Raw genomic sequence first — 88,585 nt, 5'->3', positions numbered from 1 at the left:
AAGCCAAGAGTATCTTTCGCTATGGTTTCGACCACCTGCGTCAAATCCTACTGAATCTGGAGTTATTCATCGATGAGTTTTTCCACGTCCTTCAATTTTTGTCCTGTACCTAGATTTCCATATTGCTTCACTCCTGCTCTATGATCGCACGCTACTTTCAACAATTTCGCCAACTTCTAATCAATAGGCGCTTTCAAGTCGCGCTCATTTGGGGTGTTGCAATTCTTATTTTCTGCTTTAGCCCTTTGCGATTTCTATTGAATCGTGAAACGCTCATTCCTTATCTACAAAGATTGGGTATTTGGAGTCCTCTTCTCTTTATTGGAATCTATGCTGTTTGTATGGTAATTGGCTTCCCGACTGTTATTTTTACAATTGCAGGAGGAGTGGTGTTTGGGCTCCTTTGGGGGACTGTTTATTCCATAGCCGGGGCTACCTTAGGAGCAATGGGAGCATTGTGGCTGACGCGTTATCTTTTTCGTGATTGGGTGGAGCATCGGTTTGGCCATAACCCAACCTTACAGAAATTCCAGCGCGGCATTGCAGAGCAGTCGCTGTTGTTTGTTCTCTCGATGCGGTTGATTCCTGTCACTCCCTTTAATGTTGAAAATTACTTATTTGGGCTTACCTTAGTGGATTGGCGGTCTTACCTGCTAGGAACCATCGTCGGCATCATTCCAGGTACCATTGCTTACACATGGGTTGGTGTGACGGGAGCTCAGGCTTTGGAAGGAGGTAGTGCCCTTTCCTTCTTTCTGGCAGTCGGTCTTCTGCTGTTTATCTCTGTGTCCCCAATATTGATTTCCCACTGGCATCGCCGTAGAACAGTAAAACGCTAAGATTTGCTTTAAAGGTTGTTTTTTCGTACGCAAAGCGCACGAAAAAACAACCTTTAAAGTGCCCAGGTTATACCAAATCTGCTTGAAAAAGCATGAGAATACTACTTTCGCTTGCAGGTTATGGTTGCCAAACTTGCAGAGTGTGCCCGTTTGTCAATAAGAACTGACCGTTGGGACTGAAGTTAAATGTCGTTGCATACTGCACCTGGTTGATGCTCTGTCCAGAAGCTACATCCCATAAGGTAAGACCCGGCAACGTCAGCGGTTCTCGCGTAACGGGATGAGCGAAGGGTAGCAGAGCACTAGCCGCTAGGGTACGGCCATCTGCCGTGAAGGACAAATAGCTGGGGCTTTCAGTCTGCCCTCCTATGGTTCCGGCTGCCCCATTAAGAGTATGCAGGAGCTGGTAGTTTTGCATGTTCCACAGCCGGATAGAATAGTCAGTGCTGCTGCTAGCCAGAGTTTGACTATCCGGGCTGAAGGCCAAGCCATTGACCGTCGTCCCATGGCCTTGAAGGGTAATCAGGCGAGCACCTGTGCTGGCATTCCACACTTTTACGCTGTTGTCGGTGTCACTCGTTGCCAGAAACCGTCCGTCTGGACTAAAAGCAATCGGTATCCCATAGGGCTGAGGTACCGTTCCCTCTACAAATGTGCGAATAAGTTGACCGGTGGAAAGATTGCGCAGTTGCAGTTCGTTTCGGTTGGTGGCGATCGCCAACCGCGTCCCATCCGGGCTGATTTTCACCGTGTGTACTACTCCATCTCCCTCACCCAGTGTCATGGTGCGGCTGAGCTGTCCCGTTTGCAAATTCCAAACTTTAATGGTTTGGTCTGAGCTGGCACTCACCAATTGAGTGCCGTCAGCGCTAATGGCGATCGTCCGCACGGCATAGCGATGCCCCGTCAAGGTGCGCTCTAGCTGCCCTGTGGCCGTCGACCAGATGCGTACTGTTCCATCAGCCATCCCTGCTACAATTCGCTCGCTATTGGGGGTGAAGGCGATCGCATTGGCGACATCACCAACCATCTGACCTTGCTCTGTGGGTGGTTCCTGGGCTTGCCCTCTATAGGCATAGGACTCCATAGCCTGCCCCCGTACAAGGGTAATAATGCGACTTCCCCGTTGAGCGTTCCACAGAACCAGGGTGCTATTGTTGGCGGCCCCTCCACAGGCCCGCTCGTAACTGTAGCTGCTCACGGCGAGAATCTGACTGTTGGGGCTGATGGCTTGAGCCACGGTCTGTAACGGGCATCGGTTGGAAGGGTACAGAGAATTGAGGTCGATTTGAAACCGCAGCTCGGGGCTACTCCAGGTTTGGGTGCCTGGTTGCGTGGGAGTTTCTAATGCGACTTTGACGCGATCATAGAGGATAGGGATGTAGCGATAGAAGCGATCGCCCTGCAAGTCCATGGCATCAACCATGCAACTGCCACAGCTTTGCTGATTGAGCATCTCTTGAATCTGGCTCCAGGGAACCCCTGCCCAGGGAAAGTGACCCATAGGCGCATTCAAGGAGTTAGAAAGTTCCGGCTCAGTAAACCAGTCGGGGGATACAAAATTGTTGCTATCGGGAGCTGGCCGTAGCCACCCTACCCGTCGCCCAAACGCCCGTACTGCAGCAGCTCTATCATTGGGATACTGCGTCGAGACTTCCTGCCAAATACGTTGCTGTACACTAAATCCGAATCGCCCATTGCTGGCCTCTAACCACAACTGATCCAGCGTTTGCAACGCATCGACTGGGATATTGCTGACTAGGGGAGTGCTCATGGGAGCATTTCCCTGAGCCCACCGCTCCAGTAGTCGGCGGGTTTCTTGATCAGCTGCCTGCCAGTTTTGAGTATTCAAATGGCGACGCAAAGAGGCATAGGCATCGTTCTGAGCTACCAGGGGAACATCCACGGGCACTGGGGGCACAACCGAAGAACGTGTGGTTGCAGCAGGAACGGCGCCTGCTACCAACGTCATTGACATCAGCAAAAGTCCAGCAAGTGGCGAAACCAAACCAAGAATTTTCATAGGTGGATGATACAGGGGAGACGATTTCCTACGCCTTGCCATAGAATTGTGCAGACGTAAGAAAGGCAGGATGCGTGTTGGAAGAATGAGGCTGAATTCGGCCTCTAAGCTCAAAACCATCCTTTACAGGCTATGTTTATTTTGAACCCCCTGTTTTTCCCTGGCTGAGCAGTTACAGAAAATGATACGCAAATTTGCTTTAGATTGAAAACGCTCAAAAACCCAAAGGAAAGAGGTCCCAAGTGCCCCTTTCCTCTGGGTTTTTGAACATACCTGTGATCTACTGAATCTGTCATTCTTTCTGTGGGAGGTATGATTTAGTACCACTTTCCACAAAAATCCGGGTTTTATTTAGCTGCATTTCTAACGGCTTAATGGAGAATCATCTACCAGGGCAGCACCTCACCGTTACTGTGCCAAAAAGTACCTGTATTCTCCAGCGTCAACTCATGAATTCGTGCCAGCAGCCCTTGAACGGAGACTTCTGGTGGAATGCCGCCGGGGGTAAAATGGGTCATTCGAGTTTGAACTAGACCGGGATGGAGAATGGCGACAGCAATCCCTCGTTCTTTCAAATCATGTGCTAATGACTTACCCGCCATGGATAGTGCAACCTTAGACATACGATAGCCATAAGAACTTCCAGACGTATTATCACCAATCGACCCCATCCGGCTCGTCATTAGTACAACTTTGGACCCAGACGAGAGGTTGGGCAGCAGAGCATGGGTAACACGCAAAGCTCCAAGAGCATTCACCTCAAACTGTTCACGGATGCTATCAAAGTCAAGATTGTCTAGAGTCACGCGTTTGAGAATGCCTGCATTATTGATGAGGACATCGATCGCCGTATCCTGTAAGCGCGATCGCAAGTCCGCCACTGAAGCATCGGAGGTAATATCAATCCCTTCTTCAACCTGCACACCCAGTTGCTTCAGCTCCTGAGAGACTGCGCGGCAAACGGCAATGACTGTGTTGCCCTGGCCTTGAAGTTGGCGGCAGTATTCGTATCCAATTCCTCGATTTGCACCCGTAACTACATAAATTGCCATGGAACCCTCAACCCCGCTTGTGAAAGGATGTTTTTTCGTGTGCTTCATACACAAAAAATAACCCTCTTTCACGTTCCCTAGGGTCCTTCGCAGCCGCTACGCCCTCAATTGCTTTGTGAAATGCGTTGGTGTTGCCTCCAATCTGCATTATCAAAGGGCAAGCACGATTGGTTCAAGCTGATGAGCCAGGGGAAGGCATTCGCTTGTTAGGCGATCGCCACCTGCATTTACACAAGACCACACAACTTTCTTCTCAACGCTCTATTCGTCCATCAATACTCTGGACAGTTTTTCTGAAACTCTTGGTTTTGCGTGCGCGAAGCGCACGCAAAACCAAGAGTTTCAGAAAAACTGTTCGAACTAATGGTCCATAAAACGTTGATTCTTATACAAAAGCGGTTTCAGGCATCTTCTAAATGCTGGCTCAGCTTATGCTCCAGCTTGTCTTTAAACGCCTGACAGTTCTGGATATTCCAGCTCATTGCTTCCATATCCTTTCTCGATCGCTTAATTTCTGCTTCTAGTGCGCCTAAATGCTGCCTTGCCCATCGAGGTAGAGGCATTTTAAACGACAAAAAATATGTTCTCTCTTCATCAGCCTGAGCCAAAACTTTATCCTTGTAGTTCAGCAACAATTTCTGGTTTTCCAGAGTTTCACTGAACAGATAATTCAATTCAAGGATGGCGCGCTCGCATGCGATTAGCTGAGCTTGAAGCATTTCAACATCCATCAATCTAGCTACCTGATTATCTACACGTCATACTCACGTTTTAAGAAAAATATGATTCCAAGACAGGGTTCTATTGGAAGAGCTGAGGCGTGCGAAAAGTAGGAATTCTAAAGAATAAACATAAACCATAAGTTGTATCAGGCTTTACCGTGCTTCTAAAGTTCATATTATTTCCTTGGGGTGGTAAAATCTGTGGCTTGAATTTGCTTGAACTTTATTGCCATATCCATTTGTTGGAGCAAAAAGCGTGTATTTTTTGTATTGGGAGTAGCGATAGAACCACTACTCTCAATAGGAAATTACGGGTTGTTTTATTTGTGATCCTGAGTTGAACTATTAGCGAATGTGCACGATACTTTGCATCGTGCACATTCACTACATAAAGATAGGGTGGAAGTGCCGTTTAAGCTTCGGCAATAGGCTTAATTTCAGCCAGCTCAGGGTGATTCTGCGTAGGTTGGTGTAGGATAGCCCAAATAGCTTGAACTACGAACACCATTATTGCCAGAGCCCCAACTGTAAAGATGATATCGCCGGGAATGCGGAGCCAAACTGTCCATTCCATAAAACGAGAGTGAATCACTTCAGCACTGCGAGCATACCAGGTGCCATAGTTCACGGATTGAATCAGTTGGTAGAAACCGTTTGGAATCAACCCAAAGATCATCATGACGGCAAGACCACCATTAATATGCCAGAAGGCAAAATTCAACAATCGTTCATTCCAGGCTTTCTCGGGAGTGATTTCACGCAAGGCAAACAACATCAGCGCCAGGGCCAGAGAACCGTACACCCCAAACAGAGCAGAATGAGCGTGAATAGGAGTGGTGTTTAAGCCTTGTGAGTAGTAAAGCACGATCGGCGGATTAATCAGGAAGCCAAATACACCGGCACCAATCAAGTTCCAAATACAGGTAGCGATGAAGAAGCGCAATGGCATTCGGTAGAAACCTTGAGCATTCTTCGCCAACTTGGCAGACTTTGCGACTTCAAAACCGATCAGCGTCAGAGGCACAACTTCCAATGCGGAGGCTACCGAACCCATTGCTGTGATGAATACTGGAGTTCCAGCAAAGTACAGATGGTGTAAGGTGCCAATAATACCGCTGCCAAGGAACAGAATCGTGGTCAGATAGGTGGCTTTGAGAGCGGCAGAGCGTTTGAGAAAGCCGAGCTCGCTGCATAGGTAGGCGATCGCCACCGTTGCAAACACTTCAAAGAACCCTTCGACCCAGAGATGCACAACCCACCAGCGCCAGTATTCGGCAACACTCATTGGGGTGTGGTTAGAGTACATCAACCCGGCGGAGTAGAACAAGGGAATTGTAATCGCACTATAGAGGAAGAAGTGATTCAGGCCCGTCTTCGAACCCTCCTGCTTCAGAGCAGGCTTCAGAGCACGGTACATCAACCACAGCCAGAAGACCATGCCACCGATGAGGAGAACTTGCCAGAAGCGGCCCAATTCTACATACTCGTAACCCTGGTGCCCAAATAGGAAGCTGAGCTTCGTACCCAGAATGCCTTGAATAGCTGCCCAGGAACCAATGCAGGAACCTACCACCACAATTGTCAGCGTACCGAGTAGAACGGCATTTCCAATTGCCTGCCCCTTGGGTTCATGCTTCCCAAAGCGAGGGCCAAAGTAGAGGCCGGCAGCCAGCCAGCAAGTCGCAATCCAGAAAACTGCGAGTTGCAGGTGCCAGGTACGAGATGCGGCGTACGGGAGGAATTGATCCAACGGCACACCGTAGAAACCATCTCCCTCAACGGCATAATGGGCGGTTACCATACCCATGCCGATTTGCACCAGGAACAGAGCCATTGCAACGCCGAAGAATAGCGTGGTGACTTTTTGGCTAGCAGTGGCAAGGCGAACTGCAGGACGAGCAGTAACTTCTTGTACTTCGTCTGCATCTTCCGTTTTCAGGTTGACGAACAGGAAGATGCCGATCCCCGCAACGAGCAAAACCACTGATACGATCGACCAGATGACAAACTGACCGGGCGCTTCGTTCCCCACCAATGGATCGTGAGGAAAGTTTGCCGTGTAAGAAAAAGGCGCATTAAAGCGGTTCGCAGAAGCAGCCCAGGCTGTCCATGCAAAGAATGCACTGACATCCTGAATTTGCTCATTGCTCGTGAACCAACCGCTGGGGATAGAAAAGTCCCGAGAACCATGGGCCAGCAAGGTTTGGTAATCAGCGAATACTTTGGTTAAGGCCTGGGTCTGAGCGTTCGTTAGCGCCAAAACCTGAGTTTCAGGATCGTAGCGATTGGTTTTGAACTGCTCAGCAACGCGGGCTTCAAGGCTGGCGCGATCGCCCACTGGCAATGCTTCCAGATCTGCTTGGCTAAAATCGACGCTGCCGGTTTGTAATACACCCGCTGTAGCCAACCCCCATTTGTGGAGAAAGTCTGCTGACCAATCAGGGGCTAAATAGCTCCCATGTCCCCATACACTACCGATATGCTGTCCACCCCGCGCCAGATAAATTTCCTGGCCAGATTGGATGTTGGCTTGAGTCAGAATAACGTCTTGTTGTGGGGAAATAATGGTTGCTGGCACTGGAGGCGCATTTTTCCAAATGGCGGCTCCGGCTCCTAACAATACAGAGAACATAACAACACAAATCAACACGAGCCAAGCTGGTAAGCTCAGCCACCGTCTATGAGTTGGTGATTTGGGTGTTGTAATACTAATGGATGGACTCGTCATCGTGGCAGTCTCTCGCAAAGGCTTTAAAGAGAAGGGTTTAAACCGGGCTGAAGGACAGTGAAATGTCTTACGCCAGGAGAAATATCAATGAATTGGAAAAGGCTTCAGCAAAGGCCAACCCACTTGGGGTATTTGGATTTCTGTAAGCTTAGATACCGAATGTGAGGAAGTTGTGAGGAGGCTCAACTCCACTTCCAATGTTTTCACTATGGCAAGGCTTGTTTTTCCGTTCTATGAGCTACCTCATAAAGCGATCGCTTTTCTGGCCTGTCACAGACGTGCCCTACACAAAAACATAGGTGATGGATTTCCGCCTCAACGTACTAGGTCATGCACTCAGTGAAAATACGAGTGAAAAAAAGCAAGATTATAGTGACTCGGTGGAATGACATAGAATATTATTAATAGAATGTCACTATCATCGCTTTTGTGAACTTATAGTGATGATTGATAACACAAGTAAAGAATTGTCTTGTAACCACAGGAATTACAGCATTTCTAAAAAATAGAGAACAACAAAATTAAGTGCAAATCCGGAGAACTCCTTCAGGCTCATCGCTTATCCTCGGATACAGTGAGGCCGAAAAAGCTTCGAAACAACGCGGTGTTACGCATAAACAAGTTACTCCCTGAAATTAAGGAATACTCAAATGGCTGTTGAAAAGGTAAACTCCTCCTCAAGCTTGGCTGAAGTTGTTGACCGTATCCTTGACAAAGGTGTTGTGGTTGATGCTTGGGTTCGGGTTTCATTGGTAGGAATTGAGCTACTCGCTATCGAAGCTCGTATCGTTATTGCTTCGGTTGAAACCTACCTCAAGTATGCTGAGGCTGTAGGCTTGACCGCAACGGCCGCTGCTCCTGTTGCATAAGCACAGTAGAAGATGCTGTTTCGATGCTGAAAGCACTTGTAGGTTAATCCTCACGGCTGGCTATTAACTCATATTCAGTTTTATTGTGAAAGAGGACGTGGGGTTAACCCTACGTCCTCTTTCACAATAAAACTGAACAGCCTTAGGCTGACTAAGACTGCTCTATGTACGGTACTTAAATATAGAAGTTACTCAAAACGGATAATATCTCGCATATTAAACCAGTTATAGCGATGAATTCCGTAGGGTAAACCAAATAATAGAATGAGAAACAGAGTAGAGAAAATTATTCCTAGTGGCAAACCAACTACAAATGTTGCTCCTAAAAACGTCAGAAAAAAAGTAGATGGAATCATACCGAGTAGCGTAGCTGTAGCATAAATAGGCAGGGAGAGCCCGCTTATACCAGCTCCGTAGCTGATTAAATCAAATGATAAAACGGGTAGCAGACGGGTGATGAAAATAATCCATCCCAAATAAATTTCCCCTCGATTTTTTGAGAAATAGATTAGTTTTCCCGTTAGCGAATATACGACTGAACGTCCCAATGTGTATCCAATAAAGTAGGCTAGTAGGCCTCCTAAAAAACCGCCAATGACGCTATAAATCCCTGCCCGAACTGGCCCCCATACCATACCTGCAACAACTGCTAAAGGAGCACTGGGAATTGGGCTAATGACAACAGAAAGCATGAGGATGCTTATGTAAGCCAATACTCCTCGCCATCCCCAGCTTTGGATCGCTTGCTCTAGGCCTTTTGCAGAGAATAGATCGCGCTCTGGCTGTCTCCAAAACCAGGTATAAATCAGCAAGCACAACAGCAGAATAGCCAGAGCGATCGCATTTTGGCGGTTTAGAAATGGCTGCTTTTTGCGTTGCTTGCGTTTCATGGGAGCAAAGATGAAGTGGCGATCTCCTCTACGTTAACTTTATTCGTTAACCTTCAGGTAACCCCAGTTCGGTATCAGCTTTTTGTTGTGGAGAAGAACTTCCACAACAAAAAAAATGGGCTTTAAAGGTTTTCCTCTGTACTGAGAATCAGCATAAAACGAGGCTGAAAAGCTTGCGGCTACTCAGGCTAATTTTGGCTAGTATAGAGGCACTACCTTGTTACGTGAAATGTGGTAAAGATTAGTCCTCTCAGCCGGAGCAATCGTCAATAGAGAGAGTGCTTATGTTGTATCCATGGAATCGTCTGGAAGCAGGGTCTGCTTTAAAGATTGGTTTTTTGCTCGCAAAGTATACGGAAAAGGCATTCGAGATAACTCTCAGACACACCCTAGAGCTCCTTTGTCTCGTCCTATTTTCTAATCTATTTATCAGTGCTGTTGCTGCAAGCCCTCCACGGGTAACTACTCCCAGGCAATCGCCGTCGATAGATATTATCCTCGACCCAGAAGTTGATTCTGAAGATGTTATTCCAGAAACATGGCAGCGACAACGAGAAGAACGCTATCAAAACGAACAACAACGGCGGCAAGAACGCTATCAGCTTCAATTTGAGGATCGCCAAGAGGAACTTTGGGATCGGCAACGAGATAATTGGAATGACTACCAACAGGAACAGCGAGAACGTACTCAACAACGACTTGATGAATGGAATGAACAACGCCGAGAGCAGCTCAGGCGTTATTAACATGTTGGTAACAAAAGTTATGCAATTATGAAAGGGTTTCTTGATACATGAATCGTGTAGAAAATAACGTTTAACACAGACCCTGGAGTGTAGGTTTAGAAACCCTTTCCGTCCCTTGATCACAAATTTGATAACTGTATCTGCGATGCCACCATGGATGCTTCAACACAAAATCAAACCCCTACCCTTTCCCCTGCCCACAAGCCCAATGCTCAGGTCTGGTACCGCCCCGTGTTCTCCCATGATCACGGTGTCTACATTATGCTGCTCGTGTCATTTTTGACGGGAGCCGCTGCCGCTCAGCAATGGAGTTGGGTGACGACCTTGGCTCTCATTTGTGCCTTCTGCGGTTTTCAGGCTGAGCATCCATGGGCTTTACAAATTAAACAACGTCGCAGTCTTAAACCCCGCTTTCTATTTTGGGGTAGCTTGTATTCGAGTGTCGCAGGGGCGATCGCTCTCTACCTCTACTGGCTTCAAGGCGCATGGTCTCCGTTGCTATGGATTTACTTGGGGGCGATCGCTGCGTTTTTGATTGATGTGGTTTCAGTCTTCTTTCGTGAGCAAAAATCTGCTCTCAATGAGTTGATTACGTTTGCGGCTGTGTGCTTATGTGCTCCGCTCGCTTATACAGTTACAACAGGAAGCTTTACCATCTCTGTGCTTGGCTTATGGATTTTGAATACACTTTTCTTTTCTAGTGCGATCTTTACGGTTAAGTTTCGCAAAGACAAATCCCATTCTGTAATGCCGAGCTTGGTTTATCATGCGATCGCAACACTGGCTGTTACAGGATTGTGGTCTATAGGCTGGCTATCACCTATCACTGCGTTGTCTTTTGGTGTAGTTTTGCTCAAGTACGGTATTATTTTTTTCAAGCGTGATTGGTACTGTACAACAAACATTAAATATGTCGCGATGTTAGAGACGGGCTCTGCCCTGTTGTTTTTAGCGGTCGCTACCCTTTCTCTTCTTCCTGCGTATCGATGAATTTTTAATATGTAATTTAATCTCCCCCTTGAAGACCCACAATGTGTAGCGGCATGGTGCTGCTGCTACACATTGTGGGTCTCAGAAGGCTAGCGGTGAATGAGCTCACAGTCCCGAAGGTATTGAGCGATCGCCCGATCTAAATCCGGGAGCAAGATACCGCGTTCACTGCTGAGAACGCTATAGGTAGGACGGGGAGCTGCGAAGCCAAGATTCTTAATCGAGCAGGGTTGGATCGTAGAGGCATCTACTCCAGCTAACTGAGCCGTCAAACGGGCTAAATCGGCCCAGGCGATCGCCCCCGGATTGGCTAGATGCCACAATCCACATTCCCCATCAATCAGTAAATCCAGAGTGGCATGAACCAGGTCGGGCACGTAGGTGGGAGAAACAATAGCGTCTTCCGCAGCTACAAAGGGTTGTCCGGCCTGCAGAGTGCGGAGAGCGATGGTCAGGAAGTTGTACTCATCCCAGGGGCCAAAAAATGCACTGGTACGAATAACGAGAGAACAAGGATGATGGTGTAAAACCCATTGTTCAGCTTGTGCTTTGCTATGGCCGTAGACATTTAATGGCGATACCTCGTCGCTTTCTAGATAGGGTTGTTGATGATCCCCATCAAATACGAGATCAGACGAGAAATTAACGAGCCCAATATTGCGTTGAGCACAGGCATTGGCTAAGATTGCCGGTCCATCGGCATTGATGAGACGGCACAGGTGCGATTCGCGTTCCGCATCATCCACTCGCACATAACCTGCTGTGTTAATCACTGCCCAGGGCTGTAGCTCGTCTAAGACTTGCTCTACTCCGGCCGGGTCTGTAATGTCCATTTCCCGCCGGGTTAATAGGCGGTGAGGAATGCCTCGGATAGTACAGATACGGGCGAAGGCTTGTCCAAGGGTGCCGGTTGCCCCGGTGATGAGCAGAGGGGCAGGGGGGCAGGGAACCAGGGGAGCGGGGGGGCTTATCCCTGCTTCTTTGGAACTGGGGGAACAGGCGACGGGGGGGTAGAGAAGTCGTTCGGGGCGTTGCCACCATCCCGGGACTTCCAGAAGGGGATGATTGTATTCCTGCCCTGCGCCCAAGTGGCGTAGCATTGTGGCGATCGCCGTAGGACGAGGTTGCAGCGGTTGCGAACTGTTACGACAAGTTGGGCGCACATCAAAAACACCCGACTCATAAAAACCGTCAGCCCGGGTGACGAGGCTATTCCAGTCATAGGCTCCCAACAGTGACCAGGCTGTGACCGCTCGCACGTCTATCTTGTCCTGCCGTAAGGATTGGGCAGCTTCCCAGATCTCCTTAATCCAGCGTAACTGTTCCTCGCGGGTACATCCCAGGTGTACTTCTGTAATCGCGATGGGACGCTGATAACGCTCCCAAACATCCTTTAATAACGTGTAGGCTGGGCAGATGCCGTCGGTACAGACCCGCACCGCTTCAACATCGGCATACTGGTGTTTACCGTTGCCACCGTGAGTGTGGGGTGGGTAACGATCGAGCCGTTCGTCCAGGAAGCGATCGCTCGTGAGATAGCGATTAATGCCGAAAATATCAGGAGGGCAAGGATGGTCGAGAAACCAGGTCAGTTCGGATTCCTCAATACCAATGGAACGTAAATAAGGCCACAGGAAGTGGTTGTGGTCAAGGCGACCACAGAGTAAATCAAAGGAGAGCCATCGCCGTTCATTTTCAAACTCCGCCTGATAAGACAACAAGGGAGTGCTAAATACTTTGCCGAGGTCTTCAGTTTGAACCAGTTTTGCCCCCGGGTTAATCTGGCGAATGGCTTGCATGGCAAGCACGACACCACGGCACTGATTCAACAATGCTTTGATAAAGCTAACACCATCTTGATGATGGGGATACCAGTGCCCATACAACCCGCTAAACCGTGCAGTTGTTAACGGTTCATTAACGGGTGTATAGTACTCCACCCATGGGTAACGGGTAGCAACAGCCTGGGCAAACTGGGCTAATCCAGTTGCAAATGTAGGCTCCATCAGGCTCGTATGGAGAGGGCCACTACCGTGATGCACCAAACCAACAATGGGACGAATGCCAATGTCATCCAGATAAGTCAACCGCTCATCGGCCCATGACCAATCGGCCTGATCCAAACCATTAGGCGCAGTACGTTCCCAGAGAACAGGATATCGGATCGCCTGTATCCCAAGCACGGCAAACCGATCGAGGTCTTCGAGGCGAATGTAATGTCCGTTGCGTTCGAGTTGATCTAGATAGCGATCGCCCACGCGATTCACCGTACACTCAATTCCACCCCATAATTCCAATTCTGGTGAAACTTGCTTTAAATTCATCACGTCCCCAGCCGCTCCAAACTGACAATTTTCAGGTTTTTGATTTAACACTGGAAGAATTGACATTGCACGGTGTCGGGCATGCAATGCCAAATTTTAAGTGCCGAGTACCTGATACTTATCGGTGTTATTTATAGGGTCTTTAGCCCTACAAATAACGCTTAGCAATTGGTATTATTTGTGGGGCCAAAGGCCCCACAAATAATGCTTAGCAAACTCTATGCTGATGCAAGGGATTTACCAAAGAGAGTTAGACAGAACCATTGGACGATTTGCTGCCTGTACCGTTGAGGGACCGTTCGGCCTTTCCGTTTTGCTGGAACTCGCCGGTTGCACTGACCGCAGGAGTTTTCCCAGTCTGTTGCAACTCACCCGTGGTACTGACTACACCATGTTTGGGGCTTTGTTCGAACTCACCTGTAGCACTGACTGGCTTCCTAACCCGTAGGGTTTCAGTTTCGGGGTGCCAACTTGGGCGCTCAGACAGTTGGGCATAGAGTGCCAACGCCTGTGCAACCACCTGGTCCATGTTGTAGTACTTGTATGTGGCGAGCCGTCCAACGAAGTGAACGTTAGGGGTCGCATCTGCTAATGCTTTATACCGCTTATATAGATCGGCATTTTCAGGACGCGGCACCGGGTAGTAGGGATCACCTTCTGCCTTGGGATACTCATACACGATGCTGGTCTTGGGGTGTTCCTGTCCGGTCAGGTACTTGAACTCCGTGACACGGGTATAAAGATGCTCGTTGGGATAATTAACTACTGCCTGAGGTTGGTGTACGGTCTCGTTCAGCGTCTCGTGCTTGAAGGCGAGAGAACGGTAAGGTAACTTACCATAGCAGTAGTCAAAGAAGCCATCTACGGGGCCAGTGTAGATCATCTCGCGGTAGGGAATGAAGTCTTGAATCTCCCGGTAGTCGGTGTTGAGCATCACTTTAATATTGGGATGCGTCAACATGTTCTCGAACATACGCGTATAACCGTGGAGAGGCATCGCCTGATAGGTATCAGTGAAGTAGCGATCGTCTCGATTGGTACGCGTGGGAACACGTGCTGTAACCGATTTATCCAACTCGGATGGATCAATGTCCCATTGCTTGCGAGTGTAGTTGCGGAAGAACTTTTCATAAAGCTCTCGCCCAACTTTGCTGACAACAACATCTTCCGAGGTGCGGATGTAGTCCTTAGGCTCAGCTACGGAAGCGAAAAATTCGGTTAACTGGAAGGAAGTTAAGTTCAATCCATACAGCTTGTTGATGGTGTCCAGATTAATGGGGATAGGCACCAATTGGCCGTCAACACTGGCGAGAACGCGGTGTTCATAGCGCCGCCAGTCTGTGAAGTTAGACAGGTACTCAAATACATCCCGTGAGTTGGTATGGAAGATGTGAGGACCATATTTATGTACTAGAATACCATCGTCATTGTAATGATCGTAGGCATTACCGGCGATGTGATTGCGGGTATCCACAATCAGGATCTTTTTGTTACTTTGGGTGGCTAGTCGTTCCGCCAAAACGCTTCCAGCGAATCCGGCACCAACAATTAAATAGTCGAACATGGGTTTATTCCACCGTATGAGTAATGAAGTGACCGTGTTTGAAAAGCTCTGGAAGGAGTCACATTTTTGGGCCCTGTGTCCACAAAAGTTTGCTTTTCAAACTTCTCTAAATCACCGTTTGTTCGCATTGGCTGTGCTCCCAATGGTCGTTTTGACCTCACTGGAAGTTGGCTTGGCCGATGCCGGTGCTTGCCTTACTGGAGTGCTGTTAGGAGCGTTGCAGGTCTTGAGGGCGATCGCCCGCTCAATTAATTCATTCATTGCCTGCCAGGTTAAATCCCAGGATGTTTGCGCCAGGAATGTATCGACTCGGTCCAACCAGTCAGGAGTTGTCTGAGTTTGCTCCAGCGCAGCGGCGATCGCTGCGACAAACTCTGGTGCCGTATCGGCAATGTGTACCAGAGATTGTTGCCCATAAGGGCGCACCACATCCCGAATAGAGGTCGAAACAACGGGTTTTCCGGCAGCCAAGTATTCGGGTGTTTTGGTAGGACTGATGAAGCGAGTTGATTCATTGCGGGCGAAAGGCAGCAATGCCACATCCCATCCTGCTAAGTATTTCGGTAATTCCTGATAAGATTTGCCTCCCAAATAATGAATGTTGGAATGTTTGGGCAACGTTTCGGGATCAATTTTCACGACAGGACCAATGATCACGAAATGCCAATCGGGTCTGGCCTGGGCAATGCTGTCTAATAACGCCAGATCCATCCGTTCGTCAATGACGCCGTAGAATCCCATGCGGGGATGAGGAATAGCGGCCTGATCCGCTGGATCTTCAATTCCTTCTCTTGCCTGAGCAAAGTGTGTGGCATCAATGCTGCTGGGGAAAGCATGAACACTGGGGTGTTGGTGCTGCTTGGCTTCGTATAGACTATGCCCGCCTGTAAATACGAGATCTGCCAGCTTAAAGAGATGAGCTTCCCGTTCTTGCAATGCTGGAGGCGCCCCCTTGAAGGCAGACAGCTCATCCATACAGTCATACACAACTGCAGATGCTTGCAGATGGCGAGTGAATCCCACTGCCATAGGTGTGTAGTACCAGAGAATAGGCGCATGAATATGAGCGGCTGCGAATAGATCGTCTAGCAGCCGCCGCTGGAGAGTTATGTGTTGCTCTTCATCCAAGCCCTCTGGCAGGTATGGAACAACAATGCGAACATTGCCCTCGCGCTTGCTAACGTCCAGCCATGCGGAACCATCAGGGCTGGCCATGGGTTCTTCTATGATGAAAACTCTACGGCTTTGAGCGCAGCGACTCAATAAGTGTTGAGGGCGCTGATAAACAAAATCCCAGCGCAAATGTGAAAAACAGACTAGATCAGAAACTTCAGGAGAAGTGGCTTCTAAAACTGTGTTTTCAGATAAGCGCAGATTTGGAAATAAAGAATTTTGTTCTCGGTTAAGTTGATTCTCTAAAGATTGCTTTACTGACCCATTACCTCCATTTAGAGAACCGCTCAAGCCATAATGTGTTGACATACTTTACCTCCAACTTATGGATTTAATGAGTCAAAGTCACCCAGGAATGAAATTGACAGCATAGATAAATGGCGAGAGTTTAAGGTAGAAATTCTGCAAACCTTCGCAATTAATATCCGCAATGCAGAGATCAATATGCAGAAAATTACAAACCCGCCTCTTCACTTCCTACTTAAGCCTTCGAAAGAGCGAGTGCCGCGTAATTAAAGAATAGTGGTTTTTATTCTATTGAAAATACTTCTTCAGGTAGAAGTTCGGCTAACCGTTTTGAGTATAAATGTTATCAGTCATAATGTGTTTAATCTGATTCACGAATTTTTTAATACTTGATTTTTAACTCTTTTCTTGCTGCTGCATCAGTAATTTAATGAAAACTCGTAAGCCTTGAAATGAGGGAGCTTTAAGGTATAAAAACAATTATCAATTAGATAAGAAATTGATAGAGGCTTTTTGAAAATAAGGGATAGAAATTGGGCCTTTTATACGGTATATCCGATTTCATTATTCCTCTTTGTTCCGTATAATCTGGGAGGCGGTTGGTATATATTTCATTTCTCTTTTGTAGAGTATACGGAAATATTTCCATCGAAGTTTTTAGGAAATAGAACCTCCAAGTATGATTACAAAAACCTTTTTAAGCAGAGGGTAAAACGGTGGTTGATCAACCCATGGTTTTGGTGACTGGGGGCGCAGGGTACATTGGCTCCCATGCAGTTTTGGCATTGCAACAGACGGGATATGACGTGCTTGTGCTGGATAATTTGTCTAACGGGCACCGGGAATTGGTTGAGCAAGGATTAAATGTGAAACTGATTGTGGGCGACATTAGCGATCGCTCCCTACTCGATCAACTCTTCAGCACTTATCCAATTACAGCAGTGATGCATTTTGCAGCATTCATCGCGGTGGGTGAATCTGTTGCACATCCCGGTAAGTATTATCGGAATAACGTAGCGGGGACGCTAACGTTATTAGAGGCGATGGTTGCGGCTTCCATTAAACATCTAGTTTTTTCTTCGACTTGTGCCCTGTATGGGGCTCCCAAATTTGTACCCATCACTGAAGATCATCCCCAAGCACCTATGAGCCCGTACGCCACCAGCAAACAAATGGTGGAACAGATGCTTGCTGATTTTGATACAGCATACGGGCTCAAGTCTGTGCGTTTTCGTTATTTCAATGCGGCTGGAGCTGATCCCGGCGGTTTATTGGGCGAAGATCATGAGCCTGAAACTCATTTGATCCCCCTGGTGTTGTTGGCCGCTTTGGGTAAGCTTGAAAGCATTTCAATATTAGGAACGGATTATCCTACCGATGACGGAACTTGCGTTCGTGACTATATCCATGTGTCGGATCTGGCGCAGGCTCATGTGTTGGGATTGAAGTATTTGCAATCTGGCGGCAATAGTGATGTGTTCAACTTGGGTAATGGCAATGGCTTTTCTGTGCGAGAGGTCATTGAAGTTGCCCGAAAAGTGACTCAGCGAGAGATTAAGGTCGTTGAGCGCGATCGCCGTGCTGGAGACCCACCCATTTTGGTGGGCAGTAGCGACAAGGCACGAAATGTTCTAGGTTGGCAACCCCAATATGCCGATCTCAATCAAATTCTCACCCATGCCTGGGACTGGCACCAAAAACGACACGGGCAAGGCTAAAGCGAAAATGGGAGGTGTCAGCTTTGCTTACACCTCTCATTAAAGGTTGCCTGAAACTGGCCCCAGAGATGCTACGGGCAAGCTTAAAGCAAAAATAGGGGATGTGAGCTTTGCTCACATCCCCTATTTAAAGCTTCCACCGTACCGTTACTACGATGGATGCTTCTTCAGCTAACCAGGTGTGAGAAACACTCGGCAGCCAGAGTACGTAGTCTCCCTGGGATGCGAGCAGGACTTCACCATCGGGAAATTCAAGTCGGAACCGACCGCTGATCAAAATGGACAGGGTAGCTGTTTCGGATGGCCCTGCCCAATCAGCGCGGCGATCGCCTTTCCCATGCACTCCCCACTTCACTTCCACTGCAGAAGTTGAACGGGGATCATCGGGTGGGGTGATAAATTCCCCAACAAACCAGCCTCGTCGCTGGTCAGCTTCAAGCTGTGCATTACCCGTAATGACGTCAGATAGCATTGGCTAAACCCCAGTTAGTTTGAAACCTTGAGCTTTCCTACAAAGAAAACTCAAGGTTTCAAACTAACTAGTTTTTTGGAAGACGTACTGCCATTAGTACTGGAAGTTTACGTAGGTTTCGGTTGCCTTATCCGGCAACTGTTTGATCGTCTGGCAGCGAAGTAGTTGCTGAAGTTCAGGCGATAACCCATTGTAATAGCCTTCTTCCAAAAGCAAATCTACCTTATGGGTGTGGAGCCAGTGCATGACATAGCCCATCACGATCATTGGGCGGGGATCAGGAGTTGTATTGGGAGTGCCCCGGTGTAGAGCCAGGGGCGATCGAATCATTACATCACCGGGCTGCAAGTAAAACTGCTCCATGGGGATTTCGCCTGCCTGCACTTTAACCAATCCCTCTTCGCGGGACATGACATGGGTACCCCGTGCCATCTCGAAGGGGCCGTTTTCAGAGGTCACTTCAACCAGAGGGAAGTTCACGGCCAGCGCATAGAGGGGCGTGACAATCTGATCGCTGAACAGGGGACGAAAATCACGATGGATTTCCTGGTACTCCGATCCCTGCATGGGGATGTCGGCAGCCAGTTGAACGAGTTTGTATTCCTGATAGAAGACGCGATCGATCACACCCAGAATAGCGGGGTTGGCAAAGACTGCAGGATTCGCAAAGGGAGCAACCCAGGGTAATGTCAAATAACACCGGGCTGTTCCCCGAGGCGCGAGGCCACCGGGCCGCTGTTGACGCTCATGGAATAATTCATCAAACGCCGCTTTCCACTCTGCAATTAAGCTGCGATCGAGTGCTCCACGAAGGATGCAGATACCATCACGATTCAAGTCTTCTGCAAGTTGATCTAAATCTGTTGAATTAAAAGTCGCTGTATTGATGCTCTGAACCATTTTGCTGTCCGTTCCGCTTGGGGGTTAGGGCTAATCGCGCTTCCGCAAAGCAAAATGTAGCCCTCTATAGAACCTATTCTCCCCATTGATAGAGGCGGAATGAATACGGTAACGCTGTTTCTTCAAAAAACTCAATTTCTTTAATCGAAGTACTGAAAACGCTGTGCGCATTGATTAAGGACGATGGTGTGGGGCACGAAGTGCCCCACACCATCGTTGCTGTACCTAACGCACTTGCATATTGCTATATGAGTTAATCAACGAGAATATGTCCGTTGAATCCAGCATTGTTGTAGTGGTTGAGCACGGTTTGGGCGATCGCCTTTCCTTCTCCCTCCGCAACCAACGCTACACAGGCGCCTCCAAATCCAGCCCCCGTTAAGCGAGCTCCAAAGACATTGGAGGTATTTTGTAGAATATCAACGAGTTGATCGAGGGCAGGTACTGATACTTCGTAGTCATCCCGCAAGCTGGCGTGAGAGGCATTCATGAGCTCGCCAAAGACCTTCGGCGGAACTCCGTCTAAGGCTTTGAGCACCCGGTTATTTTCAGTGATGACATGGCGAGCCCGCTTACGGATAGGCTCTGGCAAATGCTCCACCTTCTGCGGGTCGCTGACATCGCGTAGCGCTTTGACGCCTAACTGACGGGCTGCTTCTTCACACTCCGAGCGTCGCTGGTTGTAGCCACTGGTGGCGAGCGATCGCGCGACTCCACTGTCGATTACCACAATTTCAGCTCCCGCAGGGAAGGGCAGAATCTTGCGCTCGAGGGTGCGGGTATCCAGGAACAGCATGTGCTCAGTATCAGCAAGACTGGAGGCCATCTGGTCAAGGATGCCGCAACTGACCCCTGCGTACTGAATCTCAGCTTGCTGTCCGAGTTGTGCGATTTTTACATCGTCAATGTCGAGATTGAGAAGCGATCGCAAGCCCCGCAACATCGCCACTTCTAGCGCGGCACTACTCGACAAACCTGAGCCAATAGGCACCGAGGATGTCACAAACACATTCAAGGGAGGAACCGGATAGCCAGATTCCTCTACCATGCGAATACAGCCGTATACATAACTGGCAAAGCCCTCAGCTGCGGCGTCAGTCGGGTTCAAATCAACCATTTCTTCTAATTCAGCAGAGTAGAAGTGGTGGCGATCGTTTGGACTGGGGCCAATGGCAACGGTTGTATGTTGAGGGATGGCTGTTGGCAGCACAAACCCATCGTTGTAGTCGGTGTGTTCGCCCAACAAATTCACTCGCCCGGGCGCACTGGTTTCAATTTTGGGGGCGTCATTAAAAATTTGAACAAAATCCATAATTAGCGCTCCAACGGGACAGCGCGGAGCCGCCCTTCAACTTCAGCGTGGGGAAACTTGGGGTCAAAGCTCAGGTTTTCCAACGTATTATTCGAGGTCAACAAGAAAGTATCTTCAATCTTGGCTCCCGGAATGCTGGGGTTCCAGGCAACGGCCATATTAGCAGCGAGCTGACTGGTCGTTTCTGGGTTTGCCACGACATCGCGTGCTCCATAGCTCGCCGTCCCTCCCTGATGGTGTTCGCGAATGGCGTTGGGATAACCGTGCTGCTTATAGGCTGTGGCGAGAACGTTGTAAACCGCATTCAGCGGTGTTCCAATTTGGGAATTATTGAGAGCTTCTGCTTCAATTTCAGCAATGGTGCGATGTAATTGTTGATCTTGCTGCGTGAAACCCTCGAAGAAAACAAAGCGGGTCAGGCTAATCACCAACCCATGTCCTCGCGCACAAAAAACCAGCATAGCCTGCCGTCCCAGGGTTTCTCCACTGGGTAAGGGGTGCCGATGGATGGGGAGGCGGCGATCGCCTGCCGCCAATGTCAGCGCTGGATGCAGCCCTCTGGCCCACATCGCTTCTGCCCCTGCTCCGGCAAGCTGATACTCTGTCCAGTTTGGTTCTGCCCGCATCAGCACTTCTGTCATGGCTTCACTGGCAAGCCGTCCCACCTGACGATACCGCTCCACTTCGCTGGGCAGCATAACCCATCGGTGCTGAGTCAGGGATTGGGGAAGTGAGGATTCGTTGGCTGCGGCTGGTTTATCGCTCAGAATCTTGCCGTTATTCGTCGCCTCCTGAACGAAGGATTCGCGATCAGAACTTTTGGCCCAGGGATTGACGGAGAGCTTATAGGAGGAACCTTCGGGAAGCTCCTCATCCTTAAGCCGTTCGGCTTCAATGGTATCTGTGAGTATCCAGGCATCTGTTGGTGTTACCAGAACTTCAGCCACACCCGTTTCGGCGGCCAACAGTACAGTATTGGAACCGCCAGCCGTCGCCCAGGCAAACCAATCCGTTCCCCGTAGTCGAATACCTGCGGCCTCTGTTTCATGCAGCACACCCCGCATGAATTCTAGTTTGGTAGATACTTCCTCTAACCGATTCATGGTATTCCTTAGCCTATTCGTTAAGGATTCAGAAATTCATTCCAATTTCGTTCTGGATCAAGCTACAAACGCAGGCAATTCTTTAGGAAACAGCAGAGTCCAATGCCGGTTATACAGGAACCGATGCATCCAGCTCAACTGCTACAGCCTGCAATTCCTTTGCTTTTTCCTCAGGCAAGGCATCGTTCGCAAACATGCCTGCTGCCAGCTCGGTTCCGGCTAGATATTTGAGTCGGTCAGCAGTGCGGTAGGGGGGGTAGAACTCGGCGTGGAGATGCCAGTCAGGGCGTGCTTCTCCATTGACAGGGGCCTGGAACCAGGCCATCAAATAAGGAAATGGCCGGTTCCACAACCCGTCATACTTGAGCGTGACGGTTTTGAGGGCCCGGGCCAATCCTGCTCGCTGTTCGGCCGTTAAATCCGAGAACGTTGCCGTAGGTTGAATGGGGGCAACCCACACTTCGTAGGGGTAGCGCGCACAAACCGGAACAAAGGCGATCGCCCACTCATCCCGATACACGATACGCTGATTGTCTTGAATTTCGCTTTGAATCAGATCTTGCAGCAAACCCCGTTGATGCTGCTGATAATACTCGCGTTGATTCACATCCATTTTGGCCGGAACGGGCGGCACAAAGGGATAGGCATAAATTTGCCCATGGGGGTGGTGCAGAGTTACCCCGACTTCAACGCCTTTATTTTCGAACGGTAGGACGTATTGAATTTGAGAATGTTGGCTGATGGCACGGGTGCGATCGCCCCACACCTGGAACAACAACTCTACATGGTCGAGCGGTAACGAACTCAAAGAAGCCTGCGGGTCTTGGGTAAATACCACGACCTCACAGGCTCCGTTTGCTGGCAATGTATCCACAATAGCGTGGGGGGCATCCGCCGCTGACGGAATCAGCGACGGAAAACGATTGTCAAACACCGCGATGTCATACTTGCCCTGGGGCAGTTCTGTAGGGAACTGTGGATCCCGAGTAGGAGCCAGGGGGTTGTATTCCGGGGGCGGCATGAATGTCCGCCCCTGGCGATGACTGGCATAGGCGACCCACTCAGCTCGCAACGGATGCCAGCGTAAGTGAGGGTTAGCGCGAACAGGCTCATCACTGGGACTAGGAGCGATTATCCCCTCCGCAATGGGGAACCGGCTGTACAGTGTGAGAGTTCGTCCATCTGGCTTTAATAGCGTCTGAGAGTGCATCTTCCATTTGGGACCAGGCCACCTTGGCTGATTCTAGAAGCATAGACTGGTCTACATCGATATTCCCCCTGCCGAAAGTAGCAGATGCAATGGCCTCAATTGGGAACTTGGGCGTGCGATCGACATAAAGCAATCCGTTTGCTTCCTGGAAGGTATCCGTCAACTGTGTATAGCAGAAACCGCTAAACAGCTCAATCTTGTTGACGGCTTGCAACAACGCCGCATACTGGCTTTGAAATTCCAGCGCATTATCTGAACGGGCATAACCCCAGGTTTGACACTCCTCTTCAGGCCGTGTGCAGGCAATGCCACCAAACTCGGTCAGCATAATGGGTTGGCCCTGATGGGGATACCCGTCAAGAGTCAGCACTCGCCCACCGGGACGCTGGCGATCGAACAGATCGGTCAGCTTCACCTCAGGCCCATAGCGCTTCGCCAAACCGTGTGGCTTGGTGTCGTAGTCGTGGATGGCGAGAATGTCCGTTGTTGTACTTTCCCAGCCGTCATTACCGATGACAGGTCGGGTCGGATCGAGCGTCTTGGTCAGGTGATAGAGAGCCTGAACCCAGTGCCGGTGGGCTGGAGTTGCCGTCAAATCAGGTACACCCCAGGACTCGTTGAAAGGTACCCAAACTACAACACAGGGGTGGCTGGCATCTCGCTCAATGACCTCAGTCCATTCCTTAGTCAGACGCTCGACAGACTTTGGTGTAAAGCGATAGGCGCTGGGCATTTCTTCCCACACCATTAGACCCAGTACATCAGCCCAGTATAGATAGCGGGGGTCTTCAATTTTCTGGTGTTTCCGTACCCCATTGAAGCCCATTTGCTTCGTTAACTCGACATCTCGGCGGAGAGCTTCATCAGATGGGGCCGTCATCAAAGTGTCTTCCCAGTAGCCCTGGTCTAGCACCAGTCGCAGATAGTAGGGCTGGCCGTTGAGCATAAAGCGATCGCGCTCAATGCTGACCGTCCGCATGGCCGTATAGGATGACACCTCATCCACCAACTGCCCCTGGCACCAGAGTTGAATCTGTGCATCAATCAACGTTGGTTTCTCAGGTCGCCACAGCAACTCGTTCCGGTAATCATCGATACCGGGGTCTGAGAGGGCAATGCGGCGATGAATTTCGCCATTTAATACTTCATAAGTGTCGTTAACCAGCAATTGACAGCCGACTGTCAACCGCACCTTTAATTGCATTTCTTTTTGCAATTTTCCGGCAACGAACCCTTCGAAGCCAATTTCCCAGCGCTCAAAGTGGGGCGTCCACTTCAGACGTTGGATGTAGGTTTCGGGTACTTCTTCTAACCAAACCGTTTGCCAGATACCACTGGTGCGGGGATACCAAATGCTATGGGGTTCCCGCTGCCAGTCTTGTTTGCCACGGGGTTTCGCCAGATCGTGTGGGTCATCTTCGGCCCATACTGTAACGGTTTGAGGCCCTTCTGGACGCAGAGCGGAGGTGATGTCCATAGAGAAGGGAGTATGCCCACCTTCGTGGTCGATCATGAATTGACCGTTTACCCACACGCGCGCCCGGTAATCAACAGCTCCGAAGTGGAGCAAAACGCGCTTATTTTTGTCGTCTACGTCAAACTCTCGCTCATACCAACAGTTGGTGTGGAATCCTGTATCGTGAATCCCACTGCGGATAGATTCGGGCGCAAACGGAACTTGTATATAGTTGTCCCAATTGACGACATCACTGGGACGCATATACTCTCCCTCATCATCGTAGGTGAACTTCCACGTACCGTTTAAGGAGGTCCACTGGCTACGACGTAACTGGGGGCGGGGATATGCTGAGTCGGCTTGCAATTTGGCTGCGGTTACCAAATCGCAGGACTGAATTTCTAAACTTTTTCCAAATGATTTCATGGGAACCTGGAGTCAAATTGCATCTTTCTAAGAGTGCCCTATTACGCGTCCCTGCGTAACTCTATTTTCGCAGTTGTTTAAAGCTACGGTCCATATTTAATGGGTCTAACCTCAACATATAGCCCCTATAAATAACTCAAAGATGGATTGTGCCAAGCATAAGGCACAGCGCACAATCCATATATAGATTTTATGATTATTCAATTGAATTGAAATCAGTTTCTATTGAATCCCAATTTTATGAATATTGTTGTGCTTGCCTTGACGGGGACAGCAGGTAAAGGGCAGCTTGTAGTACCATCCCTCAGTGACTATCTGAATAGTAAAGAAGGTGAGTATACCTCTCCAGCCTCAGCATCAAATGAGGGGATGAAATCTCTTTCTTTGCTATTCCTTTGTATCCGGAGGGATCGTTAATCTCTCCTGGTATAGCTGCAATTGCCGACCTGCATATAATTACTCAAATAAGCTTGATATATAGGAGTTCTCTGTTACCCTAAATCGGGCTTATTTAATTGGGTTTAATGTTAGTCCAAAACCTATAAACTGTCCTTATAAAACAGTTGAATACAGGCGTTCTGAGAATGGAAATAGAGATAGGTATTAATACCAGGTTTTTGAGGCCATTTGTGGGTAAAGAGCTGAAACCTTTGTAGTAAGCGTGATGGCGGAGTATCCTTGCTGCAAAGGTTTCAGCATATTGTGACCTATTCCTGTGAGAGTGAATAGGTGCTACACCTAAACCGCTACTGTATAGCCTGCTAATAGCAGCCCTTTACTATGCAAGCTTTGCTCAATCTGTTGCATATCCTGCAATGTTTCTCCGGTGACAATTCCGTAGATTTCGGTGTAGATCTTGCCGTATTTCACCTTCTCCAGCGCCGACAGAATCAGAAAATCTTTGCGCTCTAGCTGAGGCCGTAGCGTCGTCAGAATGGAATCCAGGGTGCCTTCCATTCTGTAATCGCTGGAGTATTTAGCGATCGCTTTATCCAGGCTCATCAATTGATGCCGTTGGAGACAGAGCGGCGTCGAACCGTTGATCCGAAAGTTTGCATCAATTGTATAAAGTTGACCGTCACGATCTTCCAGGACGTCGAACCCAATGACTCCAAAATATCCCTGTTGATGGGCATACTGGCCCACAGATTTAATCATGTCTAAAAACTTGCCGAGGTCATCTGTATAGTCGATGACCCCACCCAAATAATTACCCTCAGGACTGACCAATTGCTGAGTTACCCCAATCAGAGTAATAGCCCCCTGTTTATTGACGTAGAACTGCACACAGTAATTATTGACTTCGTGCTTCACAAACTCAGAAACAATAATGGTTTCCAATAAATTAATGTGCAGGTATTTTCTGAGTTCTTCCAAGCAATAGTTGAGGTCGCTTGAATTGCGAATAATATAAGTTCCTTCACCTGAAAGACCGTGAGATGTCTTAATCAGATAAGGGAATTGTTGGGGTAGCGGAAGCTGATCCAGATCCTGTGAGCTGAGGTTATAGGTTTGATAGTTGGGGCAGAGAATACCTAGCTTTGATAGAGTTGCTTTGCTAAGCAGGTGGTAATGGGTATCGGGCTTAACCGCATGCCTCTCTGGCCGCAAATGGTCGAAAGGAAACAGGGTGATCAGCTGATCGATGCGATCGCCCTCACTCAGTTCATCCAGGTAATTAGAACAATCCATCATTTCGGCCGGGATATTGCCAAAGCCAAAATACTCTTGCCAGTACTGCGTGAGTAACTTCTGTGGCGGACTGATCACGATACCCGGTAGCTTTTCTCCCAACACTGCCAGGTTTTTCCAGGGTTCCTTCTGACAAATTTTGTCAAAGGATGTTTTGGTCGATTCACTGCTGCCATCTTGCAGGAAATATTTCTGGACATTGGGGTAGGCAGCCCAACTTGCCGTCGCTGGATAATTCAAGAGCAACGCATAGTGCGCGTCATGGATATCCTGCGCGAACAGATCGGAAAGGCTATTGCCCTGAAAAAAGGGAAGGATGTTTTGGGTTTTCATGGAACTACTGGCCAGTAGATTTAGGACACTTTGATGAGCAAGGCTTAGCCCCCGCCGTATCAAGTGTCCAACTCTACAAGCGGGGGCTATGACAAAAGGAGTTAGGCGGCTGCCAACGGCTGCTCCTTACCTGTAAATGTGGCAGGTTCTGATAATTCTTCGTTCATATAGGCTACGGCCATGTCTTCGGAGTTGTAGGCCCAGCCAATACGCCCCTGGCAATCGATCAGAATACAGCCCGCTTCTCCCTCTACACGAGATTGAAGAGTGGCGATCGCCTGCTGAGCGGCCTCATCGGGATGCCGTCCTCCCGCTAAGGCATCAATTGCACTCTTCGCTAAAACGACTGGAATAATAGACTCCCCATCCCCTGTGGTAGAGCATCCTCCTAATCGGTTGTCGGCATACAGACCGCAACCTACAAGCGCTGTATCCCCGACTCGGCCCTGGGGTTGTCCATTGGTGCCTCCTGTAGAGGTGCCTGCTGCCAGGTTACCATTGATATCCAGAGCGACACAGCCTACTGTGTTAGGCCGGTCTAACACTTCAACGTCCTCTTTCCACTCCTCATATTGCTCTTCACTGATCAGATCCTTTTTGGCACACATTTCCAATCCGTGTTCTAACGCAAACCGCTCTCCACTGCGGGCTACCAATAACCGAGGTTTCTCCTCCATGATGCGGCGAGCGGCAGCGATGGGGTGGCGAACTCCCTGCACCGCGGCCACAGCTCCCCAGGACAGGGTCGCGCCATCCATGATGGCCGCATCGACTTCGACCTCTCCTTCGCTGTTGAGGGTTGAACCGAAACCGGCATTGAATGTTTGATCGGACTCTAGCACTCGAATAGCGGCTTCAACGGCTTCGGCAGCGCTACCCCCTTGTGCGAGTACTGACCAACCTGCCAGCGCTGCGGCTCGGCATCCAGCATGGTTTGCTTCTACCTTGTCTTCTGAAATAGTTTTTGCACCACCATGAACGATGATGACGGGTTTTGTCTGACTCATATCTACAGGGACCTCTGGTAGAGATAATGACAGCTTGCCATTGCAAAGCTTGGTCTTCAGGCAGAGAGCTTAGGAGCTGGAGATCTTAAACTCTTTGCCTTCGAAAGACTGTCGATGGCTAAAAGACTTGTCCGATAGCATATCGGCTGTTTCCCTGAGGGAATCTCTATCGTAGGAATAGCCCTGAAACTTCCAACAGAATGAAGTTGGGTGAATGGCGCAATTTACACCACTGCAAATATTGAAGTACTTCGTAAGAGGGTTTTGCTTGAAGCCTTAATTTTGCGGGCAGATTGTCAGAAACATGTTATCCAGCTTCAGCCGCACCAATTTTGCGGCTCCGCTTCAAAACAGGTTGTTATCCGATGCTTTGGAGAGTGCGATCTACGATGCGTGCTAAAGACCGCACCGTAGACCGGTTAGATGGAAAATAATTCTTCTGCAGTTGAGGGATGGACGCCAATGATTTGAGTTAGTTCTTGTCGTGTTACTCCTTTTTGAAGGGCGATCGCAGCACCCTGCACAATTTCAGCCGCATTTTCACCAACCATGTGAAAGCCTAGAATGCGATCGCTCTCACGTTCAACGACTAACTTCATCAGTGCCTTTTCTTTGTCATTTGTCAGGCTGTACCGGAGCGGCACAAACTCTTTGCAATGACATTCAATGTTGTCCCCGTACTGCTCTCGTGCTTGGGTTTCGGTTAAGCCCACACTCGCCGCTTCAGGACGACTGAGAACTGAGGAAGGAATGAGTTGATCATCCAATTCATCACCAGGTTTGCCAAACATGGCATCAACGGCCCTGCGTCCCTCGGTTCGGGCAACTGGGGTGAGTTGCTTGCGATGGGTGCAGTCACCAACGGCATAGATGTTCGGTTGGCTGGTGCAATTCTGGTGGTTGACGGCGATGGCTTTCTGATCGAATTCCACATCCGCAGCTTCCAACCCTAATCCTTCCAGATTGGGGGCACGACCGATCGCGCACAATACTTTATCAACTACTATTGTCTCGGGACAATCCCCTGTTAGGTGCAGGCATAGCCCTTCGGAGATTTGCTTGATTTTGTCTGTTGTTGTACTACAGAGGGTTTGGATGCCCCGTTGGATAAATCCATTCCGCACGGCAACTTGCACAGCTTCATCAAAGCCTTCCAACAGGCAAGATTCTCGGTTCATGACGGTAACATCACAGCCGAACTCACGCAGGGTGCTAGCGAATTCGGCACCAATATATCCACCACCAATAATGGCAATCCGCTTGGGCAGCTGCTCTAAATCCAGTAACTCATCAGAGTTCATGGTGTACTCAATTCCCGGAATATCAGGTTTGATGGGCTTTCCCCCGACGGCAATCAAAACCTTATCCGCCGTATATTTCTGCCCCTCCACATCAAGGGTGTGGGCATCTAAAAATTGAGTACGCCCTTTCAGGAATTCCACTCCTGCTTGTTCCAATGCCTGTTGATGTACCTGGCGTAAGCGTTGGAGTTCTTGATCGCGCTTTTTCCGAAATGTCTGCCAGTGAAAGTTGCTGGAGCACTGCTCCCAACCATAATCAACGGCATTTTGCATGGATGCGGCATAATCTGCTGCGTAAATCATCATTTTCTTTGGCACACAGCCTCGATTGACGCAGCATCCGCCCAGTTGATCCTGTTCCGCGATCGCAACCTTCACTCCATACTGAGCGGCCTGTTTTGCAGCGGCCAAGCCTGCCGGGCCTGCACCAATGATGAATAAATCAAAGTTGTATGTCATTCTCAATAATCTCAAGTCTCAGGGGATAGGGTGCAGCCTGACAGGGTCGTAATCTGAAGGCGCTGCAGACTTTGATAATCTAGCAATAATGACTCACAGCGTCGTCTAACCTATGGGCGAGTTCGCTTAGAACTGCTTGAAAGGGTTAATTTCCACGCCCAAAAGGTATGGAAAATAACCCTTTCAAACAGGACCTTACAGCGCTTTTCAAACGCTTAAAATCTGGTTGTTTTTATGAGAGTCGCGCTCCACGGGCTCCCATAAAAACAACCGTGGCTGATTCAAGCGCAAAGGGTGCACATCCCATTTTTGCAGATTTGGAAACCCACTTTTGTAAGTGAGGCAGGCTTTGCCTGCCTCACTTACAAAAGTGGGATGCACCCAGCGCAAAGCGCTGTAAGAGCATGTCTTGAGTTTTCGTTCAAGATGAGAGAATAGATTCATTCTTCATCTGTTGCAGGCGATGAACATGCCCAATCACTCGATCAAACAATTGGATTATCAGCAGGATAATGCCTCTGATGCGATCGTTCCCAATCCTGCAATTTTGAGGAGTTCTGGTTGGGATGGTTTACATTTTGAACTGCATCAACAGCCCATTTTTGCAACGGGCGAACATCAGCACACAATGCATGTGCTGGCCTGTGGTGTACCAGATTCATCAGGCATGAGTGCGTTGGGTATGCGATCGCTCGATGGCAAACGGCAGCAAGAACGACGAAGTGCAGAAGATATTGCTATTATTCCCGCAGGCATCGTTCATCGTTGTAGTTGGGATGCTCCGGTTCAGTTTATGGTGTTGGCCTTTGAACCAGCGCTTCTGTACCAGCTCGGCCAAGACTGGGTAAATCTTGATCAGGTTGAGCTGACGCCTCGCTTCATGAGCCAACCGGACGGGTTTGTGCAGGGTATCTTTTCGACTCTTCGAGCAGAAGCAAAAACGGGTGGCATAGCGAGTGCTTTGCTACTTGATAGCCTTAAAACGGCACTTGCTATTCATCTGTTGCGGAACTATTGCACCACTCGCCCCAAACTCTCTAGCTACGGAAATGGTTTATCTCGCAATAAGTTGGCTTTGGTAAAGGATTACATCAAAGCACACCTGCATCAACCTTTAAAGCTGGAGGAAGTTGCAGCGATCGCCCAAATTAGCCCCTACCATTTCTTGCGTTTATTCAAGCAAAACATGGGAGTGACACCTCACCAATACATTCTGCAATGTCGCCTGGATCACGCAACCTATCTTCTGCAATACAGTGAGCTAAGTATTTCTGAGATTGCACTACGAGCAGGCTTTAGCGATCAAAGCCACTTAACTCGATCCCTTAAAAGCAAGCTGGGAATGACACCCAAACAACTTCAAACACGATTGTATTTTCAGGAGAGTGGGCGATCGCAATAATCTTCTAAACCCTGGCAACTTTCTTCTAGAGCTTCAATAGCCTGCCTCTCTACAGTAGAGACAAGTTCGGCTTTGCTTCAGACCCCTCAATCAGGGTGTGCAACACACCCAATAACGGTCTGGAACATGGCCCTCGTTTCATCGGAGGTAAGCGATGCTAATTGAACAGATGTTCATTTCTGCTGTAGTCGATGCACCACTTGCATCACCTATGACAGTTCCTCTTTGGGGTTTAGTCGTTCTTATTCTATGGGCGATTGTCGTTGTTGTCCTATTGCTCATCGTCCGCATACGACATTTAGCCGCAGGAGGAAGCCCTAAAGACTTCGGTACTTCTGATCATACAAGTCCGCTTTGGCGGTTCTTACGAGTACAGGCCAACTTGATGGAAAACGTTCCCCTTTACCTGGGTGTTGTCTTTCTTCTGGTTGTTCGGGGAGCCTCTGGAACTTTAGTCGATCTATTCGCTGGCACCTACATTGTTTTTCGGCTTTTCCATTCCATTGTTCATATGCTGGGTGCGAATCCAAATTTACGTTTGTTTAGCTTGGTCATTCAATTTATTTGCTTAATCAGTTTGCTTTCCCTGGCTACCTTCAATCATTGATTGTTCTCACTGGGATTATCGGTATCCCGTTGCATCGGCAGGTTTGTCTAACTCTTGCACCTCTGGAAGATAGCGGAATGCTTCAGGCTGTGAGCCATCCAAATCGGTGAAGCCATACACCTTGGCCAGTTGCCCGCTGGATAGAGATTGCCCATTCCAGCGGGCAACATCGGGGTCTGCAGCCAGGTGAGCAACAGCCCGACCGATATAGCGTGGAGTTTCAGAAATGATAAAGTGAGGATCTTTTGCTACACCCTCTTGCCAGTTTGCTTCGGTGACCCCAAAAATTTCTAACATCATCTCTGAGCGCATCCATCCGGGTGTGAGAGCAATAGCTGTGCATTGGTGGGGCTGAAGTTCCTGGGCCAAGCCCCAGGCCATACGGGTTACAGAAGTTTTTGCCAAATCGTAAAACAGAGATAAGCGGTAGTGGGTGTTATTATAGTCAGCCGTACCATCCGTGATTTCGACTAACAATCCACCTGGATTTTTGATGAGCAGTGGTAAGGCAAAGTGACTGGTAATGATGTGGGTATCGATCGCCAATCGTAACATTCGTAAGCCGCCCTCCAATGAGTGCTCCCAAACTGGAGTGTTCCACTGCGCTAGATTTTCTCCACCCCAAATATCATTGACGAGAATATCTAACCGTCCTTGTTCCTGTTCAACGCGGGTAACCAATGCTTGTACTTGTTTTGGGTCTAAATGATCCACTTGTACCGCAATCCCTTTTCCACCGGCTTGTGTGACTAGCTCTGCGGTTTCTTCAATGGTTTCGGGACGGTTGTATTCCGATCGCTGAGTTCGAGTTGTGCGCCCTGTCACATAAACCGTTGCTCCGGCTGCACCTAGCTCTACAGCAATGCCCCGTCCTGCCCCACGTGTGCCTCCAGCAACGATCGCAATCTTATCTTTGAGTGGTTGCATAGTTTATCTCCTGCAATTCTTTCAAATGGTTGAAAAACTGTGTCTCAGCTCTCTTTTTGCAGCATAGGGCTCCTTTCCTGACACCCATTGTCATATTTCACGTAAACTCAAAAGAATAACCCCTTCATCCACCCGTTCCATCTCCTGTCCTTATGCGTGCCGATCGCCTCCTTTCAATCCTGATGCTGCTCCAGGTACATGGTCGTCTTACGGCACACGAGTTAGCGGAGCGTTTAGAGGTGTCTGAACGAACCATTCATCGGGATATGGAAGCTCTCAGTAGTGCCGGGGTGCCTGTGACTGCCGAACGCGGGCAGAGTGGGGGGTGGAGCCTGTTAGATAACTACCAGACCACCTTGACCGGGCTGAATTTGGCAGAGATTCAGGCGTTATTTCTGCCCAAACCCACTCACCTGCTGGCTGACTTAGGCTGGGGCCAAGCGTTTGAGGCTGCCTTACTAAAGCTTCTGGCCGCATTGCCCACAGCTAACCGTCAGCAGGCTGAAGTCGTAAGCCAGCGCATTCACCTTGATCCGGCGGGATGGCAGCGTTGGGAAGAGGAGATGTCAGCTTTTCCGGTTCTGCAAGCTGCCGTTTGGCAGGAGCGGCAATTGGAACTCAGTTATGAGCGCAGTGATGGCAAGCTGGTTGAACGAATTGTTAATCCGCTGGGACTGGTTGCGAAAGGGAGTGTCTGGTACTTTATTGCTGCCGTGGATGAGGAGGTGCGTTCTTATCGCATCTCACGAGTGCGGAATGCCAGAGTCATGGAGTCTCCTTGCATTCGTCCAGATGGATTTAATTTAGCTGAGTATTGGCAGCGATCGCTCGTTGAGTTCAAAGCCAATTTGCCGCGCTATGAGGTGCTGCTTCGGGTTGCTCCGGATGCATTGCCTCGGCTGCGCTATGCCGGATATTTCGCCAAAATAGAGCATATCGGTTCACCCGATGCAGAGGGGTGGATTCCCGCCTCAATCCGGTTTGATATCGAAGAAGCGGCTTGTGCCTATGTGCTAGGGTTTGGGGGGCAGATGGAGGTGCTGGAGCCATTAGAATTGCGCGATCGCATTCTACAAACGGCAAAAGAGGCGATCGCACTCTACACAAAAGGTTGATGCATCCAACATTAGTAGCTCACATCTTGCGGCCCTTCTCACAAAAAGAATTACAGGTTATTTTGTTTTTGATCCTTAGCTTATCCTAGATACATCCTGCCAGTAATTGAGGCGAGAAAAATGTCAGCATCTCTTCCAGACAAGCATATTGTGGCTATGGGTGGAGGCGGTCTTTCGATAGAACCGGATAACCTCTTACTCGACCGATATGTCCTGGAGCTAGTCAGTAAGCCTCAGCCTAAAGTTTGCTTTCTACCAACCGCCAGTGGGGATAGCGATCGCTACATTGTCAGGTTCTATTCCACATTCTTGAAATTCCCCTGCCAACCCAGTCATCTCTCGTTGTTTCATCCTCCGACCCTTGACCTGCGAGGTTTTCTACTGGAACAAGACATCATTTATGTGGGTGGTGGAAACACCAAAAATTTATTGGCGCTTTGGCACGATTGGGAGTTGGATAGCGTCTTGAAGGAGGCTTGGGAACAGGGAACCATTCTTTGCGGATTTAGTGCTGGTTCACTGTGTTGGTTTGAATCCGGGGTTAGCGATTACCCTGGTAACGGTGTTTTAAAGCCGTTGAATTGTCTTGGGTTTTTAAAGGGTACCCATTGCCCCCATTATGATGGGGAAGCCAATCGTAGACCTGTTTATCATGAGTTAATTTCAGAGGGAGCGCTGGAAGATGGTTATGCCGCAGACGATGGAGTTGGCTTACATTTCGTCAATGAAACTCTGGAAAAAATTGTAAGTTCTCGTCCCTCTGCAAAAGCCTATCGTGTAGAACGCCAGGATGGTGATGTTCGAGAAACACCTCTCGAACCTATCTACCTTGGAGATAGATATAGCAATACACAAGTGAGCTAATGGATTGATGATTTAACGTGAATGTATTCAGAAATGGCTTTGATCAGAGTTTCTGGATCAACAGGTTTGGGAATGTGCTTCTGAAAACCAACTCTGAGTGCCTGACGTTGGTCGTATTCCGCTGCATAGGCGCTGAGGGCGATCGCCGGAATCAACCCCCCTTGATCGGGAGGAAGCGATCGCACCTTTTGTAGAAGCATATAGCCATCCATATCTGGCATGCCGATATCGCTTAACAAGATGTCCGGTTGAAATTTGGCTAGAGCAATTAGCGCTTCTGACGCAGAGGAAGCCGTTATGACGGTTGCCTGTTCGTGTTCCAGTAAAAATGCAACCAGGTCACGAGCGTCAGCGTCATCATCGACGACTAAGGCCTTGATCCCATTCAAACTGGGTAGATGCGTATGAAGTTCCCCTACGGGGGATGCCGGAGAAATCTTGGCAAGCAGCGGCAGTTGTACCGTGAACGTTGCACCCTGCCCTTCCCCTGGGCTTTCTACCTGAATCGTTCCCCCGTGTAATTCAACGAGATGTCGGACGATCGCCAGGCCCAGCCCTAAGCCGCCAAATTTGCGCGTTGTTGTTGCGTCAGCCTGCCGAAAATACTCGAACACGTGAGGAAGAAATTCTGGTGCGATGCCTTTTCCCGTATCGCTGACAATAATTTGGGCGTAGGAACCCATCTGCTCCAGTTGCACATGAACCTTGCCGCCCTCCGGTGTGAATTTGACGGCATTCGACAGGAGATTCCAGACGACTTGTTGGAGACGGCTGGAATCCCCTAAAACCTGCCCAACATTAGTCGCCAGTTGCGTTTCAATCTGGATCGCCTTGGCCTCAGCAGACAAGCGAACTGTTTCGAGCGCTGCATGAATGGTCGTGGTGAGGTCAACAGCAGCCCGGTTCAGGCTGAGCTTGCCCTGCAAAATGCGCGATACATCCAGCAAATCCTCAATTAATTCAGATTGCAGACGAGCGTTACGCTCGATGATTTTTAACGCTTCGGTAACTTTTGCCGCATCTAATTTTCTGGTTTGCAGGAGTTTCGCCCAGCCCAAGATGGGGTTAAGGGGCGATCGCAACTCATGGGAAAGCACGGCTAGGAACTCGTCTTTAATGCGGTTGGCAGCTTCTGCCTCTGCCCGTGCTTTGCGTTCGGCTTCGTAGGCCTGAGCACGAGAAATAGCCTGGGCACATTGCCGGCTCACGGCCAGAATAAAATCGCGATCATCCTGGCTGAGAGACTTATGTTCTTTAAAGCTGAGCAGCATACCGCCTACGGCTTTGCCTTCACTCATCAGCGGCAACGAGATCCATGAGTTGAAATCATAGCGGCTGTAAATGTCTGCCAGATGCGGGTAACGAGCTAACCGCTCGGCCTTTGTCTCTGCCCAAACTGGCGTTCCTGTGCGGACCGCATCCGCCAGGGGAACTGCTGCCGACACCGGAAACCGTCGCCATGATTCTACGATATCCGTGTGGTATCCCACCGCTTTGATAATCTCTAATTCTTTCTCGTCATCCGTCAGTACCGTCATCAGGGCAGAATCCGCTGATAATGCAGCAATGCTTTGCTGCACAATCACATCAGCCACCTGTTGGGGAGTTAGGGACTCCGATAGAGCTGCCATGATTGTTTGCAGACGAGCCGTACGATCAGCGGCCTTCTCAGCCGCCTGACAGGCCTGTTGAGCTTCTTGGAACAGCCGGGCATTGTCGATGGCGATCGCGGCTCGACGGGCTAGATCCTCTGCCAGTATCAGATCAGCTTTGCCATATTGGCGGTTTGATTCGCTATAGATGAACGAAATCGTACCCAATACTCGGCCTCGCGCCTCTAACGGTGCGATGATACAAGACTTTATACCCAACCCCCGAATGACTTGTAAGTACTCCTGGTTCTGAATGACAGCTAACTGCTCATCCGTAATATGGGCTGCAATTTCGCTGCGCCCCGATTTAATAACCTGAGCAATGCCGTAGTTATTATCTAGAGAGGGGGGAAACCGCTGCACTACCTCCCAGGCAAACTTTACTTTTTCTGGGTCCGTGTGAGCTACAGCCACGCGACTAATGATGCGATCGTCACTCACTAAATCCACGCTGCACCAATCGGCGACCCGGGGAACGGCCAAATCCGCAACGCTCTGAAGCGTTTGCTCATAGTCCAGGGAGGATGACAGCACGGCACTCACTTCTGCTAGAAATGCAGATTGTTGCTGTGCTGTTTCGGCCGCTAACCGAGCGGCTTGTTCCTGGATTAAGGTTGACCGTTGTTCCTCCACCTGTTTGCGTTGGGTAATGTCAAAAAATGAAGCGACAACGGCAAAAGGTTTTGTATCTTTCGGACGAAACAAAGGGCGAGTGTTGATGGAAATCCAGGTTAGAGTTTCATCTGGCTTCCGGATACCCATGATCACATTGGATTGGGGCTCTCCCGTTCGCAGTGTCACCATAGATGGGTGTAAGTTCCCTGGAAACGGAGAACCATCCTCATAAATCGACTGCCACCCGGGATCCAGGGAGGTACGTCCCATCAACTGCTCTGCTGTCTGGCCTAAAATCTGTTCAGCACTGGTATTGCAGGTGAAGATTTTGCCATCTGCATACTGAAGAATAATGCCTTCTGCAGCCATCTCAATGACTGAGCGATAACGTTCTTCTGATTCCCGCAACGCTGCATCTGCCTTCTTGCGAGCCGTAATGTCGCTGAGTGCGGTGACGATGTTAATCATCTGCCCGTCCGCATCAAACAGAGGTGAGGCATTGATCGAAAGAATAATTGTGGTGCCATCGGTGTGAGTAATGGCATGTTCAACACCATAAACTGGCTGTCCAGTTGCTATGACACGAACAAAAGGCAACTCTTCCTCTGGAAACGGTAAGCCCTCAACCGTTGTAATGGTCCAGGAAGGATTATTGTAGATCCGCTCCGTGATGTTGCTGTTGGTTAATCGAAGAATCGCTTCTGCTGCTGGATTTGCAGCGGTAATTTGACCGGATCGATCCAAAATCACAATGCCATCGGGAATGGTTTGGAAAATACTTTGAAGCTGGGTTTCGCGATCGCGCAACACCATTTCTATCTGCTTGCGCTCCGTGATGTCGTGCATCACGACCACGGCACCCAACTTTTTCCCCGTAGGCGTGACAATTGCTTCAGCGTTTGCCAGCAACGTTCGTGGTAGTCCCTGTTTGGGGATGATCATCATCTCCATCTGGTGCACAGACTCCCCCTGGAGGGCCCGAAACAAGGGAATATCCTGGGTGGCCATAGGAGTCTTGCCGTCAGGCAAATACAAGTCATAAAACTCGGCCCACTGCTCTGGTGGTAGGGGCTTTTCGGGTAAACCGTGAAACGAACGGGCAACTTGATTGAACAGCTTCAATTCTCCATCGGCATCACAGGCAACAATGCCTGCCTGCACATTATCCAGAAGCACCTGAAGGAATTCCTGCTCCTTCAAGGGGCTTGCAACGGAGCGATCGGTTGGGGAGGCGGCTTGCACCGATCCATGATGATCTATAAGGGCCGGATGGGCTTGTGCTAAACTGCGGGCAAAACATTCGATTAATTCAGAACGGGAAATACCCTGGTTTTGAGCTTGCTTTTCTAAAAGCTGCCAGGCGGTTTGTGTGAGTGAAAGATTAACGGCGTGCTTGATTTCCTGCGTCCAGTTCGGAATAAATCGGCCTGTTTTGTCCCGTCTCATTGGTGTTGTACCAAAATTAAAAAGCAAACCCATCAGCTAACTGCGGTAAATGAGCCTGCGGGTCAGTTGCCCACCCCCAGCTGACCTGATTTTTACTCCTTTTGGGCAGTCATTCACCGTATCAACATACGGTTGATCTCTATATTAAAGGGGATTTTTAGCGATTTAGGATCTACCAGAGGAGGGACGGTACACTCCGCTTTAAAGCACGTTCTGGGGAAGCCTTCGGGATAGATACTAGATTGCACCTACAAGGCTCACAGAAGATTGGTTACTGTTACTCAGGGATTGCCATTACTCCTACTAAATCGATGATGGCCTGGATTAAGGCATCCGGTTCGATGGGTTTGGAGATGTGTTTTTGAAACCCGGCTTGTAGGGCTAACTGCTGGTCAAACTCTGAGGCATAGGCAGTGAGCGCGATCGCCGGAATCATTCCCCCCTGTTGGGGCGGCAGTGACCTGACTTTCTGGATGAATGTATAACCATCCGTATCGGGCATGCCGATATCGCTGAGTAATATGTTGGGCTTAACGGTGAGCAGCGTTGTCAGAGCTTCATGGGCAGACGCGACCGTGATAACGGTTGCCATTTCCTGTTCCAATAAAAAGGCGACAAACTCACGACCATCGGGGTCATCGTCAACCACCAGCACCTTGATGCCATTCAGGTTAGGCCGTTGCTTGGGTAAGACATGACGTTGAGACGTGGCAGCAACCCTTGCCATCAACGGCAGTTGAACTGTGAAGGTAGCACCCAAACCTTCCCCCGGACTTTCGGCCTGGATAGTTCCTCCATGTAGTTCCACCAGGTGGCGCACGATAGCAAGTCCTAACCCCAACCCTCCAAATTTGCGAGTGGTAGAGGAATCAGCTTGCCGAAAGTACTCGAACACGTGGGGCAGAAACTCTGGAGAAATGCCTTTTCCAGTGTCACTGACAATAATTTGCGCCTGAGAACCGGCCTGTTGTAGCCGTATATGAACCCTGCCCCCAGATGGGGTGAACTTAACGGCGTTAGAAAGCAAATTCCATACAATTTGCTGTAAGCGGCTAGCATCCCCAACAATCGGATCTGAGCCGGGCTGTAACTCGGTTTCAATGTGGATCGCTTTGGCTTCAGCGGCTAAACGAACCGTTTCGATAGCGGCTTGAATCGTTGTGCTTAAATCAATGGCCGAAAGATTGAGGGTCAGCTTGCCCTGCAAAATTCGGGAGACATCCAACAGATCTTCGATCAGTTCGGCTTGCAGGCGGGCATTGCGTTCGATGGTTTTGAGGGCTTCAGTCACTTTTGCTTCGTCAAGCTTTTTGGTTTGCAGGAGGCGAGACCAGCCGAGAATGGGGTTAAGGGGCGATCGCAACTCGTGGGAAAGTACGGCCAAAAATTCATCTTTAACACGGTTAGCGGCTTCCGCTTCGGTACGAGCCGCTCGTTCCCGTGCTAAGAGTTGTTCACGTTCCGTTTCAACTTGTTTGCGATCGGTGACATCTAGAACAAGGGATAGAACAGAGAGCATCTGTCCATTCGTGTCCCGCAGACTGGAGTTGTACCATTCACAATGCACGACATCCCTGTTCTTTGTGTAGTTACGGTTATACGAAAAGATAAAAGGTTCTTCACCCAGTGCCAATCGTTCGCAAACGTCAGTGACTTCTTGCATATCGTCTTCATAAACGAAATGTAAGTCTGCCAATGGCTTGCCAAGAACCTCCTCTGACGACCAACCTAAAATTCGTTCGGCTGCTCCGGACCAGCGAGTGATTCGAAAATCTCGGTTCCACTCAATCACCGCTATGGGAGTATTTTCAACGTGGAAGGTGAGTTTTTGTAGGGCCTGCCGTAGTCTTTCCTCGGCTTGCTTACGCTCCGTAATGTCTCGCCAGGCCAGAATACCCCCTGTCGTATTGCCTTTGGCATCATGAATGGGGCCTGCATTGCAGAGAATACTGATTTTGCCGCCGTCGGGCTGTTGAACAACCCATTCTTCATTCACGACGACTTCCGACTGGCGTACTGCACGAGTTAGAGGGAGTTCATCCTCAGTGGGTCGTGCGATGCCATCGGCCCGAAAGATGCCCCAGTCATCCACATGAGTGCTGGCCGTAGTGCCCTCCAATCGTTCTAGTGGCCGTCCGACTAACTGTTGCCCATGCTTACTGACTTTGCGAATGATGACATCGGGGGCATCGGCAATGGTAATGCCTTCAGGAATATATTCCATCAGAGCATCCAGGATTTGTTTATCTTCCTGCCATGCAACTTCTACCCGCTTGCGCTCAGTCAAATCGATATAAAAGCAAATAGATTCCTGCTCGTGATCGGACGGTTCTTGAGATAAAGTGACGCCTACCAGAATGGGAACTCGGCTACCATCCTTGCGAATGTATTCTTTCTCAAAAGGGGTTGCAACGCCAAATTCCTGTAACTCCAAGTTGGCCTGCTCATCCAGGAGGCGAAATTCTGGGGGTGTCATGTCAAGCCATTGGATACGCCCAGCCTTCAAATCCTCTCGGGTATACCCCACCATATTGAGAAAATAATCATTGGCATAATACATTTCTCCGTTGGCTCGACTAAACGCAACACCAAACATATTGGATTCAACCAACTGTCGGAATCGCTGCTCACTTTGCCACAGCGATTCCTCCGCTTGTTTGCGCTTCGTGACATCAATGGCGGCGCACGTAACTCCAATAACAACACCCTGCTCATTTTGTAACGGTTCAACAGTCAAGTCATAATGGTAAATTTCTCCATCAATGGTGAGCTTGACTTCCTCTCGTACTCCCACACCTGTTGCCAGGACACCCCCTTTGATTCGATCGAGAAGTAGGGCATCCTTCTCGGGAACTAAGTCGCGATCGCGCTTACCCACTACTTGATCAACCTGATAATCAAACGTTGGGTTATAAATCCAGGTATAGACTAATTCTGTATTTTGGTTAAAAACAGCGATTGGTGCATTTTTCAGAGCAACCCGCAACCGTTCCTCACTCGCTCTCAGGGTTCGTTCGGCAACCGTTAATTCGTCAACTTGATGTTGCAGTTCCTGGTTGAGTGTTTTGATTTCTATCTCTGAAGCCTGCAGTTGCTTCAAGCTCTTCTGAGCCTGTTCTTGTGCTGTTCGAAGTGCCCCGACTAAAACACTAATGAGAATTCCTTGCCCCAGAAACAGTAGCATTCGAATGCTACTGGCTAAATCCATCGTCCATTGGTACTTGGGACCGAGGAAGAAATAGTTAGCGAATACGGCAGCCAGAACCGTTGCAACGATCGCAGGATTACGTCCGCCATATAAAGCTGTGAGGGTAACGGCACCAAAAAAGAGCAAAAAGGAAGCCTGAGACAGATGAACGATGGGGTCAAACGCCAACATCAGCAGCAGGGCCGTGATTGTTGTCACAAGCGCCAATCCATATCTCAGAAGCGGTTGATTGATCATGGTTATCGCTCCTGAGCCGCCGCTAAGGTTGCGATTGCTTCGACTAATACTTCCGGTTCAATAGGTTTAGCGAAGTGGCATTGGTAGCCGACCGCCAGGGCTTGCTGCTGATCTTGTTCCATGGCATAGGCGGTGAGGGCGATCGCTGCCAACGGTTGGGATTGATGTAGCGATCGGCGTCTTAACTGCCGCATTAATTCATATCCATCAATATCTGGCATCCCAATATCACTAACCATGACTCTGGGCTGAAATTGCTCGACCAGGGATAGGGCTTCCATCGCTGATGCAGCGGTTTGAACGTGTGCCCCTGCTTGCTCCAAAATTGTAACGGCCAAATCTCGCATATCCGCTTCATCGTCAACGACCAGAATTCGCAACCCCTGCAACGGTTTTCCTTGGCTTACCGCAGCTTGCGCGGAGGGGGGGGCAGCTCCCAGGTTGGGGATCTTCATCAGGGGTAAGCGGATGGTAAAGGTAGCTCCTGTACCTTCCCCTTGACTATCCGCCTGTACGGTTCCCCCGTGTAACTCAGTCAACTGACGTACAATGGCTAACCCTAACCCTAACCCACCAAATTTGCGCGTCGTGCGCCCATCCTCCTGACGGAATGAGTCAAACACATGGGGTAGAAATTCAGGGACGATTCCTTTCCCTGTATCCTTCACCTGAAGCTGTGCTTCCTCGCCTATACGCTTTAAGCTGACGTCTACTTGCCCACCGGTTGGGGTAAATTTAATCGCATTGGAAAGCAGGTTTAGAATAATTTGCTGTAACCGTCCGGCATCTCCCAAAACAGGCGGAAGGTTTGGCTCAACGTTAATGGTGATGGGAATATGCTTGGCTTCGGCGGCTAACCGCATGGTTTCTAACGCCGCTTCAAGGGTGCGGCGCAAGTCAACCACGGCCTCTTCTAAAACAAGTTTGCCTCGTAGAATTTTGGAGATGTCTAACAAGTCGTCAATTAATTGGGTTTGTTGTTTCGCATTCCGCTCAATAATGCTGAGAGCTTGCTTTGTTTTTATAGGATCGAAGTTGTTAGTTTGGAGCAGTTTTGTCCAACCCAAAATGGGGTTTAAGGGCGATCGCAACTCATGGGACAGCACAGCCAAAAACTCATCCTTGACCCGATTTGCCTGAGCTAAATCTTCTGTCTGTTTTTGTAGGGATGTAACTAATTCTGCACGCTCAAGGGCGATCGCTACATGCTCTGAAATAGCTTGTAAGAGATTAGCTTCCTCGGGGGTGAATTGAGTGCGAGTGAGGCTGGCGAAAGACAATGTGCCCAGTAGCCGTCCATGCACCATTAAGGGTTGCCCAGCATACGCAGATACTCCCATGGTACAGAGCACATGGGCATTACCATGACTGGCAATTTCCTGTTGATTAAGCACAATTTGACGTCGCTCCTGGGCTACCAGACCGCACATGGCCTGACCTAAATCCAGGGTTCCAAAAAATTGCGCCTGTTCCTCCGAAATACCCGCATAGTGCATCAGTTGCAACTGCTCCTGCCCTTCCTGCTCCGTGAGTTGGAAGTGATAGTAGTAGTGCAAATCTAACTGCTCTGAAAGACGGGCAAATAATCGATTCATCAACTCCGTAGGTTGCTTAGAGGAAAGCAAGTCACGGGCGGTTTCATAGAGTAGATTCAGTCGTTGGGTGTGTTGGCGGAGTTCGGCTTCAATATGCTTGAGCTCGGTAATATCGGTGATGGTAACCCCAACCCCTAAGACTTCTCCATCGGGTAGACAAACCGGGAAATGATTCGCGATGGTATGCCGATACACACCGGGCCGGATCTCGCCGCTGTACTCTAGGCCGAGGACGGGTTCCTGGGTTTCTATAATTCGCCGCAACATGGGGACAAATTGAGGAGCCATATCGGGTACCACATCCTGCAGAGTCCGACCGATATGCACCCCAAGGGGCAACTCATTAAGCTGTGCCAGAGCTTCGTTCGCATAGATGTAACGCAGGTTTTGGTCAAAGAGCGTTAAGGCAATAGGGGAGGCTGTCAGAAAGGCATTGAGAATGGCTTCACTGCGTTCACGCTCTAATTCACTTTGTTTACGTTGGGTAATATCGATTTGAATCCCAATCAGCCCTTCCTGATTGCCCTGGTCGTCATAGGTGATTTGTCCAATATCCGCAAGCCAGCGTACAGAACCATCGGGTAAGCAAACTCGGTATTCAAAATAAAGGTTGCTATTTTCGTTTAAGGTTTGTTGTATGATCTGCGACATCTTGCTGCGATCATCAGGATGCATGGCCTGATACCAGGCTTCAAGGGTGGAAAGACACTGTTCTGGTTCATACCCCAACATCCGGTATGTCTCTTTCGACCAGATCACGCAGTTGTCTGCCTTAAACCATTGCCACATGCCTGCTTGAGCTGATTGCAATGCCAGAGATAGCCGTTCCTCACTTTCGCGCAGTATCTCTTGAATATGCTTTTGATCATCAATATCCGTGTCTGTGCCCACCCAACTGGTAATTTCCCCATTGGCGTTACGTACGGGTAAGGCTCGGCAGAGGAACCAGCGATAAACTCCATCCTGTCGCCGCAAGCGAATTTCAGTGCTGTGTTCTTCTCCCGTTTCGATCGCAACTGACCATTGTTGAAGCACCCGATCGCGATCCTCAGGATGCATAGCATTGATGCTTTCCAGACCCATGGATTCGGCTTCACTCAAACCCGTGTAGTCATACCAGTATGGGTTGAAGTATGTCGCCAAACCCCTCGCATCGGTTGTCCAAACAATTTGTGGGGTTGCTTCTGCCAGATGACGATAGCGTTCCTCGCTAGCTTGTAGTGCGACTTCGGCTTGTTTGCGTTGAGTGATGTCGAGCAGCGAAACCAGCACATGGTCGTAGGGTTCCGAGGCTGGTGGAAAGGTAATGCTTACCCAGACATTAAGACGATCGCCCTGTAACGTCTGTAATACTGTTTCTGTGGCAAAGAAAGTTTCTTCATTGGCGATCGCCAGTAACTCATCAATAAATGTGGCTTGTGTTTCAGCCACAACGATTTGGTCGAGAGACGATAGCAGTTCTGCTTTTTCCTGAGCACCAAACATTTGCAGAGCGGCATGATTGACATCCAGAATTTTGACTTGATGCAGCATCTGCTGTACAAATTCAGGATGTTCTGCAAAGTATTGACGAAAATCTTGAATCCCTGAAGCTTTGAGTTGATCGATCGCCACTTTCACACTCGAAAAATCTTCTTCCCAGATCGCTACATTAACCGCCTCAAAGATATAGCGGTACCGCTGTTCCTGTTCTGCCAGATTGGCTTCGGCTTGTTTACGTTCGGTGATGTCGAGTAGTGTGCCAAAGAAATCAATAGCATGGCGAGCTGCCCCTTCGCCTTCAAATTGAGCCTGGCCTTTTGCCAATACCCAGCGTTCAGTGCCGTCATCCCACACAATGCGATACTCAATTTCGTAAGCGCCCGTTGAGTCAGAGGCAATGGCTGCATTCACTGCATCGGCGACGCGATCGCGCTCCGCTGAATGAATGCGTTCTAACACGGCAGGAAGCGGAACCATCACAGCATCGTCCGGTTCTCCCCAAATCTGGCGCATCCGCTCATCCATTTCTACCTGGTTTGTGTCCAGATGCAATCGCCAGGCACCCAACTGGGCTACCTGTGTTGCCAGTCGTGCCCAAGCCTCACTTTTCTGCAACGCCTGTTCTGAGTATTTGCGATCGCTAATGTCGATAGAGACACCTAAAATTTGGCGAGGTAGCCCATCAGCGGTGCGATTAAACACCACGCTGCGGGTATAAAGCCAGCGCCATTCACGACTTGCATGGCGAGCCCGATACTCGATCCCTAAAACCTCGCTATCCGTTAACGTCTTGAATGTTTCCGAGTAGGCAAGGATATGCGGCAAATCATCGGGATGAACCAACGTCGCAATCGCGTTTGCTCCCATTTCTTGAACTTGTTCAGAGGTATATCCCAACAAATCAGCAATTTGGCGATTTGTATAAACATTCTCCTGATTAATGATGTCATGTACAAATAAAACACCTGGCATAGCTTCTGCAATTTGCTGGTTATAGTGCTGGCTCTCTTGCAGTTGGGTTTCCAGTTGTTTTTGAGCTGTGATATTTTCAAAAGCAAAGCCGAGGCAGTGATCCGGCAAGGGAAAGATTTTAAGGCTGTACAACTCTGCCGGAAGACCTTCCCGGCTATAGGAGACTTCGCCTAAATCCAGCGATCGCCCTGTGCGAATGACATCCAGATATTGTTGTGCGGATGGGGTTTGCAGAAGCGTTGGAAAACTTTCTGCTAGGGTTGTCCCTACCATGGGTTCTAAATCAAACCCCAGTGCATCCGAAGCCGCAGGGTTAGCCGTAACCAGGCGAAAAGAACCCGGATCATCCAGGTCTTCCAGTTGCCAGACCGCAATGCCGACTTGTGTGTTACGAACGACATCCGCGTAAAGTTGCAAGCGTTGGTTGGCTTCCTGTTGTTTCTCTTCGGCTTGATGCCGTTCCACTTCTGCCGCAATACGTGTAGCCAGAAGGGCCAGCATGGATTCCACCAGCGCAGAATTTTCCAAGGGTTTGTCATCCATCACGCCGAGTAGACCGAGCAGCTTCCCCTGGGAACTAAAAAAAGGTATTGATACATAACTTTCAATGCCCAGTGAAACCAGAAAGAGATCGTCAGGAAACAACTTTTGAACACTGTGGATATAGCAGCCGATCTTTTGTTGACGAATCACTTCTCGGCAGGGCGTCCCTTGTAGCGAATATTCGACATTATCAACGATTTCGCCCTTTGCGCAAAAGGCAACGGTTCTAACAGTTTCTATGATCTCGTCCGTGAGCAAACTAATACAGGCGTAATTTACTCCTAAAGCTTTTGCGAGATGTCGCACCAAAGCATTGAAGAAAGCCTTGCCCGTGACGGCAGATACTCCCTGAGTTACCTCTAACAGAGCAGCATCGACCTGAGCAACTTTCCGAGCTGCTAATCGTAACTCCAGTTCGTCCATTACCACAGCGGCTAAGTCTTTTAACGTCGCTTTCTGGTCGTCGGTGAAGCTGTCCCGGGGGTTGCTGTCCAACAAACAGAGCGTTCCTAAATTAAAGCCATCCGACGTGAGTAAGGGCGCACCTGCATAGAACCGCAAACCGGGTTCACGTTGTACAAAGGGATTGCAAGCAAATCGCTCATCCTGTCTAGCATCGGGAACAACTAAAACATCATCACAGAGCAGAGCAAAGCTACAAATTGTCGCATCCCGTGCCACTTCCTGTTGATTGAAGCCATAGCAAGACTTAAACCACGCCCTGGATCCATCCACCAGGGAAACGAGTGCTGTGGGCACATTAAACAACCGTGCTGCCAGAGCCGTGATGCGATCGAACGCTATTTCTGGTGGGGTATCCAGAATGTTGTAGCGCCGGAGTGCTGCCAACCGTTCTGGTTCATTGGCAGGTATGAGGGCCGTGTTAACACTCAGCAAGGGCAGGTCTGTCATAGGGAATCACAAGATGACGGTCATGGGAAGCAAGGCTGGCATCATTGGCGTTAAGAACGCCGCACTAAAGTGGCGATCGCTCTCACCAACTCCTCCGGTTCCACTGGTTTTGCCACATGCTGTTGAAATCCAACCTTCAGTGATAGTTGTTGATCATGTTCTCCGGCGTAGGCCGTGAGGGCGATCGCCGGGACAAGCCCCCCTTGATCTGGCGCTCGATTCCGAATTTGTCGCATTAACATATAACCATCGACCTCTGGCATGCCAATATCGCTAATAAAGATGTCAGGCGGATGATGATCGAATAGCTGCAATACTTCAGCCGCAGAGGCCGCAAGGGAAACCTGTGCTCCTTGCTGTTCCAGGATAACTTGCGTTAATGCTCGCATATCCTCATCGTCATCCACGACTAAAATTCTGAGTTCACTTAAATCAATGGATTGTGGATGACCAGAGACTGTATCCGTAGAAGTGGATGCTAGCGACATCACGGGCAATTGAACGGTAAATGTTGACCCCTGGCTTTCTCCAGGGCTCTCCACATCGACCTTCCCTCCGTGTAATTCAGTGAGATGACGGGCGATCGCCAGCCCTAGTCCCAACCCTCCAAACTGGCGCGTCGTTTTGCCGTCTTCCTGACGGAAGTAATCAAATACATAAGGCAAAAAAGTGGGATTGATGCCCTTGCCTGTATCCGAAACCCTAATTTGAACGTAGTGGGGGAGTGAGCCAGAGGATTGATTCGCAACCGATGATGACTGACCCGTTACTTTTTCTACGCTCACATTGACACGGCCACCTTCTGGAGTGAATTTAACGGCATTCGAGAGTAAGTTCCAGACAATTTGTTGCAAACGAGTCGCATCCCCTAATACGCGGCCATCTTCAAGAGCTATATCGGTATGAATCTGAATGTGTTTAGCTTCTGCGGCCAACCGTACTGTTTCGATGGCCGCTTCAACCACACCCACTAAGTTAACAGAACAGGTGCTCAAGCTCAGCTTGCCCTGCAAAATTCGTGAGACATCCAGGAGATCATCAATTAACTGAGTTTGCAGCCTGGCATTGCGCTCGATTGTCTCAAGCGCACGGCGATGAGTTTGCGCGTCCAACGTGCCTTGCTGAAGCAGCTTCGACCATCCCAGAATAGGGTTGAGGGGCGATCGCAACTCATGGGAAAGCACAGCCAGAAATTCATCCTTAATGCGATTGGCCGATTCCGCTTGTTCTCGGGCTGCTTTTTCGCGGGCCAGTAATCGCTCGCGTTCCTCCTCCGCCTGAACGCGATCGGTAATATCCGCTGACACTCCCCCTAGAAGCCGTCTCCCTGAGGCGTCCTGTAGGGGAAATTTAAAGGCCATAAAGTGACGCACCTGGTCACTAAAGGGTACAGTCTCCAGAATTTGTAGGGCTTCATTTTTAGCTAGCACCGCTGCATCGTGGGCACGAATCTGCTCGATCGCCTCGGCGGGAAACCAGTCTGCATCGGTATGGCCTATCAATTCTGTTGCCGGGCGATCAAACAACTGCTCAATTAAAGTGTTGACATAAACATATCGTCCAGATTCATCTTTGATGTAAGCGGCGACTGGGCTATGGCTCATAAAACTCTGGAATAACTCCTCGCTTTCCCGTAACGCTGCCTCCGTTTGCTTGCGTTCCATAAATTGCCCAATTTGTCTGCCAATGGCTGCCATCAACTGAAGTAGGTCTGCATCAGGGGATTGGATGCGATCGCTAAAACACTCAATAACCCCAAAAAAATCATCCCCCAGCAAAATGGGGAAGGCAAATCCGGCCTTCAGCCCAGCTTCGGATGCCGCCTTCCCTCTCAGAAAATTTGTATCCTGCGTCAAATCCTCAATCCAACGGGGCTGGCGATCGCGCCAAATTTGCCCAGGTAATCCGGTTCCAGGAATAAATGTGATACGCTGGCTGGCCTCGATGAATCGCTGAGTTATGGTTGATTCAGTCCAACTATTGGTGAAATGCAAGATGGAGTCTGTGCGATCGGTTCTCCAAATTAAACCCACTTGCCACCCTAACGCCTGGCACATGCTTTGCAATAGAGCGGGTACCACATCCACCAGCGTTGTCGCCTCGGCAAGAATTTGGGAGATGCTGTATTGCAATGCCTTGCGCCGTTCCTCCTGTTTGCGCTGGCTAATGTCACGAAAGAACACCGAGATGCCGGGGGTTGCTGGAAAAATCGAAGCTTCTACCCAGCGATTCATCACTGGAGAAAACCCTTCAAAATGAACTGTGGCACGTTCGACCATGACTTTCTCCATCTGCTGGCTAAAAAGCGTCCTGCTTTCAGCCAGCTCCGGAAAGACATCTTGCCATTTCTTGCCTAACAACTCTTCGACCGGTCTGCCCAACAGCTTTGCGGCTTCCTGATTGACATAGGTGTAATGCCACTCCGGGTCAAAGGCAATGAACGCATCCGTGATACTTTCAAGAATGTTAGAAACTCTTTGATTGGCTGCCTTGAGTGATTCTTCAAACTGTTTGCGCTCGGTAATATCGAGCGTCACGCCAACAAGACGGCTTGGGTTACCTTCGTCGTCGAAGATCAATCCGCCCCGAGCAATAAGCCAATGTAAACTCCCATCTGGGTGGAAACAGCGTTCTTCCACTTCATAATCGGTATGTTCTGTAATGGATCGGTGAATGGCAGCTTGAACGCGATCGCGATCCTCAGGGTGCAATGCGGTAAACAGAATTTCATGGGTAAATTCAGCGTCCGCAGGCAACCCAACGTTGGCTTTACATTGCTCAGAACAGGTGAGGGTATTGGTGGTTAAGTCATACTGCCAGGAACCCAGTTTTGCTGTACGCAGCGCCAGTCTCAGCTGGTGCTCACTTTCTCGCAGTGCTGCTTCGGTGCGTTTCTGCTCAGAAATATCGACGGCAACTCCCCCCAGAAGCTTCTCCCCAGATTCATGAAAAATCGGAAATTTACACACCAAAAAACTGCGAATACTGCCATCTGGGCTAAGGGTATGTTCAATGGTTTGAAGAGCTTGCCCGGTTTCAAAAACCTGCTGATTATTTTTGAGAAACTGTTGAGCTATTTCTGGCTCAAAGATTTCGGAAATATGTTTTCCGGTCACATCTTCATCAAAGTAGAAAGTCTCTAAGTAGGTGGAATTGAGATATAGCAGGTGCCCTGATTCACCCACAATCCAGGCCGAAACAGGGCTATGGTTCATGAATGCTAGGAACCGAGACTGGCTATCGCGTAACCCAGCTTCTGCTTGCTTGCGTGAAGTAATGTCGATCGCGAGGATTGTTAGACCTGTGCCGGTCGGGGAAACCCGTAGCTCAAACCAGTTCTGCCGCTTTGGGCAAACATACTCCAACTGGAGTGGGGTTTGGGTGGTCATGGCTTGCTGTAATGGTTGTCGAACCTCAGAACAATTCCAGGCTGGGTCGATTTCCCAGATTGGTTTGCCAAGCGCGTCTGCTTTAGGCACTCCAAACCACTCTGCCTGCTGTCGGTTGAGGTAGGTTAAAACCCATTCACTGTCAAGAACGGCCACACCATCGGTCAGATGCTCTAGAATGCTATGCTCGTTGCCTGGCAGGCTTGCATCTGTACAGCTCATGTCAATTCTCGTCCCGGATTTACCAATTCTGCGATCGCGGTTATCAATTCTTCTGGCTCAATCGGTTTCGACACGTGTTGTTGAAACCCTGCATTAAGGGCTCGTTGTTGGTTGTACTCTCCCGCATAGGCGGTGAGAGCAATAGCGGGAACGAGACCTCCCTGTTTGGGCGATCGCTGACGGATTGTCTGTATGAGCTGGTAACCATCCATCTCAGGCATCCCAATATCACTGATGAGAATGTCAGGTTGTTGCTCGTCAAACATGGCCAGAGCTTCTGTTGCAGAGGCTGCCAACCGTATGTGTACATTCTGTTGTTCCAGAATAACCTGCACCAGATCGCGCATATCGGCCTCATCATCTACCGCTAAGATGCTGAGATGGCTGAAATTGTTGAGTGAGGAACTGGGGGCGATCGCCTTACCTGATTCGACAGCCCCGTGGAGGAGCGGAAAGCGTACGGTGAATACTGCCCCCTGCCCTTCGCCAGCACTTTCCACCTGAATGGTGCCGCCGTGGAGTTCGGTCAGGTACCGCACGATCGCCAGCCCCAACCCCAGGCCACCGAACTTGCGAGTTGTCGTCCCATCCTCCTGCCGGAAGTAGTCAAACACATAGGGGAGAAATTCTGGCTTGATTCCTTTGCCGGTATCAGAAACCGTAATTTGGGCATAGCTACCCATAGCCACTTCCAATTTCACGTCTACATGGCCACCTCCGGGAGTAAATTTAACGGCATTAGAGAGTAAATTCCACACAATTTGCTGTAACCGTACGGAATCCCCTAATACCGTGTATTGGGAATATTGCGTTTTAGCAATGGGCTTTTGCTGATTTGGCTCAGAGCCAACATCACCAAAAGCCCATTGCAGATCAATCGCTTTCGTTTTGGCCGCTAACCTCACGGTTTCCATCGCAGATTCCACGACGGAAACGAGATTTACCGGACAGGTGGTGAGCGCCATTTTGCCTTGTAAAATACGCGACACATCGAGTAAATCTTCAATCAATTGAGTTTGCAGCTTGGCGTTGCGCTCAATCGTTTGTAAAGCCTGTAGTGTGCCCTGCTCATCAAACTGGCCTGTTTGCAGCAGCTTTGACCAGCCCAGAATGGGGTTGAGGGGCGATCGCAACTCATGGGACAGCACCGCCAAAAATTCATCCTTCAACCGATTAGCTGATTGGGCTTCCTCCCGGGCGACCTCAGCCAGGGCTCGGGCCTGCTGCTCTGCTTCATAAAGCTGCGCATTTTCAATGGCAACCGATGCCAGTTGCGCCAGTTGTACCAGAATAGCCTCATCTGCTTCGGTAAACTCGCCCTCAAACTTGTCAGAAAGCTGAATCAATCCAATGTTTTTGCCATCGCGTCCCTTTAAAGGAGCCGCTAACCAGCCCCACATGGGGGGATGATGGTTAGCTTCTGCTCCAAACCCTTTCCAGTGGGGATGGGCTTCCAATTCAGCCTGGGTCATCCGCATCGGATGATTCATGTGACACACACAGGCATAAATACCTGACCCATCTGGTTTGGTGTTATAGTCTCGCCACTGAGCATACTTATCGGATAAGTAGACAGCACTGACAGCTTGCGCCCAGTTCTGATTCAAGGTCATGCTGATAACTGATTGGTGCGCCCCAATGATGAATGCGGCCTGATCGGTAATCACTTGCAACACTTCTTCAACAGACAGAGCCGAATTGATCGCCAGGGCCGCAGCCGTCAAACCCTGCAACTGGCTGACATATTGTTGCTCACGCGCCAGCAGGTGTTCACGCTCCAACTCGGCTTGTTTGCGGTTGGTAATGTCTAATACCACTCCAATCATGTCGGTTGCTACCCCATGGTGGTCATAACGCGCCCGGCCAATGGATCGTAACCAGTGAACGGAGCCGTCAGCCCAAACGGTGCGCATCTCAGCGTCATAAATATCTTGCTGGGCAAGTGTCTGTTCAACCGCTGTATGAATGCGATCGCGATCGTCTGCGTGGATGGCCTGAATGAAGCTGTCATAATCCACCTCGGCATCAAGCGGGAACCCAAACATCATTTTGGATTGCTCAGACCAGATAATTTTCCGGGTTCCCAGCTCATATTCCCACGTACCCAGGTCAGCCCCCTCTATGGCGAACCTCAAGCGTTCTTCACTCGTCCTCAGGGCTTCTTCGATGCGTTTGCGATCGCTAATATCTTGAAAGACCACAACTCCCGAGATAATTTGGCCCTGCCGATCGTAAATGGGAGTTGAACTGACTTCCATGACCCCTTCCGTGTCATCTCCCCGTAAAAATCGAATTTCCTCTTGGGTGACAACTTCACCGGCCATTAATGAGCGTGCTAATGGCCATTCTTCGGACTCATAAGGCCGACCATCGGCATGGAAACCTCGATACTCACGGTATTCGTTAATCCCATCGGCGAGAAGAAGCGGATGTCGCCAGATTTGTTCGGCCTGTTCATTTCCTAAGATTAGTTGACCCGAGGGTGATTGAGCAATTATCACACCCGCAGGCATCTGCCGCAGCACAGCCTCAAATCGAGCCTGCTCTGTTGCCAGGTCTTGTAGTAAATGCTCTCGCTCGGCTTCAGCCTGCTTGCGGGCTGTGATATCGCTAAAGGAAACCGCAAGGCCATCTTCAAGCTTTACTGCCATGTTGCGGAACCAACCTATAATTCCGTTCACCTCATACTGGAGTTCAATATCGTGGGATTCTCCTGTTTCGACGACGCGCACATAACGTTCAAACAGTTCGCTGTTGAACCGATTGACTGGGAACACGTCTAGCAAGTGCTGTCCCACCAAGGCCTCGGCTGGCTTCTGAAGAATTTCTGCTGCTTTAGGATTGACATAAGTCCAGGCAAAATCAAGGATCGCCCCGTTCTCATCTCGCACACAATCCATGGTTGTAAATGCATCTAGCGAGAGTTCCTGGCTAATCCGAAATCGCTCTTCACTGCGTTGTAAGGCTAATTCTTTGACTTTGCGATCGCTAATATCATGATGGATTCCTGCCATTCGCAATGGATTACCTTTTGCATCTCGCAAAACGACTTTTCCATAAGTGGCAATCCATTTCCACTCCCCGGTTTTACACAACAGCCGATATTCAAACTTGTAGGGTACAGAGCCATCCTGGAGATGGGCTTCCGTGCGTTCCATAACCCATGCTTTATCATCAGGATGGATCATGTGCTCCCATGTGTGGGCATGTTGCTGCAAGTCACCTTCCTGATACCCCAGCATCTCTAACCAACGAGGGCTCAGATAGGTTTCATTGGTAGTAATGTTCCAATCCCATAATCCACCACTTGAACCCTCTAAAGCTGTTTGCAGTCGTTCTTCCCCTTTCCGTAGAGCAGCATCCGCTTGACTACGTTCATACTCAGCACGCTTGCGATCACTAATATCAACCGTACAACCAACGATGCGAATGACCTGCCCCTGTTCATCACGAATTAAACAGGATTGCTCCCATACATCTACCCAATGCCCATCTTCGTGGCGAACCCGGTACTCGGTTTGATAAAGTTGTTCGGCACTGATGAGCAGCTCGTGTATGCGTGGTTGTAGACGGCTCACATCATCGGGATGAATCCGCTCATGCCACCAGCTTGCCTCTGGCGGAGCGTTTTCTGGCTCAACGCCAATCAGGGTGTATAACTTTTCCGAGCGATAGACTTCGTTGGTCTGCAAGTTCCAATCAAAAATAAGCCCATCAACAGCCTGAGTTACTCGGCGAAATCGTTCCTCGCTCTTGCGCAAGTCGTCCTCGGCCTGTTTACGCTCTGTAATGTCCTGAATAACGGCTATCAGTAAGGATCGCCCATTCGCATCAACGGCCACATTACCGGTTACCAGTACCCATATGATGCTGCCATCCTTATGCAAATAACGTTTTTCTGCCTGGTAGGTTGTTGTTTCTCCTGAAAGCAAACGAGCGAATCGTTGGCGATCGCCTTCACGTTCGTCGGGGTGAGCAATATCATCCACCCGAAGTTCGAGCAACTCAGCTTCGGTGTATCCAGTAATGCTACAGAAGGCTGCATTAACATGGAGTAGTTGACGGGTTTTAATATCCGCTTGGGCCATGCCAACACTGGTCACCGTGAACACGTCACGAAAGTCTTCATGCTCTCCGAGAATTGCGGGTATGCAGCCCTCCTCAACTTGCGGCTCGACAAGATCATTGTTAACGCGGAAAGACTGGCCTTCGCTTGAAGCAGTCCCCTGAATTCCTGTCGCAAATACCCCACTGATTTGCCCATCACTGTCCCAGAGAGGATTGTAGAACCAGGTGTAAATGGGTGTCTCCGTATTATGGTCTAGCCTGGCAGGGAGTCGTTGATTGCGTTGCACCGATTGCCCGGTTGCGAAGACTTGTTCAACCATAGAGGAGACCATAGGCCATATCCCATCTGTGTCGTTTATGGGCTGACTTAAGGACTGTGGGCCTTGTCCCTGACCTAATAAAGAGGAGCAGGCATCGTTATAGAAGAGAATGCGATCGCTCCCCCAGGCCAAAAACATGGGATAAGGGGTATGAAACAGAATATTGAGGGTAGTTTTGAGACTCGGAGGCCAAGCTTCGATCGAACCCAGAGAGGTTTGTGACCAATTGTGCGATCGTATCTCTGTGGCTATGGTGCTATCTCCTGCAAATCGCTGATCCGATGCTTGACGATGCTGAATCATACGTTACGTGTCTCCGCTCTGTTAATCCCAAACGATGACGGTTACAATCTCTGCCGATTGAGCGGATTCTGGTTCAGGTCGATTTTTCTGTAATTGAGTGCAGTGCTGTAGTGTCCTTTTGGGTGAAATCTTTTCCACCAAAATATTTTTGTAGCAGGGCTTGACTGCCATCCTTTAGGGATTCCGAGGGGGAGGTGCTGAGCTGATTAATTACAGTACGAAGCTGTTTTAAAGCCAGGGCAGACGGCTGCATGTGCCCGTTTTCCCAGCGGTTAATCGTTTCGTAGGCAACACCAAGCTCAGCGGCTAGCTGCACCTGGGTCAGTTGCATGAGTTGACGCAGTTCACGAACCAGGTTGCTTACTTCAGGTTGTTTTAATACCACTGCTTCTTTGGATGCGCTTTTGGGAGCCAATACCATAGGATTGTATGACTATGACGTTCGTCATATTGCATCATTACCTAATAAGTCGTAATCGAGAATCTGTCTTTAGAGAGAGGGCCTGAGATGCCCGTTCAGGTGCGTGCCATCTGGGGAAGCGATCGCAAGTGGCCTTCCTCCTGAACTGGGTTTGTGCTCGTAATTCGTGGCTGGTAAGATGCGTGGCATTGTCGAGCCATTCACGGGTAGAAATTGAATGACCCTGGTTAATTCATTGATTTATTTCGTCCTGGCTGGGTTATGTGAAATTGGAGGCGGCTATTTGATTTGGTTGTGGATCAAGGAAGCCCGAGACTTGCGCTATGCCCTGATAGGAGGGGTGCTGCTTTTCCTCTATGGCATTATTCCGACATTACAATCGACTCATTTCGGGCGCATCTACGCCGCTTATGGAGGCGTATTTATCGTGCTTTCTATTCTATGGGGATGGCGTATTGATGGTGTAAAGCCTGATCACTTTGATGTGTTGGGTGGCTTCATTTGTTTGCTTGGAGTTTACATCATGATGTATGCTCCGCGCCCCTAAAACTATTGTAAAGAAGAACTGCATAATCCTTGAACCCCTTGCTAATGTTTGTCCTAGTGCGGTTACGACGTCGGTTTCCGATGTGGGGCTAAAGTTTCTCTTTATCTGGAATCCAAATGCCAGTCCCATTCAGGACGTTCAAGAATTAACAACTGAACAATCTTAAGGAGCAACAGGTTATGGCTCTCGATGCTTACTACACTCTCGGGCGCTCGGGTCTGCGCGTTAGCCGTCTTTCTCTCGGCACGATGACCTTTGGTACTGAATGGGGATGGGGATCAGATGAGGACACGGCCCGCCAGATGTTCAACACCTATGTGGATGCGGGAGGTAACTTTGTTGATACTGCCGATTTATACACCAATGGAACCAGCGAATTGTGGACCGGCAAGTTTATTGGAGAACGTAACTTACGCGATCGCATGGTTATTGCCACCAAGTTCACCTACAACGCAGACCCTAGTAATCCCAACGCTGGAGGAAATGGCCGCAAGAACATTATGCGTGCGGTAGAAGGTTCATTAAAGCGATTGGGAACGGATTATATTGATCTCTATTTTTTGCATACCTGGGATAGTATTACGCCTGTTGAGGAAGTGATGCGAACTCTGGATGATTTGGTGCGATCGGGTAAAGTTCGCTATATCGGTTTGAGTGATACCCCGGCCTGGTATGCAGCACGGGCACAAACTCTGGCAGAATGGCGTGGTTACGAGCCCATCAGCGCATTGCAACTGGAATACTCCCTGGTAGAGCGCAATATTGAGAAGGAATTTGTTCCCCTGGGAGTGGAATTGGGGATGGGAGTAATGGTGTGGAGCCCATTAGCGGGTGGGCTTTTGAGCGGTAAGTACCGCCCCAGTGAAGGGGTGTTAAATGCCGAGGGACGCCTCGACGTGATGAAGGATAGCCAGAACACAGCGTTTCAAAAGTTTAGCGATCGCAACTGGAAAATTGTTGCAGAACTAGAGGCCGTGGCAAAAGAGCTAGGCCGTAGCATGGCGCAGATTGCTGTAAATTGGACTGCAACACGACCCGGTGTCGGATCTGTCATTGTTGGGGCAACAAAACTATCGCAGTTAGAAGATAACCTCAAAGCATTGGATTTTGAGTTGCCCACAGAGTTAAGCGATCGCCTGGAAACGGTGGGTCGTCCAGATCCTCAGTTCCCCTATAGTTTCTTCGAAGCAGGTCATCAAGCTATGATTCATGGGGCCAAACCCGTCGGGCTCAAACCATCTGGATACATACCCAATGTGTTGATTGATGCACCTGCGGCAGGAGTATCGTAAGATTCGTTTATCTGATCACCATAAAGAGTGGTACAGCGCTTTGCGCTGTATCACTCTTTATTAGCCAAAATGAGTAAAACTATACTGTTCTCTGTAGCTTCTGGGTGTAATACCTGTTAGCTTACGGAAGTGTTTTGTGAAGTGAGTTTGATTGGCAAATCCACATTCTAATGCTACGTCAGTAATCACTGATTTTTGGTGTTTCAATAAATGCTTTGCTTTATTAATCCGTTGTTGTAACACGTATTGATAGGGTGATACTCCCATTGATTTTTTGAATAGATGACAGAAGTAATACTGGCTCATATTCAGGTGATTGGCGATCGCTTCCAAAGAAATTTCTTCACCTAAGTGTGCCTCAATATAGGCGATCGCTTGCTGAAGCTTGTATTTGGGTAATCCTTTTGCTGTTACTTTGATGGGGTGTGTGCGGGAGCAATAATGATGCAATAGGTGGGTTGCCAGGAAGACCGCAGCAGATTCTGCATAAAGCCGTCCTCTTATGCTGTCGCTTTCTAGCTCTGCTTTAAGGGCTGAACCTACACTGGCGATTATGGGGTCGATGCGGGCAAATTGAGGAATGAGTTCGATGCGATCGCCCTCCAATGTTTCATAAGCCAGTTGAGCAAGATAAGCCGGCTCGAAAATCAGTAAGGTAAATTCGGCTTCATGGCCCCAACTGCTTTCATGGGGAACCGCTGCTGGAACGATGACACAGCTACCATTGCGCATGTATTCCTGTCGCTTGATGGCATTCATCGTTCGGTTCACCTGGAGACGGGAACCGACTTTGTGATGAACGACAACAACATGCTGATTTACCGTATTTTCTGGCATTTCCCAGGGTGGTTGCTGGTGATGCTGAACGAGAATATTCTTCCATTCTGCTTGTTGGCTAGTCAGAAGGGGAGGGCGAGGAACCAGTTGTAGCAGTTCGCTAGATTGGGTGAGATCAATGGTGAGAGAGGGTCGTTCTGGCATCACTCTGCCGCTCCGATTGATACAGGGGTAACTTCAACCGAAACCAGAAACACCTGGCTGTATTGTTTGTTTTGACGGGCGCAAGAAAAGGTTGTCTGCTAGTTGAGCAAATTATAAATCGAGAACCCCTACCATTTGCTTTTACATCAAATCCGGTTGAGTAACTATAACTTGCATCTTCCATCTTTCTAAAACCAGGGCTTGGTTCAGAATATGGCATTACGTGCTTAGAACCAGAAGGGTTATTTCTTAAAAAGCCTCACGGAGCGCTGCTTTTCAAGAAATAACCTGTCCTATAGATGTCATAAACAGCATATGCCCAAACGGAAGAGAGGTGGGGTTTCGCCCCACCTCTCTTCCGTTTGGGCATAAGTAAAATTACACCTCAATCACAACTTGCAGATCCCCATCTCGCCTCACGACTCGGCAAGCAGTTTGATCATGCAATTGCTCAAATTCCAAATCCAGCCGAGTTTGGCCAATATGGAGGTTGTTGACAGAGAGGTACTGAATTGACGGAGGCAGCGAGGGCCGCACGATACGCAGCATGCCATTGGGAGCATCGGGTTGAAGATTGACCATGACCTGTAGCAATTGGAACAGGCAGCCTGTAGACCAGGCCTGAGGTGAGCAGGCTACCGGGTAGGCCACTGGGCTAGTTGTGGGTGTGCGTTCCGTACCGCACAACAGCTCGGGGGGACGGTAATAGCGTTGGCGGGCTGTCATGTCTAAAATGCCCTGGGCGATCGCCAACGCCTGCTCAGTACGACCAATCGTTCGCAACCCGGTGGCAATAATACCATTGTCATGGGGCCACACGGAACCAAGATGGTAGCCCATGGGATTATAAGCTGGGGACTCACTACTGAGGGTACGAATGCCCCATCCGCTAAACATATCGGGAGCTTGCAGACGTTCAGCCACGGCCAAAGCCTGTTCAGGTTGGAGAATCCCTAACCCCAGGCAATGGCCAGGATTGGAGGTGATGCTATCTACAGGACGGCCTTCACCATCTAGAGCCAGGGCAATGTAGCGCTGATCGGGCATCCAGAAGTCTTGGGTAAACCGCTGTTTCAAATCCTGAGCTGCTTGTTGCCAACGTTCGGCCAGATCTGGGCGTTGCTTTAGGCTGGCGATCGCGGCCATCTGCATGCGAGCCGCATACACATACCCTTGCACTTCTGAGAGGGCGATCGCTCCCTTAGCCAGGTTCCCATGGCGATCCACCATACTTTTTTCGGTGTCCTTCCAACCCTGATTCAGCACGCCTTTCGGGGATAGACACTGATAGGTGAGATAACCTGTGGCTGCGCTGCTGCGATCGATCCACTCCATAGCGGCCAGAGCATTGTCCCAGAGGTCGTCGAGCAGTTGGCGATCGCCTGTCCAGGCGTAGTGCTTGCAGTAGAGCAGTAACCAGAGGGGCGTTGCATCCACTGTGCCATAGTAAGGCGTGTGAGGAATTTCGCCACAACGGGCCATTTCTCCCAGACGCAATTCATGCAGAATCTTGCCGGGTTCCTCTTCCCGCCAGGGATCAACCTTCTTCCCCTGATATTGAGCCAGCACCGTAAGGGTTTGCCGGGCCAGTTCCGGATCTAGCATGAGCGTTTGCGTAGCCGCAATCAACGCATCCCGCCCAAACAGCGCGGCAAACCAGGGCACCCCAGCAGAAAGCGCTGTATTGTTATCTTTACCAAAGGTTTGGCCCAGCAAAAACAAGTCCTTCTCGGCCTGTTCCAGAATGGTATTGATAATGGGCTTATCACTGCGAATGTGGGTAATGCGCTCACGCCATCCCTGTTCCTCCTTCGCTTCGGCGGCGATCGCCTGACTCAAGGTCGTCGGGCCACTGGTTGCAGATGCGGGTTGACCAGCGATTAATGGCTGTACCCAATAACCCAACACCTCCGTTTCATGGGGAGCCAAGTTAACGTGCCAACGAGCTGTGTAATCCTGACATTGATCGGGTGGACGATGAAGAAATCGAATCCGTGACTCCATCTCGATCTGGTCAATGCCCTGGTAAGCCAACCGCAACTCGGGTGCATCTGCTGAAGATTGTTCTTGCCACGGATAGCGCTGAATTTTTCCCCATCGTTGTCGCTGCCAGCCCCGAATTTCAAACAGGTCAACAAAATCAGCATCCAGGCTCAGGCTTAACTCGAACTGCACGGACTGCATGCTGTAATTCGTCAGAGTGATCTCTTCAAACAGCCCACCCTGCAACACCATATCCCGCTGAATCCAAATACTTTCCACAGGAAGTTGATCGTTAATCCACGGATTCGTGCAAGACACAGAGAGGGCAAATCCCTGATTTGCATTGCTGCTGAGCAACGTTGGCGATCGCCCCTCAATCTGCAATTCGAGGTAACTGAGGAACCGAGTATCACGGCAAAATAGCCCCAGGCTGGCGTTAGGTCGCCCATCTTCCCGTGGTAAATTTCCCAGGTTATCGCTGATAAACAGCAAATCATTATCCTTTAACAACAGTGTTGCCAAAGGCTTCTTGGGTGCTGCATAGGGCCACTGCGAAGATGGCATCTGCTCCGCAGTAGAGGGTGGGCGCTCGGTGAGTGCTGAGTTAAGTTCGGTTGGGTCAGTCATAAGGTTGGATCGGTGGATGGATAGGGGGGCAAGGGGTGAGGGGGCAGGGGCGTTAGGAGCCAGGGGGGACGGAGGTAAGAGTTAAGGCGTAGGCTTTATGAGTGCTCAGGTGATGACTATCGGGGCCATGAATGCAGGTTTTCTAGAAGGCTGTATTGGCATAGACTATAAAGCTTTCGCTCATGAGCTCACGACAGAGTAACCCCGCTAAAAACGCACACAAGCCTGATCCGAAACCAAGCAAGCCGAGGGGGCCTAACATTATCCATGCAAAACCTCTTTTTCGAGGGAGCCTGGAAGACGGGCAGCGGTTCCCCATGCAGGGGATAAGGGCGGTGTTGCCCTAAGCCAGGACTGCGGGACCGAACGATAATCCTCAACAGTGGCTATCTAGAATCCTGTACCAACGCTTTGATCCCCACGGCTTCTATCGCTAGAATGGCAGGTTTTGGAAAAGCTTGGGTTCGTTATAGAAGGACGAATCGCTATTTGTCCCTACAGATTCTAAGAAAATCAACTACCGCTATAACTCTTCTCAAAACTAATAGCGAATCTGCCATTCTAAAACCTACTAAGGGGTGATGCCTTACGATAGGGCTAATATTCTAATACCGTTTTATATGAAGCTGCTCAGCGTTTAAAGTTTAGATTTCACGATATTAAATCCCTCTTCAGTAGGAGAGTAAAAGCAAGCTAATCCCAACGCAAGGGAGGGGCCGTTTTTGCGTTAACCATGACATCGTAATGCTGAACACGGCATCAACGCAGCACCATGAGTATTAAACGCTGGCTCTGGCAACGGTGGAAATTCGCCCAGGGGTTGCAATTCTATGCGACCTACGCACCGCTTGGAATGATGTACTCGTGGAAACGCGATCGCATTGAAGCCATGTTTCCTGGCCCCCCACCTGGGCAACCTGTTACTCCGGGCAAGCTCAATCAAGCAGAACCCATTGCCAATGGAGCTAAGTTTTACTTCGAAGAAGCAGAGCTCGAAATTTATTTCCTGACTGCGGATCTGGTGCGTGTCACGTGGCAACCAGGATTGTTACCTGTGCCCTATGCGATCGCCCGCACCGAATGGCCTGACGTGCCTGTAAACCTGCAAGATACTGAAGGGGGATGGTCAGTCTCCCCCATTCACACGGGAGCTGTCTCCAAAATTCAGGTCAATCAAGACGGTAGCTTGCAATTTTACGATGGCAACGGTCAGGTTTTCCGCCATACATTGCCTCCTGTACGAGCCGGAGTCGCCCTCACGGATGAAGCCTCCCTGCGTCCCGAAGAAGCAGTCTACGGCCTGGGCGAACGGGCCTTCCCACTCAACTTACGAACCGCTCGCGAGAAGATTGAGAAAGGCTCCCGCAAAGGTCAGCACACCGACCAGCCCAAAGTATTCCGAATGTGGAACTATGATGCGGCTGGGCGGTACATGCCAGAGCAAGACCCCATGTATCTCTGCATTCCCATCTACATGGGGTTAAATGACCTGGGCAGCTATCTGGTGTTCTACGAAAACTCCTTTGAAGGTTCCATCACCTTTAGTGACACCGCCAAGGCTGAGTTCACGGGTGGTAGCCTGCGCTACTACATCTCCAGTGGTAGCCCAGCCGAACTGCTTGAGCGGTATACCGACCTGACCGGGCGATCGCCCCTACCGCCCCTCTGGTCTCTGGGCTATCATCAATCTCGCTGGGGCTACCGCAACGAAGATGCCATCCGAGAAACCTACCGGAACTTCGAGAAATATGACCTGCCCCTCAGCGCTATCCATCTAGATATTGAAGTGCAAACAGGGTTCCGGGCTTTCACCATTGACCCCGATCGCTTTCCAAAACTCGGCCAGTTTGTGCAAGAACTTCAGGCCCACGATATCAAATTCATCACCATTGTCAATCCCGGTATTAAGTACGAACGCCACGGCACAGCATTCCTTCAGGGACGGATCCTTGAAGCATTCTGTACCACGCCCGATGGTGAGCTGATCGTTGCTCCTGTATGGCCCGGTTGGACCGTCTTTCCTGATTACACCCATCCGCGCGTCCGCCGCTGGTGGACACGCCAGTACGCCTACTTGTTAGAAGTCGGTGTCGCTGGGTTTTGGCACGACATGAATGAACCGGCTGTTTTTTCTGGCAGCGGTGATCCCTCTCTTCCAAAGGCAACCCGGCACTACATGGAAGGGCGCGGCGGCGACCATCGTGAAGCCCATAATGTGTATGGGATGATGCAAACCCAAGCCGCCTTCAGTAGCCTGCGGGATTACCGCCCTAACCATCGTCCCTTTTTAGTGACCCGAGCTGGATGGGCCGGTGTACAGCGCTACTCCTGGACCTGGACCGGGGATGTTTATGCATGTTGGCCTAATTTGAAGCTCACGATGTCTATCGTTATGGGTTTGGGGCTATCAGGTGTTCCTTATAGTGGCTGTGACATTGGAGGTTTCCAGGGCAATCCTAGCCCCGAGTTGTATCTCCGGTGGTTCCAAATGTCCTGTTTCTTTACCTTCTGCCGTACCCATTCTTCCAATAATGCTGAGCACCGGACTCCCTGGATGTATGGCGAGCCTACCGTCAGCCTGATTCGTGAAGCGCTGCGGCTACGCTATCGCATGTTGCCCTATTTCTATACCCTCGCCTGGGAAACGGCCCAGACTGGGGTGGCACCTGTACGTCCTGTCTTCTGGAATGATTCCAGTAATTCAAAACTATGGTCAGTAGATGACCAGTTCTTGTTAGGGGATGCTCTGCTGGTGTGCCCTGCTACGGAGGATGGGCAGCGATCGCGCTCCGTTATCCTTCCCAGTGGTCACTGGTACCACTTCTGGGACGATCGCCTGCTGGAAGGTAACACAACCGTAGAACTGGAAGCCCCCATTGAGCACATTCCCCTCCTGGTAGAAGCAGGTCGCATTCTCCCCATGAGCGAGAAGGAGGAATTAACTCTCCACCTCTACTCACCTCAGAATGAAAACCGCACCACAAAACTTTATAGTGATGCTGGAGATGGCTATGAAGAATCTCGGGTGGATTACTTTCATGTAAGGCGCGAGGGTCAGGGTATAGAGCTGATTTGGGAGCAACATGGAGACTATGTCTTCCCTTACAAATCCATCATTGTGCATGTCCATGGAACTACCGCACAGCAAAGCTGGATGGATGATGTAGAGATGCCCTGTGAGGAAAATCAGATACGATGCGATCATACATTCCATCGCATGTATATCGCTCTTAAGGAAGTCTAGACGCAAACCCAAACAAACGCATTTTAGCTATCTGAATTCTTATATTTTGGATAGCTAAATATGCTTTCTTGAGTACAAGAAAAAAACTCTAAAACCCAATTTTTTGTTGTGGGAGCTTCACCTTCACAACAAAATTGGGTTTTAGAGGTAGTTCTATTTTTTGTTCCGTACTGAAGGTGTTGTTATAAGAGAGAGGTAGGATTTCGTTCTACCTCTCTCCTTTTGGTAAAAGCTAGTGGGTGACAGCCATATTACTGCAAGTTGATCTTGGCATTCTCACCACTTCCTGCTCTTTCTCCCGTAGCCGTAGCCTTGATAAAGCCCAGAGTTTTGGCGACCCAACCTGCTGGCGAATCCCAATACTCAGCTTGCTCTACAGTGATTTTGAGCAATGCAATGTTAGGTTCATCTAACTCCTGCGGAAACCAGGCTTTAAGGGAGGGATGCCATAACTCCTGCATCTTTGTACGATCCCTTACTACCTCTGCTCTGCCTGAAATAGAAACATACGTTTGTTTGTCAGGGGCTGAGTAACTAACATTGACCTGATGTTCCTGCTCGACCTCGGCCACTTTATGAGAGGTTACATCGGTGAAGAACCAAAGTATGCCATCCGCATCAATTTCCTTGTGAGTTGCCATCGGCCGACTACGCAAGTAACCGTTATCGATTGTCGTCAGCATTCCATACTCAATGTCCTTGATCAGGCTTTGTAGCTTCTGAATCTGATTGCTTTGTTCAATCGCAGAAGTCATAGCTTTTCCTCTTCGGGTATATCTCTAGTGATAAACGAAGGAGCATTGAATCTAATCCAACAAAGGTTGGATTTTTCTTGTCAATTGTTCAATCAACACTCCGAATAGTTTTTCTAAAACCCTTGTTTTGCATGCGCTTAGCGCATGCAAAACAAGGGTTTTAGAAAAACTATCCGAACTAATGTTAAATATAGAACTCAAAAGATCGGGCCGCCTGCTTCACGGTCAGCACAATCTTTTGGATCTTATGGCAATGGGTGCATCCCACTTTTGCAGATTTAGAAACCCACTTTTGTAAGTGATATTATGTCGGGTTAAATGCTTATGATAAAAAGTGGTGCGACGCTTTGCGCCGCACCACTTTTTATCATAAGCATTTAACTTTACTTGTAAGTGAGATGCATCCTATAGCAACTACCTACTTAATAAAATGATGTTGCCGATTGATTACTTAAAAAACTTGATGTTGCTAGGGAAGTAGAACATGTATCCTGGAATAATTGAGATGTCAGCTTGCGAACCAATCTTAACAATAGTTAATTTAGTGGTCTTTCAACATACCGACGATAAAAACTATTCAAATTTTGTGTAAGTACTGAACAGTGCTAATTGAGGGGCAACTTAATATAATGATTCCATTCTTTTATGACAAGCTTATCTATTTAGTGCTGATTTCTCAGGGCAACTGTGACCCGTGGGAACCCCAGTTGATGTGGTTATCGACAGGTTCGGATGGCCTCATCATATTGGCTTTTGCTTTGTTTTTGGTGGTACGGCTTGCTTTTCTACTGAAAGCCAGCTCCGGCAAGGCAGGCGAAAAGGGTGGAAACGAATCCGCCCTTTCTGCTTATGTTAGTAGAACGAGCTTTGAATCGATTCATCAAGGACGGAACTTGCCCTACTTTTGGCACCAGTTTCTTAGGCTGCTTGGTGTTCATGTTGATATCAGCGATCGCACACTGGCTGAACAGACCCTAAAAACACAGCGAGATTTCAATCAGCTCATTGCTGAAATCACGAGTCGATTTGTCAATCTGAGCTCCGATAGTCTGGATGCAGAGATTGAACGAAGCTTGCAGCTTATAAGTGAGGTTATTCAGGTAGACAGCAGCTATCTAGTCACATTTGATTTAGATAACAGCACCATGAGCATGACCCACGAGTGGTCTCAACCTCACTGCCCCTGTCGAATTTCACATCTACAACATGTTCCTTTCGCTGCGTTTCCCTGGTCAGTCGCCAAGTTGCAACAACGAGAAATTGTTTATGTACCAAATGTTGCAGAGCTTGGCCCCGAGGCGGCAATTGATCAACTGGGTTGGCAGCGCTTTGGTTTAGTCGCAGTCCTCTCCGTCCCTCTGATAGGGCGTATGGGAGTTGTCGGGTTATTTGGGTTTGCTTCTTTCAGCCAACCTGTGCTCTGGAATGAGGAGACGGCTCGGCTGCTAGGAATACTGGGGCAAACCATTGCCAATGCTCGGCAGCAAGCACAAGCTGAGCAGCAATTAGCCATGAGTGAAGAGCGACTACGGTTAGCGCTGGGTGCTGCAAATCAGGGGCTTTATGACCTCAATATCCAGACGGGGGAAGCAGTGGTCAGCCCTGAATATGCTCTTATGCTAGGTTATGACGACCCCGTTACCTTTCACGAAACTCATGCCTGGTGGCTGGAACGCCTTCACCCTGATGATCAGGAACCTGTAGCGGCGATCTATCAAGCCTACATTGCAGGAACCCTACCCCAATACAAAGTAGAATTTCGCCAACGCACCCAGTCTGGCGACTATAAATGGATTTTATCCTCAGGTAGAGTCGTAGCATGGGATGCCGACGGCCAGCCGCTACGAATGATAGGAACCCATACCGATATTGATGATCGCAAACGGGTAGAGAATCAGTTGCATGATCTGAGCGATCGCCTCAACCTGGCCGTACAGGCCGCCAAAATGGGTGTGTGGGATTGGGATATCGCCAACAATCATTTGAGTTGGGACGATCGTGTTTACGAGCTTTATGGGCTTCAGCGGGCCGGAGACATTACCTATCGAGACTGGGAAGCGGTGATCTACCCGGATGATTTGGCCTACTGTCAGGCAACGATACATCAAGACTTGGCAGAGAGAGGCGAGGGGACTATTGAGTTCCGTGTGCAGCAGTCAGATGGTAGCCTGCGCTATGTTGCCTCCTATTACCTGATTGCACGGGGGACTGATGGTCAGCCCGTGCGTTGCACTGGGGTCAACTTAGATGTTAGCGATCGTAAACAAGCAGAAACAGAGCGGTTTCAGGCAGAAAAGCTCCGCCTGGAGTTAGCCCTGCTTGAAAACATTCTTGACGGAGTTTTGGCTGGATATTGGGATATGAACTTTTCAGCCAAAACCAACTACTGGAGTCCCGGCATCAAGCGGATGTTTGGATACAGGGAAGATGAATTACCGGATGAGGTTGATACCTGGCAGAAGCTAATTTTTGCAGAAGATCTACCAGAGACGTTGGCATGTCTCGATCGCCATATACAAAGTCATGGCGAGGAACCTTTTTATAGTGAAGTGCGATACCGACACAAGAATGGCTCCACGGTTTGGGTAATTTGTGCTGGCCAAGTGATTGATTGGGATATTACCGGGCAACCCTTACGGATGGTTGGTTGCCACGTAGATATTACACAGCTCAAGGAAACAGAAGCCCAGCTTCAAAAAAGCGATATTCACTTGAGGCAAGCTCAACGCATTGGCAAACTTGGTAGCTGGGAGCTTGACCTGGTTACTCAAAGAATTAGCTGGTCTGAAGAAGTCTTTCGTTTATTCAAACGTGACCCAGTCGAGGGGACGCCAAAATCTTTTAGGGAGCTTCAGCAACTGATTCACCCGGATGATCGCGACCTGCATCAGCGAAGCATCCAACAAGCCATTGACACTCACCAACCCTACGACATTGAGTGCCGTATCTGCTGTACCGATGGCTCTATTGCGTACATGCAATCTAAAGGAGAAACATTGGTCGATAAAGCAGGAAATGTGATCCTTTTAACCGGTACAACATTGGATATTACGGAACGTAAACAAATTGAAGCGAAACTGTTAGAAAAGACAGTTCAACTAAAAGCGTCTAATCAAGAACTGGAAGCTTTTGCCTATTCTGTATCCCATGATCTACGTGCTCCTCTACGGGCAATTGATGGGTTTAGCAAAGCCCTACTCGAAGACTATGGTGATCAATTTGACGCAGAGGGAAAGGACTATTTTGCTCGCATACGGCATAACGTCCAGCGGATGAGCATGTTAATTAATGATTTACTGAACCTCTCTCGTATTTCTCGCTATGAAATGCAACCTAAGACGGTAAACCTCTCCAAACTCGTAGAGCGGCAAGCAGCGGAGCTAAAAGCCTCAGAACCAGAGCGACAGGTAGAGTTTGTGGTTGCACCCAATGCGATCGTATCTGCCGATTCAACGTTGATGTCGGTGACAATCACTAACTTGATGGCAAACGCCTGGAAGTTCACCAGTCATCATTCCTCTGCACGGATTGAATTTGGCATAATCAAACAACATGGAGAATTAATTTATTTTATCCGTGATGATGGAGCAGGCTTTGATATGACTTATGCAGCGAAACTGTTTGGCGTCTTTCAACGCTTGCACAATACGGATGAGTTTCCGGGTACTGGCATTGGGTTAGCTACAGTTCAACGGGCAATTCATCGGCACGGTGGGCAGGTCTGGGCAGAGGCCGCTGTAGAGCAGGGTGCTACCCTCTATTTCACGATCCCTAAGCTACTCACCGGAGTAAACGCTTAAGCTATGACTTCCCTGCGCACCATTGTCCTCGTGGAAGATAATCCTGATGATGAACGCCTCACCATCCGTGCTCTTCGACGCGGCAAATTGGCAAATGAAATTTTGGTCGCTCACAATGGTGAAGAAGCCTTAGAGCTAGTTGGTAGGTTAGACTCGCTTCCCTGTGTCATCCTGCTCGATCTCAAATTGCCGAAACTAGATGGGTTGGAAGTTCTTCGAGAACTGCGGGCCAATGAACGCACTCGCCTGTTGCCTGTTGTTATACTCACCTCATCCAGTGAAGACCGAGATATTGTTGAAAGCTATAGCCTCGGTGCCAATAGCTATGTGCGAAAGCCTGTTGAGATGGAACACTTCACGGAAGCTGTGCGGCAATTAGGGCTTTACTGGGCGTTACTCAATGAACCGCTGCCAGAGGGAGGGATAGCGTTATGAGTGAATCCCTCAAGGTCTTAATCGTCGAAGATTCCGAGGATGATGCTCTACTGATATTACGGGAACTGCGCCGGAGCGGCTTTGATTTAACCTGGGAACGCGTGCAAACAGCGGATGCACTACGGAATGCTTTGATGTATCAATCCTGGGATTTGATTATTTCTGATTATCGCTTGCCCAGCTTTGATGCCCGAGCCGCTCTAGAAATTGTCCAGCAAAGTCAACTCGATTTGCCCTTTATTGTGGTGTCAGGCACGATTGGGGAAGAGGCTGCAGTCGCCCTGATGAAGAAGGGAGCCCACGACTATTTGATGAAAGGGAATCTAACCCGGTTGGCAGAGGCAGCACGACGAGAAGTGCGCGAGGCACTTGTTCGGGCAGAACGTAGGCATGCAGAAATCCAACTCCACCAGACGGCGGCACGAGAGCAGTTAATTCGCATGGTAACGGAGCGGATTCGACAGTCCCTCAATCTGGACGACATTCTGCGAGTTACCGTGACGGAAGTACGCCAGGTTTTACAGACCGATCGCGTGATTCTCTTCAAGCTCAACCCTGAGGGGCAGGGCCATGTTGTGCAGGAGTCCGTTAACGAGAATTGGCAGGCTATTTTGGGCCAGGAGATTGGCGATCTATGTCTGAAATTAGAGTTGCTCACTCATTATTTTGATGAACAGGTGCGAGCGATCGCCGACATTGACGATGCTCGTATTCCACCTTGCTATGCAAATTTCCTCCGGCAGTTCCAGGTTCGGGCTAATCTTGTGGTGTCTATCATGCAACCCAACGGGTTGTGGGGATTGTTAATTGCCCACCACTGTACTCAACCACGACAGTGGACAGAGGATGAAATTCAATTATTAAAACAACTGGCGAATCAAGTCGCCATCGCTATTCAGCAAGCTAATCTCTATCGACAAACTCAGTTGGAGCTGGCAGAACGCCAGCGGGCAGAAACTGCTTTGCAACAACTGAATCAGGAGCTTGAACAACGGGTACGGGAGAGAACTCAATCCCTGCAACAACAAGCTGAACAAGAACGGTTATTGCGTTTAATTATTCAAAATATTCATCGCTCGCTGGATTTAGAGGAAATTTTAGCAACTGTATTGAACGAAACCCGTCAGACGCTTCAGGTTGACCGGGTTGCGGTTTATCAATTTGCAGAGGATTGGAGTGGGGAGTTTATTGCAGAGTCGGTAGGAGATGGGTGGGTACCCCTGGTGGGAGGGCACATCAAGAAGAGATGGGAAGACACCTATTTGCAGGAAACTCAGGGAGGACGGTATCAAAATAATGAAATGTTCGCAGTTAACGACATCTATGCTGTTGGGCACGCCCGGTGCCACATCGATTTACTGGAGCAATTTCAGGCGAAAGCTTATGTGATTTCCCCCATTTTTGTGGATGAGAAACTCTGGGGCTTTTTGGCGGCCTACCAGAATAGCGGAGCCCGCGAGTGGCAATCCTGGGAGGTGAGTTTGTTACGGCAGATTGGCATCCAAACAGCGATCGCTTTACGTCAATCTCGCTTATATCAAGCAGCTCAAAGTCAGGTAAAAGCGCTGGAACAGTTGGGACAGTTGAAGGATGATTTTCTCAGTACCGTTTCTCACGAACTGCGATCGCCCCTGGCTAATATCAAAATGGCCATTCAAATGGTGAAGCTAAGCCTGAGCCATCCAGGGCTTCAGGGCGATCGGCTCACCCGCTACGTCGAAATCCTGGAGGAGGGCTGCACCCAGGAACTCAACTTGATTAACGACCTGCTGGACTTGCAACGTCTGGAAGCTAATGTTCAAGTGCTCGACTTAGAAAGCGTTGATTTGAATGATCTGCTAGTTTCTATTGCTGAACCCTTTTTTGTTCGTACTCAGGAACAACAACAGCAACTCACTGTGGACTTGTCTCCTGATCTCCCCTGCATCACAACGGATGTATCGGCACTGAACCGAATTATCGTTGAACTGCTACACAACGCCTGTAAGTACACGCCGCCCCATGAGCAAATTATCCTAACGTCCTGGGTTAAGGATAGGACTGTGCAAATTCAGGTCTGCAACTCTGGGGTAGAACTTCCAGCCGACGTTTTACCTCACCTATTTGAGAAGTTTTACCGCGTCGCCAATGTCGATCGCTGGAAACATGGTGGCACCGGCCTAGGACTAGCCCTGGTAAAACGTTTAGTGGAACATTTAAGCGGTTCTATTAAGGCAGAAAGTTTTAACGCTCTTGTTCGATTTACCGTGCAACTTCCTCTTGAAATACAGGAATCGTAAATGTTCAGGGCTTACGCATTTATGTTGTGTGTGATGTGCTTCGCACACTACACACAACATAAATGCTCCAAATATGGTGAGCGTGCGTAAGCCCTAATATTTTTTGAATGGTAGGGTAATACATGCTTTGAACCAGAAGGTTATTGAACGTGCTTCGTACATCCAAAAAATCTACAATCAAGACAGAGTTCGCGCAGTGCACTTTTTCCGGGTTTTAGGATGCATTTGCAATCTACAAAACTATTCGCGGCGGTCCTCATGGTAAGCTTCAAAGCCGAGAGTTCGTGCTTGTAGGGCACGAACTCTCGGCTTTGAAGCCCGAAGACCGCTCACCTGAGACGAGCGATTTTCGGGCCGGATTCTAAAATGAGCATTGCTGAACTGTTCGAGTTTGTGGAAGTGTTGTTAACGTTTAAGTGAGAAAATACGCTGGGAAGCATTATATGTCCGATTCCTTCACCTCTACAGCTCGTAAATCTAGCACGACAACCCATGTTCTCTCCCTGGCGGATGGGGCGATTCACTATACGGCGATCGCCGAGTGGCAACCTCTGTATGAGCGTGAGAAGGCGATCGCCGAAATATTTCATGTGGCTTATTTGGTAGATCATCAGGGCTCAACGCCCCGTCCGCTCACCTTTGTATTTAATGGTGGGCCTGGTGCTGCTTCTGCCTATTTACACATGGGGGCATTAGGCCCAAAGCGGATTGCCTTTGGGGAACAGGGAGACTTACTGCGACCTCCGGTCAACGTTGTCGATAATTTAGAAAGTTGGTTGAGCTTTACAGATCTGGTGTTCGTCGATCCGGTAGGAACGGGTTTTAGCCGGGCTGTTTCCCCTGAGAAGGAGGAGGCTAAAGCAGATGAGAAGCCAAAATCTGAGAAGCCGGAGGAGAAAGAAACGGAATTTTGGGAAGTTGAACGAGACCTGAAAGCTTTGGGAGAGTTCATTCAGAACTTCCTCTCGAAACATAATCGCTGGCTATCGCCTATTTTCATTGCTGGGGAGAGCTATGGAGGGTTCCGAGTGGCGAAGCTAGCTCGTAAATTGCAACAGGAATTTGGTGTAGGGTTGTCAGGGGCTATTCTTATTTCTCCGGCACTCGAGTTCAGTTTATTAGAAGGAACTGACTACAACCTGACGACTTGGGCGACGGTGCTCCCTTCTATGGCAGGGTCGGCAGCTCACCATAACCGTGCCCAATTGGCTGGCGAGAATTTGCAGACTCACCTCGCGGCAGCTGAATCATTTGCCCGCAAAACCCTGATTCCTTTACTAGCTATGGGAGACGCTCTCCCTGAAGATGAGCGGCAACAGGCTTACCAGCAATGTGCAAATTTAATTGGGCTGCCTGTAACGTTAGTAGCCCGCCACGGTGGACGCATTGGTATTGAAGTATTTGCCCGAGAATTGCTACGTGATCAGCAACGCATTGTGGGCCTGTATGATGCCTCGATTACAGCGATCGATCCCTTCCCCGATCGCCCCCTCTACGAAGGCACCGACCCCACCTTAGATGGCCTGGATCGATTGTTTACAGGGGCTATCAATAGCCACCTACGAGGTACGTTAGGGGTTGAAACAAACTTGACTTACCATTTGCTGAATTTTGATACCTTCAAAGCCTGGAAATTCGAGCTCAAAGGTGGCTTGAAACAGGGTTTTATTGGTGCAGTGGATGATTTGCGGGTTGGAATGACCTTGAATCCCTACATGCAGGTTTATATCACTCACGGATTGTTTGATCTGGTTACACCTTATTTTGCTTCCAACCATTTAGCTGACTTGATGAAGCTTAATCCTGCAGTGCGCCCCAATTTAACCATTCGCCATTTTCAGGGTGGACACATGTTTTATACCTGGGAAGCGTCCCGTCATCAATGGTTTGGTGAAATGATGCAATTTTATAACCGGGCGATCGCTTAAGCCTCCAACACAACTGCTGCCTTAAAGATGTTTTTCGTGCGCAACGCGCACGAAAAACACGTCTCCTAGCAAAGCGCTTAGAATCCTATTCACGTGAAAGAAATATACTCACGCTGCCATCTCGTCTGCCGATGGCCAGAGCTCGTCCATCGGGCCGAAATGCAACGCTTAGCACAGCACTCGTGTTGCCCTGGAATGTTCGGACAAGCCGCTGCTGCTCGATGTCCCAAAGCCGAACGGTGCCATCCAGACTTGCACTCGCTATCAGGTGCCCGCTGGGGCTGAAGGTCAATCCTGTAATGTAGTCGCTGTGGCCCCGCAAGGGTTCACCAACCTCGCTGAAGTCTTCCGCATCCAGCAGGTGAATTGTGTTGTAGTCTTCACGGTTACCCTCCGGTACGGGGCCCGCAGGACTTTGCATATCTGGGCTAAAGGCTAATAGTTGCCCATCGGGGCTAAAGGCCAGGGTTTGAATCGAGCGAGCATAGACCCGAGAGGTAAGAATTGGCTCCTCTTCCTCCTGCCACTCCCATAGAGACCCCATTCTGTCGGCTCCGGTGACAGCTAACGTGGCACCATCAGGACTAAAGGCAATTTTGTTAACCGCCTGTCCAGTTGTAAGCAGGTATTTCTGATCACCCGTGTTGACATCCCAGAAGCGAATCGTGTTATCACCACTACCACTTGCCAGGGTTTGTCCATCGGGTGTGAAACTGAGCGAGTTTGCAATATCCGAGTGGCCTGATAAGGTGTGAACCAATTGCCCTGTGCGCCAGTTCCATAACCGCACGGTTCCATTCAAACTACCACTGGCTAGAAGGCTACCATCGGGGCTAAAGGCAAGGGACACAATCTCACGATCGCCCGCATTCACGACAATATTTTGCACACGTGCGGGGTTTCCAGGATCATTTCTGAGGTTACGAGTATCCCATACCTTAATCGTGCGATCGCCCCCTGAGGTTACCAGAAACTGCCGATCAGGGCTAAAGGCAACCGCGCGAACTGGGCGATCGTGGCCTCCCTGGGTTTGAGTGTAGGTGATGACAGAGCTTGTCCCTTCTGCCCAGCTTGGATCAGCTTGGGTATTTGTTGCTTGGCTAATGAGAAGAGATGAATGAGACGGTGTTGGAGATGGAGTAGATGCGGAGGCGATCGCCTGATTTGTCCCATAGGACAGGCCTAAAATCGTGGCTAAGGTCAGTGCAATTTGTCCAGGTTTGGGGGAGTAGAACCTTCTAGAGAGCATGGAAATAATCCAGTAGTCTGCAATGGAATGAATTGACCCAACCGTACCCCAAATTGGAGGATAGCCCTTTGCAGTTATCGGTAAAGTAGCCTGGATAAAACGGACATTTAATTTCTCATTTTCTGCACCAACGCCTTTCATCACTGAAAGTACGGTGGCTTGAATTTGGGTTAAGAACTTCGAGTAACGCGCTTTGTACTACCTTCGAAACAGCCATTCTGATGTACTCTGCACACACCAAAATGGGCAGTGGAACTTATCTCACATTGAGGCTACAGTACTTGATGTAATCTTTGTGCTTTCGCTTGATGTAATCTTTGTGCTTTCGGACGCTACAGACACTTTAAACCTGCATAGTGAAGAGAAAACACAGATTTAAAGGTGGTGCAAATTTAGCGATCGCTAAACTTTGAAGCTTCGCCAAAATGCACCTTCAAAAATAAGATTACCAAGCCGAGCTCATCAATAATTTAATAGATTGTACCACTCAATCTTGCTTGATCAAATTTTAACGGAATTATTACGGATTTCTGCTTCTTGTCGTCTTTAACTCCTAATTTCTTTAACAACCAATACGAGAACCGGATTTCGAATCGCAATCTCATTTGCAATTTTGGCAAGTTCTACTACATCCCGGATAATGGCACCCAGGCACCTACTAAAACAGGTCTAGGGCTAGTTAACAGCCTAACTCTATTCAGCAGGCTGTGCCGTTTGCGAAGCACACAGCATAGCTTTTTGGGGCTTCATATTTAATCCTACCTACCGCTAGGTAGTTCAATGCTTAGTATCGTGTATTAAATAGCCTGTAATTCTTTTTGTGGGAGGGGCGGCTTCGCTGCCCCTCCCACAAAAAGAATTACAGGCTATTTTGTTTGTAATCCTTAGTAAGGCAACTGGGAGTTCAGTGAAGGTATTGAACAGAAGCAAACCTGTCTGTTTTGCGCTAAAATTAGCGACTTTATCTTAAGTATTAGACATTTTATTAACTAAGAATTTTCATCCTACTTTAGGGTGGTTTTAGACAGCCTTAATGTAATAAAACATTGCTTTGAAGGATAAAACCTATCGTTTTTTGAAGTGGCCTTCAATTTAGTAGTTTCTACTTTCATAATCAAGAAAGTTAGGGCTGAAGCTACACCGTGGTTGTTTGGCTTGCGTTCTCTTTGGAGGCTTTTGTACAACAGGCATTGCGCATCGCCTGTGTACAGCAATATGAGTTTTTGCCACCCCCTGTTGGGGGAGAGTTTTTAAGCATTAAATTTTTAAGCTGTTGAAGGATTGTGTGAATGATTAATTTAGGGCTGGAAAATGTTTGTCTGAAAGCTCGACCTGGCAACAAGCGAGAGGCAATTCAACAAGCGGGAAAATTGCTGGTTGATAGCGGTTTTGTAGAACCCGGTTATGTCGATAGTATGCTGCGGCGAGAGGAGCAAGCGAACACCTATTTAGGTAATGGCATCGCCATTCCTCACGGGCAGCCTCAAGACCGAGATTGGATTCGCAAAACAGGGATTTCGGTGACGCAGATTCCGGATGGAGTGGAGTGGAATCCCGGGGAACGAGTGCATCTGGTTGTAGGCATTGCAGCCCGCTCGGATGAGCACTTACAAATTCTCACAAACCTGACTCATGTGTTAGATGACCCGGCTGCGGTACAAAGATTAGTTCACACCAATGACCCCAGCGAAATCATCGAACGGTTAACCCGCTCCACGACCGAGACTGCAGGCTCGTCTAATGGTCATCAGCAGGATGTAGAGTTTGAGCAGGGCGTTGATTTAGTTATTCGAGGCAAATCAGGACTACATGCCCGCCCGGCGACGGCATTTGTAGAACGAGCTAAAGCCTTTGATGCAGACATTCAGGTGCGGTGTGGCGATCGCACGGCCAATGGCAAAAGCTTAATGTCCCTCCTAAAGCTGGGGGTAGAGTCTGGTAGCACAATTCGCTTGATGGCCCGAGGAAGGGATGCTGCCGCCGCCCTGAAAGCGTTGCAAGTTGCTGTTGAAGAGGGATTAGAGGAAACCGATGAGGAGCCAACAACCCCCGTTATTGAGTTACCAGCCCTTAACCTGAGTTCACCTAGCATCAATGGAGTGTCTGCTTCACCGGGAATTGCGATCGCTCCCCTACACCGCTATGAACGCAGCCGCCTCATCTTCTCTGAAACGGCCGAAAGCCCCGAAGCAGAGCTGCGGAAGTTGTTGGCCGCGATCGCGACGGCTAAAGCAGAACTATCCGATTTATATGACACGGTAAAACAACGAGCCGGTGCCGGAAAAGCTGCCATCTTTCAAGCACATCAGGAATTCTTGGATGACCCTGAGTTGTTGCAAGCGACCACCGCTCGCTTAGCCTCTGGGCAAACTGCAGCCTCAGTCTGGCAACAGGAAACTGAGGCGCGAGCGAAGACATTAGAAGGACTGAGCGATCGGCTGCTGGCAGAGCGAGCGACAGATGTGCGCGATGTTGGTCAACGAGTGCTGCGGCACCTGGCAGAGCGCGTTGATGAGACTGTGCAATTGCCCGACACGCCTGTGATTTTAGTGGCGAACGATCTGACCCCCTCAGACACGGCAAGTTTTGATCCGGCCCGGATTCAAGGCTTCTGTACGGCTCGGGGTGGGGCGACATCCCATGCCGCGATTATGGCGCGATCGCTCAACATTCCTGCTGTGGTAGGTGCTGGAGAGACTGTACTCTCCCTGCCTGTGGGTGGGGTGGCAGTGCTGGATGGCGATCGCGGTGTTCTTTACGCCCAACCCTCCGAAGCCGATTTGGTCGTTGCAGCCCAGGCTCAGCAGGAGCACCTGGCGTTGCGGGATGTGGAATGGCAATCACGCTTCCAACCTGCCTTGACCCCAGATGGTCATCGAGTCGAGGTAGTTGCCAACATTGGGGCACCGGAGGAGGCCGAGCAAGCGATTCTAGCGGGGGGTGAAGGAGTAGGCCTCCTGCGTACCGAATTTCTGTTCCTAAACCGCACAGAGCCGCCCACCCAAGCAGAACAGAGCGCCGCTTATCAGCGCATGGCCCAAAGTTTGAACGGCTTGCCCCTGATTGTGCGGACATTGGACATTGGTGGTGATAAGGAAATTCCCTATCTAAATCTGCCCGCAGAAGAGAACCCATTTTTGGGAGTACGAGGCATTCGCCTGTGTCTGACTCAGCGGGAGCTATTTGAGACGCAGCTGCGTGCCATTCTGCAAGCAGCCTCGTCGGGTTACCTCCGCATCATGTTTCCTATGGTGGCAACCTTAGAGGAGCTACGAGCTGCCAAGGCGATTTTGGAGTCTGTACGGCGCAGCCTTAATGCACCGCCTTTAGAAGTTGGGATGATGGTGGAGGTGCCATCCGTTGTTCTAATGGCCAGGGAGTTTGCCCGGGAAGTCGATTTCTTCTCAGTAGGTACCAACGATCTGACGCAATACCTGTTGGCCATGGATCGGGGGCATCCGGCTCTGGCCAAGCAGGCAGACGGGTTGCACCCAGCGGTATTGCGAGCGATCGCCCAGACCGTCGAAGCCGCCGAATCTGAGGGTAAGTGGGTTGGTGTCTGCGGCGGTATTGCGGGAGATCCGCTCGGTGCAGCCATTCTCACGGGGCTAGGGGTGTCGGAACTCAGCATGAGTATTGCCAGCATTCCGGCGGTGAAAGCGCGCATTCGTAGTCTGCCTCTGACGCGCATGCAAAAACTGGCTCAACGATCGCTGCGTTGCCAGACCGCGGAGGAGGTTCGCAGTCTATGACTACTCCATCGCCGGGCATCGTCACCGTAACGCTAAACCCGGCTGTTGACCAGACAGCGGCTATTCCCAATTTCACCCCCAATGCGGTGAACCGAGTGGCTTGGGAACAAACGGATGCTGGAGGAAAAGGGGTCAATGTCGCCTCCTTTCTAGCGGATTACGGTTATGCCGTTAGCGTGACCGGATTGTTGGGCCGCGAGAATCCAGAGCGGTTTGAAGCGCTGTTTCAGCAAAAGGCGATCGCCAATCACTTTGTTCGCATCGCTGGCAACACCCGCGTCAACGTCAAAATTGTGGACGAAGCCCAGCAACAGGTGACGGATATCAACTTTCCCGGCCAATCTCCTGTCGAGGACGACCTAAAACAATTAGACCAGGTGTTTGAGCAGTTAGCGGCTCGCCATGAGTGGTTCATCCTATCGGGGAGCATACCGGCTGGAGTGCCGCCCAGTATTTACCAAGAGATGACGACCCGCCTTAAGCAAGCTGGAAAACACGTCGTTCTCGATACCAGTGGCCCCCCGTTGCAGCAGGCGATCGCCGCCGCTCCCGATTTCATCAAACCCAATCAACTGGAGTTGCAGGAGGTGTTGGGGCAATCCCTCGATACTGAAGCTCGCCTTGTTGAAGCAGCCCGTTCTCTGGTGCAGCAGGGTATTCGTTGGGTGGTCGTGTCGCTTGGAGCGGATGGCGCGTTGTTTGTGGATGCGGATAATGCCATTCACGCGCAACCGCCATCGGTCGATGTGAAAAGTACGGTGGGAGCCGGAGATGCGATGGTCGCGGGGACTGTAGCGGCTCACATTCAGGGGAAGCCCTTAGATGCCTGCGCCCGCCTGGGAACAGCATTTGCGATGGGGGCGCTCACGCAGATTGGTCCCCGGCTGCCACCGATGGCGACGATTGCAGAGTATGGCGATCGCGTCACATTGCGGCATCTGGATTAGGACGTCAGAGGGCAGGCAACGGAGAGAAGAAAGGTTTTCCTTTGAGTATTTGCATTCACAATTTCATTCTTTAGTTATTCACTTTTGTGTAAATCAGGATAGATCGAATGACAAAAATTGTTGCGGTAACTAACAGTGCAGCGGGAGATGCGCACAACCATTTAGCGGCGGAAGCCCTAAAGAGTACGGCTCAAGCGTTAGGGCATCAACTAAAAGCGGAAGATCCGGGTGTAGCATCGCTGTCTAACGACGATATTCAGGCGGCAGATCTGGTAATTGTCGGTACCGATCACCAGTTTGATCGGGAGCGCTTCGCAGGCAAGCCGATCTATGCAGTGTCGAGTAGTGAGGCGATTCGCAATACAGAGATGGTGATTCAGAATGCAGTCACCCTGCTACAGTCGGCTCCTGATCTTTCGCGGCTTAAAACGACGCCCCATCCCCATGACCCCATGCCGGATGAACCAACAGAAGCGACGGCGGCTCTTGCCGCAACAACGCCTACAACGGGTTCTAAATTCTTAGTGGGGATTACTTCCTGTCCCACGGGCATTGCGCATACCTTTATGGCCGCTGAAGCGTTGAAGCAAGGAGCTGCCAAACTGGGTCATGAGATGCGGGTCGAAACCCAGGGGTCTGTTGGGGCAAAAACGGCCTTGACGGAAGACGAAATTGCACGAGCCGATGCAGTGGTCATCGCGGCCGATACCCATGTGGATTTGTCCCGCTTTGACGGTAAGCGAGTGTATGAAACTTCCACAAAGGCTGCGATTCACGATGGCTCTGAGGTCGTCCGGGCTGCTCTCGCCGCTCCCGCTCCCCAGGGTGGTGGGCAAGCCTATTTAGACTCGGTGCAGCGGATTAAGGCGGAGCGATCGCAGAAACGCCTTGGTCCCTATAAGCACCTGCTAACGGGTGTATCCTTCATGTTGCCCGTTATCGTAGCAGGGGGTTTGATCATTGCCCTGTCTTTCGTGTTTGGCATTAATCCACCGGAGGGTACGTTTGGTGATGCCTTAATGCAAATTGGCGGAAAATCTGCTTTTGCACTGATTGTTCCCGTCCTGTCAGGTTATATTGCTTTCTCCATTGCCGATCGTCCTGGTCTGGCTCCTGGCCTGATCGGTGGGATGCTGGCGGCCAACCTGGGTATGGGTTTTCTCGGCGGCATTTTAGCCGGATTTTTAGCCGGATATGTCGCCCTATTTGTGCGCGATAAGATTAACTTGCCGACGAACTTTGAGGGCTTGAAGCCGGTGCTGGTAATTCCGTTACTGGCAACTCTCGTGGTGGGTTTATTGCTGGTCTATGTGTTTGGCGGTCCCGTACGCGCCATCATGGATGGGTTAACTTCATTTCTGCAAGGTATGGGTAGCACCAACGCGGTGTTGTTGGGACTGATCCTTGGTGCGATGATGGCGGTAGATATGGGTGGCCCTGTCAACAAGGCCGCATACACCTTTGCAGTTGGGTTACTCTCCAGCAACATCTATGCCCCGATGGCGGCTGTGATGGCCGCGGGTATGACGCCACCCCTGGGTCTGGCTCTAGCCACATTTATAGCGAAGCGTAAGTTTACGCTGGCAGAACAACAGGCCGGAAAAGTTGCTTCTGTATTGGGCATTTCTTTTATTACAGAAGGTGCAATTCCTTTTGCAGCCAATGACCCCATACGCGTTCTACCCGCTTGTATTCTCGGTTCTGCTGTAACAGGGGGATTGTCCATGCTGTTCAATTGCACCTTACGAGCGCCCCATGGTGGCATCTTTGTTCTGGCTATCCCCAATGCCGTTGGGAATATTGGTTTGTACATTGCGGCGATCGCCGTTGGCACCTTTATTACAACGATCGCAGTCACACAATTCAAACGTCGCCCTGTGGATCAATCTCAAACTCAAGAAGCTGAACCAGTCTAAGAATTGATGCTGAATGCTTGCAAACATTCAGCATCAAAACTCGCAAAAATGGCGAGTGTGGCCTAAGGGCATCACACTCGCCATTTTTGTTGGGAGAGTTGGGAACAGGGTGTGTAGTGCGATCGCCCGCACAATAGAAGCTATGTTGTGAGGATATGCAGTCTTATTGAGATCTAGTACTAATAAGCTCTGGTAAATTGATCCATCTTCTAGGTTCGTTACCCATGTCAAACCGGATAAGGTAGGAATGGGTTCGGCTAGCAAAAAACTTATTTCATATAGACTTAGAACATTCAAATGCCTTGAAAGCAGTAGACTTGTCAAACTTTTAAACCTTACATAATAAGTCTTCTGTCTCTACAACGTCCAGTTCGCTCTTAAATTCTGTTAACAATACTTAACCTCATATTACTGCGAAAGATTTTAATCTAGGTTTTGTGAGCTTATTGATTTATATTCTCAATAAGTGAGGTTCTTGACTTGTAAGGCCACTATGCAGATGTACAACAATTCAACGGTTAAGGACGGCTCTTTCAGGCAGCTCAAAAGTACACCCTAGTTCTCGCTAGCTACACGCTTCTCACCGACCTGACCATTAAAAGACTGCTTGAACAGCAATGCTAAGGAATTTCGCAATGCCTCATTCTTCTGATGCCCTCTGGCTCAACGTTAGTCCATCCTTGCAGGGCTTCGATCGCCCATTGCTCAGATGCCTCTCCCGGGCTACTTCCCTGGCCCAGTGGGAGTATCAACAGACGCCCGATGAGCCCACCTCCTTCGCAATAGCATTGGTGTTATTGCATGACTATCTCAAGTCGCGAGATCGTCCCATTCATTTATTGGGTCATGGTATCAGTGGACTGTTAGGGTTACTCTATGCCCAAAGGCATCCTGAACGGGTGCGATCGCTCACGCTTCTTTCCGTTGGGGCTCACCCTGCAGTCGACTGGCAAGCCCACTATTACGCCCAGCGCCGGTTGCTTCCTTGTGCTCAGCAGACGGTTCTGCGCCAGATGGTGTATAGCCTGTTGCGCTGCCCCTCAAAGGACACCATTGAATCTTTCGTCAAAGTGCTGGAGCAAGATTTGTATTCTTCGCTCTCTCCCCATAACTTATTTCGTACTACAAACTTACTACCTATTACAGTGTCCGTTCCCCTACTGGTTTGCGGTAGTGTAGATGATGGGATTATTGGCTTAAATCAATTACAGAAATGGCAGCATCATTTTGAGCATCCAGCTTCGCACCTTTGGATGTGTCCAGGTGGTCGCTACTTTTTTCACTACTTCTATCCACAACAAGTAAGTGAACAGATTACTAAATTTTGGCGGACAGCTTCCATGTCAGAGTCTCTCCATGTGAAAGAAGCGTTCATCAATTCAATATGACAAGATAACAGCATCTCATTGAATGACCGTAATAAGGATTTGTGCGCAAAATATCCCATCGCTCTTTATTACAGTCAAATATCGTATATTAAATAGCCTGTAATTGTTTTTGAAGAAAGAACGACTTTGCCACCCCTCTCTCAAAAACAATTACAGGTTGTTTAATCGGTGATTTTAAACTTACTTGCAGCCCTTCAAGGTAGAGAGGTGGATATAGGGCAGTGTCCCACATCTATCTCTGTACCTCTCTACCCTAAAAGCTTTGTGGGATGGGTATCTCGCCCACCTCAGAAGGTAGATTTTGTTGGTGGAGGAGCTCCTATAAAGGGCAAGCACAATTAATATTTTTTGAACAAAATATGTGTTGCTTCTGCCAATCCAAAACTCAAGTTTTTTTCAAGGGTTACGCTATTAAAAATTAGAATTCTAATTCGCCGCGAAATACAATATTAGGGACGCTCGTTTCTGTCTAAAGAATGATTTTTAGCTTTAGACTCCGCTTTATAGAGACGTTAGCGTACCTTTTAATTTATCCTTAATTTAAGCATCTAGGATGGGTAGAATTTCCTACCTTTTCAGTTTCATGACTTATCATATTAACTCATGCAAAAGCAAGATATGTCAGTTACTTCTCAAGAAACGCTCAATAGCAGTGATCATGATCCAAGAAGCTTAAATGAAATGTTGCAGGAACTTCGGGTTCTGCAACAGGGGAGTCAAATATTAGCTGGGTTTCTTGTTCTTCTACCCTTTAGCGAGGGATTTGTAAAGATCGCTCCTGTTGAGAAATGGGTTTATATTGTTGCTTTTATTTCTGCCATTACTAGCCTGATTTGCTTTAGTGCCCCAGCTGCACAACACCGAGTTGAACGGCCATTAAGGCATCGCGTAAAATTTAAACGCATGTCAACTCGCATTATTATTGCTGGAACAATTGCGCTCTCCACTGCTTTAATCTCAACTACTCAATTGGTTCTAAGTGAAGTAGTAGGAGGTAGATGGGCCCACATTGGTACTGCCATCATAGCGGCATTGATTTGTATTATCTGGTGGATAATTCCTTTGCAGAGGAAAGTCAGATTCTAAATACTCCGGTTCTACATCAGAATCTAGAGGGGTAGTTTCTATGGCGAAGCGACAGAAACTACCCCTCTGGTTTTGTTTTAGGCATAAGGAGGTTTCTGCATAAGAATTTACCCAGGATGTTGGTGTTTTGCCCGCGAAGCGGGCAAAACACCAACATCCTGGGGGGTAATTTCATTGCTGGAAATCTCCTAAGATGTGAGTAGACTCTTATCTTATGCCTAGAACAAATACTTTTCTTTTTCTAACACAGAGCCGTAGAAAAATGAGGACGTTAGTGTTGAATTTGCATAGGTGAAAACGCAGATAAAATAGATCTATCTTTAGATGGATTTTGTAATCTGTTTTCGCCTTCGTTTTGGCTCTATTTTCTTCTCTATTTTTAGTGTCAATGAATTTGCTTGTGGTTAGTCTGACCAGGTTTCAACATGTAGATGGAGTGTGGTGAAAGGGAGACTTCGTGCCCCTTTTACCACGCCCTATCTACATGTCTAGAGCATTACCTAAGTCTGTAATCTTAAATTTTGTTATATCAAAGGCAAAATTCAAGATTCTAGACTCGGCTGTGATGGGGTAAAAGATGTGAATATAGCTATAGCTTAAAGCTGGCTTTTCAGCATTATGATTGGGCAGCTTTGTTCCATAAAGCGGAGAAAAGGCGTAACAATAATGCTCTCCTGGTTCCGTTCTCCCGGGTTCTCTAGTCTCCGTACTCGCTTAATGTTGCTTGTTCTCCTGGCGGTTATTCCGGCCTTGGGGCTCATTTTGCATACTGCCGCAGCGCAACGACGGAGTGCAGTGGCTGAGGTGCAGGAGAATCTATTGCGATTAACCCGGTTTGCAGCAGCGAATCAACGCCAAACCAGTGAAGGGGCGCGTCAATTGCTGATTGCCCTTTCCCAAATGCCTGAAATCCGCAATGGGAATGTAGAAGCCTGTAATCAATTACTGACAAACTTGCTGCCAGAATACCAGGCTTATGCCGGGTTGGGTGTGGTCGATGCGGCAGGCAACGTCATGTGTAGCGCCCCTGAAGCGACAGAATCCATCAACGTGAGCGATCGCGCGTACTTTCGCATTGCCCGGCAAACCCGTGATTTTACCATTGGAGAATATCAAGTTGGCCGCGTCACGGGGAAGGCGACGCTCAATTTTGCTTATCCCATTCTCGATGAAGCTGGTGAGCTGAAGGCAATCGTGCTAGCGGCTCTGGAACTGTCGTGGTTGGAACAACTGGTCACTGAGATGGAGCTGCCTGAGGGAGCGGTTGTAACCATAGCTGATCGCAACGGCACCGTTTTGGTTCGTTATCCAGATTCAGAACGTTGGATCGGGAAATCCGTGCCAAATTCTCCTATGACGAAAGTCGTGTTAAGTCAAAAAGAGGGAACAACCGAAGCATTGGGTTTAGATGGGGTTGAGCGGCTTTATGCTTTTACGACCTTGGGCAATAGCTCTGTCGACCAAAGTATTCATATTCGTATTGGAGTTCCTAAAAGGGTTGCTTTTGCAAAAGGAAATCAGCTTTTAAGACAAAATCTGCTGGGGTTAGGATGTGTAACCGTTTTAGCCCTAACCGCTGCCTGGTTTGGGGGTGATGTCTTCTTTACCCGTAAGGTCAAGTCTCTTGTCCGTACAACTCAACGGCTTCAGGGAGGCGAGTTGGGTGCCCGGACGGAACTGCCCTATGACTCTGGGGAGTTAGGACAACTGGCCCGAGCCTTTGATGAGATGGCGACTGCCATTGAAGCGCGGGAACAGGCGATCGCCGCACTCAACCAAGATTTGCAAACACTGTTTGAAGTCATTCCCATTGGCGTCTTAATCGCCTCCGATTCCGAATTTAAACAAGTAAAATCCAACCCGGCATTTGCTCAAATTTTGGGGCTTACCCCAGATGCCAATGTTTCTTATACGCCAGACACAACATCGCCTCCTACTTACAAGCTTGTAAGAGAGGGGCAAGAGCTCACTCCGGATGAATTTCCCTTACGCTATGCTGCCATTCACAAAACAGAAATTAAAGGAACGGAAGTTGATATTGTTCGGGGAGACGGTCGTATATTTAATTTGTTTGGTTATGCTAAGCCATTATTGAATGATGAGGGTGTTGTTCGAGGATCGGTCGCAGCATTTTTGGATATTAGCGATCGCAAGAAATCAGAGGCCGAGCGTGAACAGTTACTTCATGAACTCGGAACGAGCCTGGACAAGCTTGAAGCGGTCATCAACAACATGCGAGAGGGATTAATCATTACAGATCCCCAGGGCAATCTGCTGGCGTGCAATCCGGTAGCGCTTGCCTTGCATGAGTACGATACCATGGAGCAAATACAGCGACATCTTCACGAGTTCCCAGACACCTTTGAAGTGTGGGATTTGCAGGGTAACTTTGTTCCCGTAGAACAATGGCCGGTTGCCAGAGCTTTGAAGGGTGAAACCGTTTCTAATTACGAGGCCCAGATTCATCGTCGGGATACTGGCAAAATTTGGTTTGGTAGCTATAACGGCACGCCTGTTCGCGATAAGCAAGGACAAATTATTCTGGCGGTTGTAACAATCCGGGATGTAACAGAACAGCGCCAGGCTCAGCTTGCTCTAGCCCGTAGCCTTGCTGCCGAACAGGCCGCACGTGCCGATGCAGAAGCCGCCAATCGGATTAAAGATGAGTTTCTGGCGGTTCTCTCCCACGAGCTGCGAACACCCCTCAATCCAATTCTGGGCTGGTCGAAGATGCTGCGATCGCGCCAATACGATGCAGCTACCACAGCCCGTGCCCTGGAAACGATTGAACGCAATGCTCAGCTACAAACCCAATTGATTGAAGATTTACTTGATGTCTCACGCATTCTTCAGGGCAAACTGCGGTTGGATAGTCAGCCCCTTGACTTGGCGAACATTATCCATGCAGCCGTAGAAACCATTCGCCTGGCTGCAAATACTAAATCGGTTCAAATTCATATTGATGTTGAATCGGATATAGGCAAAGTTTCTGGGGATTCTGGCCGGTTACAACAAGTAGCGTGGAACCTACTCTCTAACGCGGTCAAGTTTACTCCGGTGGGAGGGCAGATTGATGTGAAGTTAGAGAAGGTCATGGGGCCTGGGAAACTATTAGAAGATACGGTTTCTGCTTATTCCCCATTCGCCATGCCCCATTACGCCCAAATCCAGGTAACCGATACAGGACAGGGGATTGATCCTGAGTTTTTGCCCTATGTATTTGATACCTTTCGGCAGGCAGATGGTGCAACAACCCGGAGGTTTGGGGGGTTAGGGTTAGGATTGGCGATCGCCCGGCACATTGTTGAACTGCATGGAGGCACCATCGCAGCCATGAGCCTGGGTGATGGAAAGGGTGCCACGTTTGTCGTCAGGTTACCGATCCTGCAAGAGGCTCTACAAAAAGGGGGCAGGAGCCCAACTCAGGATGCAACGCCGATGTCCCCCAGCCTTCATACTCCATTAAAAGGCTTACGAATCCTGCTGCTGGATGATGAACAGGACACCCGTGACTTTTTCCTGTTTGTGCTAGAACAGGCTGGGGCTACTGTGATGGCAGCGGCGACGGCGAAAGACGCTTTACAAACCCTTGTTCGGCACAAACCCGATGTGCTATTAAGCGACATTGGCATGCCCGAAATGGATGGTTATATGTTTATTAAGCATGTTCGTGCCTTGCCTTCCCAGCAGGGCGGAGCTATTCCAGCGATCGCCCTCACAGCTTATGCAGGAGAGTTGAATTATCAACAGGCGATCGCCGCTGGCTTTCAGAAGCATCTAGCAAAACCTGTGGAGCCCGAAGCGTTAGTTCAAGCAATTCTGGCATTATGCGCAAGGGTTGAGAGCTGACAGATTGTGGTACCAGTACAGGGTAAAACCTCTAAAACCCAGATTTTGTGTGAGGGCGAAGCACCTAAAACAAAATCTGGAATTTAGAAGTAGTTTTATCTTCTGACCCCTGTATATGTTTTCTCCTGCTACCCCATGAAAACGGGCGATCGCAATACTAGGTTCATAGCATTGTCATATCTATTCGCTAAGTTAAAAAAGCTGCCATATATATAGCATAAATCAACAGTAGTGCGGTTGCTCACCTCCCACATTCCCATACTTCGTCAACGTCAAAGTGCTATAAAAACGTGGATATCGGCTGTTTTGATTTCAGCGGAGAACTTATCTTATGGTTTTTGTTGTACCGATCTACGTCAGCATTGTAGTGGTCGGCTTGCTTATTTTCACTGGAGTCAAAATTGCAGATATTTTGTTTCCCTGTAGCAAATCGAATCACAAGAAATTTTAAGCCGTTTATGGCGCTTTGCATGTTGGTTCCGCACGGTGGTGTAGGCCTCTTTGCTCCCTACACCACCATTTTTGTACTTAACGCGGTTACCCGCCGCTATATTTAACCGAGTTATCGTCAAATCTGGTGTACGAAGAAAGATTAAGCGGCGTTCTTGCTGATGTCGGTTTTTGGGTCTACTCGGATCCCATCCTTGAATTTCACTCCTTCAATCACCTCCC

49 protein-coding genes and 1 pseudogene are annotated in these 88,585 nt (G+C 49.3%); 22 read left to right on the top strand and 28 right to left on the bottom strand.

The genetic code is table 11. From position 1 onward, the window contains the following. Positions 1 to 341 precede the first annotated feature (341 nt). Positions 342 to 839, top strand: a complete 498-nt coding sequence (locus H6F91_RS04485; RefSeq protein WP_199307632.1) for a TVP38/TMEM64 family protein — start codon at positions 342 to 344, stop codon at positions 837 to 839. Between the two features lie 118 nt (positions 840 to 957). On the opposite strand, the gene H6F91_RS04480 is transcribed toward H6F91_RS04485, so the two are convergent. The 4 genes from H6F91_RS04480 to H6F91_RS04465 form a co-directional block, all read right to left on the bottom strand. Continuing rightward, positions 958 to 2,817 (bottom strand): GUN4 domain-containing protein, encoded by a 1,860-nt coding sequence (locus H6F91_RS04480; RefSeq protein ID WP_190789237.1) that lies wholly within the window; start codon positions 2,815 to 2,817, stop codon positions 958 to 960. A gap of 431 nt (positions 2,818 to 3,248) precedes the next feature. Beyond that, complete coding sequence (locus tag H6F91_RS04475; protein ID WP_190775821.1) at positions 3,249 to 3,914, bottom strand: SDR family oxidoreductase; 666 nt, start codon at positions 3,912 to 3,914, stop codon at positions 3,249 to 3,251. A 401-nt stretch (positions 3,915 to 4,315) separates the two neighbouring features. Next, on the bottom strand, positions 4,316 to 4,645 hold the full coding sequence (locus H6F91_RS04470; protein ID WP_190775820.1) for a hypothetical protein: 330 nt from the start codon (positions 4,643 to 4,645) through the stop codon (positions 4,316 to 4,318). Between the two features lie 403 nt (positions 4,646 to 5,048). Beyond that, entirely contained in the window at positions 5,049 to 7,364 is a 2,316-nt protein-coding gene (locus H6F91_RS04465; protein WP_190775819.1) for a nitric-oxide reductase large subunit, read from the bottom strand. Between the two features lie 650 nt (positions 7,365 to 8,014). On the opposite strand from H6F91_RS04465, the gene gvpA reads away from it, so the two are divergent. Beyond that, positions 8,015 to 8,233 carry a gas vesicle structural protein GvpA gene (gvpA, locus tag H6F91_RS04460; protein WP_190775818.1) on the top strand — a complete coding sequence of 73 codons (219 nt, stop codon included), beginning with the start codon at positions 8,015 to 8,017 and terminating at the stop codon, positions 8,231 to 8,233. 188 nt (positions 8,234 to 8,421) lie between these two features. Here gvpA and H6F91_RS04455 read toward each other — a convergent pair whose 3' ends face one another. Then, the gene (locus H6F91_RS04455; protein ID WP_190775817.1) at positions 8,422 to 9,123 is read right to left on the bottom strand and encodes a TVP38/TMEM64 family protein; all 702 of its coding nucleotides are present in this window, start codon (positions 9,121 to 9,123) and stop codon (positions 8,422 to 8,424) included. Between the two features lie 284 nt (positions 9,124 to 9,407). On the opposite strand from H6F91_RS04455, the gene H6F91_RS04450 reads away from it, so the two are divergent. After that, a complete protein-coding gene (locus H6F91_RS04450; protein WP_190775816.1) occupies positions 9,408 to 9,869 on the top strand; it encodes a hypothetical protein in 462 nt (153 codons plus the stop codon). 153 nt (positions 9,870 to 10,022) lie between these two features. Then, entirely contained in the window at positions 10,023 to 10,859 is an 837-nt protein-coding gene (locus tag H6F91_RS04445) for a YwiC-like family protein (protein ID WP_190775815.1), read from the top strand. 89 nt (positions 10,860 to 10,948) lie between these two features. On the opposite strand, the gene H6F91_RS04440 is transcribed toward H6F91_RS04445, so the two are convergent. The 3 genes and pseudogenes from H6F91_RS04440 to H6F91_RS04430 form a co-directional block, all read right to left on the bottom strand. Beyond that, positions 10,949 to 13,183: a family 1 glycosylhydrolase gene (locus tag H6F91_RS04440; protein ID WP_190775826.1), complete on the bottom strand. Its 2,235-nt coding sequence runs from the start codon at positions 13,181 to 13,183 to the stop codon at positions 10,949 to 10,951. A gap of 250 nt (positions 13,184 to 13,433) precedes the next feature. Next, positions 13,434 to 14,747: a UDP-galactopyranose mutase gene (gene glf / locus H6F91_RS04435; protein ID WP_242035630.1), complete on the bottom strand. Its 1,314-nt coding sequence runs from the start codon at positions 14,745 to 14,747 to the stop codon at positions 13,434 to 13,436. 225 nt (positions 14,748 to 14,972) lie between these two features. After that, positions 14,973 to 16,229, bottom strand: a pseudogene (locus H6F91_RS04430) (glycosyltransferase family 1 protein); the annotation flags it as partial. Between the two features lie 668 nt (positions 16,230 to 16,897). Here H6F91_RS04430 and galE point away from each other — a divergent pair. Beyond that, a complete protein-coding gene (gene galE / locus H6F91_RS04425; protein WP_190775825.1) occupies positions 16,898 to 17,884 on the top strand; it encodes a UDP-glucose 4-epimerase GalE in 987 nt (328 codons plus the stop codon). 127 nt (positions 17,885 to 18,011) lie between these two features. Here the strand turns inward: galE and H6F91_RS04420 are convergent, their stop codons facing one another. The 9 genes from H6F91_RS04420 to gorA form a co-directional block, all read right to left on the bottom strand. Further along, the gene (locus H6F91_RS04420) at positions 18,012 to 18,356 is read right to left on the bottom strand and encodes a signal peptidase I (RefSeq protein ID WP_190775813.1); all 345 of its coding nucleotides are present in this window, start codon (positions 18,354 to 18,356) and stop codon (positions 18,012 to 18,014) included. A gap of 93 nt (positions 18,357 to 18,449) precedes the next feature. Beyond that, complete coding sequence (locus H6F91_RS04415) at positions 18,450 to 19,256, bottom strand: phytanoyl-CoA dioxygenase family protein (RefSeq protein ID WP_190775812.1); 807 nt, start codon at positions 19,254 to 19,256, stop codon at positions 18,450 to 18,452. A gap of 253 nt (positions 19,257 to 19,509) precedes the next feature. Further along, positions 19,510 to 20,568, bottom strand: a complete 1,059-nt coding sequence (galK, locus tag H6F91_RS04410) for a galactokinase (protein WP_190775811.1) — start codon at positions 20,566 to 20,568, stop codon at positions 19,510 to 19,512. 2 nt (positions 20,569 to 20,570) lie between these two features. Next, positions 20,571 to 21,671 carry a M24 family metallopeptidase gene (locus H6F91_RS04405; RefSeq protein WP_190775810.1) on the bottom strand — a complete coding sequence of 367 codons (1,101 nt, stop codon included), beginning with the start codon at positions 21,669 to 21,671 and terminating at the stop codon, positions 20,571 to 20,573. Positions 21,672 to 21,780: 109 nt separating this feature from the next. Beyond that, entirely contained in the window at positions 21,781 to 22,881 is a 1,101-nt protein-coding gene (gene galT, locus H6F91_RS04400; RefSeq protein WP_190775809.1) for a galactose-1-phosphate uridylyltransferase, read from the bottom strand. Further along, entirely contained in the window at positions 22,793 to 24,763 is a 1,971-nt protein-coding gene (locus H6F91_RS04395) for a glycoside hydrolase family 2 TIM barrel-domain containing protein (RefSeq protein WP_190775808.1), read from the bottom strand. Before H6F91_RS04395 ends, galT begins: the two co-directional genes overlap by 89 nt. A 738-nt stretch (positions 24,764 to 25,501) precedes the next feature. After that, positions 25,502 to 26,788 (bottom strand): ATP-grasp domain-containing protein, encoded by a 1,287-nt coding sequence (locus H6F91_RS04390; RefSeq protein ID WP_190775807.1) that lies wholly within the window; start codon positions 26,786 to 26,788, stop codon positions 25,502 to 25,504. 101 nt (positions 26,789 to 26,889) lie between these two features. Further along, positions 26,890 to 27,795: an isoaspartyl peptidase/L-asparaginase family protein gene (locus H6F91_RS04385; RefSeq protein ID WP_190775806.1), complete on the bottom strand. Its 906-nt coding sequence runs from the start codon at positions 27,793 to 27,795 to the stop codon at positions 26,890 to 26,892. A 419-nt stretch (positions 27,796 to 28,214) separates the two neighbouring features. Continuing rightward, complete coding sequence (gene gorA, locus H6F91_RS04380) at positions 28,215 to 29,555, bottom strand: glutathione-disulfide reductase (RefSeq protein WP_190775805.1); 1,341 nt, start codon at positions 29,553 to 29,555, stop codon at positions 28,215 to 28,217. 463 nt (positions 29,556 to 30,018) lie between these two features. On the opposite strand from gorA, the gene H6F91_RS04375 reads away from it, so the two are divergent. Beyond that, positions 30,019 to 30,957, top strand: coding sequence for an AraC family transcriptional regulator (locus tag H6F91_RS04375; protein WP_190775804.1), 939 nt, complete (start codon positions 30,019 to 30,021; stop codon positions 30,955 to 30,957). Positions 30,958 to 31,168: 211 nt separating this feature from the next. Then, on the top strand, positions 31,169 to 31,564 hold the full coding sequence (locus H6F91_RS04370; protein ID WP_190775824.1) for an MAPEG family protein: 396 nt from the start codon (positions 31,169 to 31,171) through the stop codon (positions 31,562 to 31,564). Between the two features lie 15 nt (positions 31,565 to 31,579). On the opposite strand, the gene H6F91_RS04365 is transcribed toward H6F91_RS04370, so the two are convergent. Next, positions 31,580 to 32,491, bottom strand: coding sequence for an SDR family oxidoreductase (locus tag H6F91_RS04365; protein ID WP_190775803.1), 912 nt, complete (start codon positions 32,489 to 32,491; stop codon positions 31,580 to 31,582). A 152-nt stretch (positions 32,492 to 32,643) separates the two neighbouring features. Here H6F91_RS04365 and H6F91_RS04360 point away from each other — a divergent pair, with 152 nt between their 5' ends. Beyond that, positions 32,644 to 33,606 carry a YafY family protein gene (locus tag H6F91_RS04360; protein ID WP_190775802.1) on the top strand — a complete coding sequence of 321 codons (963 nt, stop codon included), beginning with the start codon at positions 32,644 to 32,646 and terminating at the stop codon, positions 33,604 to 33,606. Positions 33,607 to 33,726: 120 nt separating this feature from the next. Further along, on the top strand, positions 33,727 to 34,470 hold the full coding sequence (locus H6F91_RS04355) for a peptidase E (RefSeq protein WP_190775801.1): 744 nt from the start codon (positions 33,727 to 33,729) through the stop codon (positions 34,468 to 34,470). Here the strand turns inward: H6F91_RS04355 and H6F91_RS04350 are convergent. The 6 genes from H6F91_RS04350 to H6F91_RS04300 form a co-directional block, all read right to left on the bottom strand. Beyond that, complete coding sequence (locus H6F91_RS04350; protein ID WP_199307630.1) at positions 34,467 to 38,183, bottom strand: PAS domain S-box protein; 3,717 nt, start codon at positions 38,181 to 38,183, stop codon at positions 34,467 to 34,469. The two genes, H6F91_RS04355 and H6F91_RS04350, sit on opposite strands and share 4 nt — an antisense overlap. A gap of 277 nt (positions 38,184 to 38,460) precedes the next feature. Then, entirely contained in the window at positions 38,461 to 41,628 is a 3,168-nt protein-coding gene (locus tag H6F91_RS04345) for a PAS domain S-box protein (RefSeq protein ID WP_190775799.1), read from the bottom strand. A gap of 2 nt (positions 41,629 to 41,630) precedes the next feature. After that, positions 41,631 to 47,132: a PAS domain S-box protein gene (locus H6F91_RS27800; RefSeq protein WP_242035627.1), complete on the bottom strand. Its 5,502-nt coding sequence runs from the start codon at positions 47,130 to 47,132 to the stop codon at positions 41,631 to 41,633. Between the two features lie 50 nt (positions 47,133 to 47,182). Continuing rightward, positions 47,183 to 50,743, bottom strand: a complete 3,561-nt coding sequence (locus H6F91_RS04310; RefSeq protein WP_190775798.1) for a PAS domain-containing protein — start codon at positions 50,741 to 50,743, stop codon at positions 47,183 to 47,185. Beyond that, positions 50,740 to 55,434 carry a PAS domain-containing protein gene (locus H6F91_RS04305; RefSeq protein ID WP_190789236.1) on the bottom strand — a complete coding sequence of 1,565 codons (4,695 nt, stop codon included), beginning with the start codon at positions 55,432 to 55,434 and terminating at the stop codon, positions 50,740 to 50,742. Before H6F91_RS04305 ends, H6F91_RS04310 begins: the two co-directional genes overlap by 4 nt. A gap of 73 nt (positions 55,435 to 55,507) precedes the next feature. Then, complete coding sequence (locus H6F91_RS04300; protein WP_190775796.1) at positions 55,508 to 55,855, bottom strand: helix-turn-helix domain-containing protein; 348 nt, start codon at positions 55,853 to 55,855, stop codon at positions 55,508 to 55,510. Positions 55,856 to 56,072: 217 nt separating this feature from the next. Here H6F91_RS04300 and H6F91_RS04295 point away from each other — a divergent pair, with 217 nt between their 5' ends. Further along, entirely contained in the window at positions 56,073 to 56,402 is a 330-nt protein-coding gene (locus tag H6F91_RS04295; protein WP_190775795.1) for a YnfA family protein, read from the top strand. Positions 56,403 to 56,581: 179 nt separating this feature from the next. Continuing rightward, positions 56,582 to 57,694: an aldo/keto reductase gene (locus tag H6F91_RS04290; protein ID WP_190775794.1), complete on the top strand. Its 1,113-nt coding sequence runs from the start codon at positions 56,582 to 56,584 to the stop codon at positions 57,692 to 57,694. Between the two features lie 60 nt (positions 57,695 to 57,754). Here the strand turns inward: H6F91_RS04290 and H6F91_RS04285 are convergent, their stop codons facing one another. After that, positions 57,755 to 58,675, bottom strand: a complete 921-nt coding sequence (locus H6F91_RS04285) for an AraC family transcriptional regulator (protein ID WP_190775793.1) — start codon at positions 58,673 to 58,675, stop codon at positions 57,755 to 57,757. 378 nt (positions 58,676 to 59,053) lie between these two features. Further along, positions 59,054 to 61,285: an amylo-alpha-1,6-glucosidase gene (locus H6F91_RS04280; protein WP_190775792.1), complete on the bottom strand. Its 2,232-nt coding sequence runs from the start codon at positions 61,283 to 61,285 to the stop codon at positions 59,054 to 59,056. Positions 61,286 to 62,057: 772 nt separating this feature from the next. Between H6F91_RS04280 and H6F91_RS04275 the strand changes: the two genes are divergently transcribed. After that, complete coding sequence (locus H6F91_RS04275) at positions 62,058 to 64,529, top strand: glycoside hydrolase family 31 protein (RefSeq protein ID WP_190775791.1); 2,472 nt, start codon at positions 62,058 to 62,060, stop codon at positions 64,527 to 64,529. Between the two features lie 251 nt (positions 64,530 to 64,780). On the opposite strand, the gene H6F91_RS04270 is transcribed toward H6F91_RS04275, so the two are convergent. After that, the gene (locus tag H6F91_RS04270) at positions 64,781 to 65,284 is read right to left on the bottom strand and encodes a pyridoxamine 5'-phosphate oxidase family protein (protein WP_190775790.1); all 504 of its coding nucleotides are present in this window, start codon (positions 65,282 to 65,284) and stop codon (positions 64,781 to 64,783) included. Between the two features lie 629 nt (positions 65,285 to 65,913). On the opposite strand from H6F91_RS04270, the gene H6F91_RS04265 reads away from it, so the two are divergent. The 4 genes from H6F91_RS04265 to H6F91_RS04250 all read left to right on the top strand — a co-directional run bounded on the left by H6F91_RS04265 (position 65,914) and on the right by H6F91_RS04250 (position 73,726). Further along, the gene (locus H6F91_RS04265; protein WP_190775789.1) at positions 65,914 to 69,084 is read left to right on the top strand and encodes a PAS domain-containing protein; all 3,171 of its coding nucleotides are present in this window, start codon (positions 65,914 to 65,916) and stop codon (positions 69,082 to 69,084) included. A gap of 3 nt (positions 69,085 to 69,087) precedes the next feature. Further along, complete coding sequence (locus tag H6F91_RS04260; protein WP_190775788.1) at positions 69,088 to 69,519, top strand: response regulator; 432 nt, start codon at positions 69,088 to 69,090, stop codon at positions 69,517 to 69,519. Further along, a complete protein-coding gene (locus H6F91_RS04255; RefSeq protein WP_190775787.1) occupies positions 69,516 to 71,798 on the top strand; it encodes a GAF domain-containing protein in 2,283 nt (760 codons plus the stop codon). The genes H6F91_RS04260 and H6F91_RS04255 overlap by 4 nt, the downstream gene beginning before the upstream one ends. A gap of 443 nt (positions 71,799 to 72,241) precedes the next feature. Further along, entirely contained in the window at positions 72,242 to 73,726 is a 1,485-nt protein-coding gene (locus H6F91_RS04250) for a peptidase S10 (RefSeq protein WP_190775786.1), read from the top strand. A gap of 85 nt (positions 73,727 to 73,811) precedes the next feature. Here H6F91_RS04250 and H6F91_RS04245 read toward each other — a convergent pair whose 3' ends face one another. Beyond that, complete coding sequence (locus H6F91_RS04245) at positions 73,812 to 74,975, bottom strand: WD40 repeat domain-containing protein (protein ID WP_206754899.1); 1,164 nt, start codon at positions 74,973 to 74,975, stop codon at positions 73,812 to 73,814. A 1,289-nt stretch (positions 74,976 to 76,264) separates the two neighbouring features. Here H6F91_RS04245 and ptsP point away from each other — a divergent pair. The 6 genes from ptsP to H6F91_RS04215 all read left to right on the top strand — a co-directional run bounded on the left by ptsP (position 76,265) and on the right by H6F91_RS04215 (position 87,913). Further along, positions 76,265 to 78,727, top strand: a complete 2,463-nt coding sequence (gene ptsP, locus H6F91_RS04240) for a phosphoenolpyruvate--protein phosphotransferase (RefSeq protein ID WP_190775784.1) — start codon at positions 76,265 to 76,267, stop codon at positions 78,725 to 78,727. Further along, on the top strand, positions 78,724 to 79,674 hold the full coding sequence (pfkB, locus tag H6F91_RS04235) for a 1-phosphofructokinase (RefSeq protein WP_190775783.1): 951 nt from the start codon (positions 78,724 to 78,726) through the stop codon (positions 79,672 to 79,674). Before ptsP ends, pfkB begins: the two co-directional genes overlap by 4 nt. 107 nt (positions 79,675 to 79,781) lie before the next feature. Further along, a complete protein-coding gene (locus H6F91_RS04230; protein WP_190775782.1) occupies positions 79,782 to 81,590 on the top strand; it encodes a PTS fructose-like transporter subunit IIB in 1,809 nt (602 codons plus the stop codon). 635 nt (positions 81,591 to 82,225) lie between these two features. After that, positions 82,226 to 82,978, top strand: coding sequence for an alpha/beta hydrolase (locus H6F91_RS04225; RefSeq protein WP_190775781.1), 753 nt, complete (start codon positions 82,226 to 82,228; stop codon positions 82,976 to 82,978). A 603-nt stretch (positions 82,979 to 83,581) separates the two neighbouring features. Then, positions 83,582 to 84,064 (top strand): DUF6328 family protein, encoded by a 483-nt coding sequence (locus tag H6F91_RS04220; RefSeq protein WP_190775780.1) that lies wholly within the window; start codon positions 83,582 to 83,584, stop codon positions 84,062 to 84,064. Positions 84,065 to 84,730: 666 nt separating this feature from the next. Then, complete coding sequence (locus H6F91_RS04215; RefSeq protein ID WP_206754898.1) at positions 84,731 to 87,913, top strand: ATP-binding protein; 3,183 nt, start codon at positions 84,731 to 84,733, stop codon at positions 87,911 to 87,913. The last annotated feature ends 672 nt before the right edge of the window (positions 87,914 to 88,585 follow it).

It is taken from the genome of Leptolyngbya sp. FACHB-8 (assembly GCF_014695575.1).
Classification (GTDB): Bacteria; Cyanobacteriota; Cyanobacteriia; order Elainellales; family Elainellaceae; genus Vacuolonema.
Note: the sequence above shows the minus strand (reverse complement) of the source record. Positions and strands in the feature narration are given on the sequence as shown.

Coding starts and splice junctions, on each gene's coding strand:
- H6F91_RS04305 (WP_190789236.1), bottom strand. CDS start 55,434: ATGATTCAGCATCGTCAAGCATCGGATCAGCGATTTGCAGGAGATAGC.
- H6F91_RS04270 (WP_190775790.1), bottom strand. CDS start 65,284: ATGACTTCTGCGATTGAACAAAGCAATCAGATTCAGAAGCTACAAAGC.
- H6F91_RS04310 (WP_190775798.1), bottom strand. CDS start 50,743: ATGAGCTGTACAGATGCAAGCCTGCCAGGCAACGAGCATAGCATTCTA.
- H6F91_RS04485 (WP_199307632.1), top strand. CDS start 342: ATGGTAATTGGCTTCCCGACTGTTATTTTTACAATTGCAGGAGGAGTG.
- H6F91_RS04360 (WP_190775802.1), top strand. CDS start 32,644: ATGCGTGCCGATCGCCTCCTTTCAATCCTGATGCTGCTCCAGGTACAT.
- H6F91_RS04395 (WP_190775808.1), bottom strand. CDS start 24,763: ATGAAATCATTTGGAAAAAGTTTAGAAATTCAGTCCTGCGATTTGGTA.
- H6F91_RS04440 (WP_190775826.1), bottom strand. CDS start 13,183: ATGAATTTAAAGCAAGTTTCACCAGAATTGGAATTATGGGGTGGAATT.
- H6F91_RS04390 (WP_190775807.1), bottom strand. CDS start 26,788: ATGAAAACCCAAAACATCCTTCCCTTTTTTCAGGGCAATAGCCTTTCC.
- H6F91_RS04230 (WP_190775782.1), top strand. CDS start 79,782: ATGACAAAAATTGTTGCGGTAACTAACAGTGCAGCGGGAGATGCGCAC.
- H6F91_RS04465 (WP_190775819.1), bottom strand. CDS start 7,364: ATGACGAGTCCATCCATTAGTATTACAACACCCAAATCACCAACTCAT.
- H6F91_RS04350 (WP_199307630.1), bottom strand. CDS start 38,183: ATGAGACGGGACAAAACAGGCCGATTTATTCCGAACTGGACGCAGGAA.
- glf (WP_242035630.1), bottom strand. CDS start 14,747: ATGTTCGACTATTTAATTGTTGGTGCCGGATTCGCTGGAAGCGTTTTG.
- H6F91_RS04250 (WP_190775786.1), top strand. CDS start 72,242: ATGTCCGATTCCTTCACCTCTACAGCTCGTAAATCTAGCACGACAACC.
- H6F91_RS04290 (WP_190775794.1), top strand. CDS start 56,582: ATGGCTCTCGATGCTTACTACACTCTCGGGCGCTCGGGTCTGCGCGTT.
- H6F91_RS04455 (WP_190775817.1), bottom strand. CDS start 9,123: ATGAAACGCAAGCAACGCAAAAAGCAGCCATTTCTAAACCGCCAAAAT.
- H6F91_RS04245 (WP_206754899.1), bottom strand. CDS start 74,975: ATGCTCTCTAGAAGGTTCTACTCCCCCAAACCTGGACAAATTGCACTG.
- H6F91_RS04225 (WP_190775781.1), top strand. CDS start 82,226: ATGCCTCATTCTTCTGATGCCCTCTGGCTCAACGTTAGTCCATCCTTG.
- H6F91_RS04295 (WP_190775795.1), top strand. CDS start 56,073: ATGACCCTGGTTAATTCATTGATTTATTTCGTCCTGGCTGGGTTATGT.
- H6F91_RS04215 (WP_206754898.1), top strand. CDS start 84,731: ATGCTCTCCTGGTTCCGTTCTCCCGGGTTCTCTAGTCTCCGTACTCGC.
- H6F91_RS04260 (WP_190775788.1), top strand. CDS start 69,088: ATGACTTCCCTGCGCACCATTGTCCTCGTGGAAGATAATCCTGATGAT.
- H6F91_RS04420 (WP_190775813.1), bottom strand. CDS start 18,356: ATGCTATCTGACGTCATTACGGGTAATGCACAGCTTGAAGCTGACCAG.
- H6F91_RS04405 (WP_190775810.1), bottom strand. CDS start 21,671: ATGAATCGGTTAGAGGAAGTATCTACCAAACTAGAATTCATGCGGGGT.
- H6F91_RS04285 (WP_190775793.1), bottom strand. CDS start 58,675: ATGCCAGAACGACCCTCTCTCACCATTGATCTCACCCAATCTAGCGAA.
- H6F91_RS04355 (WP_190775801.1), top strand. CDS start 33,727: ATGTCAGCATCTCTTCCAGACAAGCATATTGTGGCTATGGGTGGAGGC.
- H6F91_RS04470 (WP_190775820.1), bottom strand. CDS start 4,645: ATGGATGTTGAAATGCTTCAAGCTCAGCTAATCGCATGCGAGCGCGCC.
- H6F91_RS04255 (WP_190775787.1), top strand. CDS start 69,516: ATGAGTGAATCCCTCAAGGTCTTAATCGTCGAAGATTCCGAGGATGAT.
- galK (WP_190775811.1), bottom strand. CDS start 20,568: ATGGATTTTGTTCAAATTTTTAATGACGCCCCCAAAATTGAAACCAGT.
- H6F91_RS04345 (WP_190775799.1), bottom strand. CDS start 41,628: ATGATCAATCAACCGCTTCTGAGATATGGATTGGCGCTTGTGACAACA.
- H6F91_RS04220 (WP_190775780.1), top strand. CDS start 83,582: ATGCAAAAGCAAGATATGTCAGTTACTTCTCAAGAAACGCTCAATAGC.
- H6F91_RS04275 (WP_190775791.1), top strand. CDS start 62,058: ATGAGTATTAAACGCTGGCTCTGGCAACGGTGGAAATTCGCCCAGGGG.
- H6F91_RS27800 (WP_242035627.1), bottom strand. CDS start 47,132: ATGACAGACCTGCCCTTGCTGAGTGTTAACACGGCCCTCATACCTGCC.
- H6F91_RS04415 (WP_190775812.1), bottom strand. CDS start 19,256: ATGGTTCAGAGCATCAATACAGCGACTTTTAATTCAACAGATTTAGAT.
- H6F91_RS04385 (WP_190775806.1), bottom strand. CDS start 27,795: ATGAGTCAGACAAAACCCGTCATCATCGTTCATGGTGGTGCAAAAACT.
- H6F91_RS04265 (WP_190775789.1), top strand. CDS start 65,914: ATGATTCCATTCTTTTATGACAAGCTTATCTATTTAGTGCTGATTTCT.
- ptsP (WP_190775784.1), top strand. CDS start 76,265: ATGATTAATTTAGGGCTGGAAAATGTTTGTCTGAAAGCTCGACCTGGC.
- galE (WP_190775825.1), top strand. CDS start 16,898: ATGGTTTTGGTGACTGGGGGCGCAGGGTACATTGGCTCCCATGCAGTT.
- H6F91_RS04445 (WP_190775815.1), top strand. CDS start 10,023: ATGGATGCTTCAACACAAAATCAAACCCCTACCCTTTCCCCTGCCCAC.
- gorA (WP_190775805.1), bottom strand. CDS start 29,555: ATGACATACAACTTTGATTTATTCATCATTGGTGCAGGCCCGGCAGGC.
- H6F91_RS04480 (WP_190789237.1), bottom strand. CDS start 2,817: ATGTCAATGACGTTGGTAGCAGGCGCCGTTCCTGCTGCAACCACACGT.
- H6F91_RS04475 (WP_190775821.1), bottom strand. CDS start 3,914: ATGGCAATTTATGTAGTTACGGGTGCAAATCGAGGAATTGGATACGAA.
- H6F91_RS04375 (WP_190775804.1), top strand. CDS start 30,019: ATGAACATGCCCAATCACTCGATCAAACAATTGGATTATCAGCAGGAT.
- H6F91_RS04450 (WP_190775816.1), top strand. CDS start 9,408: ATGTTGTATCCATGGAATCGTCTGGAAGCAGGGTCTGCTTTAAAGATT.
- H6F91_RS04300 (WP_190775796.1), bottom strand. CDS start 55,855: ATGGTATTGGCTCCCAAAAGCGCATCCAAAGAAGCAGTGGTATTAAAA.
- pfkB (WP_190775783.1), top strand. CDS start 78,724: ATGACTACTCCATCGCCGGGCATCGTCACCGTAACGCTAAACCCGGCT.
- H6F91_RS04280 (WP_190775792.1), bottom strand. CDS start 61,285: ATGACTGACCCAACCGAACTTAACTCAGCACTCACCGAGCGCCCACCC.
- H6F91_RS04370 (WP_190775824.1), top strand. CDS start 31,169: ATGACAGTTCCTCTTTGGGGTTTAGTCGTTCTTATTCTATGGGCGATT.
- H6F91_RS04365 (WP_190775803.1), bottom strand. CDS start 32,491: ATGCAACCACTCAAAGATAAGATTGCGATCGTTGCTGGAGGCACACGT.
- gvpA (WP_190775818.1), top strand. CDS start 8,015: ATGGCTGTTGAAAAGGTAAACTCCTCCTCAAGCTTGGCTGAAGTTGTT.
- galT (WP_190775809.1), bottom strand. CDS start 22,881: ATGCACTCTCAGACGCTATTAAAGCCAGATGGACGAACTCTCACACTG.